The following is a 94,174-nucleotide window of genomic DNA, read 5'->3' on the forward strand; positions in this document are numbered from 1 at the left end:
TCTCCGTATTTATTTATCTTTACATAGTTTGGTTTTTCCACGCCGTTCTACTTATGGCAAAATAATGTTGAGAAATAGCACTTGCTGTCTATTAGCGCCGTCAAAGTTATCTATGCAGTATATGGGGAAATTAAGGACGTGTCTCATGAATTTGCAGACTTACTTTATAGAGATTAAAACCTCAGTATACTTAGTAAGATTTAAGTCAGATTCCTATAGCTATTTTCTAATCTAGAACTTAAAATAGTCGTTAATACTGTTTGCGGGACTTTGGTGCGACTTCCGAACCTAGCCTGTAACGCTATCCTAGCTTGTCGTGTCGTCATTCCCCGAACAGTACCCCCTTCAAAAAAGCCACTATGCCAACAATGGACATTAATCGGGCTAACCAACATCAGCAGGTGGCAAGGGAAGATTTAGTCATGTTTATTAATGCCTGCCTCTCCTGCACAGGACAGCGTGAGTTCTATGGTGATGGTTACGGGCAGCGCGTATCTATTGACTTTCTGCACGACTATATTTTAGGTAATTACCGATTACTCTATACCCGGACATTGGCAGCAGGGATTAACCACTTCAACCAAGCGCAAATTATCCTCAAATTACTAGCAACAGGAAAACATACACCCCCTGAACATCGACAAGAAGAAGGTGCATTAATTGCCGCAGCATTAACAGCCCTACCACCACAACGAGGTTGGGAAGTATTGCAACAATTGCGGAAAAGAAGTATCAATAATCGTCGTAGCAGAGCGATCGCTCGTGATTATCTCCAGCAAAAACGTGACATCAACTTTGATGCTGTGAAATATCGCTCCAAATTTCGAGCGATCGCTTCCCATGCTCACCTCACCCTACCAGGGGAATTAGGTAATTTTCTCTTTGGGAAATGGAAACAGCAAGTTTATCAAACAGAGCTATTCGAGACATTTCGCCAAGCACACTATAGCGCTCAAGCAGTTTATCAACTACCCTTTACAGTTGCCGAAGGTTTAGCAGCAAAACATGGAATTAAACGAGAGGTCTTTTTATCCCGTATTCAAGAGCAAATGACTTTGAATGAAAAATTGCGCTTTCAAAGTTCAGCCAACCGCACAGAAGTAGAAATCGACATTAATTTAGGTCGTCTCCCCCTAACTCGTTTGGCGCTGTATATCCTATCCTTGCCATTGGATACTCGCAAACAGCAGTGGGATATCTTAAACCAAGCATTAGAGAAATCTGCTGCCTTCACATTAAGAAAATCACCTTTAAGACTAGGACGAGTAGCCGCAGTTCTAGATTGCAGCTACTCCAGTTCCGGTTCAGCCGAAAAACATCGTCGTCCTTTAGGAGTAGCCTTAGCTACTCATTACTTACTAAAAGCAGCATCCCAGGAATACCAAGCTTTTTGGACAGCATCAACCAGCGATCCACTGCTAATTCTACCTCGTGGACAAACAGACCTAGCTACTCCCCTACTCGATGCTTTAGACTGGGGCGCAGATGTAGTAGTAATTGTCACCGATGGTTGGGAAAACGACCCCCCCAGTGGAGCATCGGAAATTCTACGTGTATATCGTCATCGTTTAGACCCAAAACAAAAAACTTCCATTATTCATTGCAATCCTGTTTACAATGCCGATGACTTTTCTTTACACCCCCTGAGTCCCGCAATTCCCACAGTAGGATTACGAGATGCAGAAGATTTACCTACGATGTTGGGCTTTGCCCGGTTTGCTGAAGGTTCTGCATCTTTAGCTGAATTGGAATCATATTTAGCAGAGCGAGTCAAGCAAATGTTAGGGGTGTAAGCTGTAAGGTGTATCGAATGGAAAAACTAGCCAAATATCGCCAAATTGTGCGCGAATTATTAATCGCCCATGCCACCCCAAACGAACCAAATATTGAATGTCAACTCATTTTTGATACAGAACACGATCACTATCAAATTCTAGATATTGGTTGGCAAGAGTTTAATCGTATTTATGCCTGTTACATTCATTTAGACATTAAAGATAATAAAATTTGGATTCAGCACAATATGACAGAAGCCGATATTGCTCAAGAGCTAGTGGAAAGAGGAGTTCCAGCTTCAGATATTGTTTTAGGCTTGCATCCCCCATACAAACGTCCTTATACCAAATACGGTGTTGCTTAAAGTTAATAAAAATAGACCCACCATCCTATGGCATCCAAAAGCAATCTGTTAGCAGACATATCACTCAAAGGACTAGAAATTGCTCCTTCTCAAATACGGGGAGCAGTGCGGATTGTGCCATTATTGCGCCATCAAGTACGTAATGATTTGCGCTTGCTGCGTCGTAGCTACGATGAAGATTTAGCAGTTGTTTCCTTAGCAGGAGAAATGACAGCACCAGGAATGAAATATTTTTCCTATGTTCCTCACGGACTAGTCTTGTCTTGGACTAATGACGGCAGTCCTGTAGGGGCTTTTGGGGGACAGCTTTTTAAAACAGATGGTAAACAGTTAAACTATAGTTGCGCCAGTGTCCGGTTAATGCACCGGATGGTGAAGCGGGAATCTAGTAATCAACTGAGATTTTTGCCACTGCACTTGGCAATGGAAGGCTTTTTATCAATGTTTTTCTCTGGCCCTGATATTGCCTGGAGTGAATATTCTAAGTATGCCCTTTCTCATGGGCTGGGTAGCCGAATGGAAAGCTCTTTTAGTGGACGTTACATTGCTGGACTTGAAGATGCTTTGCGGGTATTTGAAATTCACTCTCGACAGGTTGGGGTATTAGTATTTGTTGCCGAAGCATTAGCATCAGCTTTTGTAGTACCGACACCAGAGGACTATCGACTTTTGCACAATAGCTTGTTAGAAGATTTCTATGGTGAATTATTGTACCAATACGCTTTACTGCACGATACGACTTTTCCCATGAGTGTATCTTTAGATGAGTCAAAAATTAAGGATTTAACAGCCTTGAGAGCAGCAGTACAAAATATGCGTTCAGATTGGGCATCGTTTCAGGGTTTCATGGCAGAGGGACTGTTAGGACGCAAGTTAATTTCCCAAAAAGTCTATACTGCTGGTTCGTTCATGTTACAACGATTTATTACTGACCTCAACCCCAACGAAGAAAATCATATTGGGGAAGCGATTATTCGAGAGAATGGTGAATTGGAGTATTTGAAGACTTATCGCTTATCAGGAATGCAGACTCGCCGAGTTTATTTGCTGAGTCAGTTAGCAGATCATAATTGGAATTTGGATGCTACAGCTAGTAAATTGGGCAATACACGAGAGGAATTTGTGCTGCGTTTAGAAAAGGTGGGTTTTGGTTATTTGCTCAATGCAGAAGTACGACAAGCGGCATTGAAAAAAGTCAAGGGTAAAAGGTGATATTGTCTTGCTAAGATTCAGCATTAATTTTTTCCAAATTGATTTCAATACATTTGCCAATTTCTGAAATAGTAAGCTATCGCGCGTATAACTTGCACTTTTTAGGTCTGCAACTATTGGTAACTCTAGAATGCTCTGGAAAATTACAGATGCGACAGCTTATAACACTGAGTTAAACGGGGTGAATACAACCTAAACAAGCGAAAAAAGGCTGCCCAAATCCAGCAGCAAACACTGAAGATTCTACGCTGTGAGCAACAATATTTCGCTTCTTAAAAGCTACCAGCCTCTTATCCTTGCAATCCGGGTGTTTGATAAACTCGTGCTGGGAAATTTTCTAAAACATCAGTTTCACTGCTACTAGACTCATGTGCAGGTGCTACATCTTCTTCTGGTAAAGGCAACATCCGCGCTGCTGACTCAATCCGTTCATGTAATGCTTGTGTTAGCGTTTTGATATCAGGAATTGTCACCTGACTTTCTAAAGCAGGTTTAACTTGTGTATCCCAAAGAGCCTCACTATCATGCGCCCGTTTTTCATCGGCTTTGGACACTGGAATAATTAAAGGATAAGGAATAGAAGCTTGTCCCTCGGAACTATAACCAGGACTGGTAATTACGCACTTGCCTTGAGGAAATTTCAAAATTTCGTCAGCACTGATTACAGGCATTTTTTGTAAATTCTCACTCCAGCTAATTGAACGGCTCATTTGTCCGCCAAGCGATCGCCCAGTGGTACGATTTTTAATTAGCACTTCCTTCTCACCGTAGCGTTTGGAGTAATCCTCAGCCGTTTTGTAGTTACCAGGATTAAACAAAACATGGGTACTACAAGCTGATGCGATCGCACTCCCCATTTTATCCCCATAAATATCGTAAAGTTGCTCTAAACTTTGGATACCCAGAATAAAGCAGGCACCATTGGAACGATATTCATTAATCCACTGTGGCAGTCGGTCTAGCTTAATTGATGGTAATTCATCCAAAGAAATAATCAACGGTTCTTTGCGGGGACGGCTTAAATTACCGACAATCATCAAGTGCATTGCCGCCGCCAGCAGAGGCCCAACCACACTGCGACGTTCATCATCTAGCTTGAACACCACCATCTCTCTACCTTCAAGCTTAGTGGGAATGTCCGATTTCCCTATAAATGCCCTCAGCAAATCAGCTTGGATGAAAGATGAGAAAGTACCTGCTGCTGTGGTCAAAATCCCAGAAATAGTCTTCTCTGCATCCTTGGCACTCAAAAATTGAATAAACGAAGTCGCCACCCATTCATCCAACCTTTTGGACTGTACCGCATGGTCAAGACGCTGTACCAGTTTTGGCAACCGCAGCACCGCATAAAGCATCGCCATATCTGGGTAAGGTGAACCCTTAACTAACTGCAATAGTGCTTTAGCTAACAAGTCCCCGGCTTTAGCAAAAAACTCATCACTTTTACCACCACTGGAAGCATTGCGGTTAATCACTTGTCCAATTTCTCCTGCCATTACCCCATCGCGTGCATCACGCATATAATCCAAAAGACATCTCCAAAATAGTAACATTCTGTGCTAAAAGAACATCAAATAGCTTTTTTGACACAGAAACATGAGCGACATACTGAATCATATTGAACAAAATCCTAAAAAAACAAAGCGGTTAATTGGTCTGGAGTATGAACAGTTACAGCAATTAATTCAAAATGCGGAGCGATTACATCATGAGAAACAAGAGTTATTAGAATCCAAAAAAGTTATAATTATTGCTGGTGGTGGAGGTCGTAAACCAAAACTATCGCTGAAAGAACAAATAATTTTAACGTTGGTTTATCTCAGGCATCTGACTACATTTGAGCTTCTTGGTATCCAGTTTGGGGTGAGTGAGTCTACCGCAAATGATACATTTAACTATTGGTTGCCAATACTTAGAGAAGTGCTACCATCTAGTTTAATTGAACAAGTAAAAAAAAACGAATCTGACTTAATGGTAGTTAAGGAAATACTTACAGATTATGAATTAATTGTAGATAGCTATGAACAAGTGAGGGAAAGACTGGGGATAATAAAGAACAAGAGAAATATTACTCTGGCAAGGCATGTAAACATACATTTAAAAGTCAGATAATTATCTTGCCAGATGCCAAGGATATTGTTGATGTTATAGCTGGCGAACCTGGGACAAAAAGTGATATAACTTTGTTTCGAGAAAACCGCGATAACTTTGACCCCAAACAAAAATTTAAGGGAGATTTAGGATATCTTGGAGAAGATTTAATTGACACACCGATTAAAACACCAAGAAATGGAAAGTTAAAAATTGACCAGAAAAAAGAAAATAAGGAGTTTTCATGCAAGCGATTATTTGTTAAACATCGAATTCGTTCTGTAAAAATATTTCGAGTTGTTCAAGAAAGATTTCGCTTAAATCCTAAAAAGTATGAACAAGTAATTTTGACAATTTGTGGAGTAGTAAGACTACGAATTGGGGCACTTGTATTACCAGTAGAAAAATACGCGATCGCATGAGTTTAAAATGAATGCACATAACCACGTTTTTTGTCTTATTATTAACAACAAACATCTCAAACCTCTATTCTATCCTCGAAACTAGCTGGATTCAGAAACTGGCGATCGCACGTTATAAGCTAGTCACAGAGATACTTAGGCAGTTTTCGGAGATGTCTAATGGTATTCAACAAGGAAGATAATCAAGTCAAGCATACCTTTGAACATCCATTAAGTGAGCCGACTATTATAGAGCCAGTTAATTCTATTGCTTATAGTCCCGATGGTAAGAGCATCATCAGTGCCAGTAATGATAAAACTATACGCTTGTGGGACTTGGAAGGTAACAGACCACCGATAGTTTTCCAAGGGCATGAGGATAGAGTTACCTCTGTTGTTTTTAGTCCAGATGGTAAGACAATTGTTAGTGGCAGTAAAGATAACACTTTGCGTTTGTGGGACTTACAGGGTAATTCACTACAAGTTTTTCAAGGGCATGAGGAAAGTACTGACATTGCTGGAAATAAGGGAGGCGTTAACTCTGTTGCTTTTAGCCCAGATGGGAAAATGATTATCAGTGGGGCTGATGACAAAACTCTACGCTTGTGGGATTTGGAAGGTAACAAACCACCAATAGTTTTCCAAGGGCATGAGGATAGAGTTACCTCTGTTGCTTTTAGTCCAGATGGTAAAATGATTGTTAGTGGTAGTTATGACAAAACGCTGCGTTTTTGGGATTTGAAGGGCAAACCTGTAGGTTCAGGAGTAGTTAAGGGACATACTGAGGCTATAGGATCGGTAGGATTTAGTCCTAATGGAAAAATGATCATAAGTGCTGGTACAGATAGAATGTTGAAATTCTGGAATTTGGATGGTTCACCAGCGTCCGTACCCTTTCAGGACTCAGATGCCCAAGGTGGATATACTAGTGTATTTGCTATTAGCGCTGATACTAGAACAATCTTGAGCAGCATGGGGGGTAATAAAGATATTTCAAGCAGTTTGCGTTTAATCGAAAATAGGGATAACTGGAAAAAATGGCTGGAATTAGCATGTAACCGTTTGCAGAATCATTCTGTACTACTAGACCCTCAAACTGATACAGAGAAAGGAGCTAAGGCTACTTGTAACACTATGTTTGGCAAAACAGTTATGATAAAAGCTAACGCAGAGACACAGAAGCGCAAAGAGTTTTTACGAGCGTTATGGTAACTAATTCCACATCAATCTGATGAAAGTGATCGCCATATCTGTGACAATATACAACCAACTGTTGCAAATCCCGATAAGTAGCTTATAGTAAACGCGATCGCCTTCCCAATTATGCGCCAATTATAAACCTCTATCTTTACCAGGCGATCGCGAATTATCCAATGTATTATATTTTACTTTATAGCAATGCCCACCCTAGCGATTTGCACAATAGTTTTTTACACTCGCCCATTGTTGCTGATGTGCAGTTCAGACTCAATCGCCCCCAGAGTTTTCAGAGTGGTAAGCGTCGCCTCAGTTAACCCAGTAACACCACCAATTTTCATCCCCTCGTAAAGTCTTTTACTTCTCAAACTTCTTATACATTCACCTGTCAAGATATTCCAAATCTTCAGCGTTTCATCTTCACCGCTACTGATGAGAGTATGCCCTTCAGGACTAAAGGTAACTGATAAAACTGCTTGAGTTGGTTGCTGTAAAGTTTTGAGGCATTCACCAGTTTTTACATCCCATAACTTCACAGTTTGATCCATGCTACCACTGCTGAGAATTTTACCATCTGGACGAAAGGCGAGCGATCGCACCCACCCTGTATGTCCTGGCAAAGTTTTTAAGCATTCACCAGTCTTGACTTCCCATAACTTGATTACGTGATCTCCACCACCACTACTCAGGATTTGTCCGTCGGGGCTAAAGGCAATTGACCACACCCAGCCTCTATGTCCTGGCAAAGTTTGCAGACATTTACCAGTCTTGATTTCCCATATCTTTACTGTATGGTCATGACCACCACTAGCTAAAGTTAGACCATCAGGACTGAAGGTGACTGACAAAACTCCGTGGTTTTGTTCATGTAAAGTTTTGAGGCATTGACCAGTCTCGACATCCCATAATTTCACTGTATGGTCATGACTACCACTAACTAAAGTACAACCGTCAGGACTAAAAGCAATTGCCCAAATCCAATTCGAGTGTCCTAGCAAAGTTTGTTGACATTTACCAGCCTTAATATCCCATAGTTTGATTGTTTTGTCTTCACTGCCACTGGCGACAATACTACCGTCAGGACTCCATGCCACTGACTTAACCTCATTGCTATGTCCGATGAATATTGCGAAGCATTCGCCAGTGTTGATGTCCCACAATTTCACTGTTTTATCACTACTACTAGCCAGCATTTGACCGTCAGGGCTGAGGGCAATTGACCAGATGCCATTACCATATCCCTGCATAGTTTTTAAACATTGACCAGTAGCAACTTCCCACAGTTTCAAAGTTTGGTCATTACTGCCACTTGCCAAGATTTGACCATCAGGACTAAACATAACTGCTCGGATCATACTATTGTGTCCTAGCAAAGTTTTCTGGCATTCACCACTTCACTTTCTGATCCCAACTTCCACTTGCCAAGATTTGCCCATCTTGACTGAATCCAAGTGACATCACCCAATCACAGTGTCCCTGCAAAGTCATCAAACATTCACCAGTTTTAATATCCCATAACTTGACTACTCCATCGCCACTACCACTAGCAAGTATCCTTCCATTTGGACTGATGGCAACTGACCAAATCCCTTCATTATGTTCTTGCAAAGTTCTTAAACATTTACCAGTGCTAACATTCCACAGCTTTAGTGTTTTATCCACGCTACCGCTAATTAATACTTTGTTGTCAGGACTCAAAACTACTGCCCTTACCATATTTTGATGCTCTAGTAAGGTTTTCAAGCACTGACCAGTATTGACATCCCATATCTTTACAGTCTTGTCATCACTGCCACTGACCAATACTTTCCCATCTGAAGTAAAAACCAGTGACCAAATTCCTTGTTCATGTCCCTGCAAGGTATTGAGACATTGACCATTTGTGACATTCCAAAGCTTGATTGTTTGGTCTTCACTGCCACTAGCAAGGATACTACTGTCATGATTAAAGGCAATTGCTGACACCCAATCAGTATGACCTTTCAAGATGTTTAGCTGTTTCCAATCACCAACTTGGTACAAGCGAATCTCACTATTCATATCCCCAATAGCTAAAAATTTTCCATTGGGGCTGAATGCTAATGACAAAACTCCACCAAAAGTTTCAGCAAATAATGACTGAGCAAGATGAGCATGGTTAAAATTCACATTGTGTAAATTCACATTTCGTAAATCTGCTTGCCTAACAGTCAAATGCGAAAAATCATAGTTACTAAGATTGGTTCCCAGATAACAAAGCATATTTAGAATGTTTCCGGCTGCATAATTTTGTTCTTCCGAGAATGTTTTTCGCAGCTTGACTAAAATTTTATTTAGTTGATTTTCTAAAACTTGTTGATTTCTAAATATAGTTAAGAGTCCATTGATAACAGGTTTGAGTATCAAACGAATTTGAATATCTCTAATATAGTCTTTTACCGTCGCTTTTATTAAAGTATGACTTCGGAATAAATCCAGGTTTTGAGTTTTAATTTCTGTCCAAACGTTTTGGATAAAGCCATTAGTTATGTACTCCATAACTACAGATTGTAAAGTAAATAAATTAGAAATTTTCTCAACCAAGGAGCGTCTTAGCAAAGACTCCAAAGCTTCTAATAATTGTTGTGGAAGTATCAGTGATAAGATATCATTCTGCAATTCTGTTAATGAAACTGGCTCCCGATTAACTGCTAACCAGTACATTATATTTGATCGCCAAATCAAGAAATCAAACTGCCCCTCAACTTGTTGAGCTAGTTTAGCCGCTAGAGAGGTTTTGCCAATTCCCCCCATTCCCAACAGTGCTACTAATCGGCAACGCTCTTCGATCAGCCATTGGTTAAGTGTGTTGAGTTCTGCTGTTCGTCCATAAAACACAGAGACATCAATCGCTTCTCCCCAGTCTGCTCGATTTTGAATTTTGGATTTGAGATTTTGAACGGAATTATCCAGAGTTTCCCCTGCTCTGTTTGCCTTCCAAGATTTACGCCATCGGCGCTCTAGAGCAGATTGGAAGTTTTTCTTAGTAACTTTCTCGTCTAGTGCTTCACTCAGCAGTTTCCAAAGTTCGGGGCCAATATGTTGCTTTATATATGCCACTGAGTAGCAAGCTGCTGAAGCAATTTGTTCGTATGTCTCATGCTGCCAAGAGCCTTTAAGGATAGCAATTTCTACTTGACTTAGCCGTCTTCCCACCTTGACGAACACAGCCTCATCAGCAAGTTTTAGCGCTTCCTCAAAGTTCATTGGCCACTATGTAAATTTTATAAAAACCATACCATAAAAGTAATTTTACCGGAACTTCACCGGAACTTTACTGTATCGATAATTAATGGCGATCGCTCTAAACTGACCTGAGTTCGACGAATTAAAAAACAGCAGGAGGTAGAGCAAGCAAGTCTTTTGGGTAAATACCAAGCGAGGGGCTTTTAGGAAGATTGTTATTTCACCCATGCGCGTGTACAAAAGACAACACAAAAGCATTAAACAGCAGGGCATTAACTCCACAAATCGCGTGTAGCTAACTAAGTTTGGAAAAGCTCCACGTCAACCCGGTAGTACTCTGTAGTCTATAAAACTCTTTAAACGTTCACTAGCAATGCCGTGAAGAGCGATCGGCGAAGCTTTATACCTTCGACATATTGCCTGCGATAAAACCTATCTTACATTTTCCATAGCTACCAGAGCAGTCCGATTAGGTTATCTTCCCACCGCGATCGCGCCTTGGGCGCAGCGTTTCGCTATCACAATCCTATGCAAACAGCGAAGCTGAAACTTTTGTTTTTACGTACTGCATTTTTGCATTTTTTCTAGCCTTATAGACAACGGGCGAACCGCCGATTTTTAACCACTTTTTTGATTTGATGCAGTTATTGTTGATAATAAGGCAAAACTAAGTATCTGTAAACGTAAATTTTATCCCTGGTCAAACCAAGATTTTTTATATAAATGAATTTGTCAAGTCTGAGTGGATTCAGCAGGGAAATCAAGAACCTGACTTCCAAGAAAAAAAGATTACTTTAATACCCGATGATCAAAACACCTCCTAAATTATGACTAAATTACCCCAATCACACCCAAATTCTGTATCAACGAAAAGTTGAATTATTAAATAAAATTACCTTTTTAGCTGTAGTTCAAACAATGCGATTGTTATGATCGCACCCCGTATTACCTCAACCATCCCCGCAATTACCCCAGTAAAAAGTATCGTAATTGTGCAGTCTTGGTCAATAACAAGGTATGTCAAATGGGGTTAATTACACATTTGCTTTGCTGTCAAATTTTTGATCGCAGCTTTTACAGATGAGATATATGAAGTGATTATTCCAGGCGATCGCACCTCTAAAACTAGAATGCGATCGCCTGTGCAATTACGGTATGGTCATCAAAACTAAACCATTACGAATTAAAGAGATACAAAAACCATACCTTGAACTGTAAATTTTACATAGTTTTGAATAATAACGATAATTATTCTCATAATAAGGATTGCTGATATTTAGACCCTGAGATGGACTACTATGAGCAAAAATATAACCAGCAAGTCCTCAAAAATCTCAGGAACAAAGCTCATGCTCTTGGTCTTGAACTTGTGCCAATTTCTCCAGCTACGCCAAATAATCCATCCTCTCAGATCCTTGCTAAATAAGCTTTACGCAAAGGGTTTCTTTAAAGAGCGATAATTACTGCTCAATGGCATTAAAAGCTATAACTCTTGTTCTCCATAACTTAGAGCTTTTCTTAGTGCCATTAAGTACAGAGCAAATTAAATTTAACTATATACAGAATACAGATATGTGAATTTTTCGTGAGGTAATGATAAATTTTTATGTTAGTGTACTTAATATTTTACTTAATATTTATAGTATGAAAAGCTTGTACTGAGTAGACAGTATGACTCGCAACCCAGGTATAAAAATGGTACAACAAAGCCACTTTGAGCTATGGCCAATTTTAAAAAATCACATTCTGTCAATTTTTAATGCTCCGAACTTCAAGGAGCAACCCAGAGTTATTGTTGAACTGGGCTGCGGGAACGGTCTACTGCTACAACAGATATACTTATGGATTCGAGATTATAGTCTTCGCGGTAATGTTCTGGATGAACACGATCTGACACTAGTTGGTATTGAGCAATGCCCAGATTTAATTCGGACTGCAACTCGTAACCTTGGAGATATCCCCGCTGATGTCATTTCAGTGCTTTTGAATCGCCCAGAGCAGATATTGCGTGAACTGGACGGTAGAATAACTGCTAACAAGCAAGATATCTTGTTCGTTCAGTCCGTTTACCATCTCAACGATGAAGAATCTGACTTAAGCGACATCAGGGATGTAACTGAATATAACAGGCAGATGTTGAGCGAGTGGAGCAACGTCGTGGGTCGTCACGGACTCATGATTTGCCAATCTCACCCTGTCTTACTGCAATTGACTAAGGATATCAATTATTTAAGCAACGACTTCAAGAACTTGCCAAACGAAGCGGTTCCCAAAACTAGCGATATCGGTGCTGAATCTTTCCTGATGCTGGCAGCTAATGTTGGGTTATTTCCAGCTAGCCAACTGACATATCCAATTGATACATCGGTCGTGCATTTTCAGAAAGCGGACTATCGCATTCGCCACACTCGCTCATCAGATTTGCCCGCGCTAGTGCAACTGGAAAAGGAATGTTGGTCGATTGAGTTGCAAGCTACATCTACCAACTTGGTCGATCGCCTGAATAATTATCCAGAAGGACAGTTAGTGCTGGAGTTGCCCGATTCTGATAATAATTACAAAGTCGTCGGGGCTATCTACTCACAGCGGATTGAAAGTGCCGAGCAAATTCAAACCATAACCGCAAATCGAGTCTCCGAGTTGCATTCCCAGGACGGTTCTATTGTCCAGTTGCTGGCGGTAAATATTTTTCCCGAAGTTCAGGAGAGGAGACTTGGGGATCAGTTACTGGAGTTTATGCTTCAGCGGTGCAGCGCGATCGATGGTATCGAGTCTGTCGTGGCGGTCACGTTGTGCAAGGAGTTCCATCGCCACGAGTTTTCCTTTGAAGAGTACATAAGGCAGCGCAATGCCCGTGGTAAGCTAATCGATCCAATTTTGAGGTTTCACGAACTACACGGCGCGAACATTGAGTGGATTGTGGAAAATTATCGACCATTGGATCGAAACAATCAGGGGCATGGGGTACTCGTCCGCTATCCAATTCATCAGCGCAGACGCGACGATCGGCGAATTAATGACGCAGCAAAGTGGGATGTTGAACCACAAGTATGGGACACCGAATTGGCTACTGCATTTTTGGAAGCGACGGTTCAGTCCTGTCTGAGTGATGAAAAACGGAGTGGATACAAGTTTCATCGTCCCTTGATGGAGATGGGTCTTAATTCAGTCGATTTGCTGATTCTCAGCGAACAAATCAGCGATCGCTTCGGGCTGAATTTAGACCCAGCCTTCTTCTTCAGCTACACCACGCCCGAAAAGGTGTTGAGGTTTCTGATTGAGAAGCAGACACCCTCGGTAACGCAGAATCAAAATGTCGCGTCCCCATTCGTCGCCCCTACAGATACCTTATTGACAACTACTCCCAAATCTGCAATATCGTGGCGAACCGAAGCAACCGACTCAGACGACGCTGTTGCCATTGTTGGGTTAGCCTGTCGGCTCCCCGGTGGCATTAACAATCCAGAATCGCTGTGGGAACTGCTCAAAAACGGTGGTTCAGTGATTGAGAAACTTCCAGAAGGACGTTGGCAATGGCCTAGGGACATCGACCCAGAAGGCAAGCACCAAGGTATCGATTGGGGTGGTTTTTTATCCCAAATCGATCTGTTTGACGCTGGCTTTTTCCGCATCAGTGCGATCGAAGCTCAGAGCATGGACCCGCAACAGCGAATTCTCATGGAATTAGCTTGGCAAACACTAGAAAACGCTGGCATCACTGCGAACAAAGTTGCTGGCAGCAGTATGGGAGTTTTTGTGGGTGCTAGTGGCTCTGATTACTGTCGGGTAATGGAGCAGGTAGGTATTCCGATAGAAGCCCACGTTGCAACGGGCATGTCGTTGGCGGCACTGGCAAATCGCATCTCTTACTTTTTTGACTTGCGAGGCCCAAGCATCGTCATTGATACGGCCTGTTCCAGTTCGCTGATGGCAGTGCATCAGGCGGTTCAATCTATCCGAGCAGGTGAGTGCTTACAAGCACTTGTGGGCGGCATACATATCATGAGCCATCCGGCTAACAGTATCGCATATTACAAGGCTGGGATGTTGGCGCATGATGGCAAGTGCAAGACATTTGACGATCGCGCAGATGGATACGTTCGCAGTGAAGGGGCTGTGATGTTTCTGCTCAAGCAATTGCATCAGGCAAAAGCAGATGGCGATCTAATTTATGCGACGATCAAGGGGTCAGCCTCAAATCATGGTGGACAGTCCGCCGGCCTCACCGTACCGAATCCGCAACAGCAGGCAGCACTCTTAACCAATGCCTGGAAAGCCTCTGGTGTAGCCCCTAACACCATTAGTTTTATCGAAGCCCACGGAACGGGCACAGCATTAGGAGATCCCATTGAGATCCAGGGAATTCAACAAGCTTTTTCGGAGTGGAGTGAGACTCCCCAAGTCGCGATCTCCTGCGGTCTGGGTTCACTCAAAACCAACCTGGGGCATTTGGAGGCGGCTGCGGGGATAGCAGGTCTGCTGAAAGTCGTGCTATGCCTCCAATATCAAGAACTGCCAGCAAATCAGCATTTCGGACACCTGAACCGTCATATCGATCTATCAGGCAGCCCATTTTATATTGTGGATCGACATCAGAAGTGGGATCGCCCCAACGAATCTATTCCCAGACGGGCTGGTGTAAGTAGTTTCGGCTCTGGAGGTGCAAATGCTCACGTTGTGGTGGAAGAATATGAACTAGGGACTGGGGATTGGGGACTAGGGATTGGGGACTGGGAAGATAAGTCTGTGGATTCAGACCCCAGCCAAATCTTGTTCGCGCAGCGTTCGCACGAGAAGAAATTTCTTGCCGAGTCCCCAGTAAAGAGTACCCAGTCCCCAAGCGGCCAGGATTCCCCAACAAGCTTGGCCGAAGTTGGGGAATCTTGGGCGCTACCTGCTGAAAAGGTGGATGACCGAACTTCTGAACCTTTTCTTTTCGTGCTGTCGGCTCAGAATACTGCACAGCTAAGAGATTCTGTCAAGCAATTTGAGCAGTGGCTCAGTTCGCTCTCTGACGAGCAATGCTCCTTGGCAGAACTGACTCGGTTTCTGCAAAGCCACAGGCAGGCATTCGAGGAACGGCTGGCTGTGGTAGCCGCAAGTCGCGTTGACCTGGTTAATAAGTTGCGTCAATTTCCAGATATAGGCGAATCGGGTTTTCAAGGTAACATCAAGCATCCTAGTCGTGAGGTTAAGACTTTAATTCGGGGGACTCTGGGAGAACAGGTGATTCAAGCAGCGATCGCAGGGCGAGATTGGGAGCAGTTGGCAGCTCTCTGGGTCGCCGGAGTTTCCTTGGACTGGTGTTTGCTGGATGGAAATCAATTGCCGACAACATCCTCCAAACATTGGCGGTTCTCCGTGCCGACCTATCCTTTTGCGAAGAATCGGTTTTGGCTTCCAGGCACAACGTCACTACAAGAGTCGGCTTTGCCAGATGCCAATGCTTCCGTCAAGCCAGAACAGTCTGCTTCTGAGGCGGAACTGTTTACGTTAAAGCTGGTTTGGCAACCAGTAGACATTTCAAGCTGCGAAAAATCTGGCTCGAAGATGCCCGACGGTAAGACGGTGATTATTGGTGGCACCCCTGAGCAAAAGGAGGTTTTGCAAACGTATTTTACCCAATGCGAATTCATGGCGATCGCCACTGATGCAGATATCCACGATCTCATTGAGCAACTCAAGCTGCTGGGGCGGATTGCTCATATTATCTGGGTCGGAGGCAGTAATTCGGCCAGACATGACTTTCCTGAGAATCTTCTGGTTAATCAAGCAAGCGATATTGTACAAGTTTACCGTTTGCTCAAGGCGGCGGCTGTTATTTATGGAAACGAAGGGCTGCAATGGACTGCGATCGCACTACAAAGTCAAGCGGTTTTTTGTGGTGAAGATCCCGATCCCACCCAAGCAGGTATTCATGGATTTATCGGCAGTATAGCCAAAGAATTTCCCCAATGGAAATTTCGGCTGCTGGATATGCCTTCACCCGCAGATACATCATATAAATGGCCAGTGCCAGAAATGTTCGTCCCCTTTGATTCGGATGTGCGATCGCTGGCGTGGCGGGACGGCAAATGGTACAGACCGATTTTGGCAAAGCTATTTTTGTCAGAACCTGGTCGATCGGCCTATCGTGCCGGCGGTGTGTACGTAGTCATCGGTGGTGCCGGAGGTTTGGGCGAGGTATGGAGCCGATATCTGAGCGAAAAATATCGAGCGCAAATAGTTTGGATTGGTCGCAGCCCATTGAATGACACAATTCAGCAAAAACTAGAGGCGATCGCTAACTTGGGGCCAATGCCGAGATATATTTCGGCAGACGCTACAAGTCAGGAGGAACTTCAGCGTGCCTATGAACAAATTAAACATGAGTTCGGCTCGGTGCAGGGTGTTGTTCATGCGGCGGTGGGTCTCTTTGATCGCAGCTTCAAGGACACAGACGAGGCTAGACTTTGTACAGTTTTGTCTGCCAAAGTAGACGTGAGTGTGCGGCTAGCTCAGGTCTTTCACACCGAAGATTTGGATTTTGTTTTATTCTTCTCCTCCATTGAGGCGCTGTCACAAAGCGGCGGACTGAGTGGTTATGCCGCAGGCTGCGCCTTTAAGGATGCCTTTTCCCAGTGCCTCGCCAACCGTTGGAACTGCCCAGTCAAGGTGATTCATTGGGGGCACTGGGCGATCGGCACCGGAGACAGAATCTCCCAGGCATCTAAGACTCGCCTCAAACAACGTGGCATCGGACTTCTAGAGTCTAAAGAGTCGATGCAGGTTTTAGAGTGCCTAGTGAGCAACAATCGCTTGAATCAGCTTGCTTTAATTAAGAGCGTAAGTGTCGAGGCAATCGATTGGTACGACGGGGGCGAATTTGTTGTTAGCTTCGAGGAAGTTGCGCCGTCAGTCATCCACGAGATTCGGCACATTGATGTCGCGCCAAACCAATCGATCGGGCAACTACAGGCGGATAGCATCTTTCAATGCAAACAGATGCAGCCGCTTTTAATCCGCCTGCTGCGAACTAGCCTCAATGCACTTAACCTGCATTCGTCTGCTAGTGTACCCGACTTCTACGCCAAATGGCTGGCAGCTAGTAGGTCAATTCTTGCACAAAACGAAGCGGGGGCTGGACTCGAATCCCAGAACATAGTTTGGCAAGCTTGGAAGGAGGCTAGGGATAACTGGCCAGAAGCCGACAGCAAACAGCGGGCGTTTTCCCTAGTTGAGACTTGCGTTCGGGCGTTGCCAGAAATTCTATCCGGGCAGAAGCGAGGGACAGACAGTCTGTTCCCGAATGGTTCCCTACAGATTGTCGAAGGTATTTATCGTGACAATTCTGTTGCGGATTATTTTAACGAAGTGTTGGCAAAATCGCTACGGTCGGCGATCGAGGCGCGGTTGAGGCACGATCCACGCACAAAGCTGCGGATATTAGAAATTGGCGCGGGAACAGGCGCAACAACAAAAGCCGTGCTGTCCAAATTAGCCGGACTTGAGGATAGCATTAGCGAATACCGCTACACCGATATCTCCAGAGCATTTCTTTTGCACGCCCAAGAGAAGTTCATCCCTGACCATCCCTTTGTTGAAATCGGGATCTTTGACGTTGAACAGCCGTTGGCAGGACAGAAAATTGCAGCCGGTACTTATGACTTTGCGATCGCCACAAACGTGCTGCACGCGACTCGTAACATTCGGCAAACGCTGCGGAATGTCAAGGCTTGTCTGCGGACTAATGGTTTGATTTTGCTCAATGAGCTTTGCGACCAAACGCTGTTCGGTCATCTCACCTTCGGGCTATTGGAGGGATGGTGGCGACATGAAGACCCAGAGTTGCGAATTGACGGGACGCCGCTATTGTCAGTTGAATCTTGGGAGCGAGTCCTGCAAACAGAAGGGTTTCAATCTCCCTGGTTCCCGGTGACGATCGCGCGATCGCTCGGACAACAGGCGATCGTTGCTGAGAGTGATGGACTGGTGCGACAGAATCGCCCGTCAGTTGGTAATGCAACTCGTACTGTTGAAACTGGTTCTGACATCAGCAGTATAGGTGCAATCAACGAATCCGATGATACCAGCCTCCGCCAAAAAGCCACCCGGGTTTTCCAGCAACTAGTAGCCAAAATACTCCGCATGAACCCAGAGCAGATCGAAGCTGATGAGCCGTTCCAGAGTTATGGAATTGATTCCATCCTAGTTGTGCAGATCGCAGGGGCGCTACAAGAAAAATTTGGAGGAATTCATAGCACGTTACTTTTTGAAGTGCAGACTCTCGGTGAACTAGTCAACTACTTCGTTGAGTACCGCCGCTCGGACTTGATCGCGCAGCTGAGTAATAATCGGGAATCCGCCACTACACTAGATCAAAATGCCGCAAGTGAATTGCCGGATGCCGAACCTGCCGCCGCGATCGCTACTAATACTTCCCAAATAGCTGCTCGGTCGAGAAGCAATACCACAGATGCCATCGCCATCATTGGCATGAGCGGTCGCTATCCGATGGCTAAGGATCTGTCCACCTTTTGGGAGCGTCTGAAAGCCGGAACCGACTGTATTTCGGAAATTCCGCGCGATCGCTGGTCTTGGGAAGATCATTTTCATCCTCACGTCGAAGAGGCAGTCGAGCTTGGCAAAAGCTATTGCAAGTGGGGCAGTTTTCTGGATGATGCCAAGGAATTCGACGCCCAATTCTTCGGTATTTCCCCGCACGAAGTGGTAAACATCGATCCCCAGGAGCGAATTTTTATTCAGGCGGCGTGGGAAGCATTGGAGGATGCCGGTCACACCAGACAGATGCTAGAATCCCAATATCAACAGCAAGTCGGCGTATTTGTCGGCGTTACGAGAACCGGATTCGATCTCTACGGGCCTGAACTTTGGAAACAAGGTAAAATCGGACACCCCCACACATCTTTTAGTTCGATCGCCAATCGCTTGTCGTATTTTCTGAATCTTCGCGGGCCCAGTATGCCCATTGATACCATGTGTTCTTCGTCGCTCACAGCAGTGCATGAAGCTTGCCAACACCTTCAAAATGGTTCAGTGCAACTCGCATTTGCTGGCGGTGTTAATCTTTATCTGCATCCATCCAGCTACAACATTCTGTGTGCTAGCAAAATGCTGTCTAAAGATGGTCGTTGCAAGAGTTTCGGCAACCACAGCAATGGTTTTGTTCCTGGCGAAGGTGTGGGGGTGGTATTACTGAAGCCCTTGTCTGTTGCGATCGCCGATCGGGACAACATCTACGCCGTAATTCGCGGCACTCATGTCAATCATGGAGGTAAAACCAACGGTTATACAGTGCCCAATCCCAAAGCACAGGCAGAACTAGTGTTTGAGGCGCTAGAAAAGTCTGGGGTCGATGCCAGAGAGGTGAGCTATATCGAAGCGCATGGAACGGGAACTGAACTTGGCGATCCCATTGAAGTTGCGGGTCTGACTAAGGCGTTTCAACGGTATACTCAAGACACAAGCTTTTGTGCCATCGGCTCTGTTAAATCCAACGTCGGTCATCTGGAGGCGGCGTCTGGAATCGCGGGTTTGACCAAAGCGATCTTGCAACTCAGGCACAAGCAACTCGTTCCCAGTCTGCACGCTGACGAACTTAATCCGAATATCGACTTTCCTCAGACACCGTTTTACGTGCAGCGTCATCTTCAGCATTGGCCGCAATCGATCGTAGAAGTAGATGGAAAAACGAAAACAGTCCCTCGCATCGCTGGCGTGTCGTCCTTTGGGGCTGGCGGTGTCAACGCCCATGTTGTGGTCGAGGAATATGACGAGGAGCCAACCAGCGAGTCCGAAATCGGTGACGCACCAGTATTAATGCTGCTATCTGCGAGAAATAACGGGCGTTTAGCTGCTTATGCCGATAAACTGCATCAGTTTCTAGAAGCAGGGGCGGTGAATCTCCAGAACCTAGCTTATACCTTGCAAGTGGGGCGTGAGGCACTACAGTCACGGATTGCCATAATCGTATACTCGCAATCCGATGCGATCGCCAAACTTGATGCTTTTATTAAAGGTAAATCCGATATTGATGACTGCTATCTAGGGCTAGCTGGTAAAGATAAAGCTACAGTTTTCAAGTGGAATTCTGACCCCGATTTGCTCAAACAAATAACAGCTTGGACTGAAGAGGGCTGTTACGCTCGTCTAGCGGAACTCTGGGTCAAAGGCGTAAATATTGATTGGTCGAGGCTTCGTCGCACATCGACCATTTCCCCCCGGCGAATTTCACTGCCAACCTATTCTTTTGAGAGAAAACGGTATTGGTTGGAACTGGAAGGCAACCAGTCTAGCCAGATTACTCCGCCATTAAATACGCAAGCAGCAAGCGGCAAACAAAGTAGCAAAGCCATTGATTTGAACGACCAACAGCAGACAGTAAATTCACCTAAAACTAGGAAGTTAATTACTTTGGTGGACACTGACAAGGTTCAGCGCGACGGAGTTAATCGCCGGAATCGACAACCGATTCGCCTGAGCGATCCAGCCGAACTGACACCGCAGACCAAAGTAACGCCCTCTTTTCTCAGTCTTTCCCCTAAGCTTCAGGGAATAGTCGAAATTAGGATCGCTGCCGCCGATCGCCCCTTAGATGCTTCCACGCTCAGTACTGAGCTAAGGGATAAGATGCGCGCCTTGAGCGAAGAGGTGCGTGTCTTATTGCTGGTTGACGATCGCGGCTTGTTTTCTGGCAGCACAACTCACGACGATGTGCCAGTCATGCGGGCGTTGATTGGTTTTCTCCTGGAATTAGAATTACCTCTAATTGCGTTACTTAAAAGTGATATTCGCGGATTGGGTTGGAACTTAGCTAGCCTCTGTGATTTCCTCATCTTCCGTGAAACAGGTCAGTTTTGTCACCGAGGTTTGAGCGATCGCGATCGCTCGATAGTTGAGGAGCGATTTGGCAAATCATTCGCGTCTCGATTTTTTGCAGTGCCACATCTGTGTAGCGGACAGGCATTGGTAGAAATGGGTCTGGACTGCCTGGTTGCTGCCGACGAGCGGCTCGACGATCTTGCCTGCGATTTCGCAACTCAAATTTCTCACTCACCGCAGCGATCGCTGATTGAATTGAAAAAACAGCTATCACGTAGCGTCCAAAGCCTAGTGCGTCATGCTTATTTCCCATCTCCAGCCAATAGCAATATTGGGTTGAGCGGCGTGTCGGCAGTTCCATTCTTTACCCACCAGGATTTAAAACGAATGGTGGAGGAAAATGACCAATGGCTTGCCAGTCCGACCTTAGTGGCTACGTATTGCGATGTAGTCCACGTCCATACATTTGGAAACGGCGTTGTGCAGGTTACGCTTGCCGATACAGCCAATAAAAATATGTTCTCCAACGCCTTTAGCGAAGGATTAACTCAAGCATTCGAGCATATTGAAAGTGTGCCCACTTATAAAGTTGTCGTACTCATTGGTTACAACCAATACTTCGCGTGTGGTGGAACAAAAAGCGGCTTACAAGACATATATAACGGCAGGGCGCGATTTACCGACAACGATATTCACAGCTTGCCCCTGCGATGTCATCTACCTGCGATCGCCGCCATGCAGGGTCACGCGATCGGGGGCGGTTGGTCATTAGGGATGTTCTGCGATGTAAACATATTCAGCGAAGAAAGCATCTATCAAACTCCTTATATGCAATACGGCTTTACGCCTGGAGCGGGATCGACGCTGATTTTTCCAGCACGCTTGGGGCAAAACTTAAGTCGTGAAATTCTGTTCGGAGGACGAGAATACAAGGGAGCCGAGTTAAAAGAGCGAGGTATCTCAATGCCTGTGCTTCCTCGTAGCCAAGTTCTTGGTTATGCACTGAAACTGGCTCATCATCTCGCCAAGTTTTCCCAAAACGAGCTTATTCAGCGAAAAAACCAGGCAACCGCAGGGCTAAGGGATTTGTTGGACAAGGTTCACACGCAAGAGTTGGCAATGCACGAGAAGACATTTGTGGGGCAATCCCAAGTGCTGAAAAACATTCACGAACGGTTCGATCGGGGCATTGAACTAGGGATTGAGGATCGGGGACTAGGGACTGGGGATTGGGAAGATAAGTCTGGGGATTCAGACCAGAACCAACTCGTTATCCAGACACTCAGAGAAACGATCGCGGCGGAATTGTTTTTAGAACCCGATGAAATTGACGAAGATGCAAAGTTTGTCGATCTGGGACTAGATTCCATCTCTGCGGTCATGTGGATCAAACGCATCAACGCCAAGTTCAATCTATCTCTCCCCGCCACGAAGGTTTACAGCTATCCAACTCTGCGAGAATTCGCCAACTACGTGCAGCAGTCTAGCAACGTCCTTAATGGTTTCAAGGAGCAGACAACCACTCTCGAAGCAACGATCATTGGCGATCGCGTTGAGAATTATCCGCCTGCTCCGATGCCATTAAACAGAGAATTACCCTCATCGCCATCGATTCTGAATATCCTCACCGAATCTCTGGCGGAAGAACTATTCATGGAAGCAACCGAGATCGACGAAGAGGCGAAGTTCGTTGACATGGGGATGGATTCCATTACTGCGGTTACGTGGATGAGGAAGATAAATCAGTTATTTGGATCTTCGTTGCCAGCAACAGATGTCTACAAATATCCTACACTCAGCGACTTTGCCCGCAACATTGAGCAAACCGTTGCCAGAATGCAGTCCCACAAAGCTGCGGTGGCAATTCCCCCCCAAACAGCGTCCGCTCACCAAAAAAGTGCTGAGTTGAAAGTGCTGAGTGCTGAGTTAGAAATGAGAAAAAATACATCCTTGCTTCAATCCCCTAGTTTTAAGGATGGGGTACGACTGGACACTCAGCACGGACTAAACGCCCCGACATTACTCAGCACTACTGAAATACCAAAGCAGTCTCTGCCTACCCCTGCCGACAGAAATTCTTATAGCAGTGACGCGATCGCTGTTATCGGTATGGCAGGTCGATTTCCGCAAGCGAAAAATTTAGCAGAGTTCTGGGAGAACATCGCCAACGGCAAAAACTGTGTCTCGGAAATAGCAAGCGATCGCTGGAACCTTGCTGATTTCTATGACCCGGATAGGAATGCGGCAAACAAGACATACTGCAAGTCGATGGGTGCGCTGGAGGATATCGATCAGTTCGATCCCCTCTTTTTCCATATTTCCCCACGGGAAGCGGAATTCATGGATCCCCAGCAAAGGCTGTTTCTCCAAACTAGCTGGCAATGCATTGAAGATGCGGGATATAACCCCACATCCTTTGCAGGCAGCAAGTGTGGCGTATTTGTCGGCTGCGAAACGGGAGACTATGGAAAGATTGTGCAGCGATATGAGTTGAACGCTCTCGGATTGCTAGGCTCTTCTGCGGCACTGCTTCCGGCAAGGATCTCCTATTTCCTCAACCTCCAGGGCCCTTGTATGGCGATCGACACAGCCTGCTCTGCATCGCTCGTTGCCATAGCTAACGCCTGCGACAGTCTGCTACTGGGTCACTCCGATGCAGCCTTGGCTGGAGGAGTGTACGTCCTCTCCGGGCCGGAAATGCACATTATGATGAGCAAGGCTGGTATCTTGTCACCCGATGGCAGATGTTTCACCTTCGATCGGCGTGCTAACGGCTTTGTACCGGGCGAAGGTGTGGGCGTCATGTTACTCAAACGCCTTGCTGATGCCGAAAAGGACGGTGATGACATTTGCGGTGTGATTCGAGGCTGGGGGGTGAATCAGGACGGCAAGACCAATGGAATTACAGCCCCTAACGGACAGTCACAGCAACGATTGCAGAAACAGGTCTACGAACGGTTTCAGATTCAGCCAGCAGACATTCAACTGGTTGAGGCGCACGGTACAGGAACGCGACTCGGCGATCCGATTGAGGTAGAAGCGTTATGCGAAACCTTTCGTGAGTTCACCAATAAAGAAAAGTTTTGTGCGATCGGGTCGCTCAAAAGCAACATCGGTCATCTCGCCACCGCCGCAGGGGTGGCTGGGGTAATCAAAGTGTTACTTGCCATCAGGAATAAAAAACTGCCGCCGACAATCAACTATGAATCGTTAAACGAACACATCAATCTTGATAGCTCCCCGTTTTACATCAATACGGAATGTACAGACTGGATTGTCGATGCAGAGCCTCGGCGTGCTGCCATCAACTGTTTTGGCTTTAGCGGCACGAACGCACATATGGTGATTGAGGAATATGTTAATCGGAGCGATCGACATCCAGCTATCACCGATGTTGCACCCGCTCAACCTTATCCGATCCTACTTTCCGCTAAGAACGAACAGCGCCTATGGGAATATGCAGAACAACTGCTAAAACACCTGGAATCACAAACGCAACCTGGCGAACAGCCAACCGCCTTGGGATATCGGCTATGTGACCTTGCATACACATTACAAGTGGGGCGCGAACCGATGGATGCCCGTCTAGGATTTGTTGCTGATACCTTGACTGAAGTCGGGCAGAAACTGCGCCGCTTTCTTGACCGCAGTCTGTCTACTCAGATGAAAAGTTTTGATGGTATCTATTGTGCCTTGGTTGGATCGGATTCCTCGGATTTTATAAAATTTGCTGCTGATGGTGACATTGTGACGATGACTAATTCTTGGTTGTCTCAACGAAAATACTCCAAGGTAATGGAACTATGGCTGCGAGGTGTGGCGATTGAGTGGGCGCAGATTTATCGCACTGGTGTAACAGCGCCAAAGCGGATTCGCCTGCCAACCTATCCATTTGCTAGAGAGCGTTACTGGATTGGCAAAGAGATGGGAGCGATCGCGGATTTATCAGTCAAAAAATCAGAATTTGCCGATCGTCTCGATTCAGCCAGTCAACTTGGGGACTTCCAAGAAATAAATTATCCATCTTGTGGGGTGGGCATCCTGCCCGCCCTGAATATGGGACGGGTGAGGACACCCATCCCACAAGAAAATTTGGGATGTTTTTTTACTTGTCAGTCCCTTGAGTGGACTCCCGAAGCACTTCCAGAGAACATTCCGTGGAGCGATCGCTTTGCTGATTATCAAGACCAAAAAATCGTCATCGTCTACGCCAGCAACGAGGACAAGGAAGGGATCTGTAGTCTTCTGAGAAAAATTGAGGCTTCCGTTGGGCTGGAGCGATCGCTAAACTTGCAATGTCTTAGCTTCGACGCACTCGCCACTATTTCCATTGGGCAACCGTTGAATGTTGTTCTTGCCGTGGAATCTAAAGATGATACCACACGCAACTATTTTGAGATCCTTGGCGAATGGTTAAAATCCCAGCAAGGATTGTTTGATACATATTATCTGACTACCAATACCGAAGGTTTTGCAGATATAGAAAACGATCCGGTGACAGGCGCGATCGCTACATCGCTCTCTAACAATTGTCGAATCATTCGTGTGCAGCAGGGTACATCCTGTGCAGAGAAGTATCAGGTTCTCCTGCGGGAATGGTTGAGCCGCAACCCATTGGATCAACAGCCGAGATTGGAATGGGTACGCTACGATGGGGTCGAACGATTCGTTTGGCGTCGCGCTAAATACCAGCCTGTCGAGTCTGGGGAGAAATCAAAGCGCCTCTATTCGATCCAGAAAAAGTGGAAACAAGGCGCTGTTCAACCGACAAAAGCCTCGTCTTTCCAGGGCGAAATGCTGATTTTAGTAAACGAAGAAACCGCCGATCTGGGGCAACGTTTATTCAGTCAACAACAGGCTGTAATTGTCTATTGTGCAAATAATGACAGTGACCGAAATCGTCAGATATCAGCACAGATACTTGATTTTCGAGATTCCTCCTGCGGATTGGAAAGTGCAAAGACGATCCTTTCCCAACTTCAGCGGATTCGCATCGTTGTCGATCTCAGCGCTCTCTACCAAAGTTCTAAGGATTGCGATCGCGATGCACTGGGAAAAATAGCGTTTTATCAACAGCTGATAGCTGTCAGTTCCGATCTGGACATATTATATGTCACAAAGGGGTTGCAGCATTTCCGCTCAGATACGATTAGTCTTGCCGGAGCGAAACTTGCCGGACTGATTAAGGTACTCAGTGCCGAACACGCATACGTCGCATCTCGACATATCGATATTGATGCAGCGATGCTGCGTAATCCAGGGTTGCTCGAACAGGCACTCACTCAAGAGCTTACCGCTAATCTGGAAGAAACAGAAATTTGTTATCGCCAGCAAGAACGGTTCGTCCCATACCTGGAAGTTGAACTTGCAGAACCAAGGGCGGATTTATCGATTCGTAGCGACGGAGTTTATGTTATCAGTGGAGGAACGGGAGGAATCGGGCTGGAAATAGCTGATTATCTCGTAGCCAAAGGCGCGAGGAAACTTGTCTTGATGGGACTGAACCCGCTACCACCCAAAACAAAATGGGGGGACGAAGGCGAACAATATTCTGAACACCTAAAGGTGAAACTTGGTAAGCTAGCCTCGCTAGATCGCCAGGTTGAGCATTTGAGCATATATACGGGATCGCTAACCGAACCTCAGCAGTTAGCGAACTTCTTTGCTGAAATTCGCGATCGCGTTGGTTCGATCGGCGGTGTGATTCACAGTGCTGGCATCACTTCTGACTTCAAAAAGCCCGCTTTCGTAACCAAAGATTTGGCTGGCATAGCTGCCGTCATCGAACCCAAAATAGCAGGACTCGAAGCACTTGCCACCGTTTTTGCCAACGACACCCTCGACTTCTTCGTAGCCTTCTCTTCATTGACGGGATTAATCCCTCGGTTCGCAAAGGGAAGTTGCGACTACGCCTTGGCAAATGCTTATGTTGACTGGTTCATGGCTTATCAAAATACTCAACTGCATAAACGGGGCTATAAGTCAATTACCTGGGTGGACTGGCACGAAACTGGAATGGCGGCACGGGCACCATCATGTATCTTTAAAGCCATGCAGAACAATCTTGATAAAATTGGCTTGTTTACCCATTCCAACGAAGTCGGTAAGGTCTTATTTGAACTTGCGCTTCAGCAGCAGGAAGCAGCCTGGGTTCTGAATACTGAGCTAGATCCAACCAAGTTTGGTGAGGCTGCTCCCACACTGCTTTTTGCACGCGATCGCTCTGCAAGCAATTCTCAGACCGAGGTTTCAAGCATCCAGTACCAGATCGAGCAGTGGGAATCTCTGGTTCAGAAGCAAGGATTCATTGCCCCAGAATGCGTCACAAATATCATCAGTTTGTCAGAAATCAAAAGGCTCGATCCGCAACTGATTCAACGCATTTACCGTCTGTTGTTTCCCCAAACTGCTGCCAAAGCTCTCGACAACGACAGCCATAAAGCGATCGCCTTCAATGCAAATGACTCCCAACCAAACCAGCCGGACGCACCCACCATCGACATGATTCGAGAGGTTGCCACTCAGGTTCTGAAACTCAAGGGAATCGATGACAACAGGAAGTTTCAAGATTATGGGCTGGATTCCATTTCGGCAACCCAACTCGCAATTCGCCTGGAAAAACGTCTTCAAAAAGAAGTGCCACCCCAGTGGCTCCTTGACTTCCCGACAGTCAAGCTTTTGACCGATTGCTTGCAACGGCAGCCAATGCCCTTGGCAATAGACGGTGAATTGATTGCCAAGGCGATCGAGAAGGCTGTGATGGAAGTATTGAAGATAAGTAGTATTGATTATAACCAGACTTTCCAGAACTACGGATTAGACTCCATTTCGGCAACCCAATTGGCAATTAAGCTTGAGAAGCAGTTGAAGCAGGAGATTCTGCCCCAGTGGCTGATTGACTATCCAACAATTACATTGCTTGCTCGTCACTTAAGTACTCAGGGATAAGTTGTAAAAAGCATGACTACTTCCATCGAAGAACTGCTCGGTTTACAGCCCCCGACTGCAAACCGTAAAAAGGAAAGTAACAACCAAATTTCGTTCAGCTTGCTGTTTTTCTCTGACGTGAGGAAAGATGTGACGGACAAGCAGAAATATGAATTCGTGCGCGACATCACGGTGTTTGGCGATCGCGCAGGGTTTACGGCAATCTACATACCTGAGCGACACTTCTACGAATTTGGTTCTATTTTCGCCAATTCGGCGGTGATGGCATCCTATTTGATTCCGCAGACGACCCGCATCCGGTTTAGAACAGCCGGGATTTCCCTGCCTCTGCACCATCCGGCTGAAATCGTCGAGTGGTGGGCGATGAATGATATATTATCTGATGGACGAGTGGATCTCGGTTTTGGGTCGGGATGGAACAAGCCGGATTTTATTTATGCGCCCACAGAATATGCTGAACGACGCAAGATTTGTAGTGAGTGGATTCCTCTGGTGCAAAAGCTTTGGCGTGGCGAAACTGTCGCCTTTCCCGGCCCGGACGGTGAACTAATACCGATTGTGGTTTATCCACGTCCCCTGCAAAAGGAACTGAACGTCTGGCTGCTGGTCACAAAGAATGATGACGGGTTTCTGTACGCAGGTCGTCAAGGTTACAACGTTTTCACCATGCTCTACGGAAATAACTTTCAAGCCATGCGAGAAAAGATCGCATTATATCGTCAGGGACGGGAGGAAGGGGGTCACGATCCCAAGAAAGGCATAGTGACTCTAATGCTACATACGTTGGTTCACGAAAGCCGTGACTTGGTGCATAAGGTTGTTGAATTACCCTTTAAGGCGTATATCAAAAGTTCTCTAGACGCGCACGTACAAGCACTGGATGATAATGAAGGTGTCTCAGCGAAAGAGAAGGCCAAAATACTCGATTACGCATATCAACGGTATGTTAAAACAGCAGCTATTTTCGGCACCGTGGACGACGGCAGGAAAGTCATTGATGAAGCGATCGCCATCGGTGTTAACGAGATCGCCTGCTTGGTTGATTTTGGCGTGGATTACTCTTTGGTAAAGGAGTCCTTCTGCTACCTGGAACAATTGACTTCGCACTATTTGCCATATACTAAATAATTATGAATACGGAAGAGCAACTTAAGTGTATCGAAGAGGCATTTTATCGGGACTCAATGCAGTCCCTGCCCTCCAGACAACCAGAATTGATTGTGCCGCCTTCGTTTCAAATTGAGCCGATCGCAATTGTGGGAGTGTCTGGCTACTTGCCTGGTTGTATGTCCGTCCGTGAATTCTGGCAAGCTTTAGACGCAGACCGTTCGTTGATTGAAGAAATCCCTGGAGAACGCTTTGATTGGCGCAAGTATTACGATCCGGCAGGCAAAGATCCTGGAAAGACGCGGTGTAAATGGGGCGGCTTTATTCCAGATGTTGCTGGCTTTGACGCGCATTTCTTTAAGATTCTTTCCTTCGATGCGAAGCAAATAGACCCAAGGCAGCGCTTGCTGCTGATGTCGGTGTATCAAACTTTATGTGATGCCGGATACGCCCCCGCAACGCTGAAGAAATCCCGCACCGGAGTCTTTGTTGCTCATCAGGACGATGATTATCTCCAGATATTGAATGAACGCGGACTCGATCCGGGTGAAGGGTACGGGCAGGCATCGCTGCTGGCTAATCGAATCGCGTACTTTTTTGATTTTCGAGGCCCCAGCGAGATCGTAGATGCACAGTGCGCTGGTGCGGCAGTCGCTCTGCATCGAGCTGTATCGGCACTGCGATCCGGTGAAATCAGCCATGCTATTGTCAGTGCTGCCAACTTGCTCTTGCGCCCGCAGCCTTTCTTGGCACTGTCGCGCACCAAACAATTGAGCCGCACCAATACCGTGAAGTCGTTTCAAGAGAACGCAGACGGACATTTGCGGGCTGAAGGTGTTGTCAGTGTGATGTTGAAGCGCCTCACACAAGCCGAAGCAGACCGCGATTTTATTTATGCGCTGATATCGAATACGGCGGTAAACTTTAATGGTCAAGGGGGTACTTCGAGTGCTTCTCCGAACATAGAGAGTCATGTAGACTTGATCGAGCGATGCTATGGAGAAGCTGGTATTGACCCGCGTGAAGTGAGCTATATCGAAGCTCAGGGCATGGGAAATCGTCTTTCTGACTTGGCGGAGTGGGAAGCCTTTAATCGGGCGTTGCGATCGCTAGCCAAGGCTAGAGGTGTGACTTTGGATCTCCATTCTTGTCGAATTAGTACGCTCAAGCCTTTAATCGGGCACATGGAATCGACATCTGCTTTGGGGGCGCTGCTGAAGATCGTCCGTAGTTTGGAAACCGAGCGGATTCACAAGATTCTCGGCTTTTCTGGCGCGGATATGGCGCTGGACACAGACAATCAGCCCTGTGTTCTGGCTAACGAGACATTGCCTTGGAACAAAACGGACAAGCCGCGCCTCGCCGGACTGCATTCTTTTGGGATGAGCGGCAACAATGCTCATATTTTAATTCAGGAATATCATCCGTCAGAGAAAGAATATTCCCCGACTCAATCCTTGCCCGTCATTCAAGAGTTTCTCATCGTACTTTCTGCGAAAAGCGAGAAATCGTTAAAAGCCCTCGCAAGGGAACTCAACCAGTTTCTTGCTACTTCCTTAGTCCCTGATTTAAAGGACATTGCCCACACATTGTACAATGGGCGCGAACACATGGACTATCGAATGGCGATGGTCGTGCGCGATCGCCAACAATTGAGGGCTGGACTGCAATCGTATATCGAAGCGCCCGATGGTATTTCGACGAAAAAAGGGAATCCCAATGTCTTTATTGGCACTGTGAGTTCCACTCAAGAGCAAGATGCTTCAAGTTTTGCCGGAATGCAAGCGATCGCGGCTGCGTGGGTGCAAGGTGGTGCAATTTCATGGCCGGAACATCCCGACGCCCGCCGGGTGCCGCTTCCTGGCTATCATTTTGAGACACAGCGCTATTGGCTGGATGAAGGGATACAGCATCCTCCATCTCTGGCGGCAATTCCTAAGACGGGATTTCAGGACTTTGCGATCGATCCAGGGCAATCCAGCGAAGACAACCTGCGTCGATATCTCACCTGTATTCTAGTCGAGTTCCTCGACCTCCCGTCAGATCGAATCGATGAGAATAAACATCTGCAAGATTACGGCATCGACTCTCTTGCGGGAATGCGGGTGATTCGCAGTCTATCGGAAACCTTCGACATCGAAGTTCTGGGTCGAGATTTGCTCCAGCATCCGACAATCCGCTCGCTGTCAAAACACCTGAATCAAAGAATCGACTTGGAGGCGAACAGCCCGAACTCCAATCTACAGGTGAGTGAACCGGAGAACCGAGAGTTGGAATTTCCGCTCTCGGAAGGTCAAAAAGGATTATGGGCGTTACAGAAGTCCTTTCCGCTCATGACTGCCTACAATATTCCGTTGTGTCTCAAGATTCGCAACACCATCGACACTTCGATTTTGTCAAAGGCTCTGAAGTCAGTACTCAGACAGCATCCTGTTCTCGGCTATCACCTGTCTGAAAAAGACGGCATTCTCAGACAAGGGCTGGCTCCGGGGACTGAGATTGGCATTAATACCGAAGATGTTTCAGTCCTTGATGAGCAAAGCGTCCTATCTAAACTCAGAGAAAAGTCGAAACAGCCCTTCAATCTGGAAAAAGGCCCCTTAATTCGGGTGGATCTGCTGCAAAAATCTTCAACGCAAACCTACCTTCTGATTTGCGTACATCATATTGTGTTTGACGGTGGCTCGTTCCTGCCATTGGTTGATTCACTTTTTGATGCTTATCGCCGCTTGCTGCACGGAGAATCGCCTCTTGCTGTGCCGATCTCCACAACCTATCAGGATTTCGTTCTCTGGGAGCGGGGGATGCTGAACTCTGGCGCTTGGGAAAAACATCGATCCTATTGGCGAGAGACACTTTCCGGCAACCTTCCAGTACTGGAACTACCCACCGATCGCTCGCGGTCAGAAGCACAACTGTTTTCCGGCGCAGTCATTTCGACATCGATTGAGTCGTCGCTGGCGGCTCAAATCCAGAGTTTTAGCAAAGCGCAACGAGTCAACCCCTCTACCATATTTCTGGCTCTATTCAAAATCCTGTTACATAGATATACCAACTTGGATGACATCATCGTTGGGATGCCAAGCATGGGACGACCGCAAGAACGATTCCGCTCGGTCGTTGGTTATTTCATCAATATGGTCGCGATCCGCAGCAAGGGCTTCAGTCAGCAGACATTCGCAACTTTTCTGGAAAATCTCAAGTACACCATGTCCGATGGTCTTGACCACGCCAGCGTTCCTTTTACAACCGTTGTCCGAGATATCGGCATTCTCCCCAATGCGATCGCCGCCCCCGTTTTTCAAGTGGCGTTTGAGTACCAGAACGGTCTCGCACCTAGCGATCTGCAACACTTATGCAGTTGCTACGGCGACCTTTTCGATCTAGAAATTAGCTTCGACATCCACCAAGAAGGTGAATACGAGCTGGTATTGGAGGTGTTTGAAGAAGCGAATGGTTATCGAGTCAGTTTTAAATATAATCCGAGCTTATATGACGCAACAACGATTCAACAGATGCTCGGTCATTATTTGCAGCTGACTCAAGTGGCAATTTCCAATCCGAATGCCTTGGTACACAAGTACGAAATGATGGACGACGCGGAACGACGGTTGATTCAGTGGGATTTGAATGCAACTTCCGTGGAATATCCCAGCAATTGCGTTCACCAACTGTTTCAAGCTCAAGTCGAGAGAACTCCGAATGCTGTGGCGGTGGCTTGCGGTGAGCGAACTCTATCTTATGAAGAACTGAATCGCAAAAGTACAGCTTTAGCCAAATACTTGCAGCAACAAGGTGTCCAGTCGGAAACCTTGGTTGCAGTTTGCGTCGAGCGATCGCTTGATACGATCGTCGCCTTGCTTGGGATTATGAAGGCTGGCGGTGCTTATGTGCCTTTAGATCCGCAATTTCCCCAGGAGCGTTTGACGTATATGTTACGTGACTGCGGTGCGCCATTCCTCGTTACCCAGTCGTGGCTGAACAATCGAATTGGTTTCATCGACGCACAGTACATTAACCTAGATCGGCAATGGGAGGAAATCGAACAGGCTGGGGAATCGGTCGAGCCTCTAAAATGTTTGGCAGGTCTGGAAAATCTCGCGTATGTCATTTATACATCGGGAAGCACTGGTAAGCCCAAGGGAGTCACAATCGAACATCGGGCGCTGACCAACTTTCTCTGCGGTATGGCAGACCAAATCGGCAAGCAGTTCGTGGCTGATTTTCTGGCAGTTACAACCTACAGTTTTGACATCGCCGCGTTGGAACTGTTTCTCCCCCTAATCCAGGGTGCGCGTTGCACCATCTGCGATCGCCATCAACTCAAAGACGTTGAGACGATTAAGGCGGAAATTCGGCGAGCAAAACCGACTATTATGCAAGCTACACCCTCCTTTTGGACTATGTTGCTCCAGTCAGGATGGAAAAATGACGAGAACTTAAAAATTCTCTGTGGCGGTGAGATGCTTAACGATTCCCTGCGATCAATGTTTGCGTCCATCGGCTGCGAAGTCTGGAATCTTTACGGCCCCACTGAAACCACAATCTGGTCGATGCTTGCGAAGATCCAACCCGGTGATTCAGTCACCATTGGCAAGCCGATCGCTAATACCCGTGTCTATATCCTGGATGCCCACGACCAACTGGCTCCGATAGGTGTCCCCGGTGAACTTTGCATCGCTGGCGCAGGTTTGGCGCGGGGGTATTGGAACCAGCCGGAACTTACCGCCCAAAAATTTATCGATCATCCCCTAGAGGCGAATAACGGCAGCAAGCTGTATCGCACGGGCGACCTGTGCTGCTGGTTACCCAACGGCAACCTCCAGCATTTGGGTCGGTTGGATCTTCAGGTGAAGATTCGCGGATTCCGAATCGAACTGGAAGAAGTCGAACGCGAACTGAGTCGCCATCCCGCAGTAGTTGAATGCGTGGTGGTGGCAAAGGAACGCCAGGGAGTCCAGAGTCTCATCGGCTATTACGTTCCCAAGCAAAGCGACGAAAACAACTTGCTACAGGACTTCGATCTCATCGCCCATCTGAAGCAACGTCTGCCCGATTACGCGATCCCAACAGCATTTGTCTCACTGGATCGCATACCTCTAACTGCCAACGGCAAAGTCGATCGAAAATCCCTCGCTGACCGAGAGGTTGCGATCCAACGGAAGACAGAGAAAGTGACTGCCAAGACTGAAACCGAGGCGATTCTGGCAGATATTTGGAAGAATGTGCTGAATGTCACGGATATTAGTATTAACGACGGGTTCTTTGCTGCTGGCGGCGATTCGGTTTTGTCTGTGATTCTGGCGGATCGGATAGCGCGAAGGTTTAATCAAGAGTTTTCGGTTACATCCTTGTTCAAGTATTCAACAATCCGAGATATTGCCGCCTATTTAGGAGATAAACAGGCTGAGATTCTTAGAGAAACTCCGTTACAAAATCCCATATCTGCGTCCCACGAAGACAAGCAAGAGCGATCTGCGCTAGCCTTCGACAACGCCAAAGGCGAAGCGCTGCAAGATAGCCTGGCGATCATTGGTATCTCTTGTCACTTCCCCGACGCCCCAAATCATTATCAATTCTGGCAGAACATCTGTGCTGGCAAGGAAAGCGGGCAATTCTTCTCTGAGGAAGAACTACGCCAAGCTGGTGTTTCAGAAAACTCGATCCGAAATCCCCACTTTGTGGGAGTCCAGCGAACAATTGAAGGTAAGGGCAACTTCGATCCCGAATTCTTCAACATCTCGCCACGCAACGCCGTGTTCATGGATCCACAATTCCGTTTGCTGCTGATGCACGCTTGGCGGGCGGTGGAAGATGCGGGATATGTGTCAAGCGAGATCCCTCGTACCAGCGTGTTTATCTCCGCTAGCAACAGTGGTTACAACACGTTGGTTGACAAAGCTGGAATTATCGAAGCAACGGACGAATACACCGCCTGGATGTTGAGTCAGAGCGGCACGATTCCCACTACGATTTCTTATCAGCTAGGCTTCATTGGGCCGAGCGTATTTGTGCATACGAACTGTTCCTCGTCGTTGGCAGCACTTAGTGCCGCTTATCAAAGCCTCAGCCTGGGTCAGTCCGACTACGCATTAGTCGGCGCATCAACCTTGTTGCCTAAGTCCGAGATCGGATATCTGCATCGTCCCGGTTTGAATTTATCCCGTGACGGTCACTGCCGAACCTTCGATGCGGCTGCTGATGGACTGGTGGCAGGTGAAGGCGTAGCGGTGTTATTAGTGAAAAAAGCTCCTCTAGCCATTGCCGATGGCGATCGCATTTATGCCCTAATCCGAGGAATCGGTATCAATAACGATGGCAGAGACAAAGCTGGGTTCTTCGCGCCCAGCGTGCGCGGTCAGTCTCAGGCGATCGATATGGCACTGACTTCTACAGGTATTGGGGCAGAGACGATTGGCTATGTCGAAGCCCACGGCACTGGCACCAAGCTAGGCGATCCGATCGAGATTCAGGCGCTTTGCGACAGCTATCAAAAACATACCAACCAAAGGCAGTATTGCGCCATTGGTTCAGTCAAACCGAATATTGGGCACTTGGATACAGGTGCAGGGCTGGCAGGATGCATTAAAGTGGCGATGAGCTTATACCACAAAAAGATTCCACCGTCAATTAACTTCAGCCAACCAAATCCCGCCATTGATTTTGAGCGATCGCCATTTTTTGTCGTGGATCGTCTCCGTGAATGGGAGGCAGCACCCTGGCCCCGTCGTGCGGCTCTGAGCGCCTTTGGCATTGGTGGAACCAATACCCACGCGATTCTGGAAGAATATCTGCCAAGTCCCAAGTTATCGCCAGAGAAACTCAATAGTCCGGTTCTGATTGTGCTGTCAGCCAGGAAAGACGAGCGTCTCAAAGAATACGTCGGATCGCTAGCTGATTATTTAGAACAGGGGATTACCAAATCCAACGATTCGAGCGAAGCCGAGTGGTTAATGAACCTTGCCTATACCTTGCAATGCGGTCGCCAGCCGATGGAGAGCCGGGTTGCCTTCATTGTCAGCAGCGTTGAAGAATCGATCGCTAAACTCCGCAGATTTGCTACCCACTGGCAGCCTTTTGAGGGTTGCTATTTTGGTTCGCCATCTACGGAGAATCAGATTCTCAAGCTGTTTGCAGGTGATGAGGACATCCAAGGATTATTGGCGCAGTGGCTAGTAAAAAAGAATTTAGCCAAGTTAGCGCAGGTATGGATTCAGGGGGTGAAGGTGGATTGGAGTCGATTATACTGCGATCGCTTGCCGTCCCGAATTAGCGCCCCCACATACCCTTTTGCACCAGAGTACTATTGGCCGACTCCTAATTCTTCGTCAGTCAGCTTTTCAGTACTTGCACCAAGCCATGCGATCGATCCGTTGCAGCATAAGAATGTTTCGGTGTCGGCGCAACATTACAGCTACGAGTTCACTGGGCATGAGTTTTTTCTAGCAGATCACCAAATCCGGCACAATGGTTCTGGGAGAAAAGTATTGCCTGCTGTGGTATACCTGGAAATGGTTCACCGCGCTTTCTGGCAAAGCATCAGCCATTCGCTGCCAAATTTAGAGTATCCAGGAAATAACGACAAGGCAGTAATTGTACTGAGTAATGTTGCTTGGGTACAAGCTCTCTTTGTTGACGAATCGCCAACAGCCGTTGAATTGAAATTGTTCGACGGGGCGCTGAACCAAATGCGCTTCGAGATCGGCAGCACATTCAAAGGCAAAACTTCGCTTCACTGCCACGGTGACGCAACAGTGCGTTTTAATACCGCTCCTGTTCTCAACTTGCTCAAACTACAGCAACAAATACAAGACCGTCAACTTTCATCAGCAGAATGTTATGAGATTTTTCGCACATTAGGCGTGGATTACGGCCCTGCCCACCATGCCATCGATACCCTGTTCCTATCCGCAGGCAAAGCTTCAGATCGACAGGTGTTGGCAAAGTTGGTGATTCCTGATGCCGTCGCTCAAGAGCAGTCTCGATATATCTTACACCCCAGTCTGTTGGATGCTGGGTTGCAGTCGTGCGTCGGCTTATTGCTGACTAATTCCCAAGAGTCGCTGCGGTTGGCGTTGCCATCGTCCCTGGAACAAATAGAAGTATACGATTCCTGTGCTGCCCTCATGTGGGCTTGGGTTCGTTTTGCACCCGAAACCAAAAAAGACAGCCCGATTCAACGAATAGACATCGATTTATGCACTGACGACGGTAAGGTTTCAGTGCGGATGAAGGGCTTTGTCGCCCGCGAAATTCGCCAGCAGGATTCCGATGGAGCAGTCACTCAACATCAACCAAAGCCTTTGATAAGTAACGAGATGCCGCCCGGATTGGGTTCTGTCACCCTGAAACCAGTTTGGGATCGTGTGGCGATCGCACCTCAAGCAGAGCTATCAGAAGACAGCCTCACAGTAGTTTTCGGTGCAAACCAAACCTGGAAAGAGCAGATTGCCCAACTCGACCGCGCCGCAGTGCTGGTTGACTCGGCAAAGCCGCAATCTGTTGAGGAATTCTCCAAACAAATCGAATTGCTAGGATTGATAGACCGCTTACTTTGGCTGGCTCCAGCATCGATTAAATATGCCTTAGATGACGATCGTGTTGTCGATGAGCAGGAGTCTGGCGTTCTTCAGTTGTTTCGCTTGCTCAAATTGCTCTTTGAGAGCGGTTACGGAAAAAAATCCTTAGCGCTCACTGTGGTGACGAGTCAGAGCGTTGCAGTTCGGCCATTTGAAACTGCAAATCCAACTACGGCAAGCATTCACGGTCTAGTTGCAACGCTCAAGAGTGAATATCCACATTGGCGCGTTCGGTTACTGGACATTGACGGGGGCGAGTTGCCATCTCTCGATGAGTTATTTCCTGACAATGACACCGCATATTTCCCGTTACTTGCGAGGCGAGACAAACAATGGTTTGCCCGCAAGCTGATCCCGATCGCCTTTGAAAGCAACGATTTTCCTGCTTACAAGCAAAAGGGAGTATACGTAGCGATCGGTGGTGCTGGCGGTGTTGGCGAAGTCTGGAGCCGACACATCATTGAGAACTATCAAGCGCAAGTAATCTGGATCGGTCGGCGAGAACTCGACGATCGAATCCGCGAAAAACAGGCGAAACTAGCTGCATTCGGTTCAAAACCGCTCTACATTCAGGCGGACGCCAGAAACAAAGCCTCTTTAGAAAAAGCTCTCGACGAGATTCGCCAAAGCTACAGTTGTATCAATGGCGTGGTACACACTGCGATCGAGCTTCAAGACCAAAGTCTGGCGCAGATGTCCATTGCCCGTTTTCGGACTGGACTGTTCGCCAAGGCTGAAACCAGCGTTCGCTTAGTTCAGGTTTTCCAGCACGAGCCGTTGGACTTCGTTCTCTTCTTCTCTTCCCTGATCTCTTTCGGTGAGTCGCCGGGACAAGCTAACTATGCCGCCGGGTGTACCTTCCTGGATGCCTACGCCCAACAGCTTGGCAAAGACTGGGCTGTGTCGGTGAAAGTGATGAATTGGGGATATTGGGGCAACGCTGGTGTTGTGGCTGACGCTACCTATCGAGAACGAATGCGGCAAAACGGCATTGGCTCGATTGAATCACAGCAGGCAATGGCGGCTCTAGATCGGCTGCTGCAAGGACAAATCGATCAATTGGCATTTATCAACCTACTTAAACCTCAAGCACTTGAGTTTGTAATTGAAGATGAAGTGCTTTCCGTAGTCGGTTCTGCCCGCAGTCAAACGGCTCATCCTGTAGTTGAGAATGTTGCGGCGGAAATCCGCTATTCTCAGCAATGGCAATTAATTCGCACCCATCGCACGGATGCTCGTGACGCACTGCTGCAAAACTTGTTGCTTGCCAATTTGAGCGAGATGGGAGTTCTCAATTCGCCGAATGGGCGATCGCTCCCTATGACCTACTATCATAAGTGGCTTGACGAGAGCATCCGTCTGCTTCAACAAAATGGCTTGTTACCTCAGGAAAATGTCAGCAGCGTCGAAGAACTTTGGACGACGTGGCAAAAAGCGCGGCTGGACTGGGAAGGAAGCGCCAGCATTACAGCAGAGATCAATCTTGTGGAAAGATGTCTGCGCTCATTGCCAGATATCCTCAACGGCAGAAAACTTCCCCAGGACGTGATTTTTCCTGAATCTTCGCTGCGCCTGGTCGAGCCGCTATACCGGGGCAATCCGGTTGCAGATTTTTTCAACGAGGTGATTGCCGATGCAGTTGTCGATGCTATTAACAGTTGGGACAAAGGCAACGGGCCGATCCGAATTCTGGAAGTTGGTGCGGGAACAGGTGGAACCACTGTTGGTTTATTGCAAAAACTTCAGCCTTATAGCGATCGCATCGGCGAATATTGCTATACCGATATTTCCCAGGCATTCCTCATTCATGCCCAAGAGCATTACGCCATCGACTACCCATTCCTCAAGGTAGATCGCTTTAATGTCGAGCAGCCTCTTTCCATTCAGTCGATTCAGCCTGGAAGTTATGACATTGTAGTAGCAACGAACGTCCTCCACGCAACTAAAAATATCCGTCAGACTGTACGTAACGTCAAGGCCGCGATGCGTGCAGGCGGACAAGTCTTTATCAACGAGATCGGTGGGAATTCTCTATTTTCTCACTTGACTTTTGGCTTACTGGAAGGCTGGTGGCGTTTTGAAGATGCCGAAATGCGTATCCCCGGTTGCCCAGCCCTGAATTCTCATGCCTGGAAACAGGTTTTGCAAGAAGAAGGTTTCGATGCCGTCAAGTTTCCGGTGGAGTTTGCCCATGATTTAGGCCATCAGATTGTAGTTGGTATCAGTAATGGCGTCATTCGTCAACCTTTGTTGGACAAGCCCCATGCCGAGCCGGAATCTGTCGCCCAGACGCAGCCCGATGATTCATCAAATGTGCAAACAAATAGTATTGTGTCATTGCAGGAGCAGACTACAGAATTTGTTCGCCAGACCTTATCAGAAGCAACACGGACTCCAGCAAATAAGGTTCGTCTCGATACGCCCTTCGAGCAATATGGTGTGGATTCAATCGTCCAGGTGGGGCTGATTCAGAAACTGGAACAGGTGACTGGATCGCTGCCCAACACTATCTTGTTTGAATACAGCACCACCCGCGAACTCGTTGACTATCTATTAGCCCATCACCAGGAGTTCTTAACCGCGTCCTTCCCGACTGAAAAAGAGGCAAGGGAGCAGGGAGCAGGGAGCAGGGGGGACAGTAAAGATGGGGATTCGACACCACCTGTTGCGTTAGCTTCCCGTAAAATACGAGAACCACTTATAAAAAGTGGGGAACGTAAGAACATGTTCCGCTCTGCTTCACAGCAGGAGGAAGGGGTCATTTCCCCCTGCCCCCTGCCCGCTGCCCCCTGCCCCTTGGACGACATCGCCATCGTTGGCATTGCTGGTCGCTACCCAGGTGCTAAAAATTTAGATGAATTGTGGGAAGTTCTCAGAACAGGGCGTAGTTGCATTGTCGAGGCGGACAGGTTTCGGCGGTCGAATTTGTCAGATCGCAAGCATTCCGAGACTCCGGCGCGATCGCACTTCGGTGGTTTCCTCAACGATGTTTACCATTTCGATCGTCAACTATTCGGTGTTTCGGAAGAAAGAGCGATCGCTATGCCCCCAGAGGTGCGTTTGTTCCTAGAAATTACCTGGGAAACCTTTGAAGCTGCGGGCTATTCACCGGCAGCCCTAAAACAGTTCCAGCTTAGGGAGAAGAAAGGCATCGGCGTTTTTGTCGGCTCAATGTACAGTCAGTATGCCTGGACTAATCCTTCTAGAAAGGAAGCCGTCCTCAGTTCCAACGGTACGGAATGGCAAATTGCCAATCAGGTGTCGCATTTTTTTGATTTGACCGGGCCCAGCCTGGTGCTGAATACTGCTTGCTCCAGTTCTTTGACCGCAATCCATTTAGCTTGTGAAAGCTTGCGACAGGGCAGTTGTTCGATGGCGTTGGCTGGTGGTGTCAATTTGACTTTAGAACCTTCAAAATTCCTATCCCTGGAGCGATCCAACTTCCTTGGTTCTGGACAACACAGCAGAAGCCTTGGTGACGGCGACGGCATGATTCCCAGCGAAGGCGTAGGAGCGTTGCTGCTGAAACCGCTCAGTTTGGCAATTGCGGACAACGACCGGATCAAAGGCATCATCAAAAGCAGCTTTGTGAATCACAGCGGCGGAAGACAGGCATTCACGGCTCCCGATCCAGCCCAACAAACTCAGCTGGTGCTGGATTCTATCGCCCGTAGTGGGTGCGACATTGAGACAATTACCTATGTCGAATCGGCGGCGAATGGCTCCAGTCTTGGCGATCCGATTGAAATCATTGCGCTGAAGAATGCCTTTGCAAAGCTAACTAACAAAACAGGCTTTTGTGCGATCGGTTCGGTTAAATCTAACTTGGGCCACTTGGAAGCCGCATCGGGCATTTCGCAAATCGCCAAGGTACTATTGCAGTTCCAGCAAAAAACCCTCGTTCCCACCATCAACGCGACGCCTATAAATCCCCGCATCAAACTCGACAATTCACCGTTTTACCTACAGGAACAATTGTCGCCCTGGGTTCCTCAGTCGGATTCTCACAATAGCGACCTACCGCGCCGTAGCCTGATTAACTCTTTTGGCGCAGGCGGTTCTTACGCAAACCTAATCGTGGAGGAATATCAAGATAAATCCTCAAATACCACATCTAGACCTCATCCGCGCGAAACTTTACTTGTATTTGCTGCCGCAACCCAGAAAGGACTACAGAGTTACTTGACACGGCTTCAGACATATTTGCGAGAACATCCCGCGATTTCAGTAGCGGATCTCGCTTCGGCTCTACAGTTACGAGATTGCAACCTTGAGTATCGTTTAGCCGCGATCGCATCTTCAACAAACCAAGCGCTCAATGTAGTCGAGCAGTTAGCAGGTCACAATGTCGATGTTAGCAATCCGGGTATCTACGCATCTTTTGGCGGCGCAGACTTACCGACACCAAAAGATGCCCAATTGCAATCCGCTATTGGCGATCGCGACCTTTTCAGGTTAGCGCGTTACTGGGCTGCTGGTGCAGACATCGATTTTGCTCGGCTGAATTGCGTCGATCGCAAATCGTGTGTGGTGTTGCCCGGATACGCATTTGAGCATGACAAGGAGTTTTCCTACATCATCCGTGATTCCCAGGAGGATACCCAAGCAACGGCAGAGCCATCGGTATCGCAGACATCAGGTGGGATAACTGCAACATATGTTTACGACGAACCGTTTCTGCAAGACCACACATTGTTGGGCGACCGGGTTCTGTTAGGAGTTACTCATGCCAGTCTAGCGATGACAGACTTTTTCCAACGGTTTCCGCATCAGCGTGCCCTTTGTTTGAAACGCCTCACTTTTGTTCAGCCGATAATTGTTGACCGAGGGGAAGCAGTTACCGTTGAAATCCACACCTCAAAAATCCCAACCGGATTGAATTTCGAGGCTAGATACCGCCGCACTACCTCGAAACAATTGACTCAAACTGCGGCGACAGGACACTTGCAGCCGGATCTGTACAAAGAGGAATACTTGGACGTAGAACGCCTACTGGAGTCTTGCACTCCAATTGGCAATTTGGAATCAATCTACCACACTGTTCCCGCAATTCGCTTGGGGTCTAGTTTCAGGACGATTGAAAGATTATTCCGCACCAGTGATGGTATAGTTGCCAGAGTTTGTTTGACCGAACAGAGCCGTCAAGAGTCCCATACTTATGCTTTACATCCTCTGGCGATCAACAGCGCTTTCCTGGCCGCAGCACCCCTGCTTGCAGATGCAATTGGTAACGATTCTAACTACTTGCCGTTTGGCATTAAAGAAATCTATTGTGTCAAAGTTGAAAAAGGGCGATCGCTCGATCGTTGCTGGGTACATACTCGGTTAGTCAAGAATTCTGGCGAACTGATTCTGTTTGATGCAGATATTATTTCTGATAACTCATTAGTGGTTGCCCGCTTGCGGGGTTGTTCGTTAAAGCTTCTCCATGACCGAAAAGAACCTGAACAGGCTTCACCGAAATCAGATTCAATTGACGCATCGATCCTTGAGACGAGTTTGGCTAACGATGTGCTGCGTTATCTCATCGACAAAATCAACATCACAGCGCAGATATCGATCGGTGAAACGGAGGTGAATACCAATTTGATGCAGCTAGGTTTGGGATCGACCGAATTGGTGGCGATCGCAGCCAGCATCGAACAGGATACCGACCTGGAACTAAATGCCACATTGTTCTTTGAATACCCCAGCCTCATGGAGGTAGTGAATTTTTTCGTAGACTCACATCCTGCTGCTTTTCTACAACTGCTTGGTGAAAGGAGAACCCAGCACAGAACTATTCCAGAAAAGTTGGATAGATCGAGATCGCAACACCACGAAAAGGTGTCAGCAAACCTGCACGGCGACATTGCAGTTATCGGTATGCACAGCACTTACGCCGAATGCGAGGATCTCGATCGGTTTTGGCAGTTGATCCGTGACGGCAGAGATGTAATTCGGGAAGTGCCTCGCGATCGCTGGGATTATCGTCCCTGGTTTGACCCAAATCCTGGTTCCGAAGACAAAACCTACTGCAAATGGGGCAGCTTCATCAAAGATGCAGACAAATTCGATGCCGCCTTTTTCAATATTTCCCCGCGAGAAGCGATGTGGATGGATCCGCAGAACCGCTTGCTAATGCAAAGTATGTATGCAGCAGCAGAAGATGCCGGGGTGGTTAATCAGTTGCGTGGTAGTAACACGGGGGTCTTCGCTGGCATCTGTTTTGATGATTACGCAGAGAAAATTGTCGAGTTGGGCTTGCCGCTTGATATCTATACTGGGACGGGACGAAGCGGCATCAGCGCCAACCGGATTTCCTTCTGGTTCGATTTCAAGGGGCCGAGTATGGTGATTAATACAGCCTGCTCTTCGTCTTTGGTGGCGCTACATTACGCCTGTCAAGCACTGCGAAACAAGGAATGCGAAATGGCGTTTGTGGGTGGTGCTAACCTGCTACTCTCGTCGCTGCACTACCGCTATTTTTCCAAACTGGGAGCCTTATCTCCAACCGGGCATTGTCATACATTTGATGCTGCCGCCGACGGTTATGTGCCAGCCGAATGTATTGCTAGTATACTGCTCAAACCCCTGGAGCAGGCAGAGAAAGATGGCGATCGCATCCACGCAGTCATTAAGGGAACTGCCTTTACACACGGAGGCTACACACCGTCTCTGTCTGCGCCTAGCGTCGCGGGTGAGGAAAACGCGATCGTCAAAGCATGGGAAGATGCTGGGATCGATCCCGAAACGCTAACCTATATAGAAGCTCACGGCACTGGAACCAAGCTCGGCGATCCGATTGAAACCAACAGTCTCAAGAACGCATTTGCTCGGTATACTAGTAAGACCGGATTTTGCGCCATCGGCTCGGTGAAAGCAAATATCGGTCATGCAGAGGGTGCTGCTGGCATCACCGGGCTGATTAAAGTAATACTACAGATTAAACATCGCCAGATTCCCCCTCTCGCCAATCTCAAGCAGCTCAACCCTTACCTGAAGTTGGAAGGCTCACCGCTTTATATCAATCGCGAACTGACTGATTGGGAAAGCGAAGGCGTTAGACGGGCGGGTGTCAGTTCCTTTGGTTTTTCCGGTGCTTTTGCACACGCCGTTATTGAAGAGTATCGTAGTTATACTGATAGTGGATGCGAGTTTTCCGGCCCATTCCCAATCGTTCTTTCTGCAAAGAACAACGAGTGTCTCAAGGGTCAGGTCGCCAACTTGGTAGCATTCTTAGAAGAGAATTGCTCTAAAAATCTCCAGGACGAAGAAAACTTCCTGGCCAACCTGTCCTACACGCTGCAAGTTGGGCGAGAAGCGATGCAAACACGTCTCGGCTTTGTGGTTGAGTCGATGGCCGAACTGAGAAATAAGCTGCAAATGGCTTGGAAGGATTCAGATACCAAATCGGGATTGTTCTACGGAGACAGCAAATCTGGCAAGGAATATCTGGCTAGTCTTTTGGCAAACAGGGATGTGTCTGAAGCGATCGCAGGTTGGATGAATAACTGTGAATACGCCGCTTTAGTTGATGGCTGGACTAAGGGTCTGACTGTTGATTGGGGCAAACTTTACGCCAAGGGATTTCCCCAGCGAATTAGTCTGCCTACTTATGCTTTTGCCCGCGAAAGTTATTGGATTTGCCCGCTTGATGGCGATGAGGAGGATCTGAAGGCAAGGCAGTCAGATTTGGCGCAAGATGAGGCGCAGGCGAAGCTGTACGCCTTAGTGCCGTGCTGGGATGCAATACCTTTACTGAAAGCGAACCTGCCTTTTAGCGATCGCACACAGCGAACGCTGATTATCGGTGTAGATGCGGAACTCAAAGACGATCTGAGAGCTTGCTTTCCTAACGCATCCTATTTTGGTAAGATGGCAAAAAACCGGATTGAGTCTCTCAAAGGCAGGTTAGAGACAGATTCGTCTTGGCAGCACATTATCATTGTCGTTCCCGAAGATAACTGTTCGTTGCTAGATGATGGTACAGTGTTATCTGCACAAGAGGGCGGGATACTTTCGGTCTTTCGGATTGCCAAGTCCCTGCTCTCGGCTGGCTACGCTACAAAAAATCTGGCTCTTACTTTCATGACGACGCAGATTGCTGCTATCAATAAAGATGAGTCGTCAAACCCGGTGCATTCCGCCGTGCATGGTTTTTCAGGTGTCCTTGCCAAAGAACTGCCTTCTTGGAACGTCCGCGTTTTGGATCTGCAAAAAGGGCGATCGCTTTCATCTGTCGATCTAGAACATTTTCCCGACGATAGCGCAGGCCAGGTTTTCGCTTGGCGAGACGGGGAATGGTATCAACAGACTCCGATCCCAATGCGGAACGTTCCGACCCCTCAAGCTGATGAGTTTCATTCTGCTTATAAAAACCGTGGTGTCTACGTCGTTATTGGCGGGGCAGGCGGCATAGGCAGCGCTTGGTCACGCTTCGTTATTGAAAATTACGATGCCAGAGTCATCTGGATCGGTCGTCGGCAAATTGACGATGAAATTCGTCAAAAATTTGACACGTTAAAACAAATTGGTCACGCCCCGGAATATTTACAGGCTGACGCATCCGATCGAGAATCACTGACTGAAGCGTACAAGTCCATCAAGTCTCGGTACTCCCAGATACATGGTGTCATTCATTCGGCTGTTGGGCAATTCGACCAAAGCCTCAGTGAAATGGACGAGAACCGATTCCGCTCGATTTTGTCATCCAAGATCGATGTTAGTGTGAATATGGCAACCGTGTTTAAACACGAGCCATTAGATTTCATGCTGTTTTTTTCCTCTATTATTTCTTTAACTCGCGGTGGGGGTATGAGCGGTTATGCCGCAGGCTGCGCGTTCAAGGACTCTTTCGCAATCGAGTTGAACCGTTGCCTCCCATTCCCTGTAAAGGTTATAAATTGGGGATACTGGAACGTCGGCACTGGTAACACCATCCCTGACGCCACGAAAATCCGCATGAAACAGTGCGGGATTGAGCCGATCGCATCGCAACAGGGTTTAGATGCGCTGTCAGCCTTTCTAGTGAACCCTCTGCCTCAACTTGCTCTCTTGAAAACCACTAGTTTAGACAGGCTCGATTTGGTCAAAGACGACGAGTGGCTTGATGTTTATCCCTCGGTCAATCCGTCTTGTATTGAGTCGGCACTCAGGCAAGTTCCTTGGCATGACCATCGCGTTGCAGCCATAGCAAAGCAATATCTAGAACCGATTGCAGCAATAGAAACTTTGCTGCTGAGATTGCTGCATGGCACGCTGACAAGCCTCGACTTGTTGCATCCACGTGCCACTCTGTCACCCGCTCTTCCAGAATTCTATCAACTCTGGCTGCAAGAGAGTCGTCGGCTGGCGATCGCAGTTATCCCCGATAGTGTACAAGAAAATCTCGGTGATATCTGGGACGAATGGAATCGCAATAAAATCCATTGGGACAGTATGCCTCACATCCAGGCAATTGTCAGGTTGGTGGATGTTTGTATGCGCGAACTTCCAGCGATTCTGAAGGCAGAAAAGCGAGCAACAGATATCATGTTCCCCAATGGTTCCATGTCACTGGTAGAAGGAATCTACGAAAAGAATGCGATCGCCACGCATTTTAACGAACTGCTTGCCCAAACTGTAGTTAACTATCTACAGGAACGATGCCGGGTCGATGAGTTGACACCTATAAGAATTCTGGAAATTGGCGCTGGTACAGGAGCAACAACAGCAACTTTATTACACCATCTCGAACATTTTGGCAATCTGGTTGGTGAATATCTTTATACAGACATTTCCCCAGCATTTCTGGTTCGCGCAGAAAGACACTTCGCACCCAAGTATCCGTTTTTGCGGACACAATTATTTGACGTTGACCAGCCTCTATCGAAGCAGGGCATTCCAATCGATTCTTTTGATATAGTTATTGCCACCAACTGTATCCATGCAACAGCCAATATTCGCCGCTCTCTACGTAACGCTAAAGCCGCCTTGCGCGGACGAGGTGTGATTTTCCTCAATGAAATTACCCAAACTTCATTAATTTCCCATCTCACTTTCGGTTTGTTGGCAGGATGGTGGTTAGCTGAAGATGCACGAGTACCTGGATCGCCGTTCCTGCTAGCAGAAGACTGGAAACGAGTCCTCCAGCAAGAGGGTTTCCAAGCGATCGCTTACCCGGCGCCTTCGGCTGATTCGTTGGGACAACAGGTGATTGTCGCTGAGAGCAATGGTGTTGTTCGCCAGTCAGAATCGATCTCTTCCCTACCTGACCCACAACAGCAAGCACTTAACTGTAGGCAGCCGAACGACAAGGAAGGTGCTTCATCTGCACTGAAGGAATTGAGCAAGAGGCAGGGGGGCAGGGAGCAGGGAGCAAGGGGGATAGTTCAGATGGAGATTCGACCCCACCTGAACGAAAGCCACTTAAAAGAAGTGGGGGACTCAGACCCATGTTCCGCTCTGCTCCACGGCAGGAGTCAGGAATCATTTCCCCCCGCTCCCTGCCCCCTTCCCCCTGCCTCTTCGTTGAAGGAAAAGGGGACGACTTACTTCAAACAACTGATCGGTGAGGTTCTGATGATGGATGGAAACCGAATCGATTCATCAGAACCCCTCGCCGTTTATGGTGTTGATTCCATAATCATCGCCCAGTTGACCAATGCGCTCAACAAACACTTTGAAGGTGTGAAGGCGGGATTGCTTTTTGAAGCATCAACGATTGATGCCTTAGTGAACCATTTCGCCGAAACTCAATGGACAAACTTTGCGAAGCTGGTAAAATTGGCAGACCATCCTGAGCCGAAAGCAGCCATCCAAGAAAGCACTGCAAATAAGCAGCCGTCTACAGATTTTGCAGCCAAGACGATCGCCTTAGATCAGTCGCGTGACCCAATGGAAGATGCGATCGCCGTAATTGGGATGAGCGGTAGATTTCCCCAGGCTAATACCCTGACAGAATTTTGGGAAAACCTGCAATCGGGAAGAGATTGCATCACTGACTTGCCAAACAACCGATGGAACATGGATGGCTTCTTTGAAGCCGATCCAAAGATGGCACGGGAACAAGGAAAAAGTTACTGCAAATGGGGCGCATTTTTAGAAGACTTTGACACTTTTGACCCGCTATTTTTTAATATATCGCCACGAGAAGCGGCTCAAATCGATCCCCAGGCAAGGGTATTTTTGCAGGAATGCTGGCGTGCATTTGAAGATGCGGGATATTCGCCGTCAGGACTCGACGATGCGGTGCGCGATCGCATTGGGGTATATGGTGCCGTCACCAAGGTGGGATTCAACACTTCTTTTGCCGCGATGGTCAATCGCGTCTCCCATGCGATGGATCTCCGAGGGGCAAGCGTAGCTGTCGATACAATGTGTTCCTCAGCCCTTGTAGCGCTGCACCAGGGCTGTGAAGCACTGCGTCGCGGCGACCTGCAAATGGCGATCGTGGGCGCGGTCAATCTGTATCTCGATCCGAGGAATTATAAGTATCTCTGCGAGGTCGGCTTGCTGGCTGAATCGAAGATGCCAAGAGTCTTCGGCGAAGGCGGAACTGGCTTTGTACCTGGAGAAGGTGTAGGAGCTGTTGTCCTGAAGCGTCTTAAGGATGCACGTCGGGACAACGATTCTATTGTTGCGGTTATTCGCAGCAGTGCCGTCAATCATAGCGGTCGAGCCAACGCTTACGGTACCCCAAATCCGCTTCGCCAAGCTGAGGTTATTAGTCAGGCGCTCGATCGCGGTGGCATCGATCCCAGGTCAGTGGGTTACATCGAATCAGCAGCAATGGGATTGGAAATTGCAGACTCCCTGGAGTTGAATGCCCTGAAAAAAGTGTTTGGCGATCGCGCTGAGGAGCGTTGGCAATGTTACCGACTGGGATCGCTGAAATCGACCATCGGACATGGCGAATCCGTTTCGGCAATGGCGCAGTTTATGAAGGTCGTGCTACAGCTAAAACACAGAAAACTTTGTCCAACAAAAGTGGTCAGACCGCTTAATCCAGATATCGATTTTGCCTCACTTCCGTTTCAGTTGCAGACAGAACTTGAGCCTTGGTCGCCGTTGACGATTGATGGCATCTGTTTGCCTAGACGAGCGGGCATTACTGCACTCGGATCTGGTGGTGTCAATGCTCATTTGATTGTTGAAGAATATCGGCGAGAGCCAAGTGAAGAGACTCTGAAACTTGCCCAGGATTCGCCCCAAATCATCATTTTATCTGCCAAGAACGACGATTGTCGGCAAGCTCAAATATCTCAATTGAGCGAGTTTCTCGATCGCAATCAAGACGTTTCCTTGGCGGATCTTGCCTTCACGCTCCAGGTAGGACGCGAGGCGATGGCATCGAGAGTGGCGCTGGTCGTCAACAGCATTGATGAGTTAAGGAGTGGGCTGACTCATCTGATTCATATCCAAGGCAATTTGTCAAGCAATATTTCCACTTATTTCGGAAATATTACCGAAACCGACAACTCATGGCAAACGCTACTGGCTGGTGGTGCTGACGCGATGGTGTTACAGCTATTCCTTGAACAACGGAACTACGAAAAACTTGCCCAGTTCTGGGTTCAGGGTGGCAAGATTCCTTGGGTGTCGCTTTGGGAACACAAACAGGTTCAGAGGATTGCTTTGCCCACTTATCCATTTGAGAAACGGTGTTTCTGGGAAGCTGCCAGCAGTACTAATTCAGATGAACCGAAGTTTAACGGGGCGATCGCACCTCACAATTCCAACCCAAACGACGCAAGTCAGAGCGTACAGGAAATTGTCACCGCAATTGTGGCTGAATCCATTGACCTCACCGAAAGTGAAATTAGACCGCACCTATCCCTCTGGCAACTAGGCGTTGATTCGATTCGTAGTATGGAAATTGCACGGCGGCTACAAAAACGTCTCCACGTCGAGATCGGGCATCGTGAACTAGCAGACTATGGAACCGTAGAAGCTTTGTGCCGACTAATTGAGCAAAAACGGGCAGCGATCGCTCTGAATGTGACAAGTGAAATAGAGTCAGTTTCCGAGCCACAAACAACCAGCAAGGTGCGTGTATCGACTTTTCCCCTGTCTGAAGGACAACGCGGATTGTGGCTGTTGCACCAGTTGGTTCCGAAGATGTCGGCTTACAACGTCCCTGTAACGCTACAATTCGATCGGCTCGTTAATGTTAATGCCATCAAACAAGCAGCATCCTTCCTAATGGAGCGTCACCCGATACTGCGATCGCAATTCCACACTGACGACAAAGGAAATCCCATCCAAACCATTCGTTCGCAGACGGAGTTTTTCTTCGAGGATAGCGATCGCGATTTCGCAACGGATGCAGTGTTACAAGATAGGTTAAGATCCGCCGCCGATCGAGTTTTCGATCTCGAAAGCGATCCACTTGTTCGCCTTCATCTCTTTCACCAGTCGCAGAACCGCCACAAGTTACTAATTGTGATTCATCATCTGGTAGTTGACGGATCGTCTTTGCCCATTCTGTTGCACGACTTCCTGCACGCCTACGCCGCGTTCTCAAAAGGAAGCGAACCTGCAATTGCTTCGCCAGAGAGCGCCGACTATGCAGATTTCGTTGCTTGGGAACAGGCATTAATCTGTAGCGAACGCGGCAAAGCCAGTCTATCCTATTGGCAGAAGCAACTGAGCGGTACTCTGCCACTGCTGGCGTTGCCATTCGACCGGGAGCATCCCCCCAGCCAAACCTATGCAGGTACGACAATCTCCAGTAAGTTGGAATCAAATACAACCCACCAGCTTCGAGCTTTGGCCAAGAATCAGAATGTCAGCTTGTTCGTGTTATTGCTCGGAATCTATCAGGCATTGCTGGCTCGATATACCCTTCAAAGCGACATCATTGTTGGCGTTGCAAGTGCAGGAAGACCTGAAGATCGATTTGCCAACACTGTGGGCTACTTTATTAATATGGTTCCGATTAGAACGCAAATTAACGTCAAGGAGCCATTTGCTGAGTTGTTGCAGCGCCTCAAAGTCACAGTAGCCGATGGACTGGATCGTGGGCACTTTCCGTTTCCCAAACAGGTTTCCGAACTTTGCATTTCTCGCGATCTAGCGCATTCCCCGGTGTTCCAAACCTCCTTTGCGATGCAAAGTTTCTGGAGACCAGAGGTAGAACAGACATTGCAAGATCAAATGGAGGGCGTTTCGGTAGTAGCAGGGCCTAGTCCAGCAGGGGAAATCGAACTCCGCCTGGAAATCGTTGAGCAATGCAACGAAATCTTGGTGAATATGGCGTATAATACCGACCTTTTTCAGCAACCCACTATCGTCCGGCTGGCAGAACATTTTAGCAATCTGGTAAAAGTGGTCTGCCAAAACCCCAATCAACCGATTCATAGCTTGGAGTTACTGAGTAACGAAGAACAAAGAAACCTGCTGAATAAATGCAGCATTGGCGATCGCGTCCGCAAAAAAGCTGATGACCTACAGAAATGCGTCCACCACCTATTTGAGATCCAAGCACAGAAAACACCGTCAGCAGTGGCGGTTATCCACAATCAGCGATCGCTGACATATTTGGAATTAGATCGGCAATCTGCTGGATTAGCTAGCCGTCTGCGGGAGATGGGTGTTTTCCCTGGCATGATTGTGGGTATATTCACTGAACGCTCCATTTCCCAGGTAGTGGCGATTCTCGCAGTTCTGAAGGCGGGGGCTGCCTACTTGCCGCTCGATCCGGCTTATCCGCAGCAACGTCTGACTTTTGTCATCGAAGATGCAGAGCCGATCGTTATCCTGACTGAGGAAAAGCTCCGCGATCGACTGATAAATCTGTTCGAGTCAAAGAAACAAGAACTGCCGATTTTGTCCGTAGAGCAGGGCGAAGTACCACAGGAAATTTCGCCGTCTCCCCTACTACCTGCGAACTCCTTGGTTTATGTCATTTATACATCGGGTTCTACCGGACAACCCAAAGGGGTAGCTATGGGACATGGAGCCGTGATGAATTTGATCCAGTGGCAGATTTCTCAAGCCGGAGAATGTCAAACACCTCGAACCCTGCAATTCGCCTCACTGAATTTTGATGTCTCATTTCAGGAGATATTCTCCACTCTGGGCGGTGGAGGTAGCCTGGTACTGATTGACGAGAACGTGCGTACCAACCCGGCTGGATTAGCTAAGTTAATAGAAGATCGGCAGATTCAGCGTTTGTATCTTCCCTATGTTGCTCTGAGCAGTCTTGCCGAACAACTTCGGATCTCAAAACGTTCTTTGCATACCTTGCGGGAAGTGATTATCGCTGGCGAAGCTCTCAGAATCACCTCAGCAATTTCCCAGATGTTTCGAGATGCGCCTAGATGCATTTTACAAAATCAATATGGCCCATCGGAAACTCATGTCATCACATCATTCACTCTGGAGCAGGATGTCAACTCTTGGCCAGTCTTGCCTCCGATTGGATGTCCCATTCCTGGTGTCGCAATCTACATCTTGGACGAACACTACAATCTAATGCCCATCGGCATCGCTGGAGAAATTTTTATTGGTGGTGAATGTCTAGCGCAAGGCTATCTCAATAACCCAGAACTTACTGAGCGTAAATTTGTCACCAATCCATTTGTTAGTCCGCGAGAAAGCTCTGTTCGAGAACGGATTTACGCCACGGGCGATCTCGGTCGTTACTTACCCGATGGCAATATTGAATATCTTGGTCGCCGCGACAATCAAGTTAAGATTCGCGGCTTTCGCATCGAACCTGGGGAAATCGAAGCTGTACTAGAGACACACCCAGAAGTCCGCTCAACTGTGGTGATTGCAGAAGCAGACAATCCCAATTTGAAGCGTCTGATCGCCTATATTGTTCCCCTTCACCCCCCCAGTACTAGCGAGTTACGGAGCTTCCTCAAACAGAAATTACCTGATTATATGATGCCTTCTGCTTTTGTGTTTCTCAAAGCACTACCTGTAAACCCCAATGGAAAAGTAGACCGTCGCGCTCTTCCGAAACCAGAGCCAACTCTTTTAGATGAAGCTAATTATGTAATGCCAAAAACAGAGGTGGAAAAAATCATCGCTGAAGTTTGGCAAAAGGCGCTACAAGTAGAAAAAGTGGGAATTTGCGATAATTTTTTTGAACTGGGAGGTCATTCGTTACTTCTAGTACAAATTAATCAACAATTGCAAGCAGTATTGAGTTCGGAACTGTCAATACTTGATATGTTTAAGTACCCAACTATCCAGACTTTAAGTCAATACTTAAGCGGGAATTTGCTTAAACAAGATACATCCGAGAAAAATAATCTTCGCAACCAAATTCAGAGTGATATTAAAGCTTTAAAAAACGGACAATTACAACTCAGGCGACAGCACCGTTCTCGTAATCAATAGTGAAGATATGGCAATGGATAATGTCAATAACAACGAAGAGTTAAATAATTATGAAATCGCCGTTATTGCAATGGTGGGACGGTTTCCAGGAGCCAAAGATATTGATGAATTTTGGCAGAATCTATCTCTTGGGGTAGAATCTATTACTTGGTTTACAGACGAGGAATTGTTAAAGGCTGGCGTTAATCCAGATTGGCTGAGTAACTCCAACTATGTAAAAGCTAATGCTGTTCTGTCAGACATGGAGTTATTTGATGCGAATTTCTTTGGTTATAGTGCTAGAGAAGCTGAGATCATCGATCCGCAACAGCGCCTATTTTTAGAATCGGCATGGACAGCTTTAGAACAGGCTGGTTACAATCCCCAAATTTACAAGGGTTTGATCGGTGTTTATGCGGGTCTGGGTCTAAATAGTTATTTGCTCAATAATCTAACTCCAAACCACGACCTTTTAGAGACAGTCGATCCTTTGCAACTACTAATCTCCAGCGACAAAGATTTTTTGCCGATGCGGGTGGCTTATAAACTCAATTTGACAGGGCCGGCGGTGAATGTGCAAACGGCCTGTTCTACTTCCTTAGCTGCTGTTCACTTTGCTTGCCAAAGTTTGCTCAACGGGGAATGTGACATGGCTTTGGCTGGTGGAGTTTCTCTCAGCTTTCTGGAAAACACGGGTTATTTGTATCAAGAGGGAATGATTCTATCCCCCGATGGACACTGCCGTGCTTTTGATGCCAATGCACAGGGAACTATTGGCGGTAGCGGTGTCGGAATTGTTGTTTTAAAAAGGTTAAACGAAGCTCTAGCTGATGGAGATTGCATCCAGGCAATCATTAAAGGTTCGGCTATCAATAACGATGGTGCCCTGAAAGTGGGTTACACTGCTCCCAGCATTAATGGTCAAGCGGCAGTGATTGCCGAGGCTCAAGCTGTGGCTGGAGTAGATGCCGAGACAATTTCCTATATCGAAGCCCACGGAACTGGCACGCCTTTAGGAGATCCGATTGAAATCGCTGCTTTAACGCAAGCTTTTGCTCAGAGTACTGATAAAAAAGGCTTCTGTGCCATTGGTTCGGTGAAAACAAATGTCGGACATTTGAATGCAGCAGCAGGTGTGACAGGTCTGATTAAAAGTGTAATGGCGCTACAACACAAATTGTTGCCTCCTAGTTTGAACTTCTCGACACCCAATCCCAAAATTGATTTCGCTAATAGTCCTTTCTACGTCAATACAACTCTTAGTGAATGGAAAACAAATAACATTCCTCGCCGAGCTGGGGTTAGTTCTTTTGGAATTGGGGGTACTAATGCTCACGTAATTCTTGAGGAAGCACCTGTTTTTGGGCAGGGGGCAGGGGGCAGGGAGCAGGGGAGAAATTATCAACTGTTGGTACTTTCAGCTAAAACTGCGATCGCACTCGAACGGGTAACATCTAATCTAGCTGACCATTTAAAACAGCATCCCGAACTTAATTTAGCTGATGTCGCTTATACTCTCAGCATTGGTCGCTGGGTTTTTAACCACCGCAGGATGGTGGTTTGTCAGAACTTAGGAGAAGCCGTCAAAGTTTTAAGTAGTTTAGAATCAAAACAAGTTTTTAGCAACTGCACTGAAGTTGTAGATCGGTCTGTTGTCTTCATGTTTCCCGGACAGGGTTCCCAGTATGTGAATATGACGCGGGAAATTTACCAAACCGAGGCAATATTTCGAGAACAAGTTGATTTATGCTCAGAAATTCTCTTGCCTCAATTAGGACTCGATCTGCGTCATCTAATCTACCCTGATGAGGAAAATAGCGATCGCGCATCAAAGCAACTTCAACAAACAGCGATCGCTCAACCAGCTATTTTTGTGATTGAATACGCCTTAACTAAATTATGGCAGTCTTATGGGGTGAATCCTGTGGCTGCGATCGGTCACAGTATTGGCGAATATGTCGCCGCTTGTATCGCCGGAGTTTTTTCCTTAGAAGATGCCTTATCTCTGGTAGCAGCACGGGGGCAAATGATGCAGCAACTTCCCAATGGGGCAATGCTTGCTATTCCCCTGCCCGAAGACAGAGTAAAGTCTCTGTTAGGACAAGAACTCTCCTTAGCAGCAATTAACCAACCGTTCCAGTGCGTAGTTTCCGGTTCCACAACAGCAGTAGATGCCCTAGAAAATCAACTGGCTACACAAGGCATTGAATGCCGCCGTCTGCATACGAACCATGCCTTCCACTCCCAGATGATGGAACCGATCTTGGAGACATTTGCACATCGGGTAAAACAAGTTACCTTAAATCCTCCCAACATTCCTTATATATCCAACCTTACTGGTACTTGGATTACCACTACACAAGCCATAAATCCTGACTATTACGCTCAACATCTGCGTTCCACAGTCCTATTTGCCCAAGGTGTAGAGAAGTTGTTGGCAACACCTGAGCAAATCCTGTTAGAGGTGGGGCCAGGACGGACGCTAACTACATTAGCTAAAAGGCATCCAGACAAAGCAGCTGCACAAACGGTGTTAACTTCAGTCCGTCATCCCCAAGAGGAACAATCGGATATAGCTTTTTTATTCACCACACTGGGGCAACTCTGGCTTGCTGGGGCAAAGGTGGATTGGTTTGGATTGTACAAGCAAGAGCAGCATTATCGTCTTCCCTTACCTACTTATCCCTTTGAACGCCAACGTTATTGGATTGAACCACTAAGAAAAAATGTCCTTGAGTCTCAAGCAACACCAAGTAAAAATCTGGATATTGCTGATTGGTTTTATGTCCCATCCTGGAAAAGGTCGCCACTTTCTGTTAGTCAATTAGAGCAATTACAGGGCAGCGTTCTGCTGTTTATCAATGAGTGCAACTTGGGTTCTCAACTGGCAAAACAACTTAAAAACGAATCTCAAAAAGTGATTGTTGTCAAGATAGGAGAGTCCTTTAAAAAAGAAAATCAAGGCTCATATACCCTCAATCCTCGACAACCCAAGGACTACGAAACTTTGTTGGCAGAATTGGGAGATATCCCTAAAACCATCGTTCATTTATGGAGTCTAGCCGAAAAAAGTCACGCTGCATCAGAATTGGCAGGAATTGACCAAGCTTTAGATTTAGGATTTTACAGTTTGCTATTTCTTGCTCAGGCATTTGGTAAACAAAATGTTACCGATCGCTTTCAATTGATAGTTATATCAAATAATATGCAGGACGTAACCGCAGAAGAGAAACTACGTCCTGAGCAAGCCACTTTAATCGGCCCGGTGAAAACTATTCCTAAAGAATACCCTTACTTAAGTTGTCGTAGTGTTGACGTAGTTATTCCGCAATCAAAAACCTGGCAAGAGAAGCAACTGATCGGACAGCTGCAAGCAGAATTAAAGGTTAAATCTGACCAACAAATTATTGCCTACCGTAAACAACATCGTTGGGTACAAACTTTCGAGTCAGTCAGATTAGAGAACTCAGATGGGAGAATACAAAGGTTAAAGGAAGGCGGAGTCTATCTGATTACAGGTGGGCTTGGAGGTATAGGACTGGCACTGGCGGAATATTTGGCGCTAACAGTTAAGGTTAAATTGATCCTGACAGGGCGTTCTGATTTTCCGGCTCAAACTGACTGGGAACAATGGCTAGCTAGTCATGAGGCTCAAGATGATACAAGTTGCAAGATCCAAAAATTGCAAGCAATAGAGAAACTGGGTACCAAGGTTTTGATTGTCAATGCAGATGTTACCAACCTGGAACAAATGCAAAACGCCATAGCTCAAGCATTAGAGCGATTTGGTCAAATTAATGGTGTGATCCACTCAGCAGGTGTTCCTGGGGGAGGCGTGATTCAGCTAAAAACACCAGAAATAGCAAAAAAAGTTATTGTTCCGAAAATCAGGGGAACCCTGGTACTTGATGCTCTCTTCAAGGATGTTCAGCTAGATTTCTTTATTCTTTGTTCATCACTCAGTTCAATTCTCAATGACTTTGGACAGGTAGACTATTGTGCAGCCAATGCCTTTCTTGATGCCTTCGCTCATCATAAAACCTCAGAAAATGGAACATTCACAGTAAGTATTAACTGGGATGGCTGGCAAGAAGTCGGGATGGCCGCAGCGGCGGCAAAACAACGAATCGGAACCTTGGATCTTCCCTTAACACCCGATCGAATCGATGAAAGGGAAAAAACCTTTTCCGCTTCCCAAAGCCAGAATTTTTGTTTGGAAATATCCTCTCCTGGTATTTTAGAAACCTTGAGATTTCAAACTGCCAAACGCCAGAAACCAGGTGCAGGTGAAGTAGAAATAGAGATATGTGCTGCCGGACTCAACTACAAGGAAGTGCTTTTAGCGCTGGGGATGCTTCCAGTTCAATCTAATACTCCTTTAAACTTCGGTTTGGAATGTGCAGGAAAGATTGTGGCGCTGGGAGAAGGTGTCGAGGGTTATCAATTAGGAGATGAAGTCATTGCTTTTTCTTCTTCCTGCTTTAGCGCATTTACAACAACTTCCGCCTCCTATGTCGCACCCAAACCAAATCATCTGAGTTTAGAAGAGGCAGCAACAATTCCGATTTCCTTTATGACAGCCTACTATGCGCTGAATAAATTGGGCAGGCTTTGCAAAGGGGAAAGTGTTCTCATCCATGCCGCCGCCGGAGGTGTGGGCATGGCTGCGATCCAAATTGCCCAGATGCTCGGCGCAGAAATCTTTGTCACAGCTGGCAGTCCAGAAAAACGGGCGTTTCTGCATTCTCTGGGAATTGAATATGTGATGGATTCAAGGTCTTTGGCTTTTGCCGATGAAGTGATGCAATACACTAACGGCAAGGGTATTGATGTCGTTTTGAACTCTTTAGGGGGAGAATTTATACCCAAAAGCTTGTCAATTCTAGTACCTTACGGACGTTTTCTGGAACTTGGCAAGCAAAATATCGATGAGAACAGCCAGGTAGGTTTACGGCTTTCTGAGAAAAGCTTATCCTTCTTTACCATAGATTTGGAGCCGAATATCCCTAACTTTAGTTCCATATTCCTGGAAGTGGTGCAACACTTCAAAAATGGAAATCTTAGTCCCCTTCCTCATCAAGTATTCCCAATTTCAGAAGTGGCGATCGCTTTTGAGTATATGGCACAAGCGAAGCACATCGGCAAGCTTGTTGTATCGTTACAAGATAAAGAGGCGCTAAACAAAGTCCGCTCAGATTATCTTGACTCAAATATTAGTCAACCTGCTGATTCTGGTCTGTACGAACAAGCGATCGCAACTACAAATATACTTCACAAAGACCATAAGTTAGGGCTGTTACCCGCAGAGGGCGTAGATGTTTTTCGTCGTCTTTTGTGTAATACACTGCCTCAAGTTATTGTATCCACACGAGATTTACATTCTCGGATTGAGCAAAACCAAGTCTCTACACTACTTAGTTTTTTAGAAGAATCATCGAAGGAGGATCTACCCAAACAGCTATACCAACGACCACCAATAACTCAGGCTTATGTTGTTCCGAGAAACAAGCTTGAGCAGATTATTGCTGGTATCTGGGAGGATGTTCTTGGGTTTGAGCAGGTGGGAATCCACGATGATTTCTTTATGTTAGGAGGAGATTCCCTTGTAGCAGTGAGGGTCATGGCTCAAATAAAGAATATATTTCAGGTAGAGTTGCCCTCGGCTACCCTGCTTCAGAACCCCACTATTGCCCAACTATCCCAACTGCTCAAAGCCAGTAATCATCCTACTATTAATAAACATCTCCAGAAATTAGGTTTTCACCAAGACAAGATAAAGGTTTCAGATTCTTTTTCAAAGATGTCTAATGTGATTAATTCAGTATTAGTCCCCATTCAGCTTAAAGGAGAACAAGTTCCTCTATTCTGTGTTCATCCGGTAGGTGGGAACGTACTGTGCTATGCAGCACTCTCCCAACAGTTAGGGCAGGAACATCCTATCTATGGACTGCAATCATTAGGCTTGATAGAACAACAGCTGACTTTGACCACCATTGAGGCGATGGCTAGTCACTACCTTGAGGAAATCTTGACGGTGCAACCTCAGGGCCCTTATCACCTTATCGGCTGGTCGATGGGAGGTATAATTTCCTACGAGATAGCACAACAGCTTATTCATCGAGGGGAAACAGTTGCATTGTTAGTTCTGATTGATAGCCATATCCCGACTGCTGAAGACATACCGGGTAAAGATCAACTCCTTGTGGAGTTCATAAAAGATTTAGCTGGGCAGTCGAGACAAAGCTTGCACTCAGTTCTAGAGTCACTAGAAGGAAAACTAGTTTCTTTAGAGCAAGTATTCAAACTTACCCAACATCATCAACTTTTCCCATCTGAGTTGTCTTTGGAGCAATTACAGCGCTTATGGCGGGTTTTTCAAGTAAATATGCTGGCTTTAACCCAGTATCACCCGCAGCCATATAACGGGGCAGTTTTATCACTTCTAGCAAGTGAGTCAGTCGCCCAAGCCTCGCATACAGTCAGTAATGGTGGAGACAGAGTTAGATGGGACACGCTAATTAAAGGTCAACTGAGTGTACACATCATTAATGGAGATCATTTTACCCTGATGCGAGAGCCAAACCAAGTTGCCCAAATTGCATACTACCTTGGTTGCTATCTCTAGGATACTTTGCCTAAGTAGACAAGGTTGAAACTGGGGTCTGATCGGGGACTCCAGTTAAATCTCCCTCAAATTTTTTCGCTCTCAGATAAAGCCGCCCTACTAAAATTAGGCTGGAAATTGCCGGAGCCATAATTAAACCGTACCATAAACCAGTTCCTCCCCATCCTAAAATTATTCCCATTAGATAACCTCCACCCAGCCCAACACCCCAGAAAGACAATGTGTTAATTATCATAGGTACGCGCGTATCTTGCAATCCTAACAAAGCCCCAACCGCAATTCCTTTAATACTGGAAAAAACTTGGTAGACTGCAACCAATTTTAAGAAATTTATTGCCTGAGTAATTGCTACGGCATTATCAGGATTATTAATGTCCAAATAAAGGGTGGCAATGGGTTGGGAAAACAGTTCAAAACCTATCGCTACAATGAACGCCAACAGTGCGCTTAAACTAAGATTAACAAAGGTTGCCCTCATTACTCCCTTAGGGTTCTTCTCTCCCATCATCTGCCCTACTCTCGCTGTAACCGCGTAAGAAATTGCCATTGAAATTGCTGAAAAGATACTGGATGCCTGGAGAGCAATTTCATGGGCTGCTAAACTGGAGGTTCCCAACCTTCCCATTAGCATTGCCGTGATGGTGAACAGCCCCATTTCAATTGCTAATTGAATTCCCGTCGGCCATCCGATCTGAAAAATTTTACCAAATATCTCTCGATCAAACTCATCCAAATAGCGAAAAAGCTTGTAGTCTCTACTGTTAGGATGAAAATAAATCAGCATAACTGAGGCTAAGAAACTCACCCAATAAACGAGCATCGTTCCCCAGCTTATTCCAGCTAAACCAAGGGCAGGGAAACCTAAAAAGCCAAACATCAGTACGTAATTGACAGGTATATTCAGCAGTAAAGAGACAACTATAATTACCATGCCAAATTGGGGAAAATTGATGGCAGCGGCAATTTGTTTTAAATATAAAAAACCCAGCATGGCAGGTAATCCCCAAACCACAACATGTAAATAGCTTTTTGTCAATAAAATATTGCTTTCTTCTTGACCTAATAAGGGCAGTATAGAATCACAGTTCCATAACAGAAGCATTGCGGGTAAAGATAGGGCAACTGCCAGCCACAGTCCTTGACAATTAATCCGGCTGACCCTATCCAGATTGTTTGCTCCAAAAGCCTCGGCAGCAAGCGCCCCTGCTGCTCTGAGAATACCAATGCAAATAGATGCCAGAGTCAGAAAAATAACTACACCCAAAGCACCCGCCGCTAAATTTTGAGTGCCAAGTAAACCCATCATTACCGAATTGATCACAGGTATGGTAAATTCAGCTAGTTGAGCAACTGCTAAGGGTACAGCCAATCCTAGACTAACTCGTGCTTCAGTTAGAAAATCTGACTTAAATTCTGTTGAAGTTATTTGCTCCATAAATCTTGATATAAATTAATAACGGGAATAATCACAAGTGTAAACATTCACCTAACTGCTTATAACCTATAATGCTTTTAGCAAAATTAGGTTCATAGAATATAAATCCTGTTTATAGGTTATGGGAGACTCAGTGAGTAAGTCTGATATTGAGGAAAATGGCGCAACTATCAGCAGTCCGATACCAGAAAAGGTAGCAGAAATGTATAATGCGCCCGGAGGTCAAGGAGGGCATCTCATCTTTGACGGGCAGTTTCATTGGGGCTACTGGGACGAAAAGAATCCTGACGCCAGTCTTGGTGAGGCAGCCGATCGCCTGACTCAGATTATGATCGACAAGTCGGAGATATCTCAAGGAGAACGCTTCTGCGATCTGGGATGCGGTGTTGGTGTGCCAGCTATGCGGATTGCAAAAGCGAAAGAATGTTTCGTTGATGCAATTACCATCAGCAAGTACCAATACGACAAGGCGAAGCAGCTAGCCCAGGAAGCTGGTATGTCCGATCGAGTCCGCTTCATCCAGGGCAATGCGTTGGAAATGCCCTGCGATGACGCAACCTATGACGGAGGCTGGTTTTTTGAAACCATTTTTCACATGGGACACCGCGAAGCCCTACAAGAAGCTTATCGAATCTTGAAGCCAGGGGCCACATTACTAATCGCTGACTTGCCAACACGGTCAAACATTACCGAAGAATTTAAGACGTTTGCCAAAGAAAAAATTCATTCGGTCTTTATTCCCAAGGAAGATTATCCAGGACTGTTGGATGAAGCTGGGTTTGACTTGATCGAAATTGATGACGTAACCGAATTTGTGATTCCTCCTCTGGTTCCAAAGGTTAAAGTCGCGTTCAAACAGTATGAGACCGAAATTCTGCAATACGTTGAGAGTCAAGCGATCGGCCGTTGGGTCGGAATGTTTGAGGATATGTGTGAGAATCTTGGGTATATGCTGGTAAAGGCAAAAAGGAGAGCATAAATACTGGTTCAATTAAATGAGAATCGAGATGACAACAGAGATTACAAGGGATAGTATCTTTAACATCATTGTCCAACACACTTGTGAAGTTATTCCAGAACTGGAGAGCCATTCCATTGTTGAGACGGATCGACTCGCTGACTTAGGAGCCAACTCAATGGATCGAGCCGATATTGTCATGATGACGCTGGAATCGCTGTCGCTACAAATCCCCCTAATTGAGCTTGCAAAAGCCAAGAGTATAGGCGAGTTTACCAATCTGCTGTATGAGAAACATCAGTTTACCTAAAATACTTATTACAGGAGTTGGAGTCACCACTGCGATCGCGCAAGGAAAAGTTAATTTTTTAGAGGCGATACTGGCTGGGAAATCTGCTTTTGCTGAACTCAATCGACCTGGACGAAAAATCGTTGATGCCAATCTGCGTCTGTTGGGTTGCGAAATTGACAATCTCATCATTCCTGATGGGATTGCCGAAAGAGATTTACGGACAGCCTCATGGTCGGCTCAAGTCGGAGTTTCTACCCTGGATGAAGCATGGCGGGATGCCCGACTCGATGATGTCGATCCTTGCCGGATCGGTCTGATTGTTGGTGGATCGAATTTCCAGCAGCGTGAATTGGTGCTGATTCAGGAAAAGTATGCAGATCGGACTCATTTTCTCAGACCGAGTTATGGCACGACATTTCTTGACAGTGATATTTGTGGACTCTGTACCCAATATTTTCCTGTGAAAGGATTCGCGCATACCGTAGGAGGCGCGTCGGCTAGCGGTCAGTTGGCAGTCATTGAGGCGAGCGAAGCTGTTGCAAGTGGTAGAGTTGATGTCTGCATCGCTATGGGAGCTTTGATGGATCTGTCCCATTGGGAGTGTCGAGGACTGCGAGCTATGGGGGCTATGGGGTCAAATCGTTATGCTAATGAGCCATCATTAGCCAGTCGCCCTTTCGATCGCGATCGCGACGGATTTATTTTTGGCGAATCTTGTGGTGTGGTGGTGATTGAAAAAGAGGATACAGCAGCTCGTTCTGGCGTTTCGCCCTATGCCAAAGTTTTGGGGTGGGCGACCAGGATGGACGGAAACCGCAACCCCAATTCATCCAAAGAAGGTGAACTGTCTGTCATCTTAGAATCATTGGCTCGTTCTGGATTGTCGCCGCCAGCGATCGACTATATCAATCCCCACGGTAGCGGTTCCATCGCTGGGGACGATACTGAAATTTCAGCCATTCGCGAGGCAGGTTTGTCCCACGCATATATCAATACAACCAAGTCACTGATCGGTCACGGACTGAGCGCCGCAGGAGCTGTTGAGGTGGTGACAACAGTTCTACAAATGCGTGCTGGAATGCTTCATCCATCGCTAAACTTAGAAAGTCCAATCGACTCAAGTTTTAACTGGGTTCGGGAAAAATCTGTTACACATCAGATCGAATATGCGATCGCCCTGAGTATGGGGTTTGGCGGCATCAATACGGCATTATGTCTCGGACGATGTTAAGCGAGGAACAATCATGATATCAGTTGGAATCGAAAGCATGAATGCTTTTGGCGGTAGTGTCGTCCTTGATGTGATGGATCTGGCTCGTCATCGACAGCTAGATATGCGGCGGTTTGAAAATTTATTAATGAAGGAAAAAGCAGTTGCCCTCCCGTTTGAAGATCCCATCACTTTTGGTGTCAATGCTGCCAAACCTTTAATCGACTCCCTCTCAGAAGAGGAAAAAGGACAAATAGAATTGCTCATTACCTGCTCAGAATCAGGGATTGATTTTGGTAAATCCATTAGCGCCTACATTCATCAATACCTGGGTTTGAATCGGTGCTGTCGCTTATTTGAGTTGAAGCAAGCGTGCTATGCGGCAACTGCCGGACTACAAATGGCCCTTAATTTCATCCTCTCGCAAACATCACCGGGTGCTAAGGCGTTGGTTGTAGCTACCGATATCTCCCGATTCGTTGTCACCCCAGGGGGTGAAGCACTCACCAACGACTGGTCTTATTTTGAGCCAAGTTCAGGTGCAGGGGCAGTAGCCATCCTCGTTAGTGACGACCCAAAGGTGTTTCAAGTCGATGTGGGCGCAAACGGCTATTACGGCTACGAGGTCATGGATACCTGCCGTCCCGTGCCAGACAGTGAATCGGGAGATGCCGATCTGTCTTTGATGTCGTATCTCGACTGCTGTGAGAACGCGTTTATTGAGTATCAGAAGCGAGTTTCAGGCGTAGACTATCAAAATACCTTTGGTTACTTAACATTTCACACGCCTTTTGGTGGCATGGTCAAAGGGGCACACCGGATGATGATGCGTAAATTCACTAAGGTAAAGTTAAACGATATTGAACTTGACTTTAATCAGCGAGTTGCACTAGGACTTCGCTATTGCCAACGGGTGGGCAATATTATGGGCGGAACGGTGATGTTATCTTTGTCCAGTACAATTGACAATGGTGATTTCACGACACCAAAGCGACTAGGTTGCTTTTCCTACGGTTCGGGCTGTTGCTCCGAGTTCTACAGTGGCGTGGTGACAGCAAATGGACAGCAGTGGCAGCGTCAGTTTGAGATCGCGGCGATGCTAGACCGACGCTATCAGATTTCCATTGAGGAATACGAAGACCTTTTCCAGGGCAATCGCAGTGTCCGGTTCGGAACGAGAAATGTGACTTTAGACCCCACAATGCTTACGGGTATGCGATCGGCCTGGAAAGATAAACCATTGTTGACCTTACGCGAGATTCGAGAATTCCATCGTGAGTATGAATGGGTGAGCTAACGTATCAAACTATCAACGTCCGGTTTCAGGGGTCAATTTGTCGCATTCAGCTGTGTCAGTCAGATTCCGAGAATGCGATTACCAACCGTCTTGTAACCGAACTTACAGATGTCCTTGCCATTTGTGAGAATAGAACTAGAGAGAAATCACAAGCGGTTTGTGTCGTTGTGATTGAGGGACTGCCGGATGTTTTCTGTACTGGTGCAGACTTTCGCCAAATCGCTGAACAGAATGATGCTGCTGGGAGGGTCAATGCTGAACGTTTGTATCATTTATGGATGCAGCTGGCGATCGCTTCATTTGTCACAATTGCCCATGTGCGAGGTAGGGTGCGGGCTGGTGGAGTCGGATTTGTTGCCGCCTGCGATATCGTACTGGCGGATGAATCAGCAACTTTCGCGCTCTCCGAACTCATGTTTGGTCTGTTTCCCGCCTGTGTGTTACCATTTCTAATTCGCAAAGTGGGTGTGCAAAAATCTCATTACATGACGTTGACGACCATGCCGATTTCAGTCCAGGACGCATCCGCTAGTGGTTTAGTGGATGCCTATTCTGAAGATAGCGAATCTCTGTTACGTAAGCATTTGATTCGTCTCAGCCGACTGTCGAATTCAGCCGTATCCGAGTATAAAAAATATATGCACCAGCTAAACGATATGCTGATGCGATCGCAATCGTTGGCAGTTTCGACAAACGAGCAGTTGTTTTGCTCTCAAGAGAATCTCGACAAGATTCGGAGATACGTTAACGAAGGAAAATTTCCTTGGGAGCCATAGTGGGGAACTTATATACTGAATCGCAACTTAATTTACAATGATTACTTATCTTTTCCCTGGGCAGGGTTCACAAACAAGAGGAATGGGAAAACAACTGTTCGCAATATTTCCAGAGGAAACGGAAATTGCCAGTGACATTCTTGGGTATTCAATAGTTACATTGTGTACAGAAGATCCAAACAACCAGCTCGATCGGACACAATTCACTCAACCGGCGCTTTTTGTCGTTAATGCACTGTCGTACAAAATGCGTCTAGCCGAATCTGGAAAGCTACCTAATTTCTTAGCTGGTCACAGTCTGGGTGAATACAACGCACTTCACAGTTCAGGAGCCTTTTCCTTTGAAGATGGTATTCGCCTAGTGGCAAAGCGCGGAGAACTCATGAGCCGTACACCCAATGGTGCGATGGCAGCTGTAATTGGCCCTGCCGCAGCCGATATTCGGACAATGCTAGACTTTCATGGACTGTCAGCAGTTTATATTGCAAACTACAATTCGCCACATCAAACCATTGTATCAGGTCTGAAAGCAGACATCGAGAAATCCAAGCAAGTCCTAGTAGATGAGGGAGCGGTTTACGTTTCTCTCAACACAAGTGGTGCGTTTCACTCTCCCTATATGGTTTCTGCAAGAGAAGAGTTTGCGCGGTATCTGGAAAACTTTTCTTTTTCAGAACTGACGATTCCTGTGGTATGCAACGTCAATGCACGACCCTATCGACAAGAAGAGATTGCGTCCCAGTTAGCAGATCAGATTACATCTCCTGTGCGCTGGTCTGAAAGCATCGGTTATCTGCTGTCCCAAGAGGAAATGCAGTTTGAGGAACTAGGTGTCGGTAGAATCTTAACCAAGTTAATCCCAAGTATCAGACGAGAATATCAAGCGCAGCCAGACAATACTCCAAAAAATTCTAATATTCAAGACGATCGTCAAGTCGATCCCTCCTTGGCAAGTCAGTTCTCTATGAAGAGCGATCGCACTGATGAACGTTCCAGCCAATTTAATACCCAGTTTACTGTGGATAAAGAGAAACTAGCAGCTGAGGCACGAAAAAAAGTTGAGCGTTGGAATCGCTTGTACCCAGTTGGTGCAAAAGTACGCATTCCTGGATATGACATGGAATTGACGACCTGCACTCCCGCTGTCATTCTCTTTAGACATCGAGCAGCCGTTTATATGCAGGATTACAACGGCTATTTTGCTTTGGACGAAATATCATCACCCGCCGAGCGTTGATAGTCGCTCAAAAAGGAGACTGCTTACACCAAAGACAAAACAGACACGGCTATTGTTTGACTCAATCAGATCGTGTAAAATCACGCAGTGTCTCGAAGCCATCCACCTATTATTTCATCAAATCACTGCTCTGAACAATGATAGAGTCAGATTTATTCTTCTGGGTCTAAATAAATATAGCAGTACCGCACTTACTTTCACATAGGTCAATCTTGGGGAGTGAACTAAATGAAATATAATCTATCAGATAGCCTTGAAAATCCTTCCTCTTTGAAATCAGGAGATCCGATGCAACTCCCACCTGTACTCAAAGGGGGGTGGCCGATTATTGGGCATCTTCCAGAATTTATGCACGATAAAGGCGCTCTGTTTTACAAGGGCTATCAGGAGTTAGGTAATGTATTTACTGTTAAGATCCCCAAACCGATAGTGGTGGTCACTGGCAGTGAATACCATCAATGGTTTTACAACGAAACTGACAAAAGCTTAAATATCGCCAAGGGCTATGAAATCCTAAAATATGCCATAGGTGAAATATTCCTTACTGCCTCAAAAGAGCAGTACAAAAAGCATCGCATTTTTCTACCAATCATCTTCGGCAGAGAACGTAGCTTGGGCTATTTAAATGCCATGAACTACGAAGTTGATGTCTGGCTCGATCGTTTAGGGGAGTCGGGCGAGATGGATATTATGGACGAGATGCGCCTAGTAACGCGGTCTATTGCTGGGCACGCCTTTGCTGGAGCAAATTTCCGAGATGAATTAGGTTCGGAATTCTGGGAAGCATATTCGGATATTGCCAAGTCCGTGAGCATCATTTTACCCCCTGACTGGCCACTGCCTAGATATAAACGTCGCGATCGCGCTAGGGCAAAGATCCGAAGCATTCTAGGTCGCCTTTGTCAACAACGTCGTCAAGCTCCTGAGGCCTACGACGATGTTATATCTTTGTTACTCAATACTCCTTTGGACGATGGAACCTACCTCGACGACCAAAAGGCGGCAGACCTATGGCTAGGTCTGATATTTGCCGGAAATGATACCACCGCACGGCAAGCCGCCTGGTGTGTTCTCCTCACCCTCCAACACCCGAACATTTTGGCACGCTTACAAACTGAAGTTGAAGTTCTAAATGACAGCATCGATGCTATGAGTTTTATAAGTTTGCCACTAACCTTCCAAGTGATTGATGAGACAGTCAGGCTGAAACCTTCCGCAGATATGCTGCTGCGGGTCACTGAACAGGAGGTTCAAGTCGGGGATTATCAAATTCCCGCAGGCTGGCGTGTGGTTATAGCCGCCGGAAGTTCCCATTATCTAGAAAGCAAGTTTAGCAATCCACCTCTTTTTGACCCCGATCGCTTTAGCAAAGAACGGAGCGAAGGCAAAGACCAGTATGCTATTATGGGGTTTGGCGGAGGTGGGCGTAAATGTCCAGGGATGAACTTTGCGAAAAGTGAGATGGCCATCATCCTCGCCAAGTTGCTACGCAACTATGATTTGACCCTACTCACACCCAACCCAAAGACGATAAGCGTACTCGGTGGTGCGCCTCGACCATCACCCACGCGCATCAGTTATCAACGAAAAAGATCGCCAGTACATCCGATGCAATTAAACTGAGGAAATTCAATTCAGTAGATCGGTGCTACTCGTTCGGAACCCAATAAATTAAGCTAAATTGAGACTGATGTGTGGAATTGTTGCATTTTTATCAAAACAGGAACCAATTTCCCAAGAGGCATTGAAACGGGCAACACAAAGTTTACACCATCGGGGGCCAGATGGACAAAACTATTGGATTTCTCCCAATCAACGAGTTGGATTGGGTCATGCCCGACTCAGCATTATTGACCTGACAACTGGCGAACAGCCGATTGCTAACGAAGAGGAAAACCTGCATATTGTCGTGAATGGGGAGTTTTATAACTTTGAACAGATACAGGCTGACTTAAAACAATGGGGATATAGGCTTCGTACCCGCTCTGACAGTGAAATTGCCCTTCATCTCTACGACGAGTTCGGTACACAATGCTTACAGCGTTTGCGAGGCGAATTTGCATTTGTGCTATGGGATGAACGCAATCAAGTACTATTTGCGGCTCGCGATCGCTTTGGCATTAAGCCACTTTATTATACAGTAAATGGTGGTACTCTCTATTTAGCATCCGAAGTCAAGGCTTTATTTGCAGCAGGTGTGCCTGCTCGTTGGAACCCGGAGTCTTTTTTCCAATACAACAGCGCTGTATTAGAAGCAGATCGGACTTTATTTCAAGACATTTATGAGGTTCCCCCTGGTCATTTTCTGCTGGCTTCGGATTCTGGCTGGCAACTGATGCGCTACTGGGATTTTAATTATCCCCGTATGAACGAGCCTCTTACTCAATATAGTGAAGGCGAATACATTGAAAAACTTCGCCACACATTGGACGAAGCGATTCGACTTCGCTTGTGGGCTGATGTACCAGTTGGCTGCTATCTCAGCGGTGGTATCGATTCGGCTACTGTGTTGGGGATGGCAGCTAGACATACCTCTCGCCCGATACAGGCGTTTACTATCGCCTTCGATCAACCCCCTTATGACGAACAAGCTTTCGCTCGCGAGACAGTCGAACACGTCGGGGCAAATCTTCATATCCTTTCAGTCAACCAATCCGATCTTGTCAGCAACTTTGCCGATGCCGTTTATTACGGTGAGAGGCTTTCCAACACTATCTCCACGGCTGGTAAATATCTATTGAGCAAGGCGACGCGAGATATGGGTTACAAAGTTGTACTCACCGGTGAAGGTTCTGACGAAATCTTCGGAGGATATGTCGCTATGCATGAGGATATGTTGCTCTACAATCGAGAAGGCCAAGACGAACAAACTGTACAGCAGCTATTAGCAGAATTGCAATTGAACAATCCAGCTTCTGCGCTTTTATTAGAAACTGATGCATCACAGATGCCTTTAAAGGGCGTGCAGCGGACTTTAGGTTTTGTACCAACTTGGCTCAAAAATATTTCAGTTGGCCTGATGAAAGCTGGTATCAAGAAACTTTACCCTTTTTATACGCCTGCATTTGCTGCTTTTGTGGCAGAACGCGATGCCTTTCGGATTTTTTTAAATCGCTTAGATGTACAGGGTCAACTAACTGGGCGGGAACCAGTCAATCAATCCCTTTATTTGTGGTCTAAAACGGTTTTGCCAAACTACGTTTTGAGAATGCTGGGCGATGGTGTAGAAATGGCACATTCTATTGAGGGGCGTCTGCCATTTCTTGACCATCATCTGGTTGAGCTAGTGCGCGACTTTCCTGTTTCACTCAAAATCCGTGGTGCGACCGAAAAATATGTGCTGCGAGAAGCGGCACGCCCTTTCTTGACAGACACGATGTATCATCGTAAAAAGCACTCGTATTCTTCTCCATCTTATGCTCTGCAAAGCAATCAACCATTGCAAGAACTACTCCAGGATACTCTGCGAGGCGAGGTGATGAAATCACTACCGTTCTACGACCAAAAAGCAGTTATTGCACTCCTAGATCAACTGCCCGAAATGGATGACAGTAAACGCACTCAAGTAACTTTTACTCTGACAGGAATGGTGAGTGCTTGTATTTTACAAGAACGGTTTAAACTTACGGGATAAATAAAAGGTAAAACCAGGGTTTGTGTCCTCACCTCTGCCGAGATAGCTTGACTGTTAAGGGATTACCAGAATATGTAATTGAGCAAGCCTTTGCGGAACTGAAAATTAGATACAAGAAGCGATTATTTGATAAGAGTTAATGTGATTTAAAGTCAAAGATTGCCGAAAATTAAAGGATAAGCTTGCCGAACCTATAGCCAGACTGGTTTTGTGGTCAAATACTCGTTTTGCGAGAGTGCGATCGCCTCCGACGGGCAGGTACGCCATCGTAAAGCACAATAATTCTTCTAAATGTAACCAGACCCTGACAGATTTTGGGTCTGTTAAAACTACAGCATCAATTACTAAGCTGTTCCACTTCTAAGTTGCAATAATAGCGTTACCCTTATTTTTAATCTTTCGATGCCACTTAATTATTAGTTCTTCTTGATTTAATAGCCTGTTTAATAACTCTTGTAACTCGGACACAGATTTAAATAATCTATGGGCTATATCAAAAGTGTTGAATGTTAAGAAAAATCCGATAAAAATAACCCAAAATATGGTAATTTTGGGCGAAGGCTTAAAATATTTTAGTTTGATTGTGATTATAAATTCATTTCCCAAAATTGTCAAAGATATCCTGAAAAGCCTGCCAAAAAATGATTATCCAGTATTAAATAGTCGTCTATTCTTTGAGGGAAAAGCTATCGTATGCTCTGGATAACAGTTTAACAAGTATGCGAGATTTATTTCAGAGATTAATTATATGTTCATTGGTTTGAGGAGATGATGTTATGTTGACTAATTTAGGGTTTTTAGAGTTAGTATAACTATTTATGTAAAGTTTTGTATCAGCATTCAACATTTCTGGTATTCTTATAATATATATATTTCACAGTTTGAGGTAGCGTTTTCGGAAACAAGCAATGTTTTACATTAACTATTTCTTATCTGCTTCATCTTCAAGCAGGATGGTGTTCAGAAGATTCAATTCGCTGGATGCCATAAAATAGCGATCGCTAAAAACTGTTTCTAGTTGTGTAAAAATCCGTCTACCTGCCACAGCTACCCAGGGAAATGTGCGATAGTGAGGTACTACAGGTACAATTAAGCCTTGAGGAGTTAGAGAACGTCCTAGCGCACTTCTCCAAGCTTGGGGATCTTGTAATACTTGTTGGGGAGTATCATCTTCTGATTGCTCATTCCAGAAATGGGGATAGTCTAGAGGTAAGCCAATAACTATGTTTTTAGTTTTCAAAGCCTGACGTGTGGAAGATTCAATAACAAATCCCTCTTGTTCTCGACTCAATAGTTTATACAGTTCGTTGGCAGGACGTTTGAGTTTTGAGGGAAATTTGAACTTCTTGCTTTCGGCAATTTCTTTTAGCGATCCTAAAAGACGACTGCTATTTTGTTTAACATCAGCTTTCCATGCTTCAAAGCTAAATATTTCTTCAGTTTGGCGATCGCTCCAATCTTCGATCCAGAAAGGGCCGATACAAGTTAGATTATCAGGTATCTTCAGCTCATCGTTATCTAAAGATGGTAATAATCGGCTCGAAATCCTAGAAACAGTTTTGACCAAAGCTTGTAAAGTTTGATAATTTGCATAGGACTTGGCATTTTTCTCTGATGATTGACCCCTCAAGTCAAAATGTTTAAAGATGTTTGCAGTTAACTGCTCCGCTTTTTTCACAATTGCTTTTGCTTCTTGAGGATGACTATCACTGATAAAAATTTTGGCTTCACGCAAGAAATCTAAGACATCATCAGACATTAAACGCAGCAATTCCTCATCGCCGACAGAACCAACTGGGACAAATGCAATTCGGTTTTTATTAAGTCCTGCATCACCTTTGATGCGGGTGTGAATTGTAGAGCGCAACATTACCAGCAAAGTCAATAAATCGCTGGACTGACGCAACCATAGTCTTTTAGGATCAATGTCCTCTCTTTCAATGATGAAATCATTGATTAGCATAACTAACCGTCTATCTTTGTTATCTCCAGAAACTTCCGTTCCGGTTTCTGGATCTGTATACATTCCTCGACCACGGTAAATTAATTGCGCGACTTCCATTAAAGCAGCTTCAATATTAAATCGGGGAATTGCAGCTATAATCCAATCTGTTTTCGGGAAAGAAACACCTCTTGCGCCTGAAGAAGTCATAAGGAAAACTCGAACTTCATCCCGTCGTGGCGGCTTTACTAATTTCAATCGCCGATCGGGTGATACACTTTGATCCAAAACCTCCACCTGTTCTCTGTTTACCAGAGCTTCTTTACCAGTGGTTAATTTTTCCTGCAACTGACGTAGAAAAGCTTTATCTTGAGCAAAGAAAATTAACTGCTCTGCTCCCTGTTGTAACCCATTCTTAATTTCTAAGTAGGCATTTGTTAGCGATTCCTCTTCTGATTTTTCTCGAATTGCTTGTCTAATTGTCTGCTCCGTGCCGTCACTGTTTTGACCTGGTTTAATGGGTGAGAGCCTAATACTGTAGTCAATACTGAGTTTACTGGCGGGATAGCTATTTGTCATGACGTGTAGCGTTGGGTGTTTTTTGGGGCCAATTTTTGTATGAGTGCCTGTTACCCGAAACGCTGCTTCACCTCGACTCTGACTTATTAGAACTTTATCAGGAGCGCGATCGCCTGAGTTCAAAAAGCTATCCAACACAACTTCATTGCTGAGTGAGGCATCAGCAAGAATCAGCACAATTTTAAACGGAGATTGATTTGTATCAAACGGTTTAATAAATTGCTGTTCCAACCATTCTGCTAACTTACGGACAAAGGGCGCACCTGCACCATCACCAGCGAGTTCATCTACCATGACAACTATAGTGGGAATACGCGCTGCAAATGCTGAACGTTCCTTTTTTCCAGGCTTAGTGTCAGCTTTTTTTGCAAATAAGTTGTTGAAGGCATTGACTGTAGTTGATTGATCGTTAAACGTCCGATAACCTTGGATAGCAGCAGTCATCACCAGTTGATTAACCTTGGGATTTGCTTCGAGTAATTTTCGGGCTGAGGTTGCTATGGTACGCAAGACACCAGGACTATAAAGAGATTCTACGCTGTAATCCCGTTCGTTGAGACGGCGTTTAAACCGAGTAGAGCCGACTATATTGCAATCAATATCAAGTTCTTGTTCTGGGGTGACGAAGAGGATACTGCAATCAGGACGTGTGAGTTTTCCAATACCATCAACAACAACAGCGCTATCGATACTGTGAGGTGGAAAATTGTTTTGTTGAACCTGTTTTTTATACCATTCGGGAGCTGCATCAATCAAATTTTTATTGCTGGTGATGGTTAATATTCCAGTGGGATGCTGATTTTCTCTAGCAAGTTTGTCGGTAACATCTCGATTAATTACAACTCGCGGACTGAGATACAAAAATAAGAAACCTTGAGACTGCTGCTTTTGCTGTTTAAGAAATTTCATCACAGCAGTAGTTTTACCAATACCGGGATTTCCTTCCAAAGCTAGGACGTTAATTTTACCAACTTGAGCAGCTGTTATACCAGCAAATACTGCTGCCTGGTGTACTTGTCGCAGAGGAATTGTTGCTTTATCGGGATTGATTTCATTGATAAAATCGGCAATTCGTGTAACAGGGTTGCCTCCAAAGAACTCAAGTAATGCGTCGTTGTCTTCAATAGATGCGATCGCCTCAGCCTTGCTAATTTCACCCATTGGGTTGTAGAAGTCTGTCACATTCTCATGAAAGAGAAAGTGGGAGTATTGACCTAAAGTTGGTTTTTCAGCTAGATGTTGTGCTTGTTCTTTAAAAGCAGACGGTAGCGATCGCACTAACTTTTTGAACACCAAACGAATTTCTGCATCTAGATCGAGTGGCACATCATCCTTTGAATGTTTAGTATTACGATATGCTTTTCCCAATGATTGCATTAACTTGGCTCTAGTATCTGGTTCAGGTTCCACACCGAAGAATTGAGCCGTAAGATTTTCAATGCCATTGGATGTGACAGCGATCGCTCTAGCGTTACAACTTCCTTCTAATCGCTTACGTGCGCGTAACACTTTAATCAGCTGATCGGTATAAGATGATGCCTGACAGAGCTTGAATAATGGTTTATCTTGACCACTAAATGCTGAAAGAAAATTTTCCAACCTTTTAGAGAGTGAAAATTCTTCACCTTCAACCTCTGCACAAACTCTAGAGAAAACCCCTCGTGATTCAATGTAACGGGCATAGCGACTCATTTCTTCTCTATGAGGAGCTTCTTTTTGAAAATCTGCAAATTTGAGGGGTGCGTTATACGAAAATTCCAGGCAGATAATTAAGTTCTCAATTTTTTTGTGTTTTGGATCTTTTGATTGGGAAAATTCAGTTTTGCCATCTTTGGGCGGACTCAATTCGTTGGACAGCCATAAAATAAAATCGGCTCTGGCTGGTTGTCCACGCTTGACTAAGTTCTCGTCTGGTTTTCCTGGTAGTTTGAAAGCTTCTTGAAATGCTTTTGCTGTCTCTTCTTTTTCGTCATCCCGTAGCATTTGCTGTCCTGGCAATGTCAACGGACACCAAATTGCTTCTAATTTAGGTTGCCTAATTTTACTGTGGTTGAGTTTGAGACACTCACGCATTGCTGTCCAACCTAAACCATAGCCGAGTACCAGCAGATGACGCAGCATTGTTTCCACCCATTCTTTGTGATTGGGATCTGTTATTTTGAATGCTTTCACCAGTTGGTGGTGGACATCTGCATTTTTGTGAGATTGCCAAAGCTGGAAAACAGGATGATCGTTCAACAGTAAGTTTCTGTGAATCAACTGTTGTAAAACACCGCGTTTAACAGCAATTTCAAATACCTGCCCCCAAATAGAGGCTTGTTGTAGAAAGGATGATTCCATTACTTCCTGTGCAGAACTTGAGAAACGTGGGTAAGTACAGCGCGATAATTAAGTAATACCTGTCCTTTGCGGCGGTTATGAAGAACTTTGACTTCACCAGCCTCTTCAACTGTATTGGGCGATATCCAACTAAATGGATCTAGTACTGGGATCAGTTGACCTTTTTGCACACCTCGTTCAGCTTCAATAAAATGCAAGCCCCGTAGTACAGCTAGTAAGCAAGGATGAATACGAGAGTCTGAATCAGGATTAATCAAATGCTGACGAGCGCGTTCAGTCCAGTTAATATTGCTAACTTTTCCATCCGATACTAAGAAATAAATGCAGAAACCAGACTGTAGGCGCTCTTCTGCTTGAATAGCATAAAGTGTGGCAAAAGTATAAACCGGAATTAAATTACGAAAGTAGTCAGCCCTAACGGAGCGCTGAAAATCTGAATGATCTCCTGCTTGCAAAATTTCAAATGCCGCTTCACTGTAACCGCGATCGCGCAAGCGTGTAGCCGGAAATACATCCCGCACCATTGGGTAAATGTTGATATCAGGAAACGTTTGAAAGACTTCTTCTAAAAATTCTGTAGGTATTAAAGAAGAATTGTAATCTGCGGCTCGATTAATGCGGCGATCGCCATAGGCATGAGCTAATAAAATAATGTGCTGACATCCTTGGGCTTTAAGGTGACGAATTTCTTCTTGAACTAGGCGTTGCGTTTTCAATTGTTCTAGAGAATCAAGCACATCAGACTGCATCCGTTCTCTTTTCAGTTCATAACCTTTAAACGGTTCATTAACTGCTGTAGCAATATAACTTTGAGTGAGAAAAAGATAAGCCTTTTCACTATCATTGGGAAAATTTCCCTCATTACAGGGACGACTGGCGTATGAAATTAAGCCAATTTTAGGGGCTGAATCGGAACCTGGGCTACTGATGCAAATTGGAAACGCACTTAAGAGCGCCTTAAAAGTGCCGGATTTAATAAATTTTGTCGTATCAGTTTGTTTCGCCAGATTTTCCAGAATTAGTCCCTGCATTCGGATTGGGGTATCTTCAGCTAGTATGGCTTCTAAGGTTTGGGCAGCTGCATAAATATAAGCATCGCCGCTCTTCTCCTTCTCATCATTGTTATCATCTAGTTCTTTCCCCTTTTCTTGCAACCGCAGCATTAAGGTTGTAAAATCAACCAATTTATCCTGATCGCGTTGTTGCAATCGTCTAATGATACGCCACAAACAGCAGTAAACTAGCACAGCAAAGGCAGTAACGGCGGCGGCATGATACTGCTTTTTTTCCTCAGAGCCTTTTGTATCTGGTTGCCGCTTCACCGTTTTAACATCGTATTCCACTATGATTGCGGCTGGTAATACCCATCCAGCAGCCTTAGAAGCATTTGTCGAAAGTTCATAAGTCCATTGACCGTCTTTCTTCTCCCAAGAACGAGGAACCCAACAAACTTGGAGGAGTTTCTGTGGTAATAAACGCTTTGCCCACAATTGGGTAAGTGTATCTTTAGTTTTTAAGTCATACTCCGAAAGATCGGCAGTAACTTTAACCGAAAATAGAAGTCCTGATGTTGCTGGTTGCTCACAAATTTCAATATGTTTGAACCATTCAACCTTTTCGCTGGAATTTTCTTGTGCCTCTACAAGCAATTTTCTCACACCTAATGTTGCACCTTCTAGGCGATCCCAATTCATGATGCTGTTTTTTACACAGATGAATTGTTGTGAAGAGCGATTTTGAACTTGAGACATGACTTTTTGGTTCTTGTCACGCAGTACTTCCCTCAGAGCCTTGGCAATTGACTTCATTGACTCCGAGCGTTCCTGTAATTCTTCTAAAGTCTGGCGAATAGCTTCTGTACCCTGCGATTTAAAATTTGCTAGGAGTTGATTCACCATATTTGTTAGTGATTCTTTAGTTAGCGGTTCCTCGTCCTTTGTGGGAACAACGACTGCCAAAAAGATCAGTTGAGCTAAACGACGACAAACTTCCCAAGGTTTTTGTAAGGAAGATTCATCATTACTTAGTAAATATTCTCTAATTTGATCGAGTCGTACTTCAAAAGCAGGTTTGCCTAATTCTGGATTTTGCCCATTGACTCGAAAACGATAACTTACTTCACGCTCTACTTGATTTTTAGTCTTTTGCTCGAAAATTTGAGTTTTCCACTCAGGCCAAACAGCTAGACAATAATAAAAGGTCGCTTTGCTAAGTTCATCTGCCAAGTCGAACTCAGCTGCACTACCGAAAGGAGTAGTTAAATCAACCGTATAGCCTTCTTCTTTAGCAGATTCAACTAGAGTGAGTATTCGATTGACATACTCTACTAAAAGTTGGTAATCGGGGTCGTGACTTGATCGGGCATTTTCTGCGATCGCTTCCATAATCCGAAAGCTAATTGTCAATCGCACGCGCGACAATGCTTCGTCGTCTAAAAAGTTTAAAAAACGCTGGATTTGGCTATCTTCTCTATCTTTTTCCGCTTTCAAAGTTGCGATCGATGAATTAACATCATCTTCATCGTTGTCAAGTTCGTTTTCTAAATATTCTGCGGCAGCACTGCACATTTGCTCAAAATAATCAGTATTTTCAACTCGTTCGCACGCACAAATAACCGTCGCCACAGACTTGTTATCTTTAGTATCTCCAGCTTGAAATGCTAGATGTACGAGGTTGGCAGTATTGGCTATATTTTGGAAAGACGTACCTGCTTTTTTAGCAAGCTGTTTGAGTTGCTTATCAGGGTCATCTAACAGCAATGTGGATAATAAGCTCTCGGAAGGCACAGCAGTATTCAGTGCTTGGTCAATAGCAGCCATTAATCTGTCTATCGCACCAGGTAACTTTGTAGCATTACCATCACTCAAACAGCCGCCAACGCGCGACCTATTTCCATAAGCTGGCATGGATAAGTTTTGAATAAAACCACCGCCAGGAGCAGGTTTCAAAGCTTCTTTAAATTTAGGTTGTGCAAATAGCCGATACATAACGGCTGAAGTACTTATTCTCAGGCGTTTATTTTGTTTGTCATCAAATTCAAACAGCTGCATCCCTCTAGGGTTTAGCTGGTCAGTATTTGCCTGATTACTGCTAGGAGAAATAGCTTGAGCAAGCAACTCTATGACTGTAGCGAGGTCAATAGACGGCTTAAGCGATCGCGGGTCAACGTTAGCGCCAGTACCTTGTGAAGGCATAATTATTTCCTTTGTAATTTTCAGTATTACGACTGCTTCATCTGCCTGAACTTTACAGTCTCAGCAAATGGACTCTATATTTTTTCTATCTTAAATGTGTCTAATCTGTCAATATACTTGTATTTTACGTTTATTATATTTTTTTTAAGAACTATTACACAAGCAACTCAGTCCTCTGTTTATATATTTTCTTGAAGAAGAAAATTAATCCATATTCATTATCCTAAAAGACTCAATTCATACAGTTAATTTAATTTCTCATTTCTCTGTAAATTAAAATAAAATAAGTAAGAAAAAATTTGAATAATTAACTAATTTAATCGGCATTAAATATGTGAAAATAAATAAAATCAGATCCCCGACTTCTCAAAGAAGTCGGGGATCTGATTTTATTTATTTTATTGTTCATGAATGATTTAGGACTGCTATACTTTAGCTTCTTCTGATTCCTAATGAAATTTTAGAGATTTAATCCAGCTTGTTGAAAGATTGTATGAGGGGTAATTTCCAATTCTGGTAGTAAATCATCAGTAATTACTTGATGAGATCGATAAGTAATCGGCAAGGAAGATGGCGCAAATACAGTTACAGTTCTAGCTTTTGTATCAACCACCCAAACACGATAAACGCCAGCTTTCAGATAATCAGTTGCTTTTTCGGCAATTTCACCAAAAGTTTGACCAGGTGAAATGATTTCGATGACTAATTCAGGTGCAACAGGACAAGCTTCGTCTAATAGCCAATCAGCAGGAAGACGGTTATAAGAAATATAAGTCAGATCGGCTACAGGCATCCAATCTTGTTGATTTCGTGTTAGTTTAATTGCCCATTCAATCACAACTCGACCTTTTGCTTGTGCCCATGCAGACAATAGTATAAATAAAGCACCAGTAGTCGAGCTATGAAAAAATTTTGGTGACATTTCATGATCTTTATATTTTGGTACAGCTTCACCATTAATAAACTCGTATGTAATATCTCCTTCGGGAAGTGCGAGAAATTCTTCTAGAGTTAGGCGTTGATTAGAAGACTGAACCATAGGTGTTATGTGGGTAAAAGATGCTTACTTTTAGTTTAGGCGATCGCTAATATTTAGAAACTAAGCCTACTTATTCCTTATTCCCAGCATTTTCGACAGTCCTGACTCTGGGGGATGTAAGCATATAAATTACAGGAGTCAATATTATTCCTCATAGTCTTGAAGTAAACCAAGGCTTATGCAAAACTTGAGATCCTTCGCTTCTAGCTTACTTTTAAGGAATTGATCAATGGCGCGTCTAGCCCTGCTGAGTGTATCTAACAAAACTGGTATAATTGACCTAGCCCGTAGCTTGGTTGAAGAATTTGACTTTGATTTAATCAGCAGTGGGGGAACAGCCCAAGCCCTCAAAGATGCGGGACTCCCTGTTACCAAAGTTGCAGATTATACAGGTTCACCAGAAATTTTAGGTGGCCGAGTCAAAACGCTGCATCCCCGAATTCACGGTGGGATTTTGGCGCGGCGAGATGTTCCCGAAGATATTACAGATTTAGAAAATAACCAAATTCGCCCGATTGATTTAGTGGTGGTGAATCTATATCCTTTCGAGGAAACGATCGCTAAACCAGGGGTAACATTATCCCAAGCTGTTGAACAAATTGATATCGGTGGGCCAGCAATGCTACGCGCTTCATCAAAAAACTTCGCTCATCTTGCTGTATTATGCGATCCAGCACAGTATGACGAGTATTTACAGGAATTACGACAAAATAACGGCGTAGCATCCCTAGAGTTTCGGCAAAAGGCGGCTTTAAAAGGATTTTCGCACACTGCTAGCTACGATCGCGCGATCGCATCTTACCTCGCAGATGCAGAGCAATACACCCTTAGCGGCACACAATTACAATCTCTGCGTTACGGTGAAAATCCACATCAACCCGCCACCTGGTATCAAACTGGCACTACTCCAACAGGATGGGCAGCCGCTACAAAACTCCAAGGCAAAGAACTTAGTTACAATAACTTAGTTGATTTAGAAGCCGCACGCCGAATTATTGCAGAATTCACTGATACCCCAGCCGCAACGATTATCAAACATACAAATCCCTGTGGTACGGCATTGGGAAGTACAATTTCCGAAGCTTATCAAAAAGCTTTCAATGCTGATTCTACTTCTGCTTTTGGTGGAATTGTCGCACTCAACCGTCCGATTGATGCAGCTACGGCTAGCGAGTTAACCAAAACATTTTTAGAATGTGTGGTTGCACCAAGTTGTGATGCAGAAGCTCAAGAAATTCTGGCTAAGAAATCTAACGTGCGGATTTTGACTTTAGCTGATTTGAGTAGTGGCCCTAAGGATACAGTGAAAGCGATCGCAGGTGGTTTCCTTGTCCAAGCCGCCGATGATATAATTGCAGACACCAGTCAATGGCAAATAGTCACCGAACGTCAACCCACCGACAGCGAATTAGCCGAATTGCTGTTTGCGTGGAAAGTTTGCAAACACGTTAAATCTAATGCCATTGTTGTGACAAGCGATCGCACTACACTAGGAGTAGGCGCTGGTCAAATGAACCGCGTTGGCTCAGTTAAAATTGCCCTAGAACAAGCTGGAGAAAAAACCAAAGGTGCAACTCTCGCCAGCGATGGATTCTTCCCTTTTGATGATTCAGTCAAAACAGCCGCAGCCGCAGGAATTACAGCCATTGTCCAACCAGGGGGAAGTTTACGCGATAAAGATTCCATCAAAGCTGCTAATGAACTGGGTTTGCTGATGGTTTTAACTGGTGTACGTCACTTTTTACACTAAATCATTGACCATAAGGTGTGCAGTTGACAAAGTGTCACATAATTTACTTGCCTTTTGATAGAAGGGGTGATATCGTAGATTCGTGTGTGAGGAGCAAGTTAAAAATAAAAAGCGTTTGGGGTGGAAACACGGCAACACTCCCAGGCGCTTTTTAATTTGTCAGATATTGGATTGCCTATGCGGTTTTAGAATTGTCACTCAATATACTTGCCATTTGATAGAAGTAGTGATATTATCTATTTGTGTGTGAGGAGCAAGTTAAGAATAAAAAATGTCTGGGGTGGAAACACGGCAACACTCCCAGGCATTTTTTAATTTGTATGTAGAAATTATAGAAATTAACGCTTCCAAAATAATTTCATATTTTTACTTCCAGTTAAAGACACGAATATTGTTAAAGTTAATCACGTCAACTTCTACACTTTGAAGATAACTTGCTAGCTTGAAGTCATCAGTTAGTACAAGATACTTCCCTTTAGATAAAGTTAGGATTCCACTGTCAGTAAGTCCAAACTTGACAAATTTTTCAGTATTAACAGCATCTAAACTATTTACGTAGTATTCATCCAAAAGAGCAACATTTTTAACGAATTGAGCAAATATTGCAAAGCATTGAGAACGTTCAGGTTCACCAAGTTGATTTGCAAGGCTATTCACTTCTGTCAGAATATTTGGAGTTGTTACAAGTTTTTGAAAGCGTGCAATAAATGCTAGCAGAAGCTCATAATCTTCTGGTATAAATTGCTGGGTTCGATTAAATTTAGTTATTCGTTCTTGATTGACGCTCCCAACTAAAAAGAGAAGCAGGATATTTGTATCAATTAAAATTCCTTTTTGGCAATAACGACGAACAAGGGAAGCAATCAAATCTTTCATACTTGTCTAATTTTCATTGCTTCTACTTCGCCAGTTTGAGAATTCACTTTAAAAAGTTTATATTCTCGTTCATACAACACAGGGGTAGAAGCAAGAGAAGAAGGAATTAAGTCTTCCAATCGGCTTTTAGGAGCTTTTTTAGGAATATCAAACCCTAGAGTAATCAACCAGAAGCTTTTATCTTCAGAAAGTTCAACTTCTTCAAGTCTCAAATCTCCTAATGAAGAACCCATCATGTCTTGTATGGATTTTATGTATCCATAGGCAGCATTTACTGCTGTTTTGACATCAATCATAATCTTAGTTGCTCCCTGACATAAATTTGCCAATTTAATACCTTATTATAGTAATTTCTCCTTGGTTACTGGTAATTGGTTAGCACATAAATAGCAATATCCACTTTACCTATAGCGTTTCTCCGCTAGTAAATGCAATATTCTTTCAGATAACTTTCATAAAAATCAATTGATTAAATCTGAATTGTGAGAAATATTTTGCAAAAACTCTCTGACTTCTATTGGTTTGCGGAGAATAATAACTTGCTGGTTTGGCGTTAATTGACTAAGTTTTTCTACAATTCCAGGACGACGAGTAATTGGGTATGACCAGATATATTTGAGAAATTCCCAGTTCAATCTTTCAGGACAATCTGATGCCATATCAGGTCTGGATTGTCCTGCATACATGAAGCGACGTTTAATCGCTCGCGATAAACATAAAATCCGGGGAAAATCCAAAAAAATTACCGTGTCTGCAACTGATAAACGAAGGTCGAGAGTACCGCCATAGTTACCATCCATAATCCAAGATTCTCGTAGGGTTAGGTCTTGGATTATGCTCTGCCATTCAGTTTTTGGAGTCTCAATCCAACCAGGATTCCAGTACCAAGCATCCAAGTGAATCACTTCTAAACCTAAGATGGTTCCCAGTTCGCGGGCTAAGGTAGATTTACCAGCACCTCCAGAACCAATGATTAAGATTTTCTTCACCTTAGATGTGCATCTCCCTTTTCAAGCTCAAAAGGTAAGCATTGCTCACCCAAATAACCGTCTTCAGAGCAACTCAATACGCCGCTACAATAGTACCACTACAAGGATTATGCCCAAATTATTGATATTATGACCACTGCGACGACCGTAAAAACTGAGTATGAAGCGATTATTGGTTTAGAAACACATTGTCAACTGAGTACCAATACCAAGATTTTCTCTAATAGCTCTACGGCATTCGGCTCTGACCCCAATACTAACATTGACCCGGTTTGTATGGGTTTACCTGGGGTCTTACCTGTACTCAATGAAAAAGTATTAGAATACGCCGTCAAAGCTGGTTTGGCACTAAATTGTCAAATCGCTAAATATAGCAAATTTGACCGTAAACAGTATTTTTATCCAGATTTACCGAAAAATTACCAAATTTCTCAATACGATCTACCGATCGCAGAACATGGTTGGTTAGAAATTGAGTTGGTAGATGCTGAAGGTAATCCGATTCGCAAACGCATTGGTATTACGCGTCTGCACATGGAAGAAGATGCGGGAAAATTGGTACACGCTGGTAGCGATCGCCTCTCCGGTTCTTCTTATTCTCTGGTAGACTACAATCGCGCAGGTATCCCATTAGTAGAAATTGTTTCAGAACCCGATCTGCGTTCTGGGCTAGAAGCTGCTGAATATGCCGAAGAATTGCGCCGGATTGTCCGGTATCTCGGCGTGAGTGACGGCAATATGGAACAAGGATCTCTGCGCTGCGATGTCAACATTTCCGTGCGTCCAGTGGGACGAAAGGAGTTTGGGACGAAGGTAGAAATTAAAAACATGAACTCCTTCAGCGCCATCCAACGGGCGATTGACTACGAAATTGAACGCCAAATCGCCGCCATCGAAGCAGGCGATCGCATTATCCAAGAAACTCGGCTGTGGCAAGAAGGCGCTCAATGTACAAGTAGTATGCGGGTAAAAGAAGGTTCTAGCGATTACCGCTACTTCCCCGAACCAGATTTAGCACCAATTGAGGTGTCAAATGAACAATTAGAGCAATGGCGTAGCGAACTACCAGAATTACCCGCTCAAAAACGCCATCATTATGAAAATGAGTTGGGGCTTTCCCCTTACGATGCGCGAGTGTTGACAGAAGATCGTTCAATCGCCGAATATTTTGAAACTGCGATCGCATCTGGAGCAAATGCCAAAGCTGCTGCCAACTGGATTACTCAAGATATTGCAGCCCACCTCAATAAGCAAAAACTCACTATTAGTCAAATCGGACTGACTCCCACCAATTTAGCAGATATCATCACTCGCATTGAAACTGGCAAAATTAGCAATGCTCAAGCTAAACAAAAGTTGCCAGATTTGCTCAGTGGTGTTTCTCCTGAAAAAGCTTTTGCAGGTCAAGAGTTAATCACCGATCCTAGTGTACTAGAACCTATCGTTGATGAAGTCATAGCCGCCAATCCCAAAGAACTAGAAAAGTATCGCAACGGTAACACTAATCTCAAAGGCTTCTTTGTCGGACAAGTTCTCAAAAAGACAGAAAAACGTGCCGATCCTAAGCTGACTAATGAATTGGTCGAGAAAAAACTGAACGCCTAGTGAGCTGTCAAGCTAACTTCGCTGGGTGAGGAAGTAGGAGGAGCAGAGGGGCAGAGGGGCAGGGGAGCAGAGGAGCAGGGGAGAAGTTTCAGTAAGTTTTTCCTCTCTGCCTCTTTGCTCCTCTGCCTCTTCTGCCAATGCCCAATTCCCAATTCCCCAACTAAGTATTTTCCCGGTCTTGCTTCACACAATCTTCATATAAAAGCTGGTGACAACCCTCATACGTAAAATGATATGCTGTGGTAAGTAGATGCACCCTGATGATCTGGAGAGCTGCCTAAGTAGCTCTCTTTTTTATTTTATTTTCGTGGTATTTACGGATAAAGTTCAAAAATTTTTAGAAATAATCTCAATAAATAAGTATTAACCCTTAAAAAGTAAATTAGAGAGATCGGTAAGTAGATGTATCCTGACGATCTAGAGAGTGACCCAAGTGGCTCTCCTTTTTTGTTTTGGTTTTTCGTCATAAGAAAGGTAAAAACAATTATGCCAATCGCCAACTGGTGCATTATTATTGCCATCAGCAAATAAACTCACAATAAAAGGGAGTAGGGAGTGGGGAAACTAATAACTCTTAACTCGTAACTCCTAACTCAGCACTTTTGTAAAGTACAAATTGACCTATCCAACCTGATAGTTGTAAGGAAGAATAATGGCAGATTGGCAAGAAATCACAGGTGGTATCACAGCACCAAGGGGGTATCAGGCGGCGGGAATTACCGCAGGATTGAAACCTTCGGGGTTGCCAGATTTAGCTTTGATATTCTCAGAAGTGGAAGCGATCGCAGCTGGTGTATTTACCACCAGCCAAGTGAAAGCTGCCTGCGTAGAATATTGTCGCCAACGATTGCAAGCCAAACAGAGCGCTCGTGCCATCCTCTGCAACGCTGGACAAGCAAACGCCGCAACAGGAACTCAAGGCAACCTTGATACCCTAGAATCTGCTCTGGCAGTAGCCCAAGCCCTAAACATTCCATCTGAATCTATATTATTGGCTTCCACTGGTGTGATTGGTCAAAGAATTAAGATGGATGCTTTGCGAAGCGGGATTCCTAAAGTAGTAGCAGCACTATCAGCAACAGGTTCGGATGCTGCTGCTGGTGCGATTATCACCACAGACTTAGTAACAAAATCCATTGCCCTAGAAACAACTATAAGTGACCGCTCGGTACGAATTGGCGGCATTGCCAAAGGTTCCGGTATGATTCACCCCAATATGGCAACCATGCTGGCATTTGTTACTTGTGATGCTGTGGTTTCGCCTCATCTTTGGCAACAAATGTTAGCAAGGGCAGCTGATAGAAGTTTTAATTCCATTACTGTGGATGGTGATACCAGCACCAACGACAGCTTAATTGCCTTGGCAAACGGTCAATCTCGCACCCCAGCAATTATAGAATGGGGCGCAGAAGCAGAGAAATTAGAGGCGATGTTAACAGCAGTTTGCCAGCATTTAGCCAAAGCGATCGCTCGTGATGGTGAAGGTGCAACCTGTCTAATTGAAGTAGAAGTAACAGGAGCCCATGATGAAATTTCAGCCCGACAAATAGCCAAAACCATCGCCGGTTCATCCTTAGTTAAATCTGCAATCTTTGGACGCGATCCAAATTGGGGACGCATCGCCGCCGCCGCCGGACGTGCAGGTGTGCCCTTTGAGCAAGAAAACCTGCAAATTAAGCTAGGAAATTTCTTAATGTTAGAAAATGGACAACCTCTACAATTTGACCGTGCAGCAGCAAGTGCTTATTTGAAAAAAGCATCGGTGGGTGCTTATCTCCAACAGGATACGGTGTTAATCTCCGTTAATGTTGGCAATGGTTATGGTGTGGGTAAAGCTTGGGGTTGTGATTTGAGTTATGACTACGTGAAGATTAACGCCGAATACACTACCTGAACTACTCCCAATTATTTGCCTTGTAGAGACGCGATTCATCGCGTCTTTAGCCAAGGATGTGTTGCAATCATTCATTAATTGAATTGATATCACAATAGTCTTACCCTTTCTCATACTGTGGCTGGACGGGTGAAAATGCCTAAGAAGCATATAGAACTTAGAAGGAAGAGATACTTCAATCTCAGTTCACAAATCGCTCAGTTAGATAATAGACAATTGCGTTTTCTCTTTGACAATAGTGAGTCGAATGAGTCGAGTACGGGTTGGGGAATGAATCACACCATCGTCCTTGGAAAATCCAAGGTCTTTGTGAAACGTGTTCCGGTTACAAACATCGAATATGACAATCTGTTCTCCACCAAAAACCTCTACGATCTCCCAACTTACTGTAATTACGGCTTCGGTTCCACTGGTTTTGGGGTCTTCCGGGAACTCGTTACCCATATCAAGACAACCAATTGGGTATTGTCAGGCGTAATTGCCACTTTCCCACTGATGTACCATTATCGGATTATTCCTTTCTCTGGGCGGCGGGCGGATATAGATAAGTCGCGTCTAAAAAGTTATGTGGAGTATTGGGGCAATAGTGCCAACGCCGGAAATTATATGTTAGATAGAGCGATCGCCAACTATGAGTTGGTTCTATTTCTAGAGTACATACCGCATATTCTGGAAACATGGCTGCAAGACAACCCCAACAAACTTCAAAAACCCCTGGATGACTTACGCACGACGATTACCTTTTTGAGAAAGAAGGGAATTATCCACTTTGACGCACATTTTCGCAATATTCTCACCGACGGGAAGCAGACGTATTTGACCGATTTTGGTTTGGTACTTGATAAGAGTTTTACGTTAACTAAAGATGAAAAGTCTTTTTTTAAGCAGAACACATTTTATGACTACGGAGAAGTCTTGCGGAATCTTGGTCATCTGATTCGATCGCCGTATGATTTATGTTCGGAGAACGATAAACGCAGGATTATGGAAAAATATGGCATCAGAGAAGACTTAAAACCTTATGAACTGCGCTCTATATTACTCGACAACATCGAGCAGATACATGCTGATAGAGTCATGAAGTTAGATAAGTTCTATGTTGCCAGCATCGTCAAGTACCGCAGCATCATTGCGCTAATGCAAGACTTCTTTTCGGATATGTGGGAAAACAACAACAAGGACACTAAACTTCGTCACGCAGAACTACGGCTGCTGCTTAAAGAGACGGGGTTTATTCGTGGTGTTGGAAACGGCAGATAGTTGCGATCGCTAGATAAGAAATACCCTATTTGGGGTGTTTGCTTAGGTCTTCAACTTTCCCAGTCTTACCATCTCACTCTCACCGCAGTGCGCTCCTAAATTACAGGGATAATATAATGGTTGTGATAAATAAAAACTTATAGATTACAAATTACTACTAAAGTTAAGTTACAAAATAAGTGAAGATAGTCAATCATAAAGTAAACATAATAGTCTTCATAAATAAGAGTTGATACATTAAAAATTATTCCTATAATTGAGGATAATAGATAAACTTTTCCTTATACATCCAATCTAATATTTATTTAATAAATCGAGGTTCCAAGTTAACAATTTGGGCTTCAAAGGCTGTAAACTGATTTCAACAAGGTGAATGACACCTCTGCATCACACTAGAAAAGCAGAGCCAATAATTTAACCGAGTTCTTATATAGGTAGCTATTTCATTGATGAAATGGCTGCGATCGCTTGGTCAGATATAGCTTGATTAATCATTAATAATGCAAGAAACACAAGGTTTTTTGCCTAAATTGTCATAGCTATAAAAAATAACATTCACGTTTTCAGGAGATATTTATGACAGAATTTTTTAATCAAATTTCTCGCCGCAAATTTATCTTCACAGCTGGAGTATCTGCGGGTGCTGTATTCCTCAAAGGCTGTTTGGGGAATCCTCCTGAAAACCTGACTGGTGGAAGCACCCAAGTACAGCCAACGGCTCAAACGGTTGCTAATATTAGTCCCGAACAAACACCAGAAACTACTACAGTAAAGTTAGGATATATCCCCATTGTAGAAGCAGCTCCTTTAATTATTGCTAAAGAAAAAGGCTTTTTTGCCAAGTATGGGATGACTAATGTTGACCTTTCCAAACAAGCTTCTTGGGGTGCAGCCAGAGACAACGTAGAAATTGGTTCTGCCGGTGGTGGTATAGATGGTGGTCAATGGCAGATGCCAATGCCACATTTGATTACAGAAGGTTTAATTACCAAGGGCAATCAAAAAATTCCCATGTATGTGTTATGTCAATTAATTACGCATGGAAATGGAATTGCGATCGCAAACAAGCACCAAGGCAAAGGTATTAGTCTACAACTCGCCAGCGCTAAGTCCCTATTCACGGAATTAAAATCCTCAACTCCCTTCACTGCTGCATTCACCTTTCCCCACGTCAATCAAGATTTATGGATTCGCTACTGGTTAGCAGCAGGCGGCTTAGACCCGGATGCAGATGTCAAATTGCTCACAGTACCAGCCGCGCAAACTGTGGCCAACATGAAAACAGGAACAATGGATGCCTTTAGTACAGGCGACCCTTGGCCTTATCGCCTGGTGCAAGACAAAATCGGCTACGTAGCAGCATTAACCGCAGAAATTTGGAAAAATCATCCTGAAGAATATCTAGCCATGAGAGGCGACTGGGTTGATAAAAATCCCAAGGCGACCAAAGCAATTTTAAAAGGAATTATGGAAGCCCAACAATGGCTAGATAATTTTGATAATCGCAAAGAAGCGGCTGAAATTCTGGCTGGACGAAATTATTTCAACCTTTCTTCCCCTGAAATATTAGCAGATCCATACCAAGGTAAATATGACATGGGTGATGGCCGCAAAATTGATGATAAATCAATGGCTGCTTACTACTGGAAAGATGAAAAAGGTAGTGTTTCTTATCCCTATAAGAGTCATGATTTGTGGTTCATTACTGAAAACGTTCGTTGGGGATTCTTGCCAAAAGATTATCTAGATAATAATGCTGCTAAAGCGAAAGAACTTATCAACAAAGTCAACCGCGAAGATATTTGGAAAGAAGCTGCCAAAGAAGCTGGTATTGCTGCTGCTGATATTCCTACAAATACATCCCGTGGTGTAGAAGAGTTTTTTGATGGCATCAAATTTGACCCCGAAAAGCCAGAAGAATATCTCAAGAGTCTCAAAATCAAGAAGGTCAGTGTTTAGATACGCGATTAATCTCTTGTAGAGACGCGATTCATCGCGTCTAAAGATTCATCGCGTCTAGGACAAATAAAAAATAAAATTTGAGGAGAATACAGCATCATGACAATAGCCCAAAAACGCCCTGCAAGCCCTAGATTGAGTAATAGCTTTATATCCAGTCTGAAAAAGCAATTTCCCGATCTGATACCACCAACGATCGCTATCACAATCTTCCTCGTTCTTTGGCAACTCTTCGCTTGGATTCCAGGAGCCACATTACCAGGGCCAATACAGGTTATCCAAGATACTTGGGTACTAATTCTCTGGCCATTTTATGACCGAGGTGGCATTGATAAAGGTCTATTTTGGCAGATTCTCGCTAGTCTGCAACGGGTTGCCATCAGTTATACCCTAGCTGCGATCGTTGGTATTGCCTTGGGCATTCTGATTGGGGTTAATAGAACCATGTCCAAAGCTTTAGACCCCATATTTCAACTACTGCGGACTGTACCACCTCTCGCTTGGGTACCGATTTCTTTAGCAGCTTTACGGCAAAACGAACCCGCAGCCTTATTCGTAATTTTCATCACCGCCATTTGGCCCATCCTAATTAACACTGCTGTCGGCGTTACCCAAATTCCCCAAGATTACAACAACGTTGCCAAAGTTCTGCAACTTAGCCGCAAAGAATATTTCACTAATATTTTGATTCCGGCGGCATTACCCTACATTTTTACCGGCTTGAGAATTGCGATCGGTTTAGCTTGGCTAGCAATTATCGCCGCCGAAATCGTTATGTCCGGTATTGTTGGCATTGGCTTTTTCATCTGGGACGCTTATCAAAACAACAACGTCAGCGAAGTAATTTTGGCTCTAGTTTATATCGGTGTTGTTGGGTTGATCCTAGATAAAGCGATGGGTTGGCTGCAAAACAAGATTTTACCATCAGAGCAAAAATAGTCATTGGTCATTAGTCATTAGTCATTGGTCATTTGTAGAAAGCTAAGGACTAATGACCACGTACTAAGGGCTAATGGCGAAAGACAAAAGACTAATGACAAAGGACTAATGACAAAGGACAAATAAGTATGTTCGTAGCTGTTGACCAAATTGATAAAGTTTTTGAATTAACTGGTGGTGGCAAATATATCGCCCTCAAAGGAATCGACCTTCAAATTAAAAAAGGAGAATTCGTTTCTTTGATTGGTCACTCCGGTTGCGGCAAATCCACACTCTTAAATATGATTGCGGGTTTGGATTTGCCTACTGAGGGTATTGTCACTCTCGAAGGACAAAGAATCACCAAACCTGGCCCAGACAGAATGGTGGTGTTCCAAAATTATTCGCTATTACCTTGGCGGACGGTAAGAGAAAATATTGCCCTCGCCGTGGACTCAGTAATGAAAGGTTCATCCGCAGACGATCGCAACGCTATTATCGAAAAACATATTGATATGGTGGGTTTGCGTCCCCATGCTGACAAACAACCGGGAATGTTATCAGGTGGACAAAAGCAGCGAGTTGCGATCGCCCGCGCCTTAGCGATTCGCCCCAAATTACTCTTGCTAGATGAACCTTTTGGTGCATTGGATGCACTCACACGCGGCAATTTGCAAGAACAACTGATGCAAATCTGCGAAGAAAATCAAGTTACCGCCGTGATGGTGACACATGATGTCGATGAAGCAGTGCTGTTATCTGACAGAATTGTGATGCTAACTAACGGCCCCGAATCTAAAATTGGCGACATTCTCGAAGTGGATATTCCCAGACCCCGCAAGCGGATGGAAGTAGTAGAACATCCCAGTTACTACAGCTTGCGGAGTGAGATGATTTACTTCCTCAATCAGCAAAAACGGATTAAGAAAATTCGGGCGCGGAAAACTGCCGACGTTGCCCGTCATGGATTAGAAAAAGTTAACCTAGAAATTGGCTTTTTACCTCTGACAGCTTGCGCCCCCTTAGCAGTTGCTAAAGAAAAAGGCTTTTTTGTCAAGCATGGTTTAGATGAAGTTAACCTCGTGCGGGAAAGTAGCTGGCGGGGTATAGAAGATGGCATCAGTGGCGGTTATTTAGATGCGGCTCAAATGCCTTCAGGGATGCCGATGTGGCTAACTTTAGGAGGACATAATAACCAACCTCTGCCCGTTGTCACCGCCCTCACCATGACTCGCAACGGTAACGCCATTACCTTGGCAAAACACTTTTATGACCAAGGTGTGCAAACCTTATCAGATTTCAAAAGATACCTGCTTCGCACCCGCGAACAACGGCACACAATGGGGGTAGTACATGCCGCATCGATGCACAACTTGCTGCTGCGTTACTGGCTAGCGGCTGGTGGAATTGACCCGGATTGCGATGTGGATATGAAAACCATTCCCCCAGCGCAGATGGTAGCCGACCTAAAAACTGGAAGCATCGATGGTTACTGCGTAGGCGAACCTTGGAACTACCGCGCTGCTGTGGAAAATGTCGGCTTTACCATCGCTACCGACTTAGAAGTTTGGTTGGGACACCCCGGTAAAGTTCTTGGTGTGCGGGAAGATTGGGCAGAAAATTATCCAAATACGCATATCGCTTTGACTAAAGCTTTGTTAGAAGCTTGTCAGTATTGTGCAAATCCCGAAAATACCCAAGAAATTCGCCAAATTTTAGCAGGGCGAGAGTACGTCAGCACTGATTTAGAATACATTCAACTCGAAGATCCAGATAATCTCACCTGTGACTTAAACCATCCGTTGCGAGACTATGCCCATCACCAGTTTTATTCCGATTCCGCGATCAACCGCCCTAGTCGCACTGAACAAATTTGGATTATGAGTCAATTGGCGCGTTGGGGTGATACTCCTTTCCCCAGAAATTGGGTAGAAGTTGTGGAACGGGTGTGTCGAGTGCGTGTTTTCAGCACCGCCGCACGAGAATTAGGTTTGGATATTAGCTATATTCGCCAACCGATCCAACTGTTCGATGGTACGCCCTTTAACGCCGACGATCCGATCGCTTATCTCAACAACTTGAAAATTAAACGTGATTTTTCAGTCGCGGAAGTTGTTCTTGATGCACCGAGGAGAAAACTCGCCTCATAAAAAAATGGTCAGAGAAAGAGGGACTGGAAGAAGTAGGACATCTTACTTCTTGTGGGGTGGGCGTCTCGCCCGCCCGTAATCAAAGGCGGGTAAGATACCCACCCCACAAGATTGAATAATTTTAGTTGTTAAAAATCTCTTGAACTCCGTCAACGAGTCTTTGAACCGGATGAATCCACCTTTTATCTCCGTTAACGAGTCTTTGAACCGGATGAATCCACC

At 45.4% G+C, this 94,174-nt stretch carries 32 protein-coding genes and 6 pseudogenes; 27 read left to right on the forward strand and 11 right to left on the reverse strand.

Features of this window, described 5'->3' with window-relative positions:
• Nucleotides 1–368 precede the first annotated feature (368 nt).
• From ACM0OX_RS09155 to ACM0OX_RS09165, 3 genes are read left to right on the forward strand one after another with little or no spacing between them, the layout of a single operon-like run.
• Complete coding sequence (locus ACM0OX_RS09155) at nt 369–1,793, forward strand: hypothetical protein (RefSeq protein WP_414514608.1); 1,425 nt, start codon at nt 369–371, stop codon at nt 1,791–1,793.
• Between the two features lie 17 nt (nt 1,794–1,810).
• Nucleotides 1,811–2,140, forward strand: a complete 330-nt coding sequence (locus ACM0OX_RS09160) for a XisI protein (RefSeq protein WP_414514609.1) — start codon at nt 1,811–1,813, stop codon at nt 2,138–2,140.
• Nucleotides 2,141–2,167: 27 nt separating this feature from the next.
• The gene (locus ACM0OX_RS09165; RefSeq protein ID WP_414514610.1) at nt 2,168–3,352 is read left to right on the forward strand and encodes an ARPP-2 domain-containing protein; all 1,185 of its coding nucleotides are present in this window, start codon (nt 2,168–2,170) and stop codon (nt 3,350–3,352) included.
• Between the two features lie 290 nt (nt 3,353–3,642).
• Here ACM0OX_RS09165 and ACM0OX_RS09170 read toward each other — a convergent pair whose 3' ends face one another.
• Nucleotides 3,643–4,872 (reverse strand): type IV secretory system conjugative DNA transfer family protein, encoded by a 1,230-nt coding sequence (locus ACM0OX_RS09170; protein WP_414514611.1) that lies wholly within the window; start codon nt 4,870–4,872, stop codon nt 3,643–3,645.
• A gap of 76 nt (nt 4,873–4,948) precedes the next feature.
• Between ACM0OX_RS09170 and ACM0OX_RS09175 the strand changes: the two genes are divergently transcribed.
• From ACM0OX_RS09175 to ACM0OX_RS09185, 3 genes and pseudogenes are all read left to right on the forward strand, one after another.
• A complete protein-coding gene (locus ACM0OX_RS09175) occupies nt 4,949–5,464 on the forward strand; it encodes a helix-turn-helix domain-containing protein (protein WP_414514612.1) in 516 nt (171 codons plus the stop codon).
• Nucleotides 5,458–5,865: pseudogene (locus ACM0OX_RS09180) on the forward strand (transposase family protein); the annotation flags it as partial. The gene ACM0OX_RS09175 and the pseudogene ACM0OX_RS09180, both read left to right, overlap by 7 nt.
• A 159-nt stretch (nt 5,866–6,024) precedes the next feature.
• Nucleotides 6,025–7,056, forward strand: coding sequence for a WD40 repeat domain-containing protein (locus ACM0OX_RS09185; RefSeq protein ID WP_414514613.1), 1,032 nt, complete (start codon nt 6,025–6,027; stop codon nt 7,054–7,056).
• A gap of 218 nt (nt 7,057–7,274) precedes the next feature.
• On the opposite strand, the pseudogene ACM0OX_RS09190 reads toward ACM0OX_RS09185, so the two are convergent.
• Nucleotides 7,275–10,266, reverse strand: a pseudogene (locus tag ACM0OX_RS09190) (NB-ARC domain-containing protein).
• A 1,650-nt stretch (nt 10,267–11,916) separates the two neighbouring features.
• On the opposite strand from ACM0OX_RS09190, the gene ACM0OX_RS09195 reads away from it, so the two are divergent.
• From ACM0OX_RS09195 to ACM0OX_RS09215, 5 genes and pseudogenes are all read left to right on the forward strand, one after another.
• A complete protein-coding gene (locus tag ACM0OX_RS09195) occupies nt 11,917–28,014 on the forward strand; it encodes an SDR family NAD(P)-dependent oxidoreductase (RefSeq protein WP_414514614.1) in 16,098 nt (5,365 codons plus the stop codon).
• A 12-nt stretch (nt 28,015–28,026) separates the two neighbouring features.
• Entirely contained in the window at nt 28,027–29,142 is a 1,116-nt protein-coding gene (locus ACM0OX_RS09200; RefSeq protein WP_414514615.1) for a MupA/Atu3671 family FMN-dependent luciferase-like monooxygenase, read from the forward strand.
• 2 nt (nt 29,143–29,144) lie between these two features.
• Complete coding sequence (locus tag ACM0OX_RS09205; protein WP_414514616.1) at nt 29,145–54,014, forward strand: amino acid adenylation domain-containing protein; 24,870 nt, start codon at nt 29,145–29,147, stop codon at nt 54,012–54,014.
• A 7-nt stretch (nt 54,015–54,021) separates the two neighbouring features.
• Nucleotides 54,022–58,110, forward strand: a pseudogene (locus ACM0OX_RS09210) (type I polyketide synthase); the annotation flags it as partial.
• Between the two features lie 174 nt (nt 58,111–58,284).
• Nucleotides 58,285–60,618 (forward strand): annotated as a pseudogene (locus tag ACM0OX_RS09215) (thioesterase domain-containing protein); the annotation flags it as partial.
• A gap of 10 nt (nt 60,619–60,628) precedes the next feature.
• Here the strand turns inward: ACM0OX_RS09215 and ACM0OX_RS09220 are convergent.
• The gene (locus ACM0OX_RS09220) at nt 60,629–62,053 is read right to left on the reverse strand and encodes an MATE family efflux transporter (protein WP_414514617.1); all 1,425 of its coding nucleotides are present in this window, start codon (nt 62,051–62,053) and stop codon (nt 60,629–60,631) included.
• A gap of 121 nt (nt 62,054–62,174) precedes the next feature.
• On the opposite strand from ACM0OX_RS09220, the gene ACM0OX_RS09225 reads away from it, so the two are divergent.
• From ACM0OX_RS09225 to asnB, 8 genes are all read left to right on the forward strand, one after another.
• Nucleotides 62,175–63,032: an SAM-dependent methyltransferase gene (locus ACM0OX_RS09225; RefSeq protein WP_414514618.1), complete on the forward strand. Its 858-nt coding sequence runs from the start codon at nt 62,175–62,177 to the stop codon at nt 63,030–63,032.
• Nucleotides 63,033–63,060: 28 nt separating this feature from the next.
• Complete coding sequence (locus ACM0OX_RS09230; protein WP_104901811.1) at nt 63,061–63,321, forward strand: acyl carrier protein; 261 nt, start codon at nt 63,061–63,063, stop codon at nt 63,319–63,321.
• Nucleotides 63,299–64,534 carry a beta-ketoacyl synthase N-terminal-like domain-containing protein gene (locus ACM0OX_RS09235; protein ID WP_414514619.1) on the forward strand — a complete coding sequence of 412 codons (1,236 nt, stop codon included), beginning with the start codon at nt 63,299–63,301 and terminating at the stop codon, nt 64,532–64,534. The genes ACM0OX_RS09230 and ACM0OX_RS09235 overlap by 23 nt, the downstream gene beginning before the upstream one ends.
• Nucleotides 64,535–64,547: 13 nt before the next feature.
• Nucleotides 64,548–65,810: a hydroxymethylglutaryl-CoA synthase family protein gene (locus ACM0OX_RS09240; RefSeq protein WP_414514620.1), complete on the forward strand. Its 1,263-nt coding sequence runs from the start codon at nt 64,548–64,550 to the stop codon at nt 65,808–65,810.
• Nucleotides 65,798–66,586 carry an enoyl-CoA hydratase/isomerase gene (locus tag ACM0OX_RS09245; RefSeq protein WP_414514621.1) on the forward strand — a complete coding sequence of 263 codons (789 nt, stop codon included), beginning with the start codon at nt 65,798–65,800 and terminating at the stop codon, nt 66,584–66,586. The genes ACM0OX_RS09240 and ACM0OX_RS09245 overlap by 13 nt, the downstream gene beginning before the upstream one ends.
• A gap of 37 nt (nt 66,587–66,623) precedes the next feature.
• Nucleotides 66,624–67,823, forward strand: a complete 1,200-nt coding sequence (gene fabD / locus ACM0OX_RS09250) for an ACP S-malonyltransferase (RefSeq protein ID WP_414514622.1) — start codon at nt 66,624–66,626, stop codon at nt 67,821–67,823.
• A gap of 228 nt (nt 67,824–68,051) precedes the next feature.
• Nucleotides 68,052–69,446: a cytochrome P450 gene (locus ACM0OX_RS09255; RefSeq protein ID WP_414514623.1), complete on the forward strand. Its 1,395-nt coding sequence runs from the start codon at nt 68,052–68,054 to the stop codon at nt 69,444–69,446.
• A 67-nt stretch (nt 69,447–69,513) separates the two neighbouring features.
• A complete protein-coding gene (gene asnB / locus ACM0OX_RS09260) occupies nt 69,514–71,457 on the forward strand; it encodes an asparagine synthase (glutamine-hydrolyzing) (protein WP_414514624.1) in 1,944 nt (647 codons plus the stop codon).
• 105 nt (nt 71,458–71,562) lie between these two features.
• Here the strand turns inward: asnB and ACM0OX_RS09265 are convergent, their stop codons facing one another.
• On the reverse strand, nt 71,563–71,724 hold the full coding sequence (locus ACM0OX_RS09265) for a hypothetical protein (protein WP_414514625.1): 162 nt from the start codon (nt 71,722–71,724) through the stop codon (nt 71,563–71,565).
• A gap of 93 nt (nt 71,725–71,817) precedes the next feature.
• Nucleotides 71,818–71,949 (reverse strand): annotated as a pseudogene (locus ACM0OX_RS09270) (IS630 family transposase); the annotation flags it as partial.
• Between the two features lie 91 nt (nt 71,950–72,040).
• Between ACM0OX_RS09270 and ACM0OX_RS09275 the strand changes: the two are divergent.
• Nucleotides 72,041–72,200: pseudogene (locus ACM0OX_RS09275) on the forward strand (IS4 family transposase); the annotation flags it as partial.
• A 179-nt stretch (nt 72,201–72,379) separates the two neighbouring features.
• On the opposite strand, the gene ACM0OX_RS09280 reads toward ACM0OX_RS09275, so the two are convergent.
• From ACM0OX_RS09280 to ACM0OX_RS09290, 3 genes are all read right to left on the reverse strand, one after another.
• Nucleotides 72,380–76,318: a DEAD/DEAH box helicase family protein gene (locus tag ACM0OX_RS09280; protein ID WP_414514626.1), complete on the reverse strand. Its 3,939-nt coding sequence runs from the start codon at nt 76,316–76,318 to the stop codon at nt 72,380–72,382.
• A complete protein-coding gene (locus ACM0OX_RS09285; protein WP_414514627.1) occupies nt 76,318–79,512 on the reverse strand; it encodes a hypothetical protein in 3,195 nt (1,064 codons plus the stop codon). The genes ACM0OX_RS09280 and ACM0OX_RS09285 overlap by 1 nt, the downstream gene beginning before the upstream one ends.
• Nucleotides 79,513–79,972: 460 nt before the next feature.
• The gene (locus ACM0OX_RS09290; RefSeq protein ID WP_414514628.1) at nt 79,973–80,551 is read right to left on the reverse strand and encodes a Uma2 family endonuclease; all 579 of its coding nucleotides are present in this window, start codon (nt 80,549–80,551) and stop codon (nt 79,973–79,975) included.
• Between the two features lie 229 nt (nt 80,552–80,780).
• Between ACM0OX_RS09290 and purH the strand changes: the two genes are divergently transcribed.
• Nucleotides 80,781–82,301: a bifunctional phosphoribosylaminoimidazolecarboxamide formyltransferase/IMP cyclohydrolase gene (gene purH / locus ACM0OX_RS09295; protein ID WP_414514629.1), complete on the forward strand. Its 1,521-nt coding sequence runs from the start codon at nt 80,781–80,783 to the stop codon at nt 82,299–82,301.
• A gap of 366 nt (nt 82,302–82,667) precedes the next feature.
• Here the strand turns inward: purH and ACM0OX_RS09300 are convergent, their stop codons facing one another.
• The 3 genes from ACM0OX_RS09300 to ACM0OX_RS09310 all read right to left on the reverse strand — a co-directional run bounded on the left by ACM0OX_RS09300 (nt 82,668) and on the right by ACM0OX_RS09310 (nt 84,166).
• On the reverse strand, nt 82,668–83,177 hold the full coding sequence (locus tag ACM0OX_RS09300) for a PIN domain-containing protein (protein ID WP_414514630.1): 510 nt from the start codon (nt 83,175–83,177) through the stop codon (nt 82,668–82,670).
• A complete protein-coding gene (locus ACM0OX_RS09305; RefSeq protein WP_322675481.1) occupies nt 83,174–83,473 on the reverse strand; it encodes a hypothetical protein in 300 nt (99 codons plus the stop codon). Before ACM0OX_RS09305 ends, ACM0OX_RS09300 begins: the two co-directional genes overlap by 4 nt.
• A 165-nt stretch (nt 83,474–83,638) precedes the next feature.
• On the reverse strand, nt 83,639–84,166 hold the full coding sequence (locus ACM0OX_RS09310; protein WP_414514631.1) for a DNA topology modulation protein: 528 nt from the start codon (nt 84,164–84,166) through the stop codon (nt 83,639–83,641).
• Between the two features lie 129 nt (nt 84,167–84,295).
• Between ACM0OX_RS09310 and gatB the strand changes: the two genes are divergently transcribed.
• The 6 genes from gatB to ACM0OX_RS09340 all read left to right on the forward strand — a co-directional run bounded on the left by gatB (nt 84,296) and on the right by ACM0OX_RS09340 (nt 93,952).
• Nucleotides 84,296–85,771 carry an Asp-tRNA(Asn)/Glu-tRNA(Gln) amidotransferase subunit GatB gene (gene gatB, locus ACM0OX_RS09315; RefSeq protein WP_414514632.1) on the forward strand — a complete coding sequence of 492 codons (1,476 nt, stop codon included), beginning with the start codon at nt 84,296–84,298 and terminating at the stop codon, nt 85,769–85,771.
• A gap of 652 nt (nt 85,772–86,423) precedes the next feature.
• Nucleotides 86,424–87,665: a bifunctional ornithine acetyltransferase/N-acetylglutamate synthase gene (argJ, locus tag ACM0OX_RS09320; RefSeq protein ID WP_414514633.1), complete on the forward strand. Its 1,242-nt coding sequence runs from the start codon at nt 86,424–86,426 to the stop codon at nt 87,663–87,665.
• Between the two features lie 135 nt (nt 87,666–87,800).
• Nucleotides 87,801–88,925 carry a hypothetical protein gene (locus ACM0OX_RS09325; RefSeq protein ID WP_414514634.1) on the forward strand — a complete coding sequence of 375 codons (1,125 nt, stop codon included), beginning with the start codon at nt 87,801–87,803 and terminating at the stop codon, nt 88,923–88,925.
• A gap of 576 nt (nt 88,926–89,501) precedes the next feature.
• Complete coding sequence (locus ACM0OX_RS09330; protein ID WP_414514635.1) at nt 89,502–90,884, forward strand: CmpA/NrtA family ABC transporter substrate-binding protein; 1,383 nt, start codon at nt 89,502–89,504, stop codon at nt 90,882–90,884.
• A 99-nt stretch (nt 90,885–90,983) separates the two neighbouring features.
• A complete protein-coding gene (gene ntrB / locus ACM0OX_RS09335) occupies nt 90,984–91,823 on the forward strand; it encodes a nitrate ABC transporter permease (protein WP_414514636.1) in 840 nt (279 codons plus the stop codon).
• 122 nt (nt 91,824–91,945) lie between these two features.
• The gene (locus ACM0OX_RS09340) at nt 91,946–93,952 is read left to right on the forward strand and encodes a nitrate ABC transporter ATP-binding protein (protein ID WP_414514637.1); all 2,007 of its coding nucleotides are present in this window, start codon (nt 91,946–91,948) and stop codon (nt 93,950–93,952) included.
• The last annotated feature ends 222 nt before the right edge of the window (nt 93,953–94,174 follow it).

The organism is Nostoc sp. PCC 9305, from assembly GCF_963920915.1.
Lineage (GTDB): Bacteria > Cyanobacteriota > Cyanobacteriia > Cyanobacteriales > Nostocaceae > Nostoc.

Excerpts from the sequence above, each read along its gene's own strand:
- ACM0OX_RS09225 (WP_414514618.1), top strand. The coding sequence starts at position 62,175 with ATGGGAGACTCAGTGAGTAAGTCTGATATTGAGGAAAATGGCGCAACT.
- ACM0OX_RS09255 (WP_414514623.1), top strand. The coding sequence starts at position 68,052 with ATGAAATATAATCTATCAGATAGCCTTGAAAATCCTTCCTCTTTGAAA.
- ACM0OX_RS09200 (WP_414514615.1), top strand. The coding sequence starts at position 28,027 with ATGACTACTTCCATCGAAGAACTGCTCGGTTTACAGCCCCCGACTGCA.
- ACM0OX_RS09220 (WP_414514617.1), bottom strand. The coding sequence starts at position 62,053 with ATGGAGCAAATAACTTCAACAGAATTTAAGTCAGATTTTCTAACTGAA.
- ACM0OX_RS09325 (WP_414514634.1), top strand. The coding sequence starts at position 87,801 with ATGCCTAAGAAGCATATAGAACTTAGAAGGAAGAGATACTTCAATCTC.
- ACM0OX_RS09160 (WP_414514609.1), top strand. The coding sequence starts at position 1,811 with ATGGAAAAACTAGCCAAATATCGCCAAATTGTGCGCGAATTATTAATC.
- purH (WP_414514629.1), top strand. The coding sequence starts at position 80,781 with ATGGCGCGTCTAGCCCTGCTGAGTGTATCTAACAAAACTGGTATAATT.
- ACM0OX_RS09330 (WP_414514635.1), top strand. The coding sequence starts at position 89,502 with ATGACAGAATTTTTTAATCAAATTTCTCGCCGCAAATTTATCTTCACA.
- fabD (WP_414514622.1), top strand. The coding sequence starts at position 66,624 with ATGATTACTTATCTTTTCCCTGGGCAGGGTTCACAAACAAGAGGAATG.
- ntrB (WP_414514636.1), top strand. The coding sequence starts at position 90,984 with ATGACAATAGCCCAAAAACGCCCTGCAAGCCCTAGATTGAGTAATAGC.
- ACM0OX_RS09285 (WP_414514627.1), bottom strand. The coding sequence starts at position 79,512 with ATGCCTTCACAAGGTACTGGCGCTAACGTTGACCCGCGATCGCTTAAG.
- ACM0OX_RS09170 (WP_414514611.1), bottom strand. The coding sequence starts at position 4,872 with ATGCGTGATGCACGCGATGGGGTAATGGCAGGAGAAATTGGACAAGTG.
- ACM0OX_RS09245 (WP_414514621.1), top strand. The coding sequence starts at position 65,798 with ATGGGTGAGCTAACGTATCAAACTATCAACGTCCGGTTTCAGGGGTCA.
- asnB (WP_414514624.1), top strand. The coding sequence starts at position 69,514 with ATGTGTGGAATTGTTGCATTTTTATCAAAACAGGAACCAATTTCCCAA.
- ACM0OX_RS09235 (WP_414514619.1), top strand. The coding sequence starts at position 63,299 with ATGAGAAACATCAGTTTACCTAAAATACTTATTACAGGAGTTGGAGTC.
- ACM0OX_RS09195 (WP_414514614.1), top strand. The coding sequence starts at position 11,917 with ATGACTCGCAACCCAGGTATAAAAATGGTACAACAAAGCCACTTTGAG.
- ACM0OX_RS09230 (WP_104901811.1), top strand. The coding sequence starts at position 63,061 with ATGACAACAGAGATTACAAGGGATAGTATCTTTAACATCATTGTCCAA.
- ACM0OX_RS09265 (WP_414514625.1), bottom strand. The coding sequence starts at position 71,724 with ATGGCGTACCTGCCCGTCGGAGGCGATCGCACTCTCGCAAAACGAGTA.
- ACM0OX_RS09280 (WP_414514626.1), bottom strand. The coding sequence starts at position 76,318 with ATGGAATCATCCTTTCTACAACAAGCCTCTATTTGGGGGCAGGTATTT.
- ACM0OX_RS09175 (WP_414514612.1), top strand. The coding sequence starts at position 4,949 with ATGAGCGACATACTGAATCATATTGAACAAAATCCTAAAAAAACAAAG.
- ACM0OX_RS09290 (WP_414514628.1), bottom strand. The coding sequence starts at position 80,551 with ATGGTTCAGTCTTCTAATCAACGCCTAACTCTAGAAGAATTTCTCGCA.
- ACM0OX_RS09165 (WP_414514610.1), top strand. The coding sequence starts at position 2,168 with ATGGCATCCAAAAGCAATCTGTTAGCAGACATATCACTCAAAGGACTA.
- ACM0OX_RS09155 (WP_414514608.1), top strand. The coding sequence starts at position 369 with ATGGACATTAATCGGGCTAACCAACATCAGCAGGTGGCAAGGGAAGAT.
- ACM0OX_RS09240 (WP_414514620.1), top strand. The coding sequence starts at position 64,548 with ATGATATCAGTTGGAATCGAAAGCATGAATGCTTTTGGCGGTAGTGTC.
- ACM0OX_RS09205 (WP_414514616.1), top strand. The coding sequence starts at position 29,145 with ATGAATACGGAAGAGCAACTTAAGTGTATCGAAGAGGCATTTTATCGG.
- ACM0OX_RS09305 (WP_322675481.1), bottom strand. The coding sequence starts at position 83,473 with ATGATTGATGTCAAAACAGCAGTAAATGCTGCCTATGGATACATAAAA.
- argJ (WP_414514633.1), top strand. The coding sequence starts at position 86,424 with ATGGCAGATTGGCAAGAAATCACAGGTGGTATCACAGCACCAAGGGGG.
- ACM0OX_RS09300 (WP_414514630.1), bottom strand. The coding sequence starts at position 83,177 with ATGAAAGATTTGATTGCTTCCCTTGTTCGTCGTTATTGCCAAAAAGGA.
- gatB (WP_414514632.1), top strand. The coding sequence starts at position 84,296 with ATGACCACTGCGACGACCGTAAAAACTGAGTATGAAGCGATTATTGGT.
- ACM0OX_RS09185 (WP_414514613.1), top strand. The coding sequence starts at position 6,025 with ATGGTATTCAACAAGGAAGATAATCAAGTCAAGCATACCTTTGAACAT.